The 115,004-nt window shown below is 45.8% G+C and carries 105 protein-coding genes and 3 pseudogenes; 76 read left to right on the top strand and 32 right to left on the bottom strand.

Annotation, left to right across the window (positions count from 1 at the left end):
* The first annotated feature begins 70 nt into the window (after positions 1–70).
* From ACQEXT_RS09725 to ACQEXT_RS09690, 8 genes and pseudogenes are all read left to right on the top strand, one after another.
* Positions 71–1,831 carry a PTS ascorbate-specific subunit IIBC gene (locus tag ACQEXT_RS09725; protein WP_426951815.1) on the top strand — a complete coding sequence of 587 codons (1,761 nt, stop codon included), beginning with the start codon at positions 71–73 and terminating at the stop codon, positions 1,829–1,831.
* A gap of 78 nt (positions 1,832–1,909) precedes the next feature.
* Entirely contained in the window at positions 1,910–2,386 is a 477-nt protein-coding gene (locus tag ACQEXT_RS09720; RefSeq protein ID WP_138971585.1) for a PTS sugar transporter subunit IIA, read from the top strand.
* 9 nt (positions 2,387–2,395) lie between these two features.
* On the top strand, positions 2,396–3,088 hold the full coding sequence (locus ACQEXT_RS09715) for an L-ribulose-5-phosphate 4-epimerase (RefSeq protein ID WP_138971584.1): 693 nt from the start codon (positions 2,396–2,398) through the stop codon (positions 3,086–3,088).
* A 24-nt stretch (positions 3,089–3,112) separates the two neighbouring features.
* On the top strand, positions 3,113–3,934 hold the full coding sequence (locus ACQEXT_RS09710; RefSeq protein ID WP_138971583.1) for a Cof-type HAD-IIB family hydrolase: 822 nt from the start codon (positions 3,113–3,115) through the stop codon (positions 3,932–3,934).
* Between the two features lie 4 nt (positions 3,935–3,938).
* The gene (locus ACQEXT_RS09705) at positions 3,939–4,586 is read left to right on the top strand and encodes a 3-keto-L-gulonate-6-phosphate decarboxylase UlaD (protein WP_138971582.1); all 648 of its coding nucleotides are present in this window, start codon (positions 3,939–3,941) and stop codon (positions 4,584–4,586) included.
* 9 nt (positions 4,587–4,595) lie between these two features.
* Positions 4,596–5,477 carry an L-ribulose-5-phosphate 3-epimerase gene (locus ACQEXT_RS09700; RefSeq protein ID WP_426951813.1) on the top strand — a complete coding sequence of 294 codons (882 nt, stop codon included), beginning with the start codon at positions 4,596–4,598 and terminating at the stop codon, positions 5,475–5,477.
* Positions 5,478–5,676: 199 nt separating this feature from the next.
* Positions 5,677–6,099, top strand: a complete 423-nt coding sequence (locus tag ACQEXT_RS09695) for a hypothetical protein (protein ID WP_138971580.1) — start codon at positions 5,677–5,679, stop codon at positions 6,097–6,099.
* Positions 6,100–6,183: 84 nt separating this feature from the next.
* Positions 6,184–6,273: pseudogene (locus ACQEXT_RS09690) on the top strand (sugar O-acetyltransferase); the annotation flags it as partial.
* Positions 6,274–6,331: 58 nt separating this feature from the next.
* Here the strand turns inward: ACQEXT_RS09690 and ACQEXT_RS09685 are convergent.
* Positions 6,332–7,231: a DMT family transporter gene (locus ACQEXT_RS09685; protein WP_426951812.1), complete on the bottom strand. Its 900-nt coding sequence runs from the start codon at positions 7,229–7,231 to the stop codon at positions 6,332–6,334.
* 119 nt (positions 7,232–7,350) lie between these two features.
* On the opposite strand from ACQEXT_RS09685, the gene ACQEXT_RS09680 reads away from it, so the two are divergent.
* Positions 7,351–7,833, top strand: a complete 483-nt coding sequence (locus tag ACQEXT_RS09680) for a MarR family winged helix-turn-helix transcriptional regulator (RefSeq protein WP_269375329.1) — start codon at positions 7,351–7,353, stop codon at positions 7,831–7,833.
* A 59-nt stretch (positions 7,834–7,892) separates the two neighbouring features.
* On the opposite strand, the gene ACQEXT_RS09675 is transcribed toward ACQEXT_RS09680, so the two are convergent.
* Entirely contained in the window at positions 7,893–8,330 is a 438-nt protein-coding gene (locus ACQEXT_RS09675; RefSeq protein ID WP_426951811.1) for a GlcG/HbpS family heme-binding protein, read from the bottom strand.
* 56 nt (positions 8,331–8,386) lie between these two features.
* Entirely contained in the window at positions 8,387–10,015 is a 1,629-nt protein-coding gene (gene aceB, locus ACQEXT_RS09670) for a malate synthase A (RefSeq protein WP_426951810.1), read from the bottom strand.
* Positions 10,016–10,327: 312 nt separating this feature from the next.
* Here aceB and gcl point away from each other — a divergent pair, with 312 nt between their 5' ends.
* The 8 genes from gcl (at position 10,328) to ACQEXT_RS09630 (ending at position 20,288) form a co-directional block, all read left to right on the top strand.
* Positions 10,328–12,103 (top strand): glyoxylate carboligase, encoded by a 1,776-nt coding sequence (gcl, locus tag ACQEXT_RS09665; RefSeq protein WP_426951808.1) that lies wholly within the window; start codon positions 10,328–10,330, stop codon positions 12,101–12,103.
* Between the two features lie 24 nt (positions 12,104–12,127).
* Complete coding sequence (gene hyi / locus ACQEXT_RS09660; RefSeq protein ID WP_269375332.1) at positions 12,128–12,904, top strand: hydroxypyruvate isomerase; 777 nt, start codon at positions 12,128–12,130, stop codon at positions 12,902–12,904.
* Positions 12,905–12,956: 52 nt separating this feature from the next.
* Positions 12,957–13,853 carry a 2-hydroxy-3-oxopropionate reductase gene (locus ACQEXT_RS09655; protein WP_426951807.1) on the top strand — a complete coding sequence of 299 codons (897 nt, stop codon included), beginning with the start codon at positions 12,957–12,959 and terminating at the stop codon, positions 13,851–13,853.
* Positions 13,854–14,150: 297 nt separating this feature from the next.
* Positions 14,151–15,293, top strand: coding sequence for a sugar diacid recognition domain-containing protein (locus ACQEXT_RS09650; RefSeq protein WP_426951806.1), 1,143 nt, complete (start codon positions 14,151–14,153; stop codon positions 15,291–15,293).
* A 181-nt stretch (positions 15,294–15,474) separates the two neighbouring features.
* Positions 15,475–16,827, top strand: a complete 1,353-nt coding sequence (locus tag ACQEXT_RS09645; protein WP_138971643.1) for a GntP family permease — start codon at positions 15,475–15,477, stop codon at positions 16,825–16,827.
* A gap of 22 nt (positions 16,828–16,849) precedes the next feature.
* Complete coding sequence (locus ACQEXT_RS09640) at positions 16,850–17,986, top strand: glycerate kinase (RefSeq protein ID WP_426951805.1); 1,137 nt, start codon at positions 16,850–16,852, stop codon at positions 17,984–17,986.
* 227 nt (positions 17,987–18,213) lie between these two features.
* The gene (locus ACQEXT_RS09635; protein ID WP_138971641.1) at positions 18,214–18,828 is read left to right on the top strand and encodes a TetR/AcrR family transcriptional regulator; all 615 of its coding nucleotides are present in this window, start codon (positions 18,214–18,216) and stop codon (positions 18,826–18,828) included.
* A 221-nt stretch (positions 18,829–19,049) separates the two neighbouring features.
* Positions 19,050–20,288: a DEAD/DEAH box helicase gene (locus ACQEXT_RS09630; RefSeq protein ID WP_426951804.1), complete on the top strand. Its 1,239-nt coding sequence runs from the start codon at positions 19,050–19,052 to the stop codon at positions 20,286–20,288.
* 185 nt (positions 20,289–20,473) lie between these two features.
* Here ACQEXT_RS09630 and ACQEXT_RS09625 read toward each other — a convergent pair whose 3' ends face one another.
* Positions 20,474–22,360, bottom strand: a complete 1,887-nt coding sequence (locus ACQEXT_RS09625; RefSeq protein WP_426951802.1) for a methyl-accepting chemotaxis protein — start codon at positions 22,358–22,360, stop codon at positions 20,474–20,476.
* Between the two features lie 307 nt (positions 22,361–22,667).
* Between ACQEXT_RS09625 and ACQEXT_RS09620 the strand changes: the two genes are divergently transcribed.
* A complete protein-coding gene (locus tag ACQEXT_RS09620) occupies positions 22,668–23,006 on the top strand; it encodes a cytosolic protein (protein ID WP_331418739.1) in 339 nt (112 codons plus the stop codon).
* A 52-nt stretch (positions 23,007–23,058) separates the two neighbouring features.
* Here the strand turns inward: ACQEXT_RS09620 and ACQEXT_RS09615 are convergent, their stop codons facing one another.
* The gene (locus ACQEXT_RS09615) at positions 23,059–23,541 is read right to left on the bottom strand and encodes an Lrp/AsnC family transcriptional regulator (protein WP_426951800.1); all 483 of its coding nucleotides are present in this window, start codon (positions 23,539–23,541) and stop codon (positions 23,059–23,061) included.
* 121 nt (positions 23,542–23,662) lie between these two features.
* Here ACQEXT_RS09615 and ACQEXT_RS09610 point away from each other — a divergent pair, with 121 nt between their 5' ends.
* Positions 23,663–24,265: a LysE family translocator gene (locus tag ACQEXT_RS09610; protein WP_426951799.1), complete on the top strand. Its 603-nt coding sequence runs from the start codon at positions 23,663–23,665 to the stop codon at positions 24,263–24,265.
* A gap of 85 nt (positions 24,266–24,350) precedes the next feature.
* Here ACQEXT_RS09610 and ACQEXT_RS09605 read toward each other — a convergent pair whose 3' ends face one another.
* Positions 24,351–25,253, bottom strand: coding sequence for an AraC family transcriptional regulator (locus ACQEXT_RS09605; RefSeq protein WP_006880239.1), 903 nt, complete (start codon positions 25,251–25,253; stop codon positions 24,351–24,353).
* A gap of 142 nt (positions 25,254–25,395) precedes the next feature.
* Here ACQEXT_RS09605 and ACQEXT_RS09600 point away from each other — a divergent pair, with 142 nt between their 5' ends.
* Both ACQEXT_RS09600 and ACQEXT_RS09595 read left to right on the top strand, forming a co-directional pair.
* A complete protein-coding gene (locus ACQEXT_RS09600) occupies positions 25,396–26,247 on the top strand; it encodes a helix-turn-helix domain-containing protein (protein WP_426951798.1) in 852 nt (283 codons plus the stop codon).
* Positions 26,248–26,330: 83 nt separating this feature from the next.
* Positions 26,331–26,918: a GNAT family N-acetyltransferase gene (locus ACQEXT_RS09595; protein ID WP_426951797.1), complete on the top strand. Its 588-nt coding sequence runs from the start codon at positions 26,331–26,333 to the stop codon at positions 26,916–26,918.
* Positions 26,919–26,977: 59 nt separating this feature from the next.
* On the opposite strand, the gene ACQEXT_RS09590 is transcribed toward ACQEXT_RS09595, so the two are convergent.
* Together ACQEXT_RS09590 and ACQEXT_RS09585 are read right to left on the bottom strand one after the other, a co-directional pair.
* A complete protein-coding gene (locus tag ACQEXT_RS09590; RefSeq protein WP_138971295.1) occupies positions 26,978–27,244 on the bottom strand; it encodes a DUF2999 family protein in 267 nt (88 codons plus the stop codon).
* Positions 27,245–27,415: 171 nt separating this feature from the next.
* Positions 27,416–27,661: a DUF3297 family protein gene (locus ACQEXT_RS09585; protein ID WP_006880246.1), complete on the bottom strand. Its 246-nt coding sequence runs from the start codon at positions 27,659–27,661 to the stop codon at positions 27,416–27,418.
* Positions 27,662–27,925: 264 nt separating this feature from the next.
* On the opposite strand from ACQEXT_RS09585, the gene agaR (ACQEXT_RS09580) reads away from it, so the two are divergent.
* From agaR (ACQEXT_RS09580) to ACQEXT_RS09535, 10 genes are all read left to right on the top strand, one after another.
* Positions 27,926–28,696 (top strand): transcriptional repressor AgaR, encoded by a 771-nt coding sequence (gene agaR / locus ACQEXT_RS09580; RefSeq protein WP_426951795.1) that lies wholly within the window; start codon positions 27,926–27,928, stop codon positions 28,694–28,696.
* A gap of 425 nt (positions 28,697–29,121) precedes the next feature.
* Complete coding sequence (gene agaR / locus ACQEXT_RS09575; protein ID WP_426951794.1) at positions 29,122–29,898, top strand: transcriptional repressor AgaR; 777 nt, start codon at positions 29,122–29,124, stop codon at positions 29,896–29,898.
* A gap of 8 nt (positions 29,899–29,906) precedes the next feature.
* Positions 29,907–31,217: a D-tagatose-bisphosphate aldolase, class II, non-catalytic subunit gene (locus tag ACQEXT_RS09570; RefSeq protein ID WP_426951792.1), complete on the top strand. Its 1,311-nt coding sequence runs from the start codon at positions 29,907–29,909 to the stop codon at positions 31,215–31,217.
* Complete coding sequence (locus ACQEXT_RS09565) at positions 31,214–32,371, top strand: SIS domain-containing protein (protein WP_426951790.1); 1,158 nt, start codon at positions 31,214–31,216, stop codon at positions 32,369–32,371. Before ACQEXT_RS09570 ends, ACQEXT_RS09565 begins: the two co-directional genes overlap by 4 nt.
* A gap of 24 nt (positions 32,372–32,395) precedes the next feature.
* Positions 32,396–32,869, top strand: coding sequence for a PTS N-acetylgalactosamine transporter subunit IIB (agaV, locus tag ACQEXT_RS09560; RefSeq protein WP_426951789.1), 474 nt, complete (start codon positions 32,396–32,398; stop codon positions 32,867–32,869).
* A gap of 17 nt (positions 32,870–32,886) precedes the next feature.
* Positions 32,887–33,663 (top strand): PTS N-acetylgalactosamine transporter subunit IIC, encoded by a 777-nt coding sequence (gene agaW, locus ACQEXT_RS09555; protein WP_426951787.1) that lies wholly within the window; start codon positions 32,887–32,889, stop codon positions 33,661–33,663.
* Positions 33,653–34,537, top strand: a complete 885-nt coding sequence (gene agaE, locus ACQEXT_RS09550; protein WP_269375351.1) for a PTS N-acetylgalactosamine transporter subunit IID — start codon at positions 33,653–33,655, stop codon at positions 34,535–34,537. The genes agaW and agaE overlap by 11 nt, the downstream gene beginning before the upstream one ends.
* Positions 34,538–34,597: 60 nt before the next feature.
* Positions 34,598–35,038, top strand: a complete 441-nt coding sequence (gene agaF / locus ACQEXT_RS09545; protein WP_426951786.1) for a PTS galactosamine/N-acetylgalactosamine transporter subunit IIA — start codon at positions 34,598–34,600, stop codon at positions 35,036–35,038.
* Positions 35,028–36,236, top strand: a complete 1,209-nt coding sequence (gene nagA / locus ACQEXT_RS09540; RefSeq protein ID WP_426951784.1) for an N-acetylglucosamine-6-phosphate deacetylase — start codon at positions 35,028–35,030, stop codon at positions 36,234–36,236. Before agaF ends, nagA begins: the two co-directional genes overlap by 11 nt.
* Positions 36,227–37,081 (top strand): tagatose bisphosphate family class II aldolase, encoded by an 855-nt coding sequence (locus ACQEXT_RS09535; RefSeq protein WP_426951782.1) that lies wholly within the window; start codon positions 36,227–36,229, stop codon positions 37,079–37,081. The genes nagA and ACQEXT_RS09535 overlap by 10 nt, the downstream gene beginning before the upstream one ends.
* 121 nt (positions 37,082–37,202) lie before the next feature.
* Here the strand turns inward: ACQEXT_RS09535 and ACQEXT_RS09530 are convergent, their stop codons facing one another.
* Positions 37,203–39,197: a U32 family peptidase gene (locus ACQEXT_RS09530; protein WP_426951780.1), complete on the bottom strand. Its 1,995-nt coding sequence runs from the start codon at positions 39,195–39,197 to the stop codon at positions 37,203–37,205.
* A 249-nt stretch (positions 39,198–39,446) separates the two neighbouring features.
* Between ACQEXT_RS09530 and ACQEXT_RS09525 the strand changes: the two genes are divergently transcribed.
* From ACQEXT_RS09525 to ACQEXT_RS09515, 3 genes are read left to right on the top strand one after another with little or no spacing between them, the layout of a single operon-like run.
* On the top strand, positions 39,447–39,818 hold the full coding sequence (locus ACQEXT_RS09525) for a GntR family transcriptional regulator (RefSeq protein ID WP_138971274.1): 372 nt from the start codon (positions 39,447–39,449) through the stop codon (positions 39,816–39,818).
* Positions 39,815–40,684 carry an ABC transporter ATP-binding protein gene (locus ACQEXT_RS09520; protein ID WP_426951778.1) on the top strand — a complete coding sequence of 290 codons (870 nt, stop codon included), beginning with the start codon at positions 39,815–39,817 and terminating at the stop codon, positions 40,682–40,684. Before ACQEXT_RS09525 ends, ACQEXT_RS09520 begins: the two co-directional genes overlap by 4 nt.
* Positions 40,684–41,514 carry a hypothetical protein gene (locus ACQEXT_RS09515; RefSeq protein WP_331428118.1) on the top strand — a complete coding sequence of 277 codons (831 nt, stop codon included), beginning with the start codon at positions 40,684–40,686 and terminating at the stop codon, positions 41,512–41,514. The genes ACQEXT_RS09520 and ACQEXT_RS09515 overlap by 1 nt, the downstream gene beginning before the upstream one ends.
* Positions 41,515–41,598: 84 nt before the next feature.
* On the opposite strand, the gene ACQEXT_RS09510 is transcribed toward ACQEXT_RS09515, so the two are convergent.
* Positions 41,599–43,191, bottom strand: a complete 1,593-nt coding sequence (locus tag ACQEXT_RS09510) for a bacteriohemerythrin (RefSeq protein ID WP_426951777.1) — start codon at positions 43,189–43,191, stop codon at positions 41,599–41,601.
* A gap of 389 nt (positions 43,192–43,580) precedes the next feature.
* Here ACQEXT_RS09510 and ACQEXT_RS09505 point away from each other — a divergent pair, with 389 nt between their 5' ends.
* From ACQEXT_RS09505 to phnE (ACQEXT_RS09475), 7 genes are all read left to right on the top strand, one after another.
* Entirely contained in the window at positions 43,581–45,527 is a 1,947-nt protein-coding gene (locus ACQEXT_RS09505; protein ID WP_426951820.1) for an ATP-binding protein, read from the top strand.
* A complete protein-coding gene (locus tag ACQEXT_RS09500; protein WP_138971269.1) occupies positions 45,524–46,876 on the top strand; it encodes a sigma-54-dependent transcriptional regulator in 1,353 nt (450 codons plus the stop codon). Before ACQEXT_RS09505 ends, ACQEXT_RS09500 begins: the two co-directional genes overlap by 4 nt.
* Positions 46,877–47,091: 215 nt before the next feature.
* Complete coding sequence (locus ACQEXT_RS09495) at positions 47,092–48,303, top strand: glycerophosphodiester phosphodiesterase family protein (protein ID WP_426951776.1); 1,212 nt, start codon at positions 47,092–47,094, stop codon at positions 48,301–48,303.
* 239 nt (positions 48,304–48,542) lie between these two features.
* A complete protein-coding gene (phnD, locus tag ACQEXT_RS09490) occupies positions 48,543–49,583 on the top strand; it encodes a phosphate/phosphite/phosphonate ABC transporter substrate-binding protein (RefSeq protein WP_269375362.1) in 1,041 nt (346 codons plus the stop codon).
* Positions 49,584–49,679: 96 nt separating this feature from the next.
* Positions 49,680–50,450 carry a phosphonate ABC transporter ATP-binding protein gene (gene phnC, locus ACQEXT_RS09485; RefSeq protein WP_138971266.1) on the top strand — a complete coding sequence of 257 codons (771 nt, stop codon included), beginning with the start codon at positions 49,680–49,682 and terminating at the stop codon, positions 50,448–50,450.
* The gene (phnE, locus tag ACQEXT_RS09480) at positions 50,438–51,244 is read left to right on the top strand and encodes a phosphonate ABC transporter, permease protein PhnE (RefSeq protein ID WP_426951775.1); all 807 of its coding nucleotides are present in this window, start codon (positions 50,438–50,440) and stop codon (positions 51,242–51,244) included. Before phnC ends, phnE (ACQEXT_RS09480) begins: the two co-directional genes overlap by 13 nt.
* Positions 51,244–52,047, top strand: a complete 804-nt coding sequence (phnE, locus tag ACQEXT_RS09475; protein WP_138971264.1) for a phosphonate ABC transporter, permease protein PhnE — start codon at positions 51,244–51,246, stop codon at positions 52,045–52,047. Before phnE (ACQEXT_RS09480) ends, phnE (ACQEXT_RS09475) begins: the two co-directional genes overlap by 1 nt.
* A 65-nt stretch (positions 52,048–52,112) precedes the next feature.
* On the opposite strand, the gene ACQEXT_RS09470 is transcribed toward phnE (ACQEXT_RS09475), so the two are convergent.
* On the bottom strand, positions 52,113–53,642 hold the full coding sequence (locus tag ACQEXT_RS09470) for a phospholipase D family protein (protein ID WP_426951774.1): 1,530 nt from the start codon (positions 53,640–53,642) through the stop codon (positions 52,113–52,115).
* A 132-nt stretch (positions 53,643–53,774) separates the two neighbouring features.
* Positions 53,775–53,948, bottom strand: a complete 174-nt coding sequence (locus ACQEXT_RS09465) for a hypothetical protein (RefSeq protein ID WP_171052174.1) — start codon at positions 53,946–53,948, stop codon at positions 53,775–53,777.
* A gap of 154 nt (positions 53,949–54,102) precedes the next feature.
* Here ACQEXT_RS09465 and ACQEXT_RS09460 point away from each other — a divergent pair, with 154 nt between their 5' ends.
* Complete coding sequence (locus ACQEXT_RS09460) at positions 54,103–54,297, top strand: hypothetical protein (RefSeq protein ID WP_426951773.1); 195 nt, start codon at positions 54,103–54,105, stop codon at positions 54,295–54,297.
* 22 nt (positions 54,298–54,319) lie between these two features.
* Here the strand turns inward: ACQEXT_RS09460 and ACQEXT_RS09455 are convergent, their stop codons facing one another.
* Together ACQEXT_RS09455 and ACQEXT_RS09450 are read right to left on the bottom strand one after the other, a co-directional pair.
* Positions 54,320–55,102 (bottom strand): HAD-IIB family hydrolase, encoded by a 783-nt coding sequence (locus ACQEXT_RS09455; RefSeq protein ID WP_426951772.1) that lies wholly within the window; start codon positions 55,100–55,102, stop codon positions 54,320–54,322.
* A gap of 134 nt (positions 55,103–55,236) precedes the next feature.
* Entirely contained in the window at positions 55,237–56,127 is an 891-nt protein-coding gene (locus tag ACQEXT_RS09450; RefSeq protein WP_426951770.1) for a LysR family transcriptional regulator, read from the bottom strand.
* Between the two features lie 207 nt (positions 56,128–56,334).
* On the opposite strand from ACQEXT_RS09450, the gene ACQEXT_RS09445 reads away from it, so the two are divergent.
* From ACQEXT_RS09445 to ACQEXT_RS09425, 5 genes are all read left to right on the top strand, one after another.
* Positions 56,335–56,844: a YgjV family protein gene (locus tag ACQEXT_RS09445; RefSeq protein ID WP_426951769.1), complete on the top strand. Its 510-nt coding sequence runs from the start codon at positions 56,335–56,337 to the stop codon at positions 56,842–56,844.
* Positions 56,845–56,935: 91 nt separating this feature from the next.
* Positions 56,936–57,985, top strand: a complete 1,050-nt coding sequence (dctP, locus tag ACQEXT_RS09440; RefSeq protein WP_426951767.1) for a TRAP transporter substrate-binding protein DctP — start codon at positions 56,936–56,938, stop codon at positions 57,983–57,985.
* A gap of 210 nt (positions 57,986–58,195) precedes the next feature.
* A complete protein-coding gene (locus tag ACQEXT_RS09435; protein WP_426951765.1) occupies positions 58,196–60,202 on the top strand; it encodes an alpha-glucosidase in 2,007 nt (668 codons plus the stop codon).
* Positions 60,203–60,305: 103 nt separating this feature from the next.
* Complete coding sequence (locus ACQEXT_RS09430; RefSeq protein ID WP_426951763.1) at positions 60,306–61,928, top strand: dihydroxyacetone kinase subunit DhaK; 1,623 nt, start codon at positions 60,306–60,308, stop codon at positions 61,926–61,928.
* A gap of 72 nt (positions 61,929–62,000) precedes the next feature.
* Positions 62,001–63,083, top strand: coding sequence for a glycerol dehydrogenase (locus tag ACQEXT_RS09425; protein WP_426951761.1), 1,083 nt, complete (start codon positions 62,001–62,003; stop codon positions 63,081–63,083).
* 456 nt (positions 63,084–63,539) lie between these two features.
* Here the strand turns inward: ACQEXT_RS09425 and ACQEXT_RS09420 are convergent, their stop codons facing one another.
* Complete coding sequence (locus tag ACQEXT_RS09420) at positions 63,540–64,280, bottom strand: sulfite exporter TauE/SafE family protein (RefSeq protein WP_006880279.1); 741 nt, start codon at positions 64,278–64,280, stop codon at positions 63,540–63,542.
* A gap of 255 nt (positions 64,281–64,535) precedes the next feature.
* On the opposite strand from ACQEXT_RS09420, the gene hpfG reads away from it, so the two are divergent.
* The 3 genes from hpfG (at position 64,536) to ACQEXT_RS09405 (ending at position 69,218) form a co-directional block, all read left to right on the top strand.
* Positions 64,536–67,067 carry a (2S)-3-sulfopropanediol dehydratase gene (gene hpfG, locus ACQEXT_RS09415; RefSeq protein ID WP_426951759.1) on the top strand — a complete coding sequence of 844 codons (2,532 nt, stop codon included), beginning with the start codon at positions 64,536–64,538 and terminating at the stop codon, positions 67,065–67,067.
* Between the two features lie 89 nt (positions 67,068–67,156).
* A complete protein-coding gene (gene hpfH / locus ACQEXT_RS09410) occupies positions 67,157–68,113 on the top strand; it encodes a (2S)-3-sulfopropanediol dehydratase activating enzyme (protein WP_426951757.1) in 957 nt (318 codons plus the stop codon).
* Positions 68,114–68,156: 43 nt separating this feature from the next.
* Entirely contained in the window at positions 68,157–69,218 is a 1,062-nt protein-coding gene (locus tag ACQEXT_RS09405; RefSeq protein WP_426951755.1) for an aldose epimerase family protein, read from the top strand.
* A 125-nt stretch (positions 69,219–69,343) separates the two neighbouring features.
* Here the strand turns inward: ACQEXT_RS09405 and ACQEXT_RS09400 are convergent, their stop codons facing one another.
* Together ACQEXT_RS09400 and ACQEXT_RS09395 are read right to left on the bottom strand one after the other, a co-directional pair.
* Complete coding sequence (locus tag ACQEXT_RS09400; RefSeq protein WP_426951754.1) at positions 69,344–70,102, bottom strand: DeoR/GlpR family DNA-binding transcription regulator; 759 nt, start codon at positions 70,100–70,102, stop codon at positions 69,344–69,346.
* Positions 70,103–70,120: 18 nt separating this feature from the next.
* Positions 70,121–71,008 (bottom strand): sugar kinase, encoded by an 888-nt coding sequence (locus ACQEXT_RS09395; protein WP_426951753.1) that lies wholly within the window; start codon positions 71,006–71,008, stop codon positions 70,121–70,123.
* A gap of 109 nt (positions 71,009–71,117) precedes the next feature.
* Between ACQEXT_RS09395 and yihU the strand changes: the two genes are divergently transcribed.
* The 10 genes from yihU (at position 71,118) to ACQEXT_RS09345 (ending at position 80,155) form a co-directional block, all read left to right on the top strand.
* Positions 71,118–72,110 (top strand): sulfolactaldehyde 3-reductase, encoded by a 993-nt coding sequence (yihU, locus tag ACQEXT_RS09390; RefSeq protein WP_426951752.1) that lies wholly within the window; start codon positions 71,118–71,120, stop codon positions 72,108–72,110.
* A 541-nt stretch (positions 72,111–72,651) separates the two neighbouring features.
* Positions 72,652–73,512, top strand: coding sequence for a class II fructose-bisphosphate aldolase (locus ACQEXT_RS09385; RefSeq protein WP_426951751.1), 861 nt, complete (start codon positions 72,652–72,654; stop codon positions 73,510–73,512).
* A gap of 78 nt (positions 73,513–73,590) precedes the next feature.
* Positions 73,591–74,211: a TRAP transporter small permease gene (locus ACQEXT_RS09380; RefSeq protein WP_426951750.1), complete on the top strand. Its 621-nt coding sequence runs from the start codon at positions 73,591–73,593 to the stop codon at positions 74,209–74,211.
* Between the two features lie 12 nt (positions 74,212–74,223).
* Positions 74,224–75,513, top strand: coding sequence for a TRAP transporter large permease (locus ACQEXT_RS09375; RefSeq protein WP_426951748.1), 1,290 nt, complete (start codon positions 74,224–74,226; stop codon positions 75,511–75,513).
* An 85-nt stretch (positions 75,514–75,598) separates the two neighbouring features.
* Positions 75,599–76,645, top strand: a complete 1,047-nt coding sequence (gene dctP / locus ACQEXT_RS09370; protein ID WP_006880289.1) for a TRAP transporter substrate-binding protein DctP — start codon at positions 75,599–75,601, stop codon at positions 76,643–76,645.
* 54 nt (positions 76,646–76,699) lie between these two features.
* Positions 76,700–76,966, top strand: coding sequence for a PTS transporter subunit EIIB (locus tag ACQEXT_RS09365; RefSeq protein WP_006880290.1), 267 nt, complete (start codon positions 76,700–76,702; stop codon positions 76,964–76,966).
* A 54-nt stretch (positions 76,967–77,020) separates the two neighbouring features.
* Positions 77,021–78,271 carry an AGE family epimerase/isomerase gene (locus ACQEXT_RS09360; protein ID WP_426951746.1) on the top strand — a complete coding sequence of 417 codons (1,251 nt, stop codon included), beginning with the start codon at positions 77,021–77,023 and terminating at the stop codon, positions 78,269–78,271.
* Positions 78,272–78,615: 344 nt separating this feature from the next.
* Positions 78,616–78,987: a RidA family protein gene (locus ACQEXT_RS09355; RefSeq protein ID WP_426951744.1), complete on the top strand. Its 372-nt coding sequence runs from the start codon at positions 78,616–78,618 to the stop codon at positions 78,985–78,987.
* 108 nt (positions 78,988–79,095) lie between these two features.
* Positions 79,096–79,560, top strand: a complete 465-nt coding sequence (locus tag ACQEXT_RS09350) for an ASCH domain-containing protein (RefSeq protein ID WP_426951742.1) — start codon at positions 79,096–79,098, stop codon at positions 79,558–79,560.
* 79 nt (positions 79,561–79,639) lie between these two features.
* Complete coding sequence (locus ACQEXT_RS09345) at positions 79,640–80,155, top strand: lipocalin family protein (RefSeq protein ID WP_426951741.1); 516 nt, start codon at positions 79,640–79,642, stop codon at positions 80,153–80,155.
* A gap of 67 nt (positions 80,156–80,222) precedes the next feature.
* Here ACQEXT_RS09345 and ACQEXT_RS09340 read toward each other — a convergent pair whose 3' ends face one another.
* The 3 genes from ACQEXT_RS09340 to ACQEXT_RS09330 form a co-directional block, all read right to left on the bottom strand.
* The gene (locus ACQEXT_RS09340) at positions 80,223–82,022 is read right to left on the bottom strand and encodes an amidohydrolase (RefSeq protein WP_426951740.1); all 1,800 of its coding nucleotides are present in this window, start codon (positions 82,020–82,022) and stop codon (positions 80,223–80,225) included.
* Positions 82,023–82,282: 260 nt separating this feature from the next.
* Positions 82,283–83,635 (bottom strand): molecular chaperone, encoded by a 1,353-nt coding sequence (gene yegD, locus ACQEXT_RS09335; RefSeq protein ID WP_426951739.1) that lies wholly within the window; start codon positions 83,633–83,635, stop codon positions 82,283–82,285.
* Positions 83,636–83,765: 130 nt separating this feature from the next.
* The gene (locus ACQEXT_RS09330; protein ID WP_426951738.1) at positions 83,766–84,683 is read right to left on the bottom strand and encodes a LysR family transcriptional regulator; all 918 of its coding nucleotides are present in this window, start codon (positions 84,681–84,683) and stop codon (positions 83,766–83,768) included.
* A gap of 121 nt (positions 84,684–84,804) precedes the next feature.
* Here ACQEXT_RS09330 and ACQEXT_RS09325 point away from each other — a divergent pair, with 121 nt between their 5' ends.
* Positions 84,805–85,245 carry a carboxymuconolactone decarboxylase family protein gene (locus ACQEXT_RS09325; RefSeq protein ID WP_426951737.1) on the top strand — a complete coding sequence of 147 codons (441 nt, stop codon included), beginning with the start codon at positions 84,805–84,807 and terminating at the stop codon, positions 85,243–85,245.
* Between the two features lie 80 nt (positions 85,246–85,325).
* Positions 85,326–86,060, top strand: coding sequence for an RNA methyltransferase (locus tag ACQEXT_RS09320; protein ID WP_426951736.1), 735 nt, complete (start codon positions 85,326–85,328; stop codon positions 86,058–86,060).
* A 44-nt stretch (positions 86,061–86,104) separates the two neighbouring features.
* Here the strand turns inward: ACQEXT_RS09320 and fdxA are convergent, their stop codons facing one another.
* The gene (fdxA, locus tag ACQEXT_RS09315; RefSeq protein ID WP_006880303.1) at positions 86,105–86,428 is read right to left on the bottom strand and encodes a ferredoxin FdxA; all 324 of its coding nucleotides are present in this window, start codon (positions 86,426–86,428) and stop codon (positions 86,105–86,107) included.
* 212 nt (positions 86,429–86,640) lie between these two features.
* On the opposite strand from fdxA, the gene ACQEXT_RS09310 reads away from it, so the two are divergent.
* Positions 86,641–88,257, top strand: coding sequence for an NAD(P)/FAD-dependent oxidoreductase (locus tag ACQEXT_RS09310; protein WP_331417915.1), 1,617 nt, complete (start codon positions 86,641–86,643; stop codon positions 88,255–88,257).
* Positions 88,258–88,579: 322 nt separating this feature from the next.
* Here ACQEXT_RS09310 and ACQEXT_RS09305 read toward each other — a convergent pair whose 3' ends face one another.
* Positions 88,580–89,542: a transposase gene (locus tag ACQEXT_RS09305; protein ID WP_426951735.1), complete on the bottom strand. Its 963-nt coding sequence runs from the start codon at positions 89,540–89,542 to the stop codon at positions 88,580–88,582.
* A 249-nt stretch (positions 89,543–89,791) separates the two neighbouring features.
* Positions 89,792–90,325, bottom strand: a complete 534-nt coding sequence (locus tag ACQEXT_RS09300) for a hypothetical protein (protein WP_426951733.1) — start codon at positions 90,323–90,325, stop codon at positions 89,792–89,794.
* Between the two features lie 403 nt (positions 90,326–90,728).
* On the opposite strand from ACQEXT_RS09300, the gene ACQEXT_RS09295 reads away from it, so the two are divergent.
* Positions 90,729–91,811 (top strand): AarF/UbiB family protein, encoded by a 1,083-nt coding sequence (locus tag ACQEXT_RS09295; protein WP_426951731.1) that lies wholly within the window; start codon positions 90,729–90,731, stop codon positions 91,809–91,811.
* Positions 91,812–91,831: 20 nt separating this feature from the next.
* Here the strand turns inward: ACQEXT_RS09295 and ACQEXT_RS09290 are convergent, their stop codons facing one another.
* The 4 genes from ACQEXT_RS09290 to uraH all read right to left on the bottom strand — a co-directional run bounded on the left by ACQEXT_RS09290 (position 91,832) and on the right by uraH (position 95,122).
* Entirely contained in the window at positions 91,832–92,176 is a 345-nt protein-coding gene (locus ACQEXT_RS09290; protein ID WP_426951730.1) for a rhodanese-like domain-containing protein, read from the bottom strand.
* 246 nt (positions 92,177–92,422) lie between these two features.
* Entirely contained in the window at positions 92,423–92,953 is a 531-nt protein-coding gene (locus ACQEXT_RS09285; protein WP_426951729.1) for a cytochrome b, read from the bottom strand.
* 330 nt (positions 92,954–93,283) lie between these two features.
* On the bottom strand, positions 93,284–94,627 hold the full coding sequence (locus ACQEXT_RS09280; RefSeq protein ID WP_426951727.1) for an NCS2 family permease: 1,344 nt from the start codon (positions 94,625–94,627) through the stop codon (positions 93,284–93,286).
* 141 nt (positions 94,628–94,768) lie between these two features.
* Positions 94,769–95,122, bottom strand: coding sequence for a hydroxyisourate hydrolase (gene uraH, locus ACQEXT_RS09275; RefSeq protein WP_269375400.1), 354 nt, complete (start codon positions 95,120–95,122; stop codon positions 94,769–94,771).
* 352 nt (positions 95,123–95,474) lie between these two features.
* Between uraH and puuE the strand changes: the two genes are divergently transcribed.
* The 11 genes and pseudogenes from puuE to ACQEXT_RS09220 all read left to right on the top strand — a co-directional run bounded on the left by puuE (position 95,475) and on the right by ACQEXT_RS09220 (position 106,737).
* Positions 95,475–96,398, top strand: coding sequence for an allantoinase PuuE (gene puuE, locus ACQEXT_RS09270; protein ID WP_426951725.1), 924 nt, complete (start codon positions 95,475–95,477; stop codon positions 96,396–96,398).
* Between the two features lie 3 nt (positions 96,399–96,401).
* Positions 96,402–96,917, top strand: a complete 516-nt coding sequence (gene uraD / locus ACQEXT_RS09265; RefSeq protein WP_269375402.1) for a 2-oxo-4-hydroxy-4-carboxy-5-ureidoimidazoline decarboxylase — start codon at positions 96,402–96,404, stop codon at positions 96,915–96,917.
* Between the two features lie 92 nt (positions 96,918–97,009).
* A complete protein-coding gene (alc, locus tag ACQEXT_RS09260; protein ID WP_426951724.1) occupies positions 97,010–97,996 on the top strand; it encodes an allantoicase in 987 nt (328 codons plus the stop codon).
* A gap of 14 nt (positions 97,997–98,010) precedes the next feature.
* A complete protein-coding gene (locus ACQEXT_RS09255; RefSeq protein WP_426951723.1) occupies positions 98,011–98,574 on the top strand; it encodes an ureidoglycolate lyase in 564 nt (187 codons plus the stop codon).
* Positions 98,575–98,585: 11 nt separating this feature from the next.
* Positions 98,586–99,534 (top strand): annotated as a pseudogene (locus ACQEXT_RS09250) (urate hydroxylase PuuD); the annotation flags it as partial.
* A 44-nt stretch (positions 99,535–99,578) separates the two neighbouring features.
* Positions 99,579–99,842, top strand: a pseudogene (locus tag ACQEXT_RS09245) (urate hydroxylase PuuD); the annotation flags it as partial.
* A gap of 311 nt (positions 99,843–100,153) precedes the next feature.
* The gene (locus ACQEXT_RS09240) at positions 100,154–100,669 is read left to right on the top strand and encodes a hypothetical protein (RefSeq protein ID WP_426951721.1); all 516 of its coding nucleotides are present in this window, start codon (positions 100,154–100,156) and stop codon (positions 100,667–100,669) included.
* Between the two features lie 4 nt (positions 100,670–100,673).
* Complete coding sequence (locus ACQEXT_RS09235; protein ID WP_426951720.1) at positions 100,674–102,794, top strand: ATP-binding protein; 2,121 nt, start codon at positions 100,674–100,676, stop codon at positions 102,792–102,794.
* Between the two features lie 401 nt (positions 102,795–103,195).
* Positions 103,196–104,182, top strand: a complete 987-nt coding sequence (locus ACQEXT_RS09230) for a cytochrome-c peroxidase (protein WP_426951718.1) — start codon at positions 103,196–103,198, stop codon at positions 104,180–104,182.
* Between the two features lie 268 nt (positions 104,183–104,450).
* Positions 104,451–105,986 carry a methyl-accepting chemotaxis protein gene (locus tag ACQEXT_RS09225; RefSeq protein WP_426951717.1) on the top strand — a complete coding sequence of 512 codons (1,536 nt, stop codon included), beginning with the start codon at positions 104,451–104,453 and terminating at the stop codon, positions 105,984–105,986.
* A 22-nt stretch (positions 105,987–106,008) separates the two neighbouring features.
* Positions 106,009–106,737 (top strand): transporter substrate-binding domain-containing protein, encoded by a 729-nt coding sequence (locus tag ACQEXT_RS09220; RefSeq protein ID WP_426951715.1) that lies wholly within the window; start codon positions 106,009–106,011, stop codon positions 106,735–106,737.
* Positions 106,738–106,848: 111 nt separating this feature from the next.
* Here ACQEXT_RS09220 and guaD read toward each other — a convergent pair whose 3' ends face one another.
* The 5 genes from guaD to ACQEXT_RS09195 all read right to left on the bottom strand — a co-directional run bounded on the left by guaD (position 106,849) and on the right by ACQEXT_RS09195 (position 114,040).
* The gene (guaD, locus tag ACQEXT_RS09215) at positions 106,849–108,186 is read right to left on the bottom strand and encodes a guanine deaminase (protein ID WP_426951713.1); all 1,338 of its coding nucleotides are present in this window, start codon (positions 108,184–108,186) and stop codon (positions 106,849–106,851) included.
* Between the two features lie 40 nt (positions 108,187–108,226).
* Positions 108,227–109,078 (bottom strand): xanthine dehydrogenase accessory protein XdhC, encoded by an 852-nt coding sequence (gene xdhC, locus ACQEXT_RS09210; protein ID WP_426951712.1) that lies wholly within the window; start codon positions 109,076–109,078, stop codon positions 108,227–108,229.
* An 86-nt stretch (positions 109,079–109,164) separates the two neighbouring features.
* Positions 109,165–111,555 carry a xanthine dehydrogenase molybdopterin binding subunit gene (gene xdhB / locus ACQEXT_RS09205; protein WP_426951710.1) on the bottom strand — a complete coding sequence of 797 codons (2,391 nt, stop codon included), beginning with the start codon at positions 111,553–111,555 and terminating at the stop codon, positions 109,165–109,167.
* On the bottom strand, positions 111,548–112,936 hold the full coding sequence (xdhA, locus tag ACQEXT_RS09200) for a xanthine dehydrogenase small subunit (RefSeq protein WP_426951819.1): 1,389 nt from the start codon (positions 112,934–112,936) through the stop codon (positions 111,548–111,550). Before xdhA ends, xdhB begins: the two co-directional genes overlap by 8 nt.
* Before the next feature lie 372 nt (positions 112,937–113,308).
* Entirely contained in the window at positions 113,309–114,040 is a 732-nt protein-coding gene (locus tag ACQEXT_RS09195; RefSeq protein ID WP_426951709.1) for a GntR family transcriptional regulator, read from the bottom strand.
* Positions 114,041–114,239: 199 nt separating this feature from the next.
* On the opposite strand from ACQEXT_RS09195, the gene ACQEXT_RS09190 reads away from it, so the two are divergent.
* A complete protein-coding gene (locus ACQEXT_RS09190; protein WP_426951708.1) occupies positions 114,240–114,767 on the top strand; it encodes an AAA family ATPase in 528 nt (175 codons plus the stop codon).
* Positions 114,768–115,004: the final 237 nt, after the last annotated feature.

Raw genomic sequence — 115,004 nt, 5'->3', positions numbered from 1 at the left:
ACTACCTACAAATGGAAGCGCCCTGTCCTACAAACCAAATAAAAATACAAAGACTATTAGGGGTAAAGATATGGAGTTCTTATACGACATCTTCTATATTTTTTACAGCCAAGTGATGACCAAGGCTCCGCTATTGCTGGGCTTAGTGACATTGATTGGCTATTGGCTGCTTAGACGTGATGCCACTACTATCATCAAAGGATCAATCAAAACCGTTGTCGGCTTTATGCTTGTTCAAGTCGGTGCGGGCACTCTGGTTGCTGGCTTTAAACCCGTGATTTCAAAACTATCTGAATATCATGGTTTAACTGGCTCGGTTATTGACCCATACACCTCAATGATGGCGACCATGGAAACCATGGGCGACAACTACTCTTGGGTGGGGTATGCGGTTATTCTTGCGCTGGGTATCAACATTCTTCTTGTCCTTCTCCGTCGCTATACGGGTATACGCACAATCATGCTGACTGGCCACATTATGTTTCAGCAAGCGGGTTTGATTGCCGTGTTCTACTTTATTCTTGGCGCGAGCATGTGGGAAACCATCATTTACTCAGCGGTATTGATGGCACTCTACTGGGCGATATCTTCCAACATCATGTTTAAACCGACAGAAGAAGTTACTGGTGGTGCGGGTTTCTCAATTGGTCACCAACAGCAGTTTGCTTCTTGGATTGCGACAAAAATTGCGCCAAAACTGGGCGACAAAAAAGACAGTGTTGACCATCTTGAGTTGCCTAAATGGCTCCACATTTTCCATGACAGTATTGCGGCAACGGCCATCGTCATGACGGTATTCTTTGGCATTATCTTACTTTCATTTGGTTTGGATAATCTTCAACAGATGGCGGGTTCAACCCACTGGTCTATTTATATTCTCGAAACTGGTCTTAAGTTTGCGGTCGCGATTCAAGTGATTGTTGCTGGTGTTCGTATGTTTGTTGCCGAACTTTCGGAGGCATTTAAAGGGATCTCTGAGCGCGTTATTCCTAATGCCGTATTAGCAATCGATTGTGCGGCGATTTACGCTTTTTCTCCTAACGCAATGGTATTTGGTTTTATGTGGGGGGCTTTAGGCCAATTTGCTGCAGTTCTGGCAATGTTGGCATTTGATGCACCCATTATGATCATTCCTGGATTTATTCCGATGTTTTTCTCTAATGCCACAATTGGTGTGTTTGCCAATCACTTTGGTGGCTGGCGAGCGGTGATGAAGATCTGTTTTGTGATGGGCATCATTGAGGTGTTAGGTAGTGCATGGGCTATTCACCTATTTAGCCAACAAGGTACTGAATTTAGTGGCTGGATGGGTATGGCTGACTGGGCTTTGGTATTCCCGCCAATTATGCAAGGCCTCTCAGCATCTGGAATGTTCTTCTTTGTTCTATTGGCTCTGTCTGGCGTGTACATGTTCTTTGCTGCTAAGCAATTGCGTGCGGAAGAAGATGCTCAAGGCGTGGTGACGGTATGTGAAGAGCCTGAAGTTATCGAAGCCGTCGAGCAAGCACTCAAAGTGAGTGATGGTGTGCGTCCGGTGAGCATTCTTGCGGTATGTGGAAATGGTCAGGGTTCGTCGATGATGATGAAAATGAAAATAGGCAAGTACTTGGAGAAAAAAGGTATCCCTCATGTGATGGACTCGTGTGCGGTATCTGACTACAAGTCAAAGTTGGCATCGACAGACATCATTGTTTCTTCAAAGCATCTATCGGCAGAAATGGAACCTGGAGAGGGCAAGTTTGTACTCGGAGTACAAAATATGCTCAATCCAAACTCTTTTGGTGACGAGCTACTCGACATCATCAATAAGAACTTTGTCCAAGCTAAGTAGCCTGTCAATCAATAGGCAAGTATCTAATAACAATAATTAAGTGCCAGTTATCGCTGGCACTCCATTGGAGATAGAACCATGGGTTTTAAGCAATCACTAATCGACAATAACTCAATCAAACTGCATGCCAGTGCAGCCAATTGGCGTGAGGCTATCGCTATCGGTACGGACATGTTGATTGCCTCAGGCGCAATTTTGCCAAGTTATCATCAAGCCATCATCGACAGTGTTGAGAAACTTGGTCCATACATTTGTATAGCGCCAAACTTAGCACTGCCTCATGCCCGCCCTGAAGACGGGGTGATTAGAACCGCATTTGCCCTCGTTACTCTTGAACAGCCAGTGTTGTTTGATGGTGAGGAAGAACCCGTTGATGTACTGATTACCTTAGCAGGTAGTTGTTCTAATCAGCATATGGAAGGGTTAATGGAAGTGACTAGTGTACTTGATGATGAAGAGTCCGAAACCGGGGTAGACCTAAACAAGTTACGTCGTTGCCGTACTAAGACCGATGTGTTTAACGTTATTGATCAAGCTCTTGCGGAATTGGTCTAAGGAGAAAGTATGTATAGCGCACTCAAGCAACGTGTTTTGCAAGCTAACCTTAAGCTGCCTAAATATGGTCTAGTCACTTTCACTTGGGGCAATGTATCTGAAATCGATCGCCAACTCGGCGTTATCGCTATCAAGCCCTCGGGGGTTGAATATGACGCAATGACAGCTGATGACATGGTTGTGGTTGATCTGCAAGGCAAGGTGGTCGAGGGAAGGTTAAAACCATCGAGTGATACCGCAACACATATCGAGATCTATAAAGCATTTCAAGAAGTTGGTGGCGTAGTACACACTCACTCACGTAGTGCGACTATCTGGGCGCAAGCAGGGATTGATATCCCCGCTTTAGGCACCACTCATGCGGATTACTTCTACGGTGATATCCCTTGCACTCGTAAGTTATCTCATGACGAAATTGCCGGAGCTTATGAGCAAAATACTGGGCTAGTTATCATCGAAGAGTTTGAAAAGCGCGGTATCAAACCTATGGCGGTTCCAAGCGTGATAGTGGCAGGACATGCACCATTTTCATGGGGTAAGAACTCGGATGATGCCGTGCACAATGCCGTTGTTCTGGAAGAAATTTCAGCGATGGCTTTGGCGACTCGCTCATTAAACAGCGGAATCAAGATACAGCCTGAGTTATCTGATAAGCATTACTTACGTAAACATGGCGATAACGCTTATTACGGCCAGCGTTAACCCTTTTTGTTGCGAGGAGACTCGATGTACAAAGTATTAGCATTAGATTTGGATGGCACAGTGTTGACTGATGAACACACTATCCATCCACAAGTAAGGCAAGCAATTCAAGAAGCTAAGCACAAGTGCAAAGTGGTGGTGGTCACTGGACGCCATCATACCGCAGCTAGACCCTATTATTACGAACTTGGACTAGACACACCGATCATCTGTTGTAATGGCACTTATGTCTACGACTATGCCAACGATCAGGTGCTAAAGCACAATGCGATAGCGAAAGATGATGCGCTGGTCTTTATCGAATTAGCACGAGAGTTTCAGGTCAAGATGGTGATGTATATCTCCGATGCGATGACTTACTCAAACTACAACCCGATTACTTATATGCAAGCCTTAGAAGGGTGGGCAAGTACGGTACCAAATTCCCTTAGACCGAAGATCTACCGAGTGGATTCATTCAGCGAAACGGCGAAACAGAGTCCGTACATTTGGAAATTTGTCGTCGAAGGGTGTCCGAGTTCTGTAGAGCGTTTACTAGAACATCCATGGGTCAAAAGACAGTTTAATGGGGAACGTTCTTGGTCAAATCGAATCGACTTTTCCGCCAAAGGTAACAGTAAGGGTCATCGCCTAGCTGAGTATGTTTCCGAGCTAGGCTATCACGCCAATCATGTGATTGCAGTGGGAGATAATCACAATGACATCTCAATGCTGCAATACGCCAATTTAGGGGTTGCCATGCTCAATGCTGACGACCAGGTTAAATCACACTCAAAGCTCGTGTGCTCTACAGATAATAACCATGATGGGCTAGCCCGTCTAATACGTGAAAAAATTAAGGGATAAAACAATGGCAAAACCAATGATTCAAATTGCTCTAGACCAAACTAACCTGCCCGCTGCGATTGAAGTGGCGAGCAATGTTGAAAGTTTTGTAGATGTCATCGAGATCGGTACCATTTTAGCGTTTGCCGAAGGGATGAATGCGGTTTCTACCTTACGCAAAAATCACCCTAAACATATTCTTGTATGTGACATGAAAACCACAGACGGTGGTGCCATTCTGTCTAAAATGGCTTTTGAAGCGGGTGCAGATTGGATCACGGTTTCGGCTGCCGCGCACATTGCCACGATTGCAGCATGCAAAAAAGTTGCGGATGAACATGGTGGTGAAATTCAGATTGAAATTTATGGCAACTGGACGATGACCGATGCGCAGGCTTGGGTCGATCTTGGTATCTCACAAGCCATTTATCACCGCTCACGAGATGCTGAATTGGCGGGGGTTGGCTGGAGTGAAGAGGATCTGGATAAGATGCGCGCGCTGTCTGAACTGGGGCTTCAATTGTCGATTACAGGCGGTATAGTGCCTGAAGATATTTACCTGTTTGAAGGTATTCAAGCGAAAACTTTTATCGCTGGCCGTGCCTTAGCGGGAGAAACGGGCAAGCAAACGGCGGAATCTCTACGCACTCAAATTGACCGTTTCTGGAATTAGGGGGAAGCTATGTTTCAAAACTTGCAACGTCATCGTGTTGGTTTGTATGAAAAGGCGCTGCCTAATCGATTTAGTTGGGAAGAGAAACTCAAAACCACCAAGCAACTTGGCTTTGATTTTCTTGAGATATCTGTTGATGAGTCTGATGAACGTCGTTGCCGTTTGGATTGGGATGACGAGACCATATATGCATTGCGTCACCAGTGTGAGCAGTACGCTATGCCCTTGCAGTCGATGTGTTTAAGTGCGCACCGCAAATTTCCTTTTGGTTCTGCCGATCCTGAAATTCGCAAACAAGCGTTACTGCATATGGAAAAAGCGATTGCATTGGCATACAAACTGGGGATTCGTACCATTCAACTTGCTGGGTACGATGTTTACTATGAGCCTTCAAATCATGTATCTCACCAACGATTTATCGAAGGGATGCAACAGTCTGCTAAGTTAGCCGAACGAGCGGGTGTGATGCTTGCGGTTGAGATAATGGATACCGACTATCTTAACTCCTTGAGTAAATTTGAGCTGCTACGTCGAGAAGTTGACTCTCCGTACTTCACCGCTTACCCCGATGTAGGTAACATCTCTGGGTGGAACTATGACGTCGTGACAGAGTTAAAGTTGAGCAAGCCACATATCACGCAGATTCATCTCAAAGATACCTACCGAGTGACGCCTGATTCTCAAGGTCAGTTTCGGGATCTTGTTATAGGGGAGGGTGAGGTCGATTTCAACGCCATCTTTACTACGCTTAAGCAGACGGATTGTGTTGTACCATTGGTCATTGAAATGTGGGCGCAAGATGATAATTGGAAACAGAACATAATGACTGCTCAACACAGATTAAATCAAGCTTGTGACCATGCCAATCTGCCGAAACTATTTGCGGCTTAGTTCTGCGTTAAATATTTTAGTTTCCTAGAGCCTCCTGCTCCGGAGCTTGTTTAAGCACCGTTGATCCCAACTGGGATAGTGCAGCATAAATCCCCCCGTATTATGCTGCACACTTTCAGTCGAACGTATAAGATTTGACTTACAGCTTAGCTTGACGCAAAGTTGCGCTGACTTTTCCACCGATAAGCTGCCTACGCACATGAAACTGCTTCACTTACAACTGTTCTGGTACGAAAAACATCACACGTTGTTGGAGATGGAAGATTTACCGACCTTGACTGCTAGCCAAGAGCAAGAGCTCATTGAGTGGGTGAAAAAACATCGTAAAATATTGAGCTACGAAGTCCATCAACAGACTTGGGTCAAAGTGAATATTGATGGTTTTGCGTCACAAATCCGCCTTAACCCTAATGGCACACTATTAGAAAAAGATCTCTTCAGCGATAAATCTCTTCAAGGGCTTTGGAAGGTGGTTGATGGATTTTTATTTATTAAGGTGATTAGTGGTGAATTTGTCGTAGAGTACCAAATCGTTGGTAGCAGCACTGATAACATCCATAGTGGTATCGAGTACATCAACGGTCAAGTGAGCACTTATAGCAAGTTTTTCGTCACCAAATGAGGCATTCTCAGGCGTAAAATTGTTGTTGATGCGCGATATTTCACGCAGACGCAGAGATGTCAGAATACGATAGCGGTGACAGTAATGAGAACTGAAAAAGAGAAAATGTTAGCGGGAGAGCCTTATCAGGCATGGGATGAGCAGCGTCGGGTACTTAAAACTATTGAGCAGTCATAGAGCCAATTGGATTGATGCTACGAGAGAACTCATGGCATCAATCCGGCTTTTTAGGCTATTGGGTTTGGCACTCAGCAGGGGCTGGGCGATTTTGCCGGATAGCAAGTATGGCTTGAGGCAGTAATGACATCACAATCATGCCAACCATTAAGCTGTACTGGAATGGTGTGAAAGACTCTCCAAGCAGTACTAGCCCTGACACAATACCTGCAATTGGGTTAGCAATTCCCCCAAACGTAAAATCGACGACAGACATGCGTTGCAACAACCAAACATACATGCCATAGCCAAGAGCGGTATTCAAACCAACCACCCAAAGTAGACCTGACAAGTTAGTCATTGAGAAATTGTGCGCCAGCGCCGCGTACTTAGTCGGCTCTATTACGGCCTGAACGCCTGCGGCAACCGATAAAATCACACCACCAAGAATCAGTTGCCATGTTAGCACTGTCCACCAGTGCATCCGGCTACCCAGTGATTTAGTTAGCGAACTACCAACAACAATACACATGATGGCTGCCAGCATAGCGCCTAGGCCAATAGGGTTAAGCGTGATTGAACTAGGATCAAACAACATCCACGCCAAAACGATTAAGGTCGCCCCACTTACCGCTTGAACGATACCAGGGCGACGTTTGTTGATCAGCCAGTTATAAACCATGGCAAACACTGGAACAGAAATCATCCCGACGCCGGAGATCGCCGATGGCAGAGTCAGAGCCATCACGAAGATCAAACCAAAGAAGGTCGCGATGTTGATTAATCCAAGACTAAATAGGATTTGCCAGTCGCCTTTTTTCGGCAGACTAGGTCTGAATGCCAACAACAGAAGTCCGGCTGGTAGTGCGCGAATCGCGCCCAGTAATAGGGGAGGCCAGTCCGCAAGTGTATATTGCGTGACCGCATAGGTGGTTCCCCAAAAGAATGCCGGAATCATGGCAAGTAGTATATTCATAATAACTATCTTTACGTTAAGATACTTTTGTGAGGAATGTACGCTTAAAATCGCTGTTTGTAAAGTATCTCTATGTTAAGATATTCGAAACAGCATTTTGTTACTGGAGACAAACATTCATGGACGCTATTGATAGAGTAGTAGAGCATTGGGCTAAGGAAAAGCCGGATCTAGAGACAGAGCCGATGGCCATAATGGGGCGATTGATGCGAATCGCCAAATATATGGAGACTGAAGTTGCTCAGCTACATAAGCGCTATGACCTAAAATTGGGAGAGTTTGATGTACTGGCGACACTGCGTCGCAGTGGGAAACCCTTTCGCCTTACTCCCTCAGAGCTGATTGATTCGATGATGTTAACGTCTGGAGCGATGACTAACCGCTTAGATAAACTGGAATCAAAAGGGCTGATTAGCCGAGAGCACAGCAAAGAAGATCGCCGCAGCGTCACTGTAGAACTGACCCAAGATGGTTTTGTTCTGATTGATAAAATCATCGAAGAGCATGCGGCAGTTCAGGCCAAGCTGGTTAAAGGTATGAATGCTAACCAGAAGAAGCAGCTCAATACGATTCTAAAGAGTTGGTTGACTCAGTATGAGTAACTGTTCAGATGAATAAATAACGCCCTTAGCTGAGGGCGTTTTTTATTATGGAGAGCGAGTTAAGAGATGGCTTCGTCACAGTAGAGTCGTGCGTGATCAATGCCTCCAAGTGCGCAAGACTCATCAATATCGGACAGATCACCACTGACACCGACTGCACCGAGAATGTTCTTTTCAGCATCGCGGATCAGCAACCCACCGGGCACTGGAACCATATTACCGTGAGCCAATACGTTAACGGCGGAGATAAATGCAGGACGGCTGTCGGCATCCTGAGCGAGTTTCCTCGACGAACAACCGAGCGCGAGTGCCCCCCAAGCTTTAGCGATGGCGATGTCTGGTCGCATCATACTAGAGCCATCTTGACGTTGCAGGGAAATCAGCTTACCCCCGCTGTCGAGAACAGCGACCGTAAGCGGTGCGCATTTGTTCTTTAAGCCTGCCTGAAAGGTGCCGTCTATGACGGACAGTGCTTGTTCTAGAGTTAAACTTCCCATGTTATCTCCTGTTAACGTTTACCAGCCTGACTTACACAGTGTAAGTCAGCGAGGTATTACTCAGCTCCTTGTAGAAGCTGATAGCTTGGTAAGGTCAGGAAGGTGGCGAACTCTTTTGCTGTCGACAGCTCGAAGAAAAGGTCAGCGGTTTGTTCAAAGCGGCCAGCAGCAAATCGAGTGTCGCCCACTTCCTGTTTAATGGTGTCGAGCTCTTGGTACAACCATTGGTGGAAGAGCTCTTTGGTAAATGTTTGTCCGTCGTCGAGTACGACGCCATGATGTATCCATTGCCAAATGTTGGCTCGTGAGATTTCCGCCGTTGCAGCATCTTCCATCAGGCCATAAATCGGCACACAACCCTGACCTTGGATCCATGCTTCGATGTAGTAGAGAGCAATGCGGATGTTTTTGCGCACGCCTGCTTCGTCTCGGCTACCTTCACAGGGTTTAAGCAGTAAATCTGCTCCTATTTCGTTGATTGGACTAACGAAATCAAGTTGGTTGGCTTTGCCATTAAGGTTCTTTTCGAATACCGACATTGCGAGGTCAACTAGCGCTGGGTGAGCCACCCAAGTACCATCGTGACCATTACGTGATTCACGCTCTTTATCTTCGATGACCTTGGCGGTCACCCGCTCCATCTCTGCGGGATCTTTCGCTGGAATAAAGGCCGACATTCCCCCCATCGCGAGTGCTCCTCGCTGGTGGCAAGTACGGACTAACAGCTGGCTATAGGCATTGAGGAACTCTTTGTCCATCCCGACCACATGACGGTCTGGAAGAATGCGATCAGCGTGATTTTTCAACGTTTTGATGTAGCTGAAAATATAGTCCCAGCGACCACAGTTCATTGCGACGATGTGGTCGCGCATGGCATACAGCATTTCATCCATCTGGAATACGGCTGGTAGGGTTTCGATGAGCACTGTGGCGCGAATGGTGCCGCGTTGCACGCCAAAGTAATCTTCGGTGAATGAGAAAACATCATCCCACCATTGGGATTCTTCCATGCTTTCCAGCTTAGGAATGTAGTAGTACACACCGAGTCCTTGCTCAGCACGTGCCAAATAGTTGTGATAGAAGTAAAGTGCAAAATCCATCAAACAACCTGGAATGGGTTTGTCTGCGTATTGAATTGATTGTTCCGGCAGGTGCAGGCCTCGCGGACGGGCAATCAGTAGTGCAGGGTCATCACTGAGCTGATAATGTTTGTTTTTTGCTTCGTCGTGATAACTAATAGTGCGAGCATTTGCATCGCGTAGGTTAATCTGACCTTGAACCATGTTCTCCCATGTTGGGGATGACGCATCTTCAAAGCAGCACATAAACACTTTAGCGCCAGAATTAAGTGCATTGATCACCATCTTACGATCTATTGGACCTGTAATTTCTACTCGTCGGTCAAGCAGTTCTGGGGGTGGTGTGGCGATCTTCCAGCTCTTGTCATTCCGAATTTGCTTAGTATCAGCGCGAAAGCCCGGCAATTCGCCAGCGTCATAACGCTTTTGTTGTTCTTCGCGAGCTTGCAATAGTGCATCTCTACGCGGTGCAAACTTCTCTACAAGTTTGGTTAGGAAAGAGAGAGCCTCTTTAGACAGTATGGCTTGGAATTCTGGGTTCTCTGTATTACCAACCACGCGTAGACAGGCAGTCTCTTCTCTTTCTGCTACATCGTTCATACTCATTGTTCGTCTCCTTTAAACAATATCGAATGATTTTGTGTACAAAATTGATTGTTCACGAATACTTATATTTCAATTTATGTAAACAATCAAAGGGTATTTAACAATTGTTTTTCATTTGAGCGTATGGGGAATTATTTTTATGTAAAGATATTTTATGTGAAGTAATGATTTCTAGGCTTTAAAGGGTTAGTGAACGCTTAAAGTAAATGCTCTATGTTGAAAAAATGTTGCATTTGGGGTTGCCAAATTCTAAATATGATTCATAGTACACAAAGTATCTTTGAATTGTATACAATCGAAATGGAGGTTCGCATGGCAAAGATGAAGGCTATTGAAGCAGCGGTAGAGGTGTTGAAGAAGGAAGGTGTAAACATTGCCTTTGGCGTTCCTGGTGCAGCCATCAACCCAATGTACGCAGCAATGAAAAAGCTTGGTGGAATCGATCATGTTTTAGCGCGTCACGTGGAAGGTGCGTCGCATATGGCTGAAGGTTACACCCGCACCAATCAAAACAATATTGGTGTGTGTATCGGTACATCAGGCCCAGCGGGTACGGATATGATTACTGGTCTTTACTCGGCATCGGCTGATTCAATTCCAATCTTGTGTATTACCGGACAGGCACCACGTGCGCGTTTGCACAAAGAAGATTTTCAGGCGGTTGATATTGAGTCGATTGCCAAACCTGTCACCAAGTGGGCGACGACAGTTCTAGAGCCCGCTCAGGTGCCACGAGCATTCCAGCATGCATTCCATCTGATGCGTTCTGGCCGCCCTGGTCCGGTTCTTATCGATCTTCCGATAGACGTACAGTTAACGGAAATTGAATTTGATATTGATACCTATGAGCCGTTGGAAGCTTACCAACCCAAAGCCACTCGAGCTCAGGTTGAGAAAGCGATGGCAATGCTATGCGAATCAGAAAATCCAGTGATTGTTTCTGGTGGGGGCGTGATTAATGCGGGCGCTGAACAATTGTTGCAGCAATTCGCCGAGATCACTGGCGTCCCCGTCATCCCTACTTTAATGGGCTGGGGTTCTATTGCCGATGACCATGAGCTCATGGCGGGTATGGTTGGCTTGCAGACCGCACATCGTTACGGTAACGCCACTCTACTTGAGTCTGATTTTGTCTTTGGTATCGGTAACCGTTGGGCGAACCGACATACCGGCTCACTGGATGTTTACACTAAAGGACGTAAGTTTGTTCACGTTGATATCGAACCGACGCAAATTGGTCGAGTGTTCTGTCCAGACTTAGGCATTGTCTCTGACGCTAAAGCGGCATTAGAACTCTTGGTTGAAGTGGCTCGTGAGTGGCGAGACGCTGGTAAATTGCCAAATCGTAGTGCTTGGGTGGGCCAATGTCAGCAGCGCAAAGCGACGATGCTACGTAAAACCCATTACACCGATGCGCCAATCAAACCAATGCGTGTTTATGAAGAGATGAATAAGGCGTTTGGTCGCGATACCTGTTACGTCAGCACCATTGGTCTGTCGCAAATCGCTGCTGCCCAGTTCTTACATGTATACAAACCGCGTCACTGGATTAACTGTGGTCAGGCGGGTCCGTTAGGTTGGACAACTCCAGCGGCACTAGGTGTTCGTGCAGCGGATCCAAATCGAGATATCGTCGCTATCTCTGGTGACTATGATTTCCAGTTTATGATCGAGGAATTAGCGGTTGGTGCTCAGTTTAATTTGCCTTACATCCATGTATTGGTGAACAACTCCTACCTAGGTTTGATTCGACAGGCTCAGCGTCAGTTCGACATTGATTACTGTGTTCAACTTGCGTTCGAGAACCAAAATGCCCCCGAACTTAATGGCTACGGTGTTGACCATGTGGCGGTCGTCGAAGGTCTAGGTTGTAAAGCGATTCGTGTTACTGACCCAGAGCAAATGCAGGTGGCATTCGCACAAGCGAAAGAGCTCATGAATAAGCACAAGGTTCCAGTGGTTGTTGAAGTTATTCTTGAACGTGTCACCAATATTGCCATGGGCGTTGAAATAGATGCGATCAATGAGTTTGAAGCGCTAGCAGAGAGTGTTGATGATGCGCCGACAGCACTGATTCACAACAGCTAATCAAGACAGAATAAGGAAATCAAAATGGCTAAGTTTGCAGCAAACCTTTCGATGTTGTTTACCGAACTGGACTTCGAAGATCGTTTTGAAGCCGCCGCTAAGGCCGGTTTCTCAGGCGTGGAATACCTTTTCCCTTACGCCTTAGAAGCGCAGCAAATTAAGGAGAAGCTTGATGAAAACCAACTTACCCAAGTGCTCTTCAACTTGCCGGCCGGTGATTGGGAAGCAGGCGATCGCGGTATCGCGGTGGACCCAAAGCGAATTGAGGAGTTTCAGGCAGGCGTCGCAACTGCGATCAAATACGCCAAAGTACTGGGTAATACCCAAATCAACTGTCTTGCGGGGATCGTTCCACAGGGCGTAAGCCAACACGATGCACACGCCGCATTTGTGATTAACCTTCGTTACGCCGCTCAAGCACTTAAAGAAGCGGGTATTCGTCTGGTTATTGAAGCGATTAACACGCGTGATATCCCGGGTTTCTTCCTTAATACCACAGAGCAAGCGAAAGCGATCATCAAGGAAGTCGGTAGTGACAACCTGTTTATTCAGTATGACATCTACCACATGCAGATCATGGAAGGTGATTTGGCACCAACCATGTCAGCGAACATCGAGCAAATCGCTCATGTGCAGTTGGCTGACAATCCAGGACGACATGAACCGGGGACGGGGGAAATCAACTACCCATTTATCCTCAAGCATTTGGATGATCTCGGCTATCAAGGTTGGGTTGGCTGTGAATACAAGCCGAAAACAACCACAGCAGAAGGCTTAGATTGGATCAACTTATACCGTTAATTACGGTATTGCCCACCTTATACAGGTAGGCACAAGTTACGGAGAACAGAATATGAAAATTGCATTTATCGGTACTGGAATCATGGGCAGACCAATGGCTGCCAACCTACAAAAAGCAGGCTATGACATTGTGGTTTCAGACCATTTCAACCCACCGCCAAAAGATCTTGTGCAAGCGGGAGCGATAGTTTGTCACTCACCAGAAGAGGCAACACGTTTAGCCGATGTGGTTATCCTCATGGTGCCAAACACACCTCAGGTTGAAGATGTGCTATTTGGTGAAAAAGGTGTTGAAGCTGGCCTGACAGCGACTAGCGCTGAGGGCAAATTGGTTATCGACATGAGTTCGATTTCACCAATGGCAACCAAGGCGATTGCGGCACGTATTAATGAAAGTGGTGCTCAGTATCTCGATGCGCCAGTGTCGGGTGGTGAAGTGGGTGCGGTTAACGCCACTTTAAGCATCATGGTGGGTGGTTCACAACAAGCGTTTGATAAAGCCCGTCCACTGTTCGAAGCTATGGGTAAAAATATCACTTTGGTGGGCGACAATGGTGCGGGTCAAACGTGTAAAGTAGCCAACCAAATTATCGTTGCTTTAAACATTGAAGCGGTTTCTGAAGCGTTAGTGTTTGCTTCAAAAGCCGGTGCGGATCCCGCACGAGTCCGTCAGGCTCTATTAGGTGGTTTTGCTAGCTCGAAGATTCTCGAAGTTCACGGTGAGCGCATGATTGAAGGTACCTTCGATCCGGGCTTTAGAATCTCTCTACACCAAAAAGACCTAGATCTTGCACTGACAGGCGCGAAAGAGCTGGGAGTTGCACTACCTAATACCGCCACAGCTCAAGAGCTGTTTGAAGATTGCGCGGCGTTAGGTGGCCAAAATTGGGATCATTCTGCTTTGATTAAAGCGATTGAGAAACGCTCTGATCATTCAATCAGAAAGTAATTCCATCCGGGGCGTAAAGGATTCCTCTCCCTTTATTGCTCCTTGGGTTTGGTATGAACCCTAAATTTATTGCTACTAAATCGCGTAGTTTTTTGTCTCCTTCTATACGCGTTCCCGTTGTAAGGCAAAAGGTAGGAGTGCTTATCGGGCTCCGTCTTAGCAGGCACCTGGCGTACTTACTTCGGGATTTTTTCTTCTCATTGTGAACTGCGCAATATAGTGAGTTCAGTTTATAGAGTGAGGCTTGTGATATGTTAATCGGGTATGCCGACAGGCTGATATCACAGGGCAAAAGAGATGCAGTTAAATACCCTAATCGCTCGTCAAATTGTTGAACGTGCGACGAAAATTATCCAGTTTCCCGTTAACGTGATGGACGAGAACGGACAGATTATCGGATCCAGTGATCCAACCCGTTTACATCGTACTCACGAGGGAGCCTTACTGGCGATTCATGATAACCGTACTATTGAAATTAATCAGACGGTTGCCAGTACACTGATTGGTGTAAAAGAGGGAATCAATCTCCCCATTCTTTATCAAGACAAAGTGATCGGAGTGGTAGGCATATCGGGCCAACCGGATGACGTCAGAAGTTATGGCGAATTGGTCAAGATGACGGCAGAACTGATCATTGAGCAAGAAGCCTTGATGGCACAGATTCAGTGGAACAAGCGTCATCGAGAAGAGTTGCTGATGCAACTAATACAAGGGTCGACCCTAAACGAGAACCAACTGCTATCGATCGCAGAGAGACTGGATCTGAATCTTGCGCAGCCAAGAGTTGCGGCCGTAGTAAAGGTTATACCGAAACAGGGACAGTCATTGACATTAGAGCATTTGCAGAAGCTGGTGCATCTCTTGGACTATCCTGAACGAGACAATATTGTTGGCATAGTCTCTGTGTCAATGAACGAAGTGGTGGTGCTAAAACCAGTGACTCTTGTGGAAGGGAACTGGAACCAGAATGAAGAGAGAGCGCGGGTTAAACGTCTGTTGAAACGCATCGCGCAGGAAGCGGACTTCTCAATTCAGATCGCACTAGGGCAATACTTTTCTGGGGTAGCGGGTTTAGCTCGCTCTTACGAAACCGCTAAAGCGACGCTTGCGAGTGCAGAGAAGAGCAAAGAAGCGATCTTGTTCTATCAAGATCATAAGTTGTCAGTATTGGTTGGCGGACTAAAACAAGACCAATGGAGGCGCTCTCAACTGACGGAACCGCTAGAAAAACTGGTGCGACACGATAGCAAAGGCGTACTTATTAAGACGCTCAGAGTGTTTTTTGATCAAGACTGCGATCTAGCTCAAGCTTGTGCAGCGCTACATATTCACCGTAATACTCTGCGATATAGGCTAGATAAGATAGAAGAAATTACTAACTTAAAAATCAATAAGTTAGATCATAAGGTGCAGTTATATTTAGCACTTGAATGTTTGTAATTTAATAGAGTAATTTGTGCAATGTGACATATTTAAGGCGTCTTGGTTGCTTAAAATTTGTCAGTTTGCATAAAGGAATGATGGTGGAATCACTGAATAATAACCCCGTCCCTACTGACACCCTCAATGTCGGAAATGAGTTCTGGCGTAGAGAACAAACATTACTATAAACGGAGTTATCATGAGTCTGATCCTAATCCTGCTGGGGGTGATAGCCTTTATCGTCCTCGCAACCACCAAGTTTAAGTTACACCCCTTTTTAGCACTCATCGTAGCAGCATTTTTAGCTGCATTTGCTTACGGCTTACCAGCTGACAGTATTGCTAAGACCATCGCTTCAGGTTTTGGCGGCATTCTTGGCTATATCGGCCTAGTGATTGTTCTCGGTACCATAATTGGTGTCATCCTAGAGAAAAGCGGCGCAGCGATTACGATGGCCGATACTGTGATTAAAGTACTGGGCGATCGTTTCCCGACTCTGACGATGAGCATTATTGGTTACATCGTGTCGGTGCCTGTTTTTTGTGATTCTGGTTTTGTCATCCTTAACTCGCTGAAAGAGTCATTGGCAAACCGTATGAAAACATCCAGTGTCGCAATGAGTGTGGCGCTAGCAACGGGTTTATACGCAACGCATACATTCGTGCCGCCAACTCCTGGTCCAATTGCTGCCGCAGGTAATCTAGGTCTTGAATCTAATCTAGGTCTGGTTATTGGTGTGGGTATCTTTGTTGCCGCAACCGCAGCGCTAGCGGGTATGTTGTGGGCTAATCGTTTTAAAGATGTTGAACCAGATGCGGCTGAACAGGCAGAAGAGATCAAGCAGGACTGGAAAGAACTTAAAGCCTCTTACGGCGAGCTGCCGACTGCGGGGCAGGCATTTGCACCAATCTTTGTGCCTATTTTATTGATCTGTTTTGGCTCAATTGCCAAGTTCCCAAGCCTACCTTTGGGTGAGGGTGCACTGTTTGATGTGTTGGTGTTCTTAGGTCAACCACTGACTGCACTGCTGATTGGTTTGTTCTTGTCAGTACGTTTGCTAAAGAGCGACAACAAGGTTGAAGAGTTTGGTCAGCGTATTAGTCAAGGCATTACCGCGGCGGCTCCAATTCTACTCATTACTGGTGCTGGTGGTGCATTTGGTGCGGTTCTAAAAGCAACACCACTGGGTGAATATTTAGGAACAACCTTGTCTGCTTTGGGCGTCGGTATCTTTATGCCATTCATCGTTGCGGCGGCTCTAAAGTCTGCGCAAGGTTCGTCAACGGTGGCTCTAGTGACTACGTCTGCGCTTGTTGCCCCGATGTTAGCTCAACTCGGACTAGACTCTGAAATGGGACGAGTACTTACAGTGATGGCGATTGGTGCTGGTGCTATGACGGTATCGCATGCGAACGACAGCTTCTTCTGGGTTGTTTCGCAGTTTAGCCGCATGTCGGTTGGACTCGCTTACCGCGCACAAACCATGGCAACTCTGGTTCAGGGCGTGACAGCAATGACACTGGTTTACATTCTAAGTCTTGTTCTTCTGTAACAAGCCAAAATAGGAAACATATATGAAAGTAGTGATCGCTCCAGACTCTTACAAAGAAAGTCTCACTGCTATGGAAGTGGCGACTGCGATTGAAAGTGGCTTCAAAGAAATCATGCCAGACGCAGAGTACATCAAACTGCCGATGGCGGATGGTGGGGAAGGCACAGTGCAATCCCTCGTTGATGCGACTGGAGGCGATATCGTAACGGTTGAAGTGACGGGGCCTCTGGGTCAGCCAGTCACAGGCTTTTACGGACTACTTGGTGATGGTTCGACTGCCGTTATTGAAATGGCGGCAGCATCAGGCCTTCATTTAGTTGAACCCGATGAGCGAAACCCATTATTGACTACCACATATGGCACCGGCGAACTGATTAAAGCGGCACTTGATAGAGGTGTTGACCATATTATTATCGGTATTGGTGGCAGTTCGACCAATGATGGCGGTGTGGGTATGGCACAGGCACTGGGTGCGAAACTGGTTGATGCAAAGGGCGTTGACTTACCTTTTGGTGGCGGCGCTCTGGCTGATTTGGTCAGTATTGACTTGTCGGGGCTGGACTCGCGTTTAGCGACCGTACAATTGGAAGTGGCCTGTGATGTTGATAACCCGTTGTGTGGTCCAAAAGGTGCTTCACATATCTTTGGTCCCCAAAAGGGAGCGACGCCAGAAATGGTGGTTCAGCTAGATGCAAACCTTGCTCACTACGCTAAGGTGATTCTTCAGACCAACGGTAAGGATGTGATTGATCAAGCCGGAGCGGGTGCTGCTGGAGGGCTAGGGGCTGCGTTACTTGGTTTGTTTAATGCGACGCTCCGTCCTGGGATCAACATTGTCATGGATGCCGTCAATCTTGCTGAAGTGATCAAAGATGCAGACTTAGTGATTACGGGTGAAGGGCGAATTGACAGCCAAACCATACATGGCAAAACACCGATTGGTGTTGCTCGTACCGCTAAGCTGTATAACTTGCCTGTGATTGGTATCGCAGGCAGTACCGCGCAGGACTGCCGTGTGGTTCACGATCATGGTCTAGATGCGGTGTACAGTGTCGTTTTAGGTGCGACGGACTTACCGACGGCGCTAAAAGAAGCAGCATTTAACGTCGAAATGACCTCACGTAATATTGCGGCTGCGCTAGCAATGAAGTTTGATTAAGTTACCTTATTCTCATGTTTCCAACGGCCACGATTTTAGTGGCCGTTTTTATTTAATGGAAACTTTGGAAGTTTGTTACGATATTATCATTCAAATCTATACTTGGTTTGTCTTATAAGGTACAGGGATTTGCTCAATGAAACGGGCTCTAACCTTTTTGGTAATGTCATTTACCATTGTTAGCAGTTTGTTTACTATGACTTAACAGATTGATATAGGAATACGTAATGACTCGCATTAGGCAGAAAAATCAGGACTTGATCATTGAAGTGGCGAGTGAGCAGTTTGCGACTCAAGGGTACGCCGCGACGAAAATGATCGATATTGCCAAGGCCGCTGATATCCCTAAAGCGAACGTGTTCTACTATTTCAGTTCCAAAGACAAGCTCTATTACGCAGTGCTGCAAACCGTGACTCAGCCATTGCTTGAAGCATCGCGTCCTATTGAAGAGTTGAGCGATCCGGTAGAGGCTTTGAGCCAATACATAGAAGCCAAACTACGTATTTCAAGAGATCACCCTCATGCGTCAAAAGTGTTTGCCAATGAAGTGATGTCGGGTGCGAAAGCACTGCCAAAAGATATTGGTGATGAGCTTTTTAAGCAGGCTCGAATGATGATGGATAAGTTCTCGACCTGGTCTCAGCTTGGATTTATGGATGATGTTCCCCCTCAACACCTCATGTTTACCATCTGGGCGGCTACTCAGACATACGCTGACTTTGGTTGGCAGATCTGTAATGTGATGCAGAAACCTCAGCTTGATAACGAAGACTATCGTCAGGCTGCTGAGTTTTTAACCCAATTAGTCATCAAAGGCTGCGGAGTTAAGAGCAACGGCTAGGTGATTGAGCTAATTCCTATTCACAGTGATGTCAGAAATAGAGCCATTGCCCGCTCTTTGTATCGTTAATCACGGCCATAATATTCTCCGCTTTACCTATTATTGAATCGCGCCGTGACGCGGGTTTTGATGATATACTCCCCTGCTGGCTGTTCCTGTGAGCTATCACACCATATGGACGCAATCACTGTTTCTTCGCTAGTTGCTAAGGTCGTTAATTCATGCCATTCAGTACTCTTTTACTTAGTCCTGAGCTCGTGAGCTCATTATCTGCTGATATCAGTAAACCTACCGATATCCAAACTCTGGTGATTCCTGAGATATTGGCTGGAAAGGATCTCATCGCATTAGCAAACACTGGGAGTGGTAAAACGTTAGCTTATGCCTTACCACTCGTAGAGAAGATTAAGGCCGACCCTAAACAGCGAGCGGTGGTACTCGTTCCAACACGCGAATTAGCAATACAGGTAACTCAGGTTTTTAACCAGACAGCGGCTGCGTTTAACTTATCGGCCATCTGTCTATGTGGTGGTGTGGATAAAGCTGAACAACAGCAAGCTCTTTTGCAGCAACCGGAGATCATTGTTGCGACAACGGGTCGCCTGCTTGACCTTATCAATGATGGACTGAATTTGAACAGCGTCTCTTATTTGGTTCTCGATGAAGCGGATCGTTTATTGGATATGGGCTTCTGGCCTGATGTACAAACCATTGCCAGTCGTACTAATCAACAACGTCAGACGGCGATGTTTTCGGCGACTTTTTCAGATCAGCTTAAAAAACAGGCAAGCACCTTGATGCGCAGTGCAATTGAACTTAGCGCTCATCAGCAAAATAGTACTAATAAAGATGTTTCTGAAAGTTTGTATCTGGTTAACAAGGGCAGCAAAACGAAGGCTTTGATCGAGTTGATTCAACAGAATAAGTGGTCACAGGTTTTGGTGTTTATTGGTGCCAAAGAGAACGCAGATGCGCTAAGTAAAAAACTGAATAAGGCGGGTATTTTCAGCCAAGCTCTACATGGAAACAAAGATCAGAATGAACGAGAGCAGATTCTTGCTCAGTTCAAGACAGGTCAGAGTCAGGTTTTGATTGCTACCGATCTGTTAGCTCGTGGCGTTCATATCGATCAACTGCCAGCCGTTGTTAACTTTGAACTGCCGATGCATGCTGAAACATACGTTCATCGTGTTGGCCGTACCGCTAGGGCAGGAGAGCAGGGGATGGCGCTTTCATTAGTCTGTCATGGTGAAATGGAGGTGCTGAATGCAATTCGAGCACTGACTCAGCGTGAACTGCCTTTGGCTGAATTGGAGGGCTTTCCGGTAACCGATAAGCCGTCAACTGGCGAAAGCAAACGCGCTCCTCGCGATAAAAAAGCTAACCGCCGCACCAACAGCAAGAAGAGCATTAAACAGTTTCAGGGTAAGGTTAAGCGCTCTGCGCCACGTGCAAAATAGTGTGGCAGTATATCTAGCGAGCGATCCAAAGCTTATAAGAGTCACTGTAGCCAGTGGGGTTGACCTGTACGCCCCGTACTTGCTGAGCAGAGATTTGAAGGACACACACCACAAGATTTGAAGGACACACACCACAAAAAACGGCGAGACTTAGAATCTCGCCGTTTGTCTAACACTAACTATTATTACGAAAGTTTAAACGTTGCCACTTTGTCAGTCAGTTCTTGGGCTTGCAGCTTCAGCTTGCCTGATTCTTGGGAGCTGTCCTGAGCATTGATAACAAGCTCATCAGCTACATCTTTAATAGAGGTGATGTTTTGCGTGATCTCACTTGTAACATGTGTCTGCTCTTCCGCAGCGGTGGCAATTTGTGTTGCCATATCGCTGATCAACGAAACCGCTTGATGAATTTCACTCAACGCATTGGTTGCTTGGTCAGCGTCGGATACTGAGGTACTCGCCAAGTTAGAGCTGCTATCCATTAAGCTTACCGCTCGTGTTGTGGTTTTTTGAAGTGTATCAATCGTGGCTTTGATCTCTTCGGTGGATGCATGAGTACGCTGCGACAGCACTCGAACTTCATCCGCTACTACGGCAAAACCGCGACCTTGCTCACCTGCGCGTGCCGCTTCGATAGCTGCGTTGAGAGCGAGTAGATTGGTTTGCTCCGCAATGCCTTGAATCGTCGAAAGGACCGTTGAAATCTCTTGCGCGTGACGATCTAATTCACTGATAACTGAGCTTGCCTCAGAAAGCTCTTCTGCAAGGCTGTTAATTGACCCTTTAGTGCGTAGAACTAAAGACTGGCCGTTATTGGTACTTGTCGTTGAACCATGGGCAGCTTCGGCTGTTTGCTCTGCATGAGAGGCGATTTCACGGGTAGCGCTTGCTAACTCTGTTACCGCGGTTGCGACCATAGTGATCTCTTGCTGCTGTTGATGGATCTCAGAAACGGCGCTATTCGAACGCTGCGTGTTGTTGTCTGACTGCCCATTGATGAGATGTGCTTGTTCACGAATATGGCCAATCAGTTTTTGCAGACTGCCGACAAAAGTATTGAAGTTGTTCGCCAGACGACCTACTTCATCGTCACTCTCGACTTCAATACGCTGAGTAAGGTCACCACTACCGTTGGCGATCTGCTCTAGCGCATGAGAAACGTTATTTAACGGTCTGAACAGGATGCTACACAGCAGGTTGAATAGCAGTGTACAAATCACAACTACGATGGCTGTTACTAACACTTGCCCCCAAACTGCATCAAATAAAGGTGCCACCAGAGAGCCGTAGTTGATCAGCGTGACAGTTGTTAGTGTTGTCCCATCTATTTTCTGAGCATACAGAACATACTCTTCACCAGCGATCGAAATGAACTCATCGTGACCACTGCGGGAAGCGTTTTCAATGGTATTGAAGTCTAACCCCAGTTGACTAACCGGTTGGTTGAGAAGCTTAGTATCTTTATGGGTAAAGATGTTGCCCTTCTCGTTGGCAATGAACATGTAGCCATCACCTGGCAGGATCACTTTATCCATGCTGTTAAGAATATCGGTGATTTCTACATCCGCACCCAGTACCACTTGCTGACCATGTAGATTGAGTGCCTTACCCAGTGAAACTACATTCGCGCCAGTCGCAGCCGCTACGGTTGGGTTATCCATAAAGACTTTACTAGGGTCTGCGACAGCATTGATGTACCAACCCCACTTGCGTGGGTCGTCATTCCCTGGCGGTAGTACCACCCCGTTGGCATTTTCCTGGCTACCATCTGGATAGGCGAGGAAAACGTTGTCGAACGCAGCCGAGTGACTCACCTGTTTGAGGTGGGTAACAATTGCGGCTTTATCTACTTCTTGAGACAGCGAAGTTAACGCACGCTCTTTAGATAGCAGCCAGTCAGTTACGTATTGATTGTAAGATGCCGTTGTACTCTCAAGGCGCTGTTCAACCTCTGTGTCCATACGGCTTAGCGAAGCATTGAAAGAAAGTGCTTCGACCAATAGTCCCCCGACTATGATGGCAGTACTCGCAGAAATCGCGAGTTTGTTTTTAAGTGACAGTTTCTTAAACATTGGAAACCTTATTTTAGTATTAAGTTCAGTAAGTAATGTAACAAGCGAAAGTGGCGCAAATATAATTTCTAAGCGTGAATTAAATAATGACCTAAGTCTAGTTTTTCAAAGTATAGAACTCAAATATTGATGGCGATGTTGCCAAAACGGAATCGGATTCAATATTAAAGCAATATTAGAGAACAATATTAGAGGGACACACACTAAATATTAAAGGGACACACACCATAATATAAAACCGGCAGCCCTTCCCCTTTGATGCTCTGAAGGTGATACAATCTGCGCATCAGAATTATCGAGAAACTCTATGTTTATCCATCATGTTAATGGTATCGACTGGCTGGTGATTACCGCTTTTGAAGAACTGAAAACCATGTTTATCGAAGACGCAGGAGCGATCCCTTCTTGCTTCTCTACCGCCAGCGAATTGAGCCTGATTGATCAAGCAAAACGCGCTTATGGCTACCTGCCAACATTGAGTGGAGTCATCACCGATACCGGCACTTTTCAAAGCCAGGATAACGAAGAAGATTTGAACCCACAGCTTGCCTGCCTAGTTGAGGGACGTGGTCGGGTGTTTATCTATCACGGTGGCTTTGTCGCTTTTGTCGATGATGAGCAAACCTTTATTACCCGAATGGACTGACAAGTTTTCGGTAAGTGGATATCGGTGAACTCAATGTAGCCGGGTTTTATCTTTAACTCAACGGCAACTGGAAAGTACTCTTAATCTCTTTAACCGATACATTGGACTGAATCGCGCTCACGCCTTTTACCCGTCTTATTGAGCTGATGCGATCAAAGTATTCATCTAAGTCTTTTGCGACTACCTGAACGATGTAATCTGCGCCGCCAGCTATACAGTGACACATGGTGATCCAGTTTGATTCCGCTACATAGTCCTCAAATGGGTCAGTATTTTCCACTTCATGACTGCCCAGAGTCACCAGAGTAAAGCCCGAGACCTGAAAGCCAAGCTTCTTGCGGTTCAGTCTTGCGGCATAACCTTCGATGTAGCCCTCTTGTTCCATTTTCTTCCAGCGTCGCCAGCATGGCGTTTCGCTCAGATTAACTTCTTCCGCTAGCTTGCTGTTGCTGATGCGGCCATCTTTCTGGATACGTTCAAGAATGGAAAAATCTGTACTGTCTAACTCAAAGTTGATGGATTCTTTCTTTTTCATAGCTCATATGGAAATAATTTGCTCAATTTAATGATTACCATAACCCAGATAGCAATTTTATTCCTGTAGAGATAGGTAGACTGGATCTCATATCGCAACAATGACTTTATGGGAGTGAGCAATGAGTGCTCAGTTAATGACAGCTTTTATGCTGTTCGCAATTTCAATTTCAATGACTCCAGGTGCGGGGAATATTGCTTTAATTGGCCTGTCTGGCCGTTATGGAGTTGGGGCGACATTACCTTTCATTATCGGTAATGCGGTTGGGGTGATCGTGATACTTGTCGGGGCTAGCGTCGGGGTTGCCGGACTATTGAATCTCTATCCGACGTTGTATCTGATTCTCAAATGGCTAGGTGCTGCGTATCTGTTGTACATGGCGTGGGGAATTGCCAATATGGAACTCGACAGTGACGCCAGTGTGAAAAAATCTGGCTTTTTCTCCGGTATATTGGTGCAGATCCTTAACCCGAAAAGTTGGGTCGCATCTATCACAGTATTTTCTCAATTCGTCTCACCAACCGGAAGCTATACGGCTCAAGTGATCTTTATCATTAGCGTCATGGTCGTGACCGGAGTGCTTGGTATGTTGGTCTGGGCTTACTTTGGCTCGATGCTGACCCGATTTATTGAATCACCTCGTAAGATGGTGGCAATCAATCGATGCTTTGGCGCTAGTTTGGCTGTTGTCGCGCTATCCGTGGTTAGCCAACCCGGCTTGTAGAGTTAACTAAGGTGTGATAGTGGGTTAGAACAGACCAAGCTTTCGCATATGAAGGCTTGGTCTGTCGTTCGCTCCACGGAGTGGATTACTGCTTAATTGCTGTACAGAAGCTGACATCTGAGTGTTGAGTCTCTGGGTCGTAGCTGTGGTAAAGCTCGAAACAAGGGCGATCATCGTTTTCCATTCCTGAGCCAACCACGTTATCCATTAAATCATCCCATGCTCTGGAGTACTGGCTATGTTCGGTAATTTTCTGACGCATCACTGCGTATTGTCCACCAGGAAAATCTTGCAGCTCGATATTGTTTGGTACTTCAGTATCTTCAGGCACCATTAAGCAGATATCGGTGCGGCACTTGTCATTTGGTGTGACTTCCGGGTTGTCGTGATAGATAAAAATACAGGTGTTGCCAGCTAAACCTTTCATTCCAGCCCACTGATAGAGACGTTGAGTTGCTTGTTCGTAACCTTCACCGTAAGGGCCTGTCACACGAACGTAAGCGAGTTTAGTAGCATCAAATTGTTGTAGTTCCATTGTCTTGCTCCATATTGTTGGTTCAGAGCCAGTATATGGATCGCTGTTTAGCTCTTCGTTTCCATTCTTGCGCAACGTGTGTCCAATCTTGCTGTTTCGTGCCAGCTCAGAAAACTCCTGATAGTTCTCACAATCTCTGAACGCAGTTGGCGTGACGCCATAGTGCTGTTTAAAGGCCTTTGCCAGACTTTGCGAAGAGGAAAAACCATACTCAAGGGCAATATTGAGTACAGGTTGCTTAGACTTAAACAGATCGTCAGCAGCAGCGGCCAGTCGTAAACGACGAATGTAATCAGCCAGAGTTTCACCCTGAACCGCTTTAAATGTGCGGTGAAAATGGTAAGGAGAGAGGTTCGCCAAGGCGGCGACCTCTGGCAGGTTCAGAGGCTGGTTAAAGTGTCTTTCCAGATAGCGAATTACTGGGATTAGCCGTTTTTTATAATCAACGCGCATTGGTTGGTACATCCTTGCTTTACTTGCTAAAAAGCCTACCCCACAGACAGCTTGTTTCAAAGCTATGATTGTATAAATGTATAGCGAGTCTCGACATTTTGCTTCAGACTTCAGCTTTATTTCGTCATTGATAAGGACAATTATGATCGCTTGGAAGCAGCAGTTAGCAGGGTATGAATGGCTGATTCACCAAATCTGGTACTTAGAGGTGGAACCAGGGGAAGTGATCGAGCCTAAACCGCACCTTATTCCCAATCCTCGCGCTCATCTACTGCTTACTCCACAGCAGCAACCTTACGTGTATGACAGTGGGGAAACTCTACTTTCAGGCAAAGGCAGTCATCTCCTAGCGGCTAGTGAACACTTACTCTTACTCGATGACAATCCACCGATCAAACGTATTGGTATCACCTTTCGTCCCGAGGGGCTGTTTATCCTTCAGCATGCGATTAACGTCGTCCAACCGGTGAGCGCAATCAATCAATGTCAGTGGTTTGACTGGCTGACTCCACTGTTTAACGCGGAATTTCAGCAAGGGCTTTGGCAACAGAATACCAGAGAATCACTGGTCGACTATCTGCAGAGCCATTTTGCGTCCCTGTCTCTATCCCTACCTCAAAGCAAGTCGTTTATCGCAGTGCAGAAAGCGGTTCAGGAGATGGATAAGCAAACTGTAATGACACCTGACGTGATGTTGGATGTTGAAGCGCTTGCCAGCCAATGTGCCTGCTCTAGGCGTACTCTTGAGCGCAGTTTTAAGCAGGTCGTGGGATTAAGCGTCAAGCAATACCAGAAAATGGCACGTTTAGAGCAGATGATTCTGGCGCTTTATCAGCAGCAAAGCGCGGTTGACTGGACCCACTTCTCCCAGAAGTTTGGTTTTAGCGACCAATCCCATCTGATAAGAACGCTTAAACAGCAGCTTAGAAAAACGCCGGGTAACTATATGAAAAGACGTGACTTGACCATAGATATCTACGGAGACTTTGAGTAATCGCACCAATCCAGATTGTCGCAAAAGTCCAATTATTCTCTCGACTGCTGCGCTACTATCTCTGGCAGATAACGAGGTAAAACATGTCATATCAAAAACTAAAACAAGGTCAAGCTATTGCGTTTAGCAAGTCACTGAATATTAAGCTGATTCAAGCATCTGATCTGCCCGATATTATCGAGATGCTTAACGATGATAAGGTCAATCCGTACCTGTTCTTTGCTCCAGCCGAAAACAGCCTGTACCAAGGTTTCTTTGGTCCTATCATCGACAACACAGCACAGGCGATTAAAGACGGACTCTGGCCCGATAATCCAACATTTGTTATTCGTGACCACCAGGATAACTACATGGGTATGACAGCGATAACGCAAGTGATGTTTTTAACCGGCAATTACGAAGTGGGTTACCAGCTGCCTGTTTGTGCCTGGGGGCTGGGCATTGCAACCCGAGCATGTCAGATGATGACTGAGCTAGGATTTACCGAACTGGACGCACATAAGGTAAGTGCAGATTGTTACGCGGAAAATGTCGGCTCTTACAAAACTCTTGAGAAGTGTGGCTTCGTTCAGGAAGGACGCCAGAAAGACTACTATAAGCTTGAGCACGGTTTTGATGACAAGCTCTATTACGGCATTACTGCCGAGCAGTTCAGTGCATTAAACCGCTGATAAAGCAAAAGGCCGTTAAATACCTTAGTCGGATTTAACGGCCTTTTTGTATCAAGTGCTTAGTTAGCCTGATTCTGGCTCTGAAGCTTCTCTTTCGCTTCTTCAACTTTTGAGAAGTCCAATCCCAATTCTTCAACCGCTTCTTTGATTAGCGCAGGGTTTTGCATTACCTGAGCCATCAGCATTTGAAGTTTGTCTTGTGGTAAGCCCAATTGACTGATAGTTGCCATTGCAGCAAAAGGGTTTTGTGTCAGAGTCTGAAAAATCTCGTTGATTTGTGCGTCGCTGATGTTGCTTTCTTTTAGCAGTGCAATAATCGGATTCATCATGTTTCCTTTTTAGTTGGTACTCATTTCGCCAGAGTTTAGCACTGGTTCGGGTACGATTGAACTCCCAGCCAGCAGGATTCCAATGCTACTTTGTCGGGCGATGTTAGTCGCAGATATAAAAAAGCTCGAGTGAAGACTCGAGCTTGAGAGTATTTGCGGTCGATACGCTTATACGTAGTACGCTTCTACTTCGCCTTTAAGTTGGATAAGCATAGGGTTACCGTAACGGTCCTTTGCTTTTGGCGAAGCGACTTTAATCCAACCTTCGCTAACGCAGTACTCTTCAACGTCAGTGCGCTCTTTACCTTTGAAACGAATACCGATTTGGTGATCGAAGCACTCTTTGACAAAGAAAGGGCTGCGTGGGTTACCTGATAGGCGATCTGGTAGAGCTGGTTTAGCTGTATCTGTCATGTTTGCGACCTTGAAGTCCGTAAAAAAAGTGCGTTATTGTAGTCAGTGCTTGATTTGGATTCAAGCCTGTCCTTTTTCTAGCGGGCATATAACGCCGGCTATGTTTTAGCGTATTGTTAGTTCGCCCGTTGCCCCTAGTTATTGCAACGTTCTGGCGAGATTTTCCATTGATGGTATGTGTAAAAGGTTGCATTATATCAATGGTCATCGGTTGTTAAATATCGTGGATAAGAACGCTACTTCTATTATGGGTTATCATATTATATGAAATTGAATGCGACCTTGAGACGCAAAGAAATTCTGAAGTTTATTCAGAATACTCAAAAAGGGGATGTCAATTATTTTGCGCAGCACTATGGGGTTTCTGAAGTAACGATTCGCAATGATCTCAATTATCTTGAGAAACAAGGCTGTGTAAAAAGATGTTATGGGGGCGCACTGCTTAATAACCAGTTTGCTTTTGAGCGTCCATTGAATGATAAGAAGCAGCTCAACAGTAGTATCAAAGCTAAGCTCGGTGAATACGCTGCATCTCTTATTGCGGATGGCGACAAGGTCATTCTTGACTCAGGTTCAACGACTGAGCAGATTGCTTACCATCTCGACTCTAAGCATGATCTTGTTGTCATGACCAACGGCATCAATATCGCTTACCACCTTGCCAACAAAACGAATGTTACTGTGATGGTGGCTGGTGGCACGATGCGTAAAAATTCCTACTCAGTTCATGGTGTCGGTGGAGAAGACTTAGTTACTGGCTATAGGTTTAATAAGTTGTTCTTGGGAGTTGATGGGTTTGATAAATCGGCTGGAATTACCACTCCACATCAAGGTGAGGCTGATATTAACCGGAAAATGTTAGAGGCTACTCAAACCGTTATTGCGGTAACGGATTCGTCGAAATTTGACCGTCAAAGCTTTTGCCTGATTGCTCGTCCAGAACAACTTAACATATTAATTACTGATAGCGGTATCCCTCAAAACTATGTGGACCACCTCACAGCATTAGGTGTAGATGTTCATATTGTTGCCTAATCTCGTTCCTTATTATTCCTTCATAAATCTATCTTAGTGCTTATAAAAGTGACTTTTTTAACCAGCCAAACACCGGCTGGTTTTATTTTTATAGCGCTATAAAAATTCATTGATGCTCCAGTTTGTGATCTAAGACAGATTGCATTTCGAAACCTAATGAATTGTACCCAATTAATTGTTTCTTTCAGTTATCAAATAGTGAAAACCAGCTTTCATGGTACTTACAAAGTGCAAATTTTGGTCAAGAGTGAAAGTCTAGTCTTTCACTCTCTCTGAAGTGAAACGTTTTTTGGGTTCAAATCGAAAGGAAACTGACTGTGATCTAGCTTTCACTTTTCCTTAGTCTGTCCTGCTTTAATACCAATCAAAAGGAAATCGAAACATTTCATGCACCAAGTGAAATGTAACGAAAGAGGATTTGGTAAATGACCAGTGCGGAACGAAGACAGCAAATTTTGGCATATATATGCAGCCATGGTTCTGGAAAAGTGGACGAGTTTGTCGAGCAGTACAATGTTTCTGCGGTCACTATTCGTCATGACCTGAATTTGCTCGAGAAAGAGGGCTGTGTATTCCGTTGTTATGGTGGAGCAACACTCAATCCAAACTTTGCATTTGATCAACCTCTTTATCGTAAAGATCAACTTAACCGAACTGCTAAGCAGTTGATCGCTCAAGTAGCTGCTGACCTTATCCATGATGGCGAAGCGGTTATCTTAGATTCAGGGACTACTATAGGCTTAATGCCACAGTACCTCGCAAACAAACAGCAATTGGTTGTTATGACCAATGCACTTAACACTGCTTATCAACTTAGCAAGCTTGAAAACGTCGATCTTCATGTTGTGGGTGGCAGTCTTCGTCGTGCGTCATGTTCATTAACGGGTAATCACGGGGAGCAGCAAATTCGCTCTTACCTATTTGACAAACTTTTTCTCGGTGTAGATGGATTCGATCTGCAAGCCGGTGTAACCACTCCAGACACTCAGGAAGCACAAGTCAATCGAGCTATGTGTGAAGTCGCCCGACAAGTCATCGCGGTGACTGACTCCAGTAAATTTGGCCGTAAAAGTTTTTGCATGATCCGTGCTGCTCACCAAATCGATGTGTTGGTCACTGACAGCAATATTCCCCATGCAACGCATCGCGCTCTTCTCGAAATGGGTGTTGACGTGATTATTGCCGACCAAACCGTTAACTAGGAATCAAAATGAAAGCGTTACTTTCTCTAATTGAACAGCATAAGCAAGGCCGAGCAACGGGTATTTACTCTGTTTGTTCCGCGCATCCGCTCGTTCTTGAAGCTGCGATTAAACAAGCGGCACAAGATCAGCAACTGGTGTTAATAGAAGCGACATCAAATCAGGTCAATCAGTTTGGTGGCTACACAGGGATGACACCACAAGACTTTTCCAGTCACGTGCTCTCTTTAGCAGAACGTCTCAATTTCCCTGCGGAAAAAGTGGTGTTGGGTGGCGATCACCTAGGCCCAAACTGCTGGCAAAACCTATCAGCATGTCAGGCGATGGAATATTCAGCGCAAATGATTCATGACTTCGTTTGTGCTGGCTTTAAGAAAATTCACCTCGATTGTTCAATGCCATGCGCGGATGACCAAACTCCGCTAAGTGAAGAGATCATGGCACAGCGGGCTGCACAGCTATGTGTGGTTGCGGAGCAGGCTTGGAGAAGTGTTGGTGGTGAAGCTCCCGTATATGTCATCGGTACAGAAGTACCGACTCCGGGTGGTGCTCTTGAATCGTTGCAGGATGAGTGTATTGAAGTAACTCAACCCGAGCAGGCGTTGGCAACATTGGATGCCCATCATCAGGCATTCAGCGATGCTGGACTGGGTTATGTTTGGCCACGAGTGATTGGTTTGGTTGTTCAGCCAGGTGTTGAGTTTGACCACCATATGGTGCACCACTATCAGAGTGACGAAGCGCAGTTGCTGAGTAAGATAATAGACAGTCAGCCCCACATCGTGTTTGAAGCTCACTCTACCGATTATCAAAACCCGCCGGCATACCATCAATTGGTGCGTGACCATTTTGCTATTTTGAAGGTCGGCCCTGCTTTGACCTTTGCCCTACGCGAGGCGCTCTATGGCCTTGAACGAGCAGAAAAAGAGTGGCTTGGAATCCATCACTCTTCGCACTTACGTGACACCATCGAACAGGTAATGCACGAACAACCAGATTACTGGCGTTCACATTATTCAAGTAGAGGGCACCAACAGTACCTTGATTGCAGTTATAGCTTGAGTGATCGCATTCGTTACTACTGGACTCATCCAGAGGTTCAAGCAGCGCAAAAGGCTTTGTTTGACAATCTGATGGACCGTCCGCTGCCAGTAACAATCCTTAGCCAATATCTGCCAAATCAGGCCAAGGCTATTTCTCAAAATCAAATTCAAAATCAGCCAGCAGAGATTGTTATGCACAAGATTATGGAAGTGACGCAAGTCTATTCCGAAGCCTGTTATGCAAACATCGTGGCTAGCAAGGAGACTATCAAATGAGTTCATTTCTAGGCTATGAAGTTCCGTGGTTAGAGCAGCACAATGGTGTTCATACAGCTCAGGAAATTAGCCATCAACCTCGTTTATGGCGTGCGCTGTCTGCGATATTAGACAAGCAGTATCAAGCAGTGAGTATATTTCTTAATCCCCTGCTGCAACGTTCGGATTTGCGCATCATTTTGACTGGAGCAGGAACTTCTGCCTTTGTTGGGGATGCCGCAGCACCATTTATTCAGCAAGGACTTGGCTTCCAAGTGGAATCGATTCCGACCACCGATTTGGTTTCAAATCCCCAGCAGTATCTTGATTCAACACGTCCGACTTTGCTGGTTTCTTATGCTCGCTCTGGCAATAGCCCTGAAAGTGTTGCTGCTGTGGCTCTGGTTGATCAGTTGGTTACTGACTGCCACCACCTATTTATAACGTGTAATGGTGAAGGTGAACTCTCTCGTTATGCCCAAACAGCTGACAATGCTTATTGCATGCTGATGCCTGAAGGATCAAACGATAAAAGCTTCGCCATGACTTCTAGTTTTACGTGCATGCTTATGGCTACGCTAACGCTACTAGGTGGTCAGTCTCCAAGTGAGTGGAATGAACAAATTGAAGCGGCAGCCACTTTGTGTGAGCACAAACTTCAACAGTGGCAACCAGCCATAAAAGCGCTTGCTGCTCTTCCTTATGATCGTTTGATTGTATTGGGCAGTGGTGGTTTTGCTGGATTGGCCCGAGAAGCGTCACTCAAATCTCTCGAGCTTAGTGCGGGTAAAGTGATGACGACATTCGATTCCTCGCTCGGTTTTCGCCATGGTCCTAAATTTACGATTAACGACAAAGCAATCGTTATCCAATTGCTTTCCAGTCAACCATATACACGTCAGTACGATATGGATCTGTTCAATGAGATCCGTCGCGATAAACAGGCGCTTGGTCACGTTGCAATCTCGGAAATTGCTCTTAACGAAGAAGATGTCTTTGAGCTTGGAAGACTAGGTTTGGGTGATCAGTGGCTTTGTTTCCCATTTATTCTCTTCTGCCAAATGTTGGCATGTGAAAAGTCACTCCAGCTTGGCTTAGGACCAGATAATCCTTGTCCAACTGGTGAAGTAAACCGTGTGGTGCAAGGCGTCACGATCTACCCATTTAATCAGTAAAGATTTCTATAAGGACATTAGACCATGCCAAATATCGTATTAAGTCGTATTGATGAGCGCCTTGTTCACGGCCAAGTCGGAGTGCAGTGGGTAGGCTTTGCTGATGCCAACATCATTGTTGTTGTGAATGATGAGGTTGCGCAAGACAGTATTCAACAAAACCTGATGGAAATGGTGCTGGCTGATGGGATTGCCATCCGCTTCTGGTCAGTACAAAAGGCCATCGACACCATCCATAAAGCAGCAGATCGTCAACGAATTCTACTGGTTTGTCGTACACCAAAAGACTTTCGTCAATTGGTCGAAGGCGGCGTACCAATCAGCAATATCAACGTAGGTAACATGCACTATGTTGATGGCAAAAAGCAAATTGCAAAAACGGTTTCAGTGGATTCTGAAGACGTTGCGGAATTTGAACAATTAAAAGCGTTGGGTGTGGTTTGTACCATTCAAGGTGTGCCCACTGAAAGCGCAACTGACCTCTTTACTCTTATCTAACAATAAGGACAACAACCATGGAAATAGGACTCTTACAGGCGTTGATGCTGGGCATCTTAGCCTTCTTTGCTGGCCTAGATTTATTTAACGGCCTCACTCACTTCCACCGTCCGGTAGTACTCGGTCCGCTTGTCGGCCTTATTTTGGGCGACTTGCAAACCGGTATTTTAGTCGGTGGTACGCTAGAACTGATCTGGATGGGGCTCGCTCCTCTGGCCGGTGCTCAGCCACCAAATGTGATTATCGGTACTATCGTTGGTACAGCTTTCGCTATCACCACTAAAGTTGAGCCTAATGTCGCGGTTGGTGTCGCAGTACCTTTTGCTGTTGCCGTACAGATGGGCATCACGCTACTTTTCTCTGCTATGTCAGCAGTCATGTCTAAGTGTGATGAGTACGCTCAGAATGCTGACACTAATGGTATTGAACGTATTAATTACATGGCACTGGCAGTTCTGGGTACCTTCTACTTCTTATGTGCTTTCTTACCCGTGTACCTTGGCGCTGAACACGCAGGAAAAATTGTCGAAGTCCTACCAAAAGATCTCATTGATGGTCTAGGCATCGCGGGGGGCATTATGCCAGCAATTGGCTTTGCAGTTCTGATGAAAATCATGATGAAAAATGCCTATATCCCTTATTTCATCCTAGGGTTTGTTGCCGCTGCGTGGATTGAACTCCCAATTCTCGCTATTGCTGCTGCGGCAACTGCAATGGCTATTATCGACTTTATGCGCAAAACCGAACCAACCCCCGCAACCGTACCAGCTGAGGACTTTGAAGATGGAATCTAATGTAAGTAACGAACTCGACTTCCGTGGTCAAAACGCTGAAGTGCAACCTGCACCAGGAGTGGCACAGGATGAGTATGAAAATAAAGAAATAGGTGCAGAGCTAACGAAGGCAGACATCAACCGTATGGCCTGGCGTTCACTACTGCTCCAAGCGTCCTTTAACTACGAACGTATGCAGGCATCTGGTTGGCTATATGGCCTTCTGCCAGCACTGAAGAAGATCCACACCAACAAAGCTGACCTTTCTAAAGCGATGCAAGGTCATATGGGTTTTTTCAATACTCACCCATTTTTGGTGACGTTTGTTATGGGGATCGTTCTGGCAATGGAACGCTCAAAACAAAACATCAACAGTATCCAAAGCACCAAGATTGCAGTTGGTGCGCCAATGGGAGGCATTGGTGATGCGATGTTCTGGCTAACTCTATTGCCAATTTGTGGCGGTATCGGTGCTGACCTTGCATTACAGGGCTCTATTATGGGCGCCGTGTTCTTTATTGTTCTGTTTAACGTGGTGCACTTTGGTCTTCGTTTTGGTCTAGCACATTATGCGTACCGAATGGGAGTTGCGGCCATCCCTGTCATTAAAGCAAATACCAAAAAGGTAGGGCATGCCGCATCAATGGTCGGGATGACAGTTATCGGTGCTTTAGTTGCTACTTATGTTCGTTTGTCTACAACCGCAGAAATCACAGCGGGTGATGCCGTGGTTAAGTTGCAGGGTGATGTCATCGACAAACTGATGCCTGCATTCTTACCTCTGGTTTACACCTTGACTATGTACGCATTGGTTAAACGCGGCTGGAGTCCACTGAAACTGATTGGCTTGACTGTGTTACTCGGAGTTGCAGGGCGCTTTATGGGCTTCTTGTAAGGCATTTCTAACACAAGATAAAACGGGGCTGAGTGTTCAGCCCCATTAAGGGACGTAAAAATGATTGCAGTAATTTTATCTGGTCACGGTGGTTTCGCTTCGGGGTTAGCAAAAGCGGTATTTCAAGTTATTGGAGATCAATCTCAGTTCAAGTTCATCGACTTCCCAGAAGAAGCTACTACACCACAACTTGAACAAGCAATGCGTGAGGCGATTGAAGAGATTGATTCTGGTGAAGGGATTGTTTTTCTGACGGATTTATTGGGAGGTACGCCATTTCGTACAGCATCACTTCTAAGTCAAGAGCGAGATGATATTGAAGTTGTCACCGGCACTAATATGCAGATGGCGGCGGAAATGCTGCTTGAACGTGATGAGCTAAGTCTGGTTGAGTTTCGCCAGCAAGCAGTTGAGTGTGGATATCGTGGAATAACTTCATTGGCGGCGGAAATGGAACTAAAAGCGTCAATAGCGGATACGGTAGAAGAAGATGGCATCTGAAAGAGACGCGAATATACCGAAGAGCTATCGTGTTCAACGCATATTACATGGTGACCGCTGGCTCAACGATGCCTTAATTACCGTTAATGTTGACGGAGTTATTGACGCTATCGAACCATTTGAACCTCAGCAGCATGTAGATCTTATAGATTTGGGGGAAGTGAGTTTACTCCCAGGCATGATTGATAGTCATGTTCACGGTGCACAGGGCTGCGACGTTATGGATGCTAGCCATGAAAGTCTCAATACTATGTCGCGTTACTTTGCAAGTCTTGGCGTGACAGCCTTCGTTGCAACGACCGTGACGGCGCCAGTGGCAAAAATTCGATGTGCGCTTAAACAAGTGGCTAAAAGTAAGCAGCAGGGCGTTGATGGTGCTGAAATCCTTGGGGCGTATTTAGAAGGTCCATACTTCACCGAGAAAAATCGTGGTGCACACCCTACAGCATGGTTTAGAGACTTATCAGTAGAAGAGCTTGATGACTGGATTTCTTACAGTGATAACCAGTTACTCAAGGTAGCGCTGGCTCCGGAAAAAAGCGGCGCTTTGAAGGCTATCCGTTATCTAAATGAACAAGGTGTACAAGTGATGCTTGGGCACACTGATGCCAGCTACGATCAAGTTCAGCAAGCTCTAGACGCTGGTGCAAGTGGCATCGTCCATTGCTATAACGGTATGCGCGGATTACATCACCGAGATCCTGGTGTTGTTGGCGCAGGTCTTCTTCACCCCAACAGCTACGTAGAGATGATAGCGGACGGACATCATGTTCACCCTGCGGCAATTGATATTGCTCACCACTGTTGTAGTAGTCGTATGATGCTGATTACCGATGCAATGAGTGCCACTGGTATGCCAAATGGTCGCTATACCTTGGGCGAGTATACCGTTGAGATGAACGATGGTGTGGTGACGGTTGATACAGGTAGTTTAGCCGGCAGTACGCTGACTCTTGTGCAAGCAGTAAAAAATATCCAGCAGTGGTTAAGTCTGCCATTAGAACAAGCGTGGCTGATGGCCTCGTTAACACCCGCTAAGTCGTTAGGCTTAGAGCATTTATTTGGCAGCTTAGAAGTGGGTAAACGCGCTTCTATGGTGGCAATTCAATCAGATTTCTCAATTATAAAAACTTGGGTTAACGGACGCATTGTATTCGAAACTGACTCCGTACCAAGTCAGGAGGCTTTATGTATCTAATCTCTTCTCGTGAAATGTTAAAACGTGCCCAACTCGGTGGCTATGCCGTTCCTGCATTCAATATTCATAACTTAGAAACGGTACAGGTCATCGTTGAGACTGCATCAGAGATGGGTTCTCCTGTGATTCTAGCCGGCACGCCTGGCACCTATGATTACGCGGGGACTGACTATTTAATTAGTATCTGCAAAGAAGCCGCACACAAGCACTCGATCCCACTCGTTCTACATCTCGATCACCATGAAGATCTACAGGATATCCGTACTAAGGTCGGCCATGGAATTCGTTCTGTGATGATTGATGGTTCTCATCATGCGTTTGACCAAAACATAGAAATCGTCCGTTCGGTTGTCGAATACTGCAATCGATTTGACGCTAGTGTTGAGGCTGAACTTGGCCGCTTGGGTGGTCAAGAAGATGACCTGATTGTCGATTGCGCTGATGCGCTAATGACCGATCCTGCATCAGCAGCAGAGTTTGTTCGTCGTACAGGAATTGATTCGTTAGCAGTGGCAATTGGGACCGCCCACGGCTTGTACAAAGCAGAACCAAAGCTTGATTTTGACCGTCTGGATAAGATCCGAACCGTGGTTGACATTCCGCTTGTTTTACACGGTGCTTCAGGTGTACCTGATGAGATGGTTCGTCGCTGTATTGATTTAGGTGTGTGCAAAGTCAACGTGGCGACTGAACTGAAAATCGCCTTCTCAAATGCCGTTAAGCAGCATTTTGCTGAACATCCGGATGCGAATGATCCGCGCAAATATATCACTCCAGGTAAAGCTGCGATGAAACAAGTGGTGATGGATAAGATTCATATGTGTGGTAGTGAAGGTAAGCTTTAGCTTTCATCTATTTTGGTAAACTCCCCCCTATAGTGTGTTTACCTGGGTGCTAGGCTTTCTAGCACCCTTTTATCATTTAGTCTTATTCGACACCTACCAATATAGAGAATCGTGCGATTTCCTATTGCATTCCTTTTAAATATTGAGCGTTCGAGGTTGGATGAATCGCTGCGGTCAGCGCAGAGATCTGTGGTTCGCTTATATCGTCTAATAGTTTGAGAAATTTTCCGACCAAATTGAGCTTACTTGTCGCCACCCTAGTTTCAGTCTCAATATCTCGAAGATCGATCAGTACATCTGTGAAAAGATGTGGTAAGTCTGTCAGCACCTGAAGATTGAGTACATTGTGCTCGCTGTAAATCGAATTGTGGCTACCTCTGTGCTTCTGTACCACATAAGGGTTGTCTTTGAGGTTGATGATGGATGTGCGTTTTTCACAGCGCTTGAGGCAACCTTTGTTGACCTTAATCTTGCGGCATCCTTCCGTTTGCTGGAACAGACATTGGCGGCTGGTCAGCAGAGTGTTTGGGTGGTAAATGCTGTAATAGCTGCGCATGTTGTGAGGTCGTTTGATATGACGCATCTGCTTCATATTCAGCTCGTTAGAGATAAAGGCTCCGCTAGCGGCAAACTCTTGCTGTAAACACTTGAAGGAGTAGGAGTTGACGGTGTTCATCTGTGGCCCTGCTACCCAAGGCAATTCTAGGGTTTTGGCAAGCATACCGACGCCGGAGTTATTGGTGATCAACAGTTGCGGCTTGATGGCTTGCAAAAATGCTCCTGCTGCCTGGTAATCATCACCAATTAAAATCGCTGGGAACCAAGGCTTAAGATTTGGATATGCCTGAAACAGCTCGATCATTGTATCGAGTTCTGCGGCTAGTCCCATCGGCATTTGGTAGTACACGTCAATATCTGGGTTGTCACACAGTGCGACTTCTTCGTTCGAAGAGATGAGAACAGATAGCCTTGGCGATGCTGCCAGTGCTTCAGCCTGAACCAAGGGTGGTAAGACGGGAACATCTACCGCTCCTTTTAGGCTACTGCCAGTATTGTCAGTTTGTTCGATGTTGAAGCTCTCAGTGGCGGCTGCGACTTTTTCTATGATGGCTGTTTTATCATCGTACAGTGTTTTTTTAACCTGCTGGACTTCTTCTACGGTCTTACATTGATAAATTTTAGAGAAATGTTTTACAGCGTGATCGCGTGGATTATCGATATACATCGATTTACCGAAATCTCCTTGCAAGAAAGCATTGGAAAAGTCTCGGTTGAACACGGTGTAAAGTTCTCTCGTGTCACTTGAAAGCTCCACACCATCACACAGGCGATCGATTTGCTGACGCCAGTTGTCGACGACCGTATAAACATAATGGGATTTTTTGATCCGTCCTTCGACTTTAAGCGAATACACACCGGCTGCTGCTAAGGCTTCAAGATCGCCAAAGGCCGAGTTGTCTTTCATGTTGAGCGGGTAGTGATGCCCTGTGTTAGTTGGCTGATATTGTTCTCGGCATGGTTGGCTACAGCGGCCACGGTTACCCGATGCTCCGTTACGTGCAGAACTGATGTAGCAAATACCAGAAAACCCGATGCAATAGGAACCGTGGACAAACACTTCCATCATCACATTATGCTGACGACCAAACTGAGCCAAATGACTGATCTCATTGATATTGAGTTCGCGTGAAAGATTGACGCGACTTGCCGTTAGTTGGTTGAGAAATAGGATCTGTCCTTCGTTATGGGTATTCAATTGGGTCGAGGCATGAACATCCAGATCAGGAAAATGATGTTTTAAGATGTAGCCAAGGCCAAGATCCTGAACAATGACGCCATCAATGCTGGTGGTGTTGAGTTGGCTGAGTAAGCGCACGATTGCTGGAATTTCGCTCTCAAGAATTAACACGTTGAGCGTCAGGAAGATTTTGCAGTTGTGCTGATGTGCGAGGCGAAGCACTCCGTTTAAGTTGGCCAATGTTAGATTGGTCGCTCGGTTGCGAGCGTTGAATCGATCAAGCCCACAGTATATCGCATCCGCTCCAGCGGCAATCGCAGCTTTAATAGAGTCAATATCTCCCCCTGGGGCCAACAACTCAAATTGATCGCGTATCACTACTCGCCTCTTAGATAAAATCGAAAATGAGCACGCATTCTACGGGTTTCAGACTCCTGCTGCGGTACTAGTTAACCTTTTATTAATCTGGGTCAAAAACAAATGGTGGCTTTCGCGAGTTTTGAGGATGAATGAATCTATAGAGACCGAGTTGCGTGAGTGAGACCTCTTTTCTGTTGCAATTTATTAGAATTGCTTTAGTGTTATACCTATGTATATCACTAAAGCGTAAATGATAAGGCAGAATTCATGACTGAGTGGAACGAAACACAGCCTATCTTTCGTCAGCTATCCGATCGAATTACCGAGCAGATTTTGCAGGGAGTTTGGTTGGAAGGGCAGGCTTTGCCATCAGTGCGGGCTGTGGCGAGTGATCTTAAGATCAACCACATAACCGTGATGAAAGGCTATCAATTACTCGTGGATGAAGGCCTAGTTGAGAAAAAGCGTGGTCAAGGGATGTTTGTTGCGGTGGGTGCAATAGCACGTCTAAAAGCAGTTCAGAAACATGATTTTATTGAACAACAAATTCCTTCAATCGCAGCAAAACTAACACAGCTAGATATTCCACTGAATGAATTTATTGAACGGTTAACGGTGCACGTTGAGGGTAAACAATGAGTGTATTAATTAGTGCTCGACAGGTAAGCAAAGAATACTCAGGTCGTGTGAAAGGACAAAACGAAGCCATAAAAAATATTAGCTTTGAGTTGAAACCTGGTCAGGTCTTAGGCCTGCTTGGTCATAATGGTGCCGGCAAGTCCACTTTGATCAAAAGTTTACTTGGTGCACATCAATATCGTGGTGATATCGAGGTTCTTGGATTTGAACCGGTGGCGCAGCGTGCCAATGTGATGCAGCATTTATCCTACATATCAGATGTTAATGTGTTGCCTGAGTGGATGACGGTGGAACAACTGCTTCGTTATACCGCCGGTGTTCATCCGAGTTTTGATTTAGCCAAAGCTCAGCAAGTGATCGCTAAGACGGATATTAGACCAAATAGCAAAATCAAAGCGTTGTCGAAAGGGATGAAAGTCCAGTTGCATCTGGCGATCGTCATTTCGACGGACACCAAAGTGTTGATTTTGGATGAACCAACTCTCGGTTTGGATCTTGTTTATCGCGATACTTTTTACCGCCACTTGCTAGAGTGGTTCCATGATGGCGAGCGCGCGCTGATTATTGCCAGTCATGAAGTGTCTGAAATTGAACACCTTCTTACAGATGTGTTGATTCTAAAGCGTGGTGAAGTGGTGTTGCAGGCGTCGATGGAAGAAGTTGCCCAAGGATTCGTAGTTGTTGAAACGAATCACGATCAGAATGAACAAATCGAGTCGTTGAATCCGCTTTCAAGCGAACGAGGTTTAGGCTCTACACGTTGGCTACTGCGTTCAGAACAAGCTGAGCGCTTGCAAGATGTTGACCGGATTTACAATGTAAAACTGGCCGATCTATTTTTAGCGTTGCAAAAGGAGGCGGTGTAATGAACGCGAATGTTTATATGCTAGAAAAAGAGTGGTTGGAGCATAAGGTCATTACCCGTATCCCTGTTGCTTTGCTGATCTGTGGCGTGGTGCTGTTGTTGAGTTTATTGATGAACTCGACTATCCAGAGCAATGTTACCTATGAATTGACCTATCAGAATGATGGTTTTGAGTCGGGTTTCGAACTTGGGAAACAGCTCAGTCACTTAGTTTTGGTTGTTAGTGGATTGCTCTCAATACTGCTTACCTGTCTCTATTTTCCTAAAACGTTGCGTAAGGAGCGTCAGGAGGGCAGTGTGATGTTCTGGCGCAGTATGCCGGTCACCGATTTAAACATGCACGCAGTGAAGTTGGCGTTCGGCCTGCTGGTGGTTCCTGTCATTTGCTCTATGTTGGTTATTGCAGCGGACTTTTTGATGTGGATTATCAACCTAGTGATGTCTGAGCAATTCCCTCTGTTCTTTACTGGTGAATCGTTGTTTTACGTTGGAAGTCATTGGCTAGAGTTTATTGGCCGTATGTGGCTGGTTGGCTTAGCGCTGTTGCCTTTTGCCACCATAGCGATGGCAATTTCGCAAAAGGTCAATTCACCGCTGTTGATTATGCTGATCGCTCTGTATGTGATTAAGCTGTTGGCGAGCAACTTGTTTGCCACGGATCTTGTCAGCCAATTTATTGATGCCATCACAAACTTGCCGCTAGATGTGTTGGTTGAATCTAACCCTATGATCGCATTTGCTAACGCTGGCACACTGAACTTAGCGGTATTCTTTAGCCTAGGCGTGTTAGGATTGCTGGCGAGTTTGAGGCTCAGTCGAACCATCGATTAATAGGGATTGAAAGTAAAAAGGTAGCTGAAAGGCTACCTTTTTATTTGTTGAAACAGGCTATTGCGCATATGAGCCGTGGGCGAGTCAGTTGAAATTGTTCTTTTTAAAGCTGTCCACGTAGGCTTTATCTTCACGCATAATGTGCTGGCTGAGCCAGTTCTTTAAGAAGCTCATCAGTTCATCACCAATGTCATCCCCACGTTCGACTCGCTTTTGGAAATCGAGCACTTGAGCAACCAGTTGGTTGTGCTTTTCGATGTGTTCTTTGGTTTGTGAGTAGTCGATTTGATCGAACAGTACCTCTTCGTATTTAAAATGATTGGCCGTGTAATCAATCAGACCTTGTACGACTCGTTTGATAGAACTTAACCCGTAGTTATGTTTTAGTAAGTGGTATAGCTCATTAATCAAATGCAGTAAGGCTTGATGCTGGCGGTTGATCTCTTCGAGACCAATGTCCAGCTGACTGCTCCATTCCATCAACTTATCTCGCTTAGCTTCCTCTGCGTCTATCTGTCGTTGGTCAGTTGCAAAACGGTGTAGCAGGGAGTCAATCTCACCAGATAGGTTTCTTACGGTAATGCTGGCGAGTAAGGTTTCCTGTGTCGCTCGGACATTGTTGTCTGACTCGTTGGCGATAAGTTGCAAGCACTGCTCAAGATCTTGAGTTTTTTTCGTCTGTTCATCGGAAGAGTGCGCGATATGTTGTCCATATTCACGTACATCATCGATTTGTAGGTTGAGTTCTTTAAACGTGTGTTCTGCCGCAGATGCGATAGCCAGTGAGCGTTCCATGCTGGATTTGTTTTCCTTCATGGTCTGCAAAACATCGTCAGTTTTGGCTTGCAAGTTGTTGATTTTTTGTCTTATTTCTTCGGTCGCTTGTTGGGTTCTCATTGCTAAAGAACGCACTTCATCGGCAACCACGGCAAAGCCACGGCCCTGTTCACCTGCACGGGCACTTTCTATTGCGGCATTTAAGGCGAGTAGATTCGTTTGTTCAGCGATGCTACTGATGGTTTCCATTACCTGACTGATTTGTGCCGTTTCGTGCATCAGGGACTGAAAGTGTTCGTTTGAGTTGTCTATGTGCTGGTTGGCGTTATCGAGAGCCGTCTCCAAGGCAATCATATCTTTGGTGCCTTGATCCGCTTTTGTTTTTGCTTCATTAGCGAGTGACGCTGTTGACTCGCAATAGCTTGATACATTGTGTGTGATTTCAGAGAGCTGTTCGATGATCTGTCGGGCGGTATCGACATCACTCTTTTGACCAACAGCCCCTGCTTTAGAGATCCCAGAGTCTTTTTGCACGGTATCCGCGACGCTGACCAAACGAGCGGTTGACTTACGCAATGCGTGAACGGTGCGAGAGATGTCTTCACCTATCCGGTTAAAGGTGCGTAGGAGTGGCGCGGTGAGATCATCATCGCTAGCAACTCTAACGGTAAGATCCCCTTCTGAAAGATGGCGTGCTGCCTGACTGATTTGCTGCAACATGCCACCCATTGAACGGATAATGTTTAAAACAATGACATGGTAAAGCACCACTAGCAGTAACCAACCCCACTGCTGGAGAAAGAACAGATATCCAGCCAGCGGAAGAATCAAAAGGGTCATTGTGATAGACCACTGTACTGGGGTTAATTGGCTCAATTTGGATGCTAGCGATTTAAACATACCTTCGCCTCTTATAGATTACCGTTGATCACTCCATTAAATTTAGGCGAAAGATTGGGATTCCCCATACTAAATATGCAAATTATTTTAGTGTCACTAAGCAAGCGTAGTTAGAAGGTAAAGGTGGCTTAAATCGAAAGAGTGACCGAGTGGTTATCGCTCTGGATTGCACCCCTGTAGAGGGGGGACTGTGTCGAAACGCGCAGAAAAAAGCGTTTTCCAATTAGGAAAAACCTGATTGATAGAATTTCTCACTGCCTATTCCACAAATCTGGTAATCATTACTTTATTAATAAAATGTAGTGATGTTTTATATGGATTGTTAATTTGAGCGGCGGGCTCTAACGCTGACTCTAAACTTATGAAGTGGGAATAGCTCAGTGAATCAGATGGTTGATCGAGATCTTGACGTCTCTGTTGTCGAATTGGACACACCGCGATCACGTCGTGGCAGTTTCAAGTGGCGCGGTATCGAAGTGCGGCTTGGCCTCGCGTTAGCCATGCTATCGATGACAACTCTATTGCTGGCGCTGTTCAGTTCGACCACCTATGACAGGCTTGAGTTAGCGTTGGTTGACCTAAAAGAGAAAGAGATACCAGCTTTGGAGCAAGCGGCTCGGTTGAATGATATGGTGAGACTTGTGATCACCGACTCTTCGCAACTGGTGGCCGCGGACTCAAATCTTGAACGACGCAAAGCGATGCAACGTGTCGAAGAGAGCATCAATGAAATGGGGCGGGTACTGGCACATTTTCCTGAGTACTACGCTTACTTTAAAGATCTCATCATGCAAGTGAGCAACAGCCTTAGCCTACTGTATCAAAGTGGTGAAGAGTCTCGTGAACTCAATAAAGAGTTACGCCATTTGCTCGAAGGTTTTTATCCCTTGCTTCAACAGGTGAGTGAAGAACTCGATAGCCTTCCTCAACAGCAAAAATCCCGTCTTCAATACAGTCAGCTGAAAGCATTGTTGTTTTATCAGTTGGGTTTGGTAGAAAAACTTTATAACGATGGCAGCTTTAATGAGTTGGATTACACCACTTATCGGCTCGAGCAGTTGGGTCAAGATTGGTTTAGTCTGTGGTTGGCAAGTGGCTTAGCGAGTTCTTTACCTGCGCTGGATGAAAAACTATCGGTTATCTATACTCTCGCGTCTCGTTCAAGTCGTCTGGTTCAGCTAAAGAATCAGGCGCTAGAACATCATTATCAGCAAGAATTTTTACTGGAAAACAGTCGTAAGTATCTTCATCAGCTATCGGTTCAGATAGAACGAAATACCGCGAATGTGAATTTAGAGATTGATTCCTCTATCGCTCATGTCCAACGCTCGCTGGCCTCTAACCGTACCTTTTCTCTGGCTTTGTCACTGTTTAGCCTAATCGCTGCTGCGGGTATTTCTTGGTTCTACGTTCGTAAGAATATTTTGGAACGTTTGCTCAATTTGCGTGATGACATGTTCGCTATTTCAACCGGCCATTTGGATACAAAAATTGAGCTAAAAGGTCATGATGAAATTACCCAAATGGCGAAGTCCCTTCAGGTGTTTCAGGCGACAGCTAAAGTAGTGAAGAAAACCAATCAAAAGCTCGAAGCAGAAGTGGAAGAGCGCCGCGTGGCGGAAGAGAAACTGCGAGTGACTCAAGATGAACTGATTCAGGCAGGAAAACTCGCCGCATTAGGCCAGTTAAGCGTGGGGATTACTCATGAGATCAATCAACCACTGACGGCCATAAGCAGCCATACTCGCAGCGCTCAGAAATGGTTAGAGCAGCAGAGAAGTGATAAAGCGACCCACAACCTGCAAAAAATCGAACAGCTCCTCGGTAAAGTGGCGGCGTTGACGCATCACCTCAAAGCTTTCTCTCGCAAAAGTGATGGAAAAATCTCATCGGTTGAAGTCATGCCGGTTGTCAATGATGCGATTGAACTGTTTACCAACCATCAGGTACCGATAGTGCTCGATTGTGACCTTGCTTCTGATGAGATCGTACGGGCGAATCCGATTCGCTTAGAGCAGGTGTTGGTCAACCTGATCAGTAACGCCATTGATGCGGTAGAAAACAAATCAGAGCCACTGATCTTAGTATCGGTGGCACGCGTTGATAATAACGTGACCATAGCGGTCAAAGACAATGGTAAAGGCATTATCGAAGACGATATTCCGCATATTTTTGACCCATTTTATACCCGTAAAGAGGTTGGCAAGGGCCTAGGTTTAGGTCTGTCTATCGCCTTTAATATCATCAAGGATTTTGGTGGTTCGATACGGGTGCACTCTCAGCCTGAGTTTGGCAGTGAGTTTGTAGTACATCTTAAACAAGGCGAAAAAGCATGACGATGGATAAGCGTATCACCCTGATTGATGACGAGCTGGATGTTGTAGAAGCCGTGGGCGAAATGCTCGAACTTGAAGGTTTCACCGTCACTGGATTTACCGACCCTAAAAGTGGTCTGAAATCACTCTCGCCTGATAGTCGACAGGTGGTTCTGTGCGATGTTCGAATGCCTCAGTTAGATGGATTATCGATGTTAGAAGCGATTCAGAGTCGCTCGCCACATTGCGAAGTCATCCTAATGAGTGGTCATGGGGATATTCCGATGGCCATCGAAGCGATCAAACTCGGCGCGTTCGATTTTATTGAAAAACCACTCCAAAGTGATGAACTGATTGAAAAGCTCAACCTTGCCGCCACACATATTCACAATGCTCCCATAGCTCAAAACACCACGGCGGAGCAACCGATTGAAAACGTGATTATTGGTGTTTCTAGCCAGATGGAGATGATTAGGACGCAAGTTCTCGCATTGGCGCGTACGGGTGTCGATACCATTATCAATGGTGAAACTGGCACGGGGAAAGAGGTTATTGCACGAGCGCTTCACCGCTATTCAGCACGACGAGAAAAGCCCTTTGTTGCAATTAACTGTGGCGGCATGACCGAAAGCATCATAGAGAGCGAACTATTTGGTCATGAGGCGGGCTCGTTTACTAGCGCCAACAAAAAGCGGATTGGTAAAATCGAGCAGGCGCATGGTGGCACACTGTTTTTAGATGAAATTGAAAGCATGCCAATCTCAGTGCAAATTAAGTTATTGCGTGTCATTCAGGAGCGGGTGATTGAGCGGGTTGGCGGCAATACATTGATTCCGGTCGATATCACGATTGTGGCGGCAAGCAAGGCGGATTTGGCGGAGCTGAGTCAGCGTGGTGAGTTTAGAGCGGATCTGTTTTATCGACTCAATATTGCCAGTCTGAATCTCCCACCTCTTCGTCAGCGTAAGGAAGATATTCAGTCCTTGTTTCGTCATTTTGTCGTTCAGGCCAGTCAAAAATATAAGACTCGCGCATCGACACTTTACGCCGAACAAATCCAACAACTGTGTCGACATGATTGGCCAGGCAATGTGCGAGAGTTAAGAAATGTGGCTGACCGTTTTGTGCTTGGGATCGTTGGCGAAGGTTTTGATCTTCAAGCGCCTTCAACCTTGAGTAGTGATGGCTTTGCGTTTGAGCAGCAGATGGAACAGTACGAGCGTAACGTTCTTACCGAAGCGTTGATTGAAATGGCGGGCAACATCAACGAGGTGTCATTGCGCTTAAATCTGCCAAGAAAAACCCTTTATCGTAAGATGAAAAAACACCAACTGGACAAAGAGAGTTTTAAAGCAAGTCGCCAGATTTAGGGACAAGACATAATTGACCCATCATAGAAGCTTAATAAAAACGTTATACTTATCTGATTGAATTGCAAGCGAAAAGTTTTTGGCACGCTGCGTGCAAAATGGATGGTCGTTCTGGTTAGAAGTCAGGGAGTTAGTCGTATGTTACGACGGAGACTTTTCCCAGTCCGGAACACCATAAATAACAAACAACTATTTGCTGCAAGGAGAATCAACAGATGAAGCAAATCTTAACCAGTAGTATCGCCCTATTGCTAGGTGTTAGCTCAATGGCGATGGCTGCAAACGAGCCAGCGCAGGTTGGGCCACGCCCGCTATACCTCGTCAGTGATATGGAAGAGGGACCTCTGAAAACTAAGTTGGAAAGCTGTCAGACCGGCCCATTTTATCGTAGCGACTTCTCTATCGGCCACCGTGGAGCAGCAATGCAGTTTCCAGAGCACACCAAAGAGTCTTACTTGGCTGCGATCGCAATGGGTGCTGGGGTGTTAGAGTGTGATGTGACCTTTACCAAAGATAAACAGTTGGTCTGTCGTCACTCGCAAAGTGATTTGCATACTACAACCGATGTACTTGCTCATCCTGAACTTGCTAAGAAGTGTACGGTACCATTTAAACCTGCTAATCCAGCCACAGGTGAAGATGCACAGGTAGAATGTCGTACGTCAGATTTCACGTTAGCGGAGTTTAAGACTCTTAAAGGCAAAATGGATGGGGCGAATCCAAAAGCGACAACGGTTGAAGAGTACATGAACGGGACTCCAGGCTGGCGTACAGACCTCTATTCGCAAACAGGGACTTTGATGACCCATGCCGAGAGTGCTGCACTGTTTAAAAAATATGGTGTTAAGGTGACTCCTGAATTGAAGTCAGCTGCCGTGAAGATGCCTTTCCAAGGCTTTAGTCAGGAAATGTATGCTCAGAAGTTGATCGATGAGCTTAAACAAGCGGGCTTCTCTCCTGACGAAGCTTATGTTCAGTCATTCAATCTTGATGATGTTAAATACTGGATCAAAAATGAGGCTAAGTTTGGTAAGCAAGCTGTCTACCTTGATGACCGTATGTACGAAAAAGAGGGTTTTGCTGCTTCGTTGGAAAACATGAAAGAGCTCTCTGATCAAGGTGTTCAAATTATTGCTCCGCCTTTGTATGCCTTGATTCAACTTGATGAGAATAACAATATTGTCCAGTCTGACTATGCCAAGCTAGCGAAGCAAGCGGATCTCGACATCATTGCTTGGACACTAGAGCGTTCAGGTCCGTTGGCGCAAGGCGGTGGCTGGTACTATCAATCCGTCACAGACCAGATCAAGCGTGATGGCGATATGATGAAAGTACTCGATGTCTTAGCGAAGGACGTCGGTGTGCTTGGTGTATTTAGTGACTGGCCATCGACGGTGACCTATTACGCGAACTGTATGGATATCTAAGTTTTCGTTGCTATCTACCGTTAAAAAAAAGGGTCAAATGACCCTTTTTTTTCGCTTCGATTTGGCTGGGACAGAAATGACCCAAACATCTTAAAATTAATTGGACACAAATGACCCAAACTAAAAATGGTTAAATTGGTGTCATGTTAAGTTATTGATATTTAAAATTAAAATAGTTGGCATAACCCCTGCTATAGGAGAGGTGAACATCAACAATAACGTGAATGTAAGGTTCTAATATGAAAAACAGTGTAAAAGGATTGTTAATCGCTGGTTCTTTGCTGCTGCCATCAATGGCGATGGCAAGTGAGTGTACTTATCGTGGGGTACTGGATGATAGATACTGTGATGAAAATAAAGACTTAGTGGCTGACGCGCCCAAAGATGCGAGTGAGTGGATTGATCCAAGTACACTCGTATTTACCTACACTCCCGTTGAGGACCCTGCTCTGTACAAGGATGCATTTGCAGATTTTCAGGCGCACCTAAGCAAAATTACCGGTAAAAAAGTCATCTATTACACCGTTCACTCTAACTCAGCTCAGGTTGAGGCGATGCGTTCAGGTCGTCTTCATGTTGCTGGTTTCTCAACGGGTCCAACGGGCTACGCTGTTAACCTTGCGGGTTACGTACCGATCGCTGTTAAAGGTGATGAGTCAGGTTTCCAAGGTTACAACCTAATTACCATCGTCCGTAAAGACAGTGGCATCAATGAAATGGCGGATCTGAAAGGTAAGAAAGTCGCGCATACGTCAGCGTCTTCCAACTCTGGTAACCTTGCTCCGCGCGCTCTATTCCCAGCTCAAGGCCTCGTACCGGATCAAGATTACAAAGTGCTTTACTCTGGTAAGCATGACCAATCTATCCTAGGTGTTTACAACGGTGACTACGATGCTGCCCCAGTTGCTTCAGATGTGTATGACCGTATGGTTGCAGCTGGCCGTGTTGATGCCTCTGAGCTAAAAATTATCTACCGTAGCCCACGTTTCCCAACTTCTGCATTTGGCTACGCATACAACCTGAAACCAGAGCTTGTAGAGAAGATCAACGAAGCCTTCTTCAGCTACCGCTTTACCAAAGAGATGAGCGATGCGTTTAAAGGCGCTGACCGTTTCTCACCAATTACTTACCAAGAAGATTGGTCAGTTATCCGTGATATTGCCCACGCGACAGGTACCGCTTACACCAAAGCCGGTCTGAAAAAACTGGCTGAAAAAGATGCAGCTAAGCGAGCTAAGAAGAAAGCGGAAGAGTTAGCAAAGCAAGCTAAGACGCAATAATCCTTTAACAAACCCATCATTCTAAATAAATGTACGGTGTCCTCGTGTGTAGGGCACAGGGCACCGTACACCCATAAGAAAACAAGGAATAGTAGTATGGCCGTAGCGAGCTATGACGGAATAAAGATCAATAACCTTTTTCATCAATACGTGGCAGGCAAGCCAATCCTTAAAGGTATCGACATCAATATCGACCAACCGGGTATCATTGCCATCATCGGCCCGTCAGGTACAGGTAAGAGTACCTTGCTTCGTTGTATTAACCGCCTTAACGATCCAACCAGTGGCGAGATTCTGTTTGAAGGCGAGGATCTGACAAAACTGAGTGGGCAGGCACTACGTAAGCAGCGTCGTCATATCGGTATGGTTTTTCAGGAGTACAACCTAGTTGAGCGTTTGACTGTGATTGAGAACGTCTTGTGTGGTCGTCTTGGTTACATGTCTTCTTGGAACGCATGGCGTCGTAACTACTCGAAAGAAGATCTCAAAAAAGCCTTCGAATTATTAGAGTTTGTTGGCTTGCAAGATTTCGCCAATCAGCGTGCAGATAGCTTGTCTGGTGGTCAGCGTCAGCGTGTTGGTATCGCCCGTGCCGTGATGCAAGACCCGTACATATTGCTGGCGGATGAGCCGACCTCCTCGCTTGACCCTAAAACCGCGGTAGAAATCATGGAACTAATGGAAACCTTCGCCCAGGAGAAGCAGATCCCTGTGTTGGTCAATATTCATGACGTTAACCTCGCTAAACGTTTTGCGAAACGTATTATCGGTATGTGCAATGGTAAAGTGCATTATGACGGCCGCCCTGAAGGCATCAGCGAAGATGACCTAAAAATTATCTATGGAGGTGAGTCATGGCTGGATTAAGCTCATCGACCAAAACAGCGGTAGAGGCGATTGAAAATCCGTTTAAGGCATCGTGGGCGAGCCGCTTGGGTGTCGTAGCTGTGATTGGCTATCTTTTTTATAGTATCTCGACGCTCAATTTAACCTGGGATCGATTTATGGTCGGCTTAGGGGAAAGTGAGCGTTTACTTAGTCGCATGTTTCCGCCTGATTTCTCACGCTCAAATCTGCTCTTGAGTGGTTTGGCTGAGAGTTTACAAATCGCGATTATTTCGAGCTTTTTCGGCATCGTTATCTCATTGTTTCTTGGTCTGCTTGCGGCGCGAAACATGATGCCAAATATTGTCTCAACACCAGTTCGTGGCTTTATTGCTCTGTGCCGCTCTTTCCACCCGGTCATCATCGCCATCTTGTTTGTTAAGGCCGTCGGTTTTGGTGCACTGGCGGGTATTTTAACTCTGGTTTTTGCTTCGATTGGTTTTATTGCCAAGCTGTTTGCTGAGGCGATTGAGGAGATCTCGTTTAAGCAAGTTGAAGCGATTCGAGCGACAGGCGCAAGTTTTATTAGTGTCATTCTGTTCGCGGTTATGCCACAGGTATTCACTCGCTTTATCGGTTTTGCCAGCTATCAGTTGGACTCAAACCTACGTAACTCGACCATGGTCGGTATTGTTGGCGCTGGTGGCTTAGGTGGCACGCTTTTCTCTGCATTCCAGCGTTTTGATTATGACTTTGTTGCTGCGATTCTTATCACTATTATCGCGCTAATCCTTGTTGGTGAGTTCTTATCTAATGTTGTAAGGAGAATCTTCTAATGACGACCGCTTCTATTGATAGAGAATGGCAACGTTTCACCTTTAGTGAGCGTATCGCAAGATTTGCTGCTTACCTCTGCTTTGTTTCTGCAATCGTATGGTCATGGCAGACGGTTGAAGTGATACCAGAATTCTTGTACGACGCGCCTGCTCAGTTTGCCGATATGTTTAGTCGTATGGTTCCGATGGACTACGGCTTCTATCCTGAAACGATTCATGATGCGATGGTTGAAACGCTGCATATCGCCACGTTAGGGACGCTATTTACGTTAGTTCTGGCGATTCCATTAGCCTTGCTTAATGCGCCAAATATCACCCCAAATAAGACGCTTAACTGGATTGCTCAGTTCTTCTTGGTTTCATCTCGCTCGGTGAACTCATTGGTTTGGGCATTGCTGTTTATTGCCCTGTTTGGTCCAGGTGTGCTGGCTGGAATCATGGCGATTGCGGTTCGTAGCGTAGGCTTTGTTGGTAAACTGTTGGCGGAAGCGATTGCAGAAGTCAACATGGGCACCATTGAAGCGCTGAAAGCAACCGGTGCGTCATGGGGAAGCATCTTGTTCAAAGGTTATTGGCCTCAGGTTATGCCAGCATTCTTCTCAATCGTACTGTTTCGTTGGGATATCAACGTCCGTGAATCGGCGGTTCTGGGATTGGTAGGTGCAGGTGGTATTGGCGTGGTGCTAAATGATGCGCAGAATCTGTTTGAATGGCAGAAAGTATCGATGATTCTGGTGAGCATTTTTGCGGTCGTTGTACTGGCTGAAGCGCTAGTTGTCCACGTACGTAAGAAACTGATTTAAACAACAACATCAAATGGCTAGGTGTTGTATTCAAAAGGCAGGGAATACCTGCCTTTTCTTTTAAGCTACAAATACTTCTCTATGGGCAGCAGTTGGAGAAAGTAAGACTCAAATCGCTGCCATCGCCCTGTCTCTGGCTCATGATCATAGATTTGAGAACCGGAAGACCACATCACGTCACCGTTTTGTAATTCTAATCTCCAGCTATTCTCCTGATCCATCGCCTGCAAAATGTTGTCAGCAAGGCGCTGTGCGACATCAAGGTCTTCTATCACCAGCAGTGACTCAGTATTTAGGTAAGTCGATCTAAGGTTAAAGTTAAACGAGCCAACCGTGGCAACACGATCGTCAAACACCGCAGATTTTGAGTGAAGGCCATAACCGATGGCAGGCGCACACTTGTTGGCATCTTTGGTTGAAATCTCACACACCTCGGCGTTGGGCTTCAATTCATACAGTTTAATGCCGTGTTCGAGCATATCTTCGCGTCGACCAGCGTAACCAGAATGGTTAGTGATCAGATCATTAGACGCCATAGAATTGGTTAAGGCTTTAATCTCGACACCACCACGAGTCAGTACTTGCATCGCTGCTAGCTGTTGGTCGTCAAAGATCAGGTATGCGGATTCGAGAACGATCTTCTGCTTAGATTGCTGGGCGAGTGCCGAGAGATATTGCGCCGTTGTTTTGGGTTGGTTAGTGTTACTGACGTCATCGGGAACTGGCTGATCAGCAATATAACTGGCTTCAACCCAATCCATACTGGCCATGATGTTGCCTAAGAAAGTGAGCGCGTTAGATTGCCCTTGTGGCAAAGCAGGGTAGTTTGTGTAGTGTGGTACGGCAATATCATCGATCAGACTAAGATCGGCGATTGCTTCATTATTGAGTAGATCCACTGGGTAAGACCAGCGACTGTTCCAATATTGATTGAAGCTGGTTTCAATGTCACCAACTACAGTACCCATTACCATCGCGTCACGATCACGGAAGTTGATATCGTTGGCAAGGTCGAAATATTCATCCCCAATGTTGCGACCACCAACAATAGATACAGCCCCATCGACGGTAAACGACTTGTTGTGCATGCGTCTATTCAAACGGGAAAAATCGCCCAGTACGTTGAGCCACTTTGTGACCCCTCGTCGCGTAGGGATGGGGTTAAAGACACGAATCTCGATATTGGGATGAGCGTTAAGCGCACTGAGAAGTGCTTCACGTTCGTTGAGGTTGATATCATCGAGCATCACCCTGACTCTAACACCACGGTTTGCTGCCGCGACAACTCGACTGGCGAGATACTTCCCAGAGCGATCCGAGTTCCAGATGTAGTATTGAATATCGATGCTGTGCTGTGCACTCTCGATAAGAGCAAGTCGTTGACTCAAGGCTTGCCAACCACTCTCTTGCAACGTCACTGCGCTGGTTTTCGTTGCTTGGTTAGTGGCATATGCTTCGCTTAACAGGGATAACTGACTGCTACTAGGTGTTGATGTCACTTGTGGTTGATGCTCTATCTGCTCTGGAAGAGTGCCACAACCGGCGAGCAACGTGGTGAGAACTAAGCTGGTGGTTATCCGCTTAAGGGGTAGCATTAATGATTCCTTGATAGGGTTGAGATATCTCTGATTATTAACGATAGTGTACTTGGCTGCTACTACAATACACGGTTAATGATGAGTTAAGCCCTAAGCCGTTGGAGCTTGTAGTGCCTAGACACCCAATCGCTACTTATTGGTGGTTGCATTAGAGATGAGTTCGCACTCAGCCTCACTCTGTTCTCTATTTTTTTCTACCGCTTCTCTCTCGTGCATCGCTTTGATGAGCTCTAAGTCAAGTTTAGCGAAGTAGATATCCTCTTCTGCTTTGCCTCGTAAGCGGAGTTTCTCTGTGAAGTCCATGGTGTGATACTCCTTGCTCTGATTTGATACTAAAAGTATAGCCAAGCACCAGCACCAGCATCAGCGACGTGAGTGGTTCACACTTTATTATTAACAAAGCAATCAATTAAGAGCTAATATTAATGAAGTGCTCGCGTGAGTAGTGGAGGTAAACATGAAGTTTCTTGTTCAATTCGATGAAGAAGGGATGTACCAGAACAACGCTTGGGATATTCCGGTACCGTATGTGAAAGGGGAAATTCGCGCGCTTAACCCGTTACTTGCTATGGTTCTTATCGAACGAAATCAGGCGCACCTGTATACCAATCTCAAAGACCAACGACTGACTATTTTGGACGAGAAACACTAACTAGATCTGGAGGCCAGCGGTGCTACCGTACTTTTAGTTCAAGCAACTGTTGAGCAAATTCGGCAAATCCAAAGCCACCAGGTTTCGTCATTACCCTTGAAGGTTTATGGCTTAGCTTATCCCAATAATGTTCTATATTCTTTACCCCGACCGTGAGTGGGAGCGTTTCAAACATCTGCTGATCGTTAAGTGAATCACCGACGTAGCAGCATGTACTTAAAATATCCAGTTCAGATAGCCCGTGTTTCTTTAAGAAGTGAAACGCAGTATTGCGCTTTGAATGCTCACCATACCAAGCGTTGATGTGGATTGAACTGGCTGTCGCGTGAGCGCCTAAACGATGAATTTTGGCGACGATCTCTTCTACAATCCGACTGTCTAGCGGTTGCCTATTCTGACCGATATCGATGGCCACTTCGCATAAACGGTAGGCTTGATCCAGCGTAAGGTTTACGTCGGGGTAGTCAACAAGGATCTGTTCCACCTGAGCTTTAAGTTCTGCTTGTCGTTGTCGCATGGTGCCAAGCGGTACTGAATTGGACAGAGAAACCCCTTTTCTGCCTTTTGCCAACGTAAATGCACCGTTTTCCCCCAAGACAGCATCGACAGGCCAAAGTTGTGCGATATGGTCACACCATCCAGCACAGGCGCCAGTCACTGCCACGACCTTGATTCCCTTTTGTTGAAGAGACTGGAGTGCAATGAGCGTTTCAGGTGGCAGTTTGCCTTGCCAGGTAAGCGTGTCGTCGACGTCTGTCAGTACCCATTCGACTGACTTCCATTCCGTTGAAAGAGCGTTATCCATTAAAGTTCTTATTTTAGTTGAGCAATCGCACCAGTGTATCGATTCTCAACCGCGAAATCAGTGAGGTAGACGGGGCTGACAAGAAAAAGTCGCTTAGGTTTTGATTAAGAGACTTTTTCAACTTGTTGGCGTACCTACTCGTTGGGCTGGTCGATGCTATCAGTACTTTGTTTTACTTTATTAACGAATGACTGTGTTGCCGGATCGCTAACTTCAGGATTCCATAGCAACCCAACTGACCATTCAGCATGTTCGCCAGAGAGCGGTATAAAGCGAATTTGCGGCTGGCTAATTCTGGCAACACTGGCTGGGATAATAGTGTAACCCAACCGAGCAGATACCAGAGCCAGTAAGGTGATGATATCGTCTGCTTCTTCAACTACTGCCGGTCTTTGCTGGGCTTCCCACAAGTAGGAGGTGATGTGTTTATTCATCGTTGGGTTTTTCCCTCGACTCAGCGCCAGATAGCTGTGATGGCTAAGAGAGGCCCATAAATTATCTTCGTCTATCAGCTCTTTCTCATGGATTGCAATCGCCAGCCGGTCAGAGAAGAGTGGGATTGCTGTTAACGGAGGCTCAACAGGAAGTCGGTCAAAACCTAGCTGCAAGTTCCCAAGCGTCATCTCTTCGACCAAAATGTGAGAAGGGTAGTCGTTTAGGCTGACATGCACATTAGGATGCACCTGCTTGAAGCGAGCGATGTAATTGGGGGCTTCGTGAAACGAGGAGATACCAAAGCCGATATTTAGATGCCCAGAAGTACCTTCTGCAACAAATGCCGATAATGTCTTAAACGACTCAAATCCTTTCAAAACCCGTTTTGCTTCGGGCAGCAAAATCTTACCCATCGGGCTTAATTCAGCCCCATGTCGACCGCGATCAAATAATACAACATTGAGCTGTTCTTCGAGACGCTTGACCTTCTTAGTCAGCGCAGACTGAGTGATATAAAGGTGTTCCGAGGCGACACGGAAATTCTTGTCCTCAGCGAGCTGGCAAAAAGTGCGAAGTAAATCTATATCCATTCCGATTTGGAATTAAAAGTTGAATTTCTTTCATTATAACTAATCGAATCGCTCTTTTATAGTCAATAGCGTGTAAGGGAACAAAGTTAGTCCGACATTTATAATTATCTGATTACTATCGAATTATAAAGGTGTGAACGACCAGAATAAGCGAGACAACTCAAATAATTGTCGGACTTCTTTTTTTAGCGACTAGGAATGACATTGATGAATGAAACTTTGATTCAATCGCTGGGATTTGTGGCATTAGGTTTCAACCTGATGGCGGCATCAACGGTTAATGATAATCATATGCGTGCGCTCATTTGTCTTTCATGTCTTACCTTCTCAGTACACTTCACCTTACTTGGCGCCGTTGTCGCAGGACTTAACCTGTTTGTGAATTCATTCCGCGCTCTCGTTTCTGTGAGATACAAGGGTATCAAAGTCTTTTTCGTGTTTCTGATTGCCCAGATTGCAATGAGTATCTACTTCTACTCTGAGCCGCGTGATTTGCTCCCGGCAGTTGCCTCGATGATCAGTTGTTACGCCCTATTCTGCGCGCAAGGTATGCGAATGCGAATTGCATTCCTTGTCTGCACCTTAATCTGGATGGTGAATGCGATTGTGGTTGGTTCATATGGTGGTCTCATCAATGACCTATTTAACTCCACCATGTTGTGCATCACGATATTCAGGTTAAACAAACAACAGAAATTAAGTATTCAAACCAATTAAATCCCTACTGGGGTCAATATTAAAACTAAGACTCTTATTACTAATAACACTAACTACAAGGGTCGCATCCATTAACGTGAAAGGAAACAATATGAACAAAACACTACTGGGCCTTGCCACTGCATCACTACTTGCTACCGGAGTTGCGAACGCGGCTGATTACAAGCTAACTGTACCTCACGTGACAACGACTGACGGATACAACCACCAATCTTTATTGGTATTCAAGAACTTCGTTGAGTCTCGTTCTAACGGTCAGATCCAAGTAGATATCTATCCATCGGGCCAGCTCTGTTCAAATGCTAAAGAGTGTATGGCTGGTGTACAGGCAGGCATGTTTGACTACTTCCAGACCACCATTCCTGAGCTAGGTAACTTCTGGCAACCAGTAGGCGCATTTGACCTGCCATACCTGCTACCAAACGACCGAGTCGCGGAATGTGTCTATGATAACGAGAAGTTTATCGGCGATGTTCGAGGTGAGCTGCTTAAAAAAGCGCCGAACGTTCGTTTGATGGCGGTTTCGAACTCAGGTGGTTGGCGTAACATTGCAACAACCAGCAAACAGGTTAAGAGCCCAGAAGACGTGAAAGGTCTTAAGTTGCGTACCGTTCCGGCAAAAGTTCAGCAAGAGCTTGTGAAAGAGCTTGGCGGCGCGCCAACACCGATCGCATGGCCTGAAGTATACACGGCGCTATCAACAGGTATGGTAGATGGTACTAAGAACGGTATCGTTGACATCGTGATGAATAAATTCCACGAGAGCTTACACTACATGATCTTGGATGGTCATGGCTATATGGGCGGAGCTTGGGTGTTCAACGACAATAAATTCAAGTCGTTCCCAGATGATCTGAAACAGGTAATTGTTGACGGTATTGCTGCTCAGAACCAGTACCTACGCTCTTACCCTAAACACAAAGAGTATTCAGCGTACGAAGAGTTTAAAAAAGCTGACGGTGTAGTCTACAACCCGACGGTTGCTGAGAAAGAGGCCTTTAAACTTGCGTCTGAACCAGTTAAGGCTTCATTCCTGGAGACAACCGGTGCTGATGGTAAGAAATGGCTAGAGCGTTTTGAAAGCGAAATTAAAACCTGTGAAGCACAAATTCAAGCTGAATACGATATCCAGTTTAACTAACCGAGATACATAAATAACAGGGCGCAGTCGCCTGATGTGCGCCCAAACCAATCGCCTTGGTGTTATGACTTAATGTTGAGTAACAAAAGCTCGTTAAACATCGCTTAGCAATACACTCCTCAACACAGTTAATCGTGATTTTACCAGTAATATGACTCACATCGCCGATGTGGTTGGTGTCCCTTTGTCTAAATTTTGGAAGCCGCATTAATGAAACTTGCCCAAACCTCTACCGGTTTTACTATTCGTCATAAAAACAGAACTGTATTTGAACACTCTGAAATGAGCCCGGCGCTATATCTGGGGATCGGTCAAGGTACCTTCGATATGTATCGTGGTAACTTTGATATCTCTGATTATGTCTCTGAGCGTTTAGCGCTTAAGAAGTTCTCGATTAAAGAAAAATCAGATCACATCGTGGTGACTTTTTTTGTCGATGGTGATGCGGCGTTAGAAGTGCGCCTGTTTGAAACAGAACAAACACGATTAAAAGCGGAATTTAACGCCCTTGAAGACAAATACAATCGCTTCTGGGTTCGGGTTGCTGCAACAGAGAATGAAGCCGTCTTTGGTTGTGGTGAGCAATTAAGCTACCTCAATCTGCGCGGAAAAAACTTCCCGCTATGGAGCTCAGAGCCAGGGGTAGGTCGAAACAAAAGTACTTACACTACCTGGCAAGCGGACGTGAAAGATAAGGCCGGTGGTGACTACTACACCACTAACTACCCGCAGCCAACTTTCGTCTCTGACAAGAAGTACTTCTGCCATCTACAAACAACGGCTTACGCTGATTTCGATTTCTCCCACGCTGAGTATCATGAACTTCAATGTTGGAATATCCCTGACTACCTACTGTTTGACGCCGAAGAGTCGTTCCCTGCACTAATGACCAACATCACTGATGTGTTTGGTCGTCAACCAGCTCTACCTGATTGGGTCTACAATGGTGTCATCCTTGGTATCCAGGGTGGGACAGACATTACGCTAGATAAGGTTGCAGCTGCCCGCGAAGCTGGGATTGAAGTGGCAGGTGCATGGTGCCAGGACTGGCAAGGCATCAAGATGACTTCATTTGGTAAACGTCTTCAGTGGGACTGGCAGTGGAATGCGGATCTTTACCCTGATCTGGATAGCAAGATCCACCAAATGAAGGAAGACGGTGTTCGCTTCTTGGGCTATATCAACCCATACGTTCTGGAAGACTTCCCACTGTATGAAGAAGCTGTCGAAAAGGGCTATTTGGCGACAAAAGAAGATGGTTCGAAGTACGTGGTCGATTTTGGTGAGTTCTATTGTGGTGTGGTCGACTTCACTAATCCTGAGGCGTGTGAATGGTACAAAGGTGTAATTCGAGCCAACATGATTGATTTCGGTCTTGATGGCTGGATGGGCGACTTTGGTGAGTACTTGCCAACAGACTGTTCACTTCACAACGGTGTTAGCGCGGAAATTGAACACAATAAATGGCCTTACCGCTGGGCCAAAGTGCAGCACGAAGCGATAGCAGAGGCAGGTAAGACTGACGATATTCTGTTCTTTATGCGTGCTGGCGCGACGGGTATGCAAGGCTACTGTCACGCACTTTGGGCTGGTGACCAGTCGGTAATTTGGGAAAAAGATGATGGTCTGGCGTCGGTGATCCCGGCAGCACTCTCTGCAGGCTTAATGGGTAACGGCATCAGTCATAGTGACATCGGTGGTTACACGACTCTGCACGGCAATAAACGTTCAAAAGAGTTGTTCCAGCGCTGGGCGGAAATGGCTGCATTTACGCCAATCATGCGTAGCCATGAAGGTAACCGTCCTGCCGATAACCATCAGTTTGATACCGATTCAGAGACAATGGCTCACCTTGCTCGTATGACTAAAATCTACAAGCACCTTAAGCCTTACATTAAAGCTGCGGTTGAAGAGAACGCTAATAAAGGTATGCCAGTTCAGCGTCCGCTGTTTATGCATTACGAGCAGGACTCACAAGCATACCAAATTCAATACCAGTACCTGTTTGGCCGTGACCTGATGGTAGCTCCGGTATACAACCAGGGTGAAACAGTGAAAGAACTTTATCTGCCTGAAGATGAGTGGGTACACGTATGGAGTGGTGAAACCTTTACTGGAGGCTGGATCAAGGTTAATGCACCAATCGGCCAACCTCCTGTGTTCTACCGCAAACAATCACAAGATGCATTGTTGTTAGCTGAAATTAAAAACATCTAGCTAAGTCGTTAGTACAACAAGAAGCCAATATTAAAACAGTAACTTAGTGCCTCCAGACATGGAGGTACTAGCCAAATTCGTTTGAACAAAATCTGGAACAATTATGTCTGATCTAATCCTAAATAATAAAGAGTCGTTTGTAATGGACTCTATTGAGGGAACACTCTACACCAGCACTCATGAAAACCTGACTTTCTTAGACTTCGACAACGACATCAAAGTGGTTGCCCGTAGTGACTGGAACAGAGATAAAGTTGCACTGATTTGTGGAGGGGGTTCAGGTCACGAGCCAGCTCACGCGGGGTTTGTTGGCAAAGGTATGCTTACAGCTGCGGTATGCGGTGACCTGTTTGCTGCACCAAGTGTTGATGCGGTGCTAAACGCCATTCTGCATGTAACAGGCGACAAAGGTTGTCTGGTGATCATCAAAAACTATACCGGTGACCGTCTGAACTTTGGTTTGGCTGTAGAAAAAGCCAAAGAGATGGGGCGCAAAGTCGATCTTATTGTGGTTGGTGATGATATCTCAATTCCGGGTAACCCACAGCCGCGCGGTATTGCTGGTACCTTGTTTGTACAGAAAGTGGCAGGCTATGTTGCACAGCAAGGTGCATCGTTAGAACAGGTTAAGCAAGCTGCGATTGATGCGCATGAAAAAACAGCTTCAATCGGTGTGGCGCTGACCAGTTGTTCATTGCCTGGAGAAAGCAATGATCGTATTGCTCAAGGCAAAGCAGAATTGGGTTTGGGTATTCACGGCGAAGCGGGCATTGAAACCATTGACCTTCCTAAAGCGAAACAGCTTGTTTCAACGATGGTTTCAAAGCTGGTATGTGCGAAACCTACGTCCGAGAACGCAATCTTGCTAAACAACTTAGGCGGACTTTCCCCAATTGAAATGAATATTGTGGCCAAAGAAGTGATGGAGTCTGAGCTTGGTCAGCAAGCCAAATATATTGTTAGTGGTGCTTTGATGACGGCCATTGATATGAAAGGCTTTTCGATTTCAACAATCCAGCTCAACGAAGAGATCAGCAAAGCGTTAACGGCTGAAGTGGAAACAGCCGCTTGGCCGGGGTGCGTGGCTCGCCGTGAAGTACCGGTCACGAAGTGCGAAAACCAAATTGCTAAGAATGATTTTATTCCATCTCATGACCAAGAGACTGCTCTGGTACTATCTAAGGTATGTCAGTCGATCATTAATATTGAAGCTGACCTCAATCACCTCGATTCGATTGTTGGTGATGGTGATACTGGCTCAACATTTGCTGCTGGTGCGCGTAAAGTACTGGCTCAGCTTGACGCTCAGCAGCTTCCTCTTCAAGACAAAGCAAAGCTTATGACGGCGATTGCGGACTGCCTGACGTCGGTGATGGGCGGCTCATCGGGTGTGCTGCTTTCAATCATGTTTACTGCAGCAGGTCGTGAATTTGAACTCAATGGTTCATTGCCGAAATCATTGCAAGCAGGTTTAGCCCAGATGATGGCTTACGGTGGCGCTAAACCAGGTGACCGCACAATGATTGATGCACTTCACCCTGCTTTAGAAGCATGGATTGAAGAAGGATTTGTTGCTGCCATTGCCGCAGCAAGGAAAGGTGCAGAGTCAACCGTAAGCATGACCAGTGCGAAAGCAGGTCGTTCTTCCTATCTCAACAGCTCAAGCTTATCAGGCACTAAAGACCCGGGTGCATTCGCAGTAGAAACCGTATTCAACCAGTTTTAACCCATTCAATGGATCGTTCATGTGGCGATCCAATTCAATAACGTGAAACAGAATTAGAATAAGGAATCCATTATGGACAATATCATTATCTCTCCAAGTAAATACGTTCAAGGTGAAGGCGCTCTAGACAACATTGGTAAATATGTCTCTGTGTTTGGCAAAAAGCCGCTAGCCATAGCCGATGATTTTGTGATGGGCTTGGTCCGAGATCGCGTGGAGACTAGTATTGTAGGTGAAGGTTTAGAAGCCAACTTCAATACCTTTGGCGGTGAGTGTTCTCGTGTGGAAATTGAGCGCTTGATCGAAGTGAGCGGTCAACAAGGTAATGACGTCATCATCGGTATCGGCGGTGGTAAAACACTCGATACAGCAAAAGCGGTCGCTTACTACACCAAAGTGCCAGTGGTTATCGTGCCTACAATTGCGTCGACAGACGCACCGACTTCAGCCCTGGCAGTCATTTACACCCCAGAAGGTGAGTTTAGTGAGTATCTACTATTTCCATCAAACCCGAATATGGTGATTATGGATACAGGTATCATCGCAGCTGCACCCGTACGTACGCTGGTGGCAGGTATGGGTGATGCACTATCGACTTACTTTGAAGCACGTGCGAATGGCTTATCAGGTAAAGCCACAATGGCGGGCGGAGCACCAACTCGTTCAGCTCAGGCACTGGCGAAACTCTGCTACGAAACACTAATTGAAGATGGCGTAAAAGCTAAAGCAGCAGTGGAAAACGGTGTATCGACTAAAGCGGTAGAAAACATCATTGAGGCGAACACTTATCTGTCTGGCATTGGCTTTGAAAGCTCTGGTCTGGCTGCGGCACACGCGATTCATAATGGTCTGACTAAACTCGAAGAGTGCCATCACTTACTGCATGGTGAAAAAGTGGCGTTTGGTACGCTGACTCAGCTTATTCTGGAGAACGCACCACATGCAGAAATTGAACAGGTGCTTACTTTCTGTCGCTCTGTTGGTTTGCCAACAAACCTGCATCAAATGGGTGTCAAAGAGCTCAATCATGAGAAACTGATGGAGGTTGCTCAAGCATCATGCGCAGAAGGAGAAACTATTCATAACATGCCTTTCCCTGTTAATGCACAGTCAGTGTACGCTGCGATTCTTACTGCACATAAGCTAGGGTTATAAGCGTAGAACATATCGATAGTAAAACGGCTCTCTAATGAGAGCCGTTTTTTTGTTTGAATATCTCTTTAATTGGTAGTTAAGCCGTTAGGTGGTGACCATCTCTGGTCAGTACACTTACTGGTCGAACCGTTCTGATGCTATGGCGTGCCAACCGGCTATCGCGACGTCTGTATTTCTCATTACAGCCATAAGACCCCCAAGTTCTTGCTCCGGACCAGCATAGTTGGTTTTCCTCTGGGGCAACACGCAGTATGAGTGGCACTCAAACTGCGTAAATAGTGGAGACAGCTTGGGTTTTGCAGCTAGGGTCTAGGGTAGCAGGGAGGAGTCTGTTGGAAAGCCATTTAACCTTAGTGATGAGAGAGTAAATCTGGCCGCCAGACAAAAAGGTGGGGCTGGAATAAAAAACGGTAGCTATTTGCTACCGCTTTAAAGTTAATGAGGTTAGTAAAATGTCTAAAAACTTACATTTTTAAATACTAGCATACAGCCAATAACTAGCAGGAAGCTATGTACGATTTTATGGTAGTCGATTTTGTATTTTTGTAAGTAGTGGTAGCCAATCATACCACCAGTTAAACCGACCGCGAAAGCAGGCAGTGCAGAAATGACATGAGAGACAACTTGCTCGGTAATTAGCCCTTCATTCCAGAAACTGATGTTGGCACCGATCATTTGCAGCATGAAAAAGAACGCTAACGTTGATTTGGTTTGATCGGCAGTCCAAGGCTGCATTGATGTGTAAGCAATCACCGGGGGACCAGACTCACCTACACTCGCACCAAGCACTCCTGACGTGAAACCCGCCCCGACCGTAATTGGAACAGAAGTCTTCTTAAACAATGGTTTAGTGGAGATCATCGAGTGTAGGCTCGACATGACCAGCACAATACCCATGGTTAAAAGGATGTACTGAGAGGGCATAGTTGCTAACAGTTTTGCTCCAACAAATGATGCTGGAATTGAGCCAGCAAATAAGATCAATCCTGTCTGACGTTGAATAGAGTGTCGCATTTTCCATACAACAGGTAGGGTAACTAACCAGCCAAAGATACCTGCAATAGGGACCGCTGTTTGAGCTCCTACAATAAGAGAAAGTAAGGGGACTGACACAAGCGCGGAACCAAATCCGGTCAGGCCTTGGGTGAATCCCGCTAAAGCGATGATCATCGAAATAAATATTATCGTGGTGTCCATATATCCTGTTTTTTGAGCTGAGTGAGAGTAAGGTCACTATAGAATTATTGAAATTAATTACCACTATTTGTGTCACATTTTGTTGTTTTGTGTCCATTTGGTTTCACTTTGTGACTGCCGTCTCAGATGCTTTTTACCCCTTTCGTATAATGATCTCTCTAATCATCGACCTTCTTTGTTGGTCAAAATGCCAATGCCTGGATCCCTTGAGCGAGCATTGGCATTTTGATTATTTCTTTTTTAATGAGGTTAGCTATGGAGAACTTCCAGGCAGAGAAACAGAGCTTGTTCGATTTAAGGGCGAGTCATCACACCGATGCGCAAGGTACCGAAGCATTCGATAAGGTTTATGGATTAGGCTATGAGGTGGGGCACGCCGATTGGTCTCCTTTTCCTCGCGTAAACAGATTGCGCCAAACCTTTCTGGACAGACCGTATGATATTGACGTTGAGCGCCTACGTTTAGTCACGGAGGCGTATCAAAACAATCAAGCGATGCCGCGGATATTGCAGTGCGCTTATGCGTTTGAAAATATCTTGCTTAACAGCACGCTCTATATCTATGACGAGGATTTAATCCTTGGGGAAATTGCTGCACCAGCGAAAGCGTCACCAATCTATCCAGAATTTTCTGTCGATTGGATTATCGACGAGATTCTGAACTCGCCTTTTGAAGAGCGCCCTAACGATCAGTTTTACATTCGCAACGAGCAAGACAGAGCTGAAATTCTGGAACTTTGTCAGTACTGGAAAGGAAAAACTGCCAACGAGTTTATTACTGCCCATCTTGATGATGACCAAAAGAAAGGGTCACACATGGGGGAAAAAGTGTTCCAGACCAACAATTACCATTTCGCGGGTATTGGTCATTTTTCTATGGACTTCAAAAAGCTGATGACACTTGGCTATAATGGAGTGTTGGAACAAGCTCGCAATGCGTTTTCTCAATTGTCTAAACAAGATCCTGACTTCAGTGAAAAACGGGATTACTACAAAGCGACCATCATTTCGCTGGAAGCGGCAGTCAAATATATCACCCGCTACGCCATACTCGCGGAAGATATGGCATTTAACGAATCAGATCAAAAGCGTAAGCAAGAGCTGCAAGCGATGTCTGTTAACTGTTTCCAGATTGCGGGTGGTGTGCCGCAAACATTCTGGCAGGCAGCTCAGCTGTTTAACTTTGCTGTCACTATGACTCAAATTGAAGGTAACGGTCATTCGATTTCCTATGGTCGTATGGACCAATGGTTGCTGCCGTTTTACACCAAGGATGTGACGGAAAACGCTGTGCCTAAAGAGTTCATTCTCGAAGTACTGGAAGTGCTGTACGTTAAAATGAACAACCCGACCAAACTCAAAGATAAAGGTACCGTAAAGGTACGCAATGGGCGTGGATTTGGTGGAGAAAGCCTGACGATTGGTGGTGTCGATCAACAAGGTAATGACGCGACTAATGACCTGACTATGCTGATGCTTGAAGCCTCGGCACACACTCGGATGATGAACCCTTGGGTATGTCTGCGAATGCATGAAAACACACCCTATGAACTGAAGATTAAAACCATCGAGTGTGTTCGTGCTGGCTATGGTCACCCGAAATTGTTCAACGATGGCCCGGCAATTAAAGCCATGCTAGGCAAAGGAATGACGCTGGAAGAAGCTCGTGATTATGCAGTGGTGGGCTGTGTAGAGCCTACTATTCCTGGCAAAGAGCATGGTTGGCTAGACGCTGGTTATGTGAATACCGCCAAGATGATGGAAATGGTAATTAATGGTGGTCGTATCCTTTCTGGGCCGAATGCTGGGATGCAGCTTGGTCCGGATACAGGCAGTCTCGAAACTTACCAGACCTTTGATGAAGTATTGGAAAGTGTCGATAAGCAGTTTGGCTATTGGTGTGATCAGCTGTGTAGCTGCCTCAATGTTACCGATAAAATGCACCGTCTTATTAAACCAACCCCCTATATTTCAGCTTTCTTTGAAGGATGTATTGAGTCAGGGAAAGACATGACCTTCGGTGGTGTCAAATACAATGGCACAGCTCCACAGGCAGCGGGCATCGCGACTTGTGCAGACTCGCTTGCAACGATTAAGAAGCTGGTATTCGACGATCAGAAGTATACGGGCAAACAGTTACTTGATGCCGTCAAAGATAACTGGGACGGACATGAGAAACTGTATGCCTTAGTTAACAGCGCTAAGATTCCCCATTACGGCAATGATATCGATGAAGCTGACGAGCTGTTTTCGTTCATGTTTGAGTGCTATTGCCGCCATATTAAAGGACGTCAAAATCCACGTGGGGGTAAGTTTAGCCCCGGTGTTTACACTGTTAATGCAAATGTAGGTATGGGCTTGTATACCAATGCATCTCTCGACGGACGAAAGAATGGAGAGCCAATTTCAGACAACATGGGACCTGTCCATACCGCGGGTGGTTCACATGACATCAATGGTCCAACAGCCGTCATCAACTCAGTCACAAAAGTCGATCATAGTCTGGCGACCAACGGTACTCTGCTCAACCTGCGTTTCCCTGAAGACGCAGTGTCAGGTGTAGAGGGTCGTGACATATTAGTCAGTTTTGTCGATGAATACATCAATAAGCAAGGTATGCACGTCCAGTTTAATATCATGAGCTCAGAGAAGATGCGTGCGGCGCAAAACAACCCTGAACTCTATAAAGATATGTTGGTTCGAGTAGCCGGCTATAGTGCTTACTTTGTTGAACTGGGTAAGCCATTGCAGGATGACTTGATTCAACGCACCGAACTAAGGTTCTAACTAAACCAAGATGATACCCAAGACTTCATCGCTGATCCTATCGCTTCGGAGCTTGGGTATTGGTCTTTCTAACAAGGGATGAGGTTTACGTGTCAGACCTAGCAACTGTTCTAAATGTGCAGCGATTCACTCTCCATGACGGACCGGGTATTCGTACGGAGATTTTTCTTAAAGGGTGTCCACTTCGCTGTGACTGGTGTGGTAATCCAGAGAGCTTTAAGCGCCGGGTAGAGGTCGGGGTGTACAACAACCAATGTATCTCTACTGATCATTGTGGCTCGTGCTCAGATGTGTGTCCCGATAATACTATGCTGCTCTATTCTGACGCAAAGTTGGCAGAGATTAATAGCCACCAGTGCACGGGCTGCCTCAACTGTGTGGAGGAGTGCCCATCGGAAGCGATCAAGCAGTGGGGGCAGTCGATGACAGTCGATGAATGTATGGAGCTAATCCTGAAGGATAAGGGCTTCTATCAACGTTCGGGAGGTGGGGTTACCGTTTCTGGCGGAGAGCCGCTGCTACAAAGTAGTTTTGTTCTTGAGCTGTTTAAAGCATGCAAAAAAGAAGGCATTCACACCTGTCTGGAATCGAGTTTTTATGCCAACTGGAATCGCATCGAAAAGTTGATGCCATATACGGATCTGTTCATTTCCGATATCAAACTGATGGACAGCAATGCGCACAAAACTTATACCGGTGTCGACAACCGCAAGATTCTACGTAACCTGACAGCGCTTGCGGAGGCTGGCCATGATCTAATCTTAAGAATCCCGGTTATTCCAACGGTTAACGATAGTGATGAGAACATCAAAGCCAGTGCTGACTTTATCGAATCGCAACTACAAGGGCGGATTAAAGTACTGCAACTATTGAGCTTTATGCGTTTAGGTGAAGAGAAGTACCAGTCTCTCGGGCTTGATTACAAAATGAACGATCTTAAGTTTGAGCGACACGCATTTCAGCAACGAGTCAGTCAAATCGCCGACTACTTTAATCAACGCGGAATATACTGCTGCGTAGGAACAAAACAACAACAAGCAGCTTAAAGTCGCGTCAGTAATTAAGAAGAAACATATAAGGGGCAACCAGGTGAAATTAAAGATAGAAGATTGGGGTGAGGTAGAAGGACAGGCGTTGCCTGTTAAGCTTTTCACGTTAGAAAACAGCCAAGGCATAACGCTACAAGTCACTAACTACGGGTGTATTGTTACCTCGTTAGAAATTCCTGATCGGAAAGGTGACTGCGCCGATGTGGTACTGGGTTATGAAAGCCTAGAAAGATACCTGGCAGGGCACCCATTTTTTGGTGCGGTAGCGGGTCGCTTTGCTAACCGAATTGGTGCTGGTCGGTATACATTAGACGGTAGTCAGTTTCAGCTAGAAACCAATGAGTTACCTACAGGGCAACACCTGCACGGCGGTAGTAAAGGGTTCGATAAATATGTCTGGAATTTTGCGATTGAAGAGCAGCAAGAATATATCTACCTGCACTTTAGCCGTGTATCGCCTGATGGCGAGTCTGGATATGGCGGTACGCTCAATGTTACCCATACCATAGGTCTGGACGAAAATGATCAGGTCCATTACAACTTTGAGGCCACGACAGACAAATCAACGGTCGTGAACTTATGTAATCATAGTTACTACAATCTAGCTGGTCATGATTCAGGTACTGTCGACGGTCATGACCTGAAGCTATTTGCTCAGTTCTACACCCCGGTAGATGAACACTCAATACCAACAGGCGAAATTCGCAGTGTTGCAGGGACAGGTCTCGACTTTACCCAAACGACCCGCATTGGCGACAACAAGCACATGATGCCGCAAGGTGGTTTCGACCACAACCTGGTACTTGATCGCTCAGAAACTGAAGGGGAATATCACTATGCAGCAGAGCTTTATGAGCAAAATAGTGGCCGTCTGATGACGGTGTTGACCACGCAGCCAGGTGTGCAGTTTTACAATGGATTCAAATTGTCGAATAAACACTGGCTTGGTAGACATGGTGAATGTTATGAATCATGTTACGGAATGTGTTTAGAGACGCAGCATTTTCCTGACAGTCCAAATAAAGCCCACTTTCCTTCAACGCGATTAAATCCGGGCGAAGTGTATCAAGAGAAAACGATCCACCGCTTTGCGATAAAGTAATCACTGGCGTGTCTCAAAGCTTTGCTGATCGAAAGAGAGCGGAGCTTATTTAGTTTGCTAAATAACTGCAGTAAAACTAAAACGGCTCCTTAAGGAGCCGTTTAAATAGATTATGCGGGTATTACTTACGAGCAAATCACCAATTCTGTTTCACCTTGCTTTGCTGCCGCTTCAATTGAAGGGCTCGGTTTAGTGTCGGTGAAAAAATAGGTCACATCTTTAATGTTCGCTAAGGTTATCGAGCCTTTGGGAATGAACTTGCTCGAGTCCATAGCGACTAAAACATGGCGCGCCGATTTCATTACCGTTTGAGTGATCATGGTTTCATTCAGATCATACTCAAGTAAGGTGCCATCAACATCCACGGATGCGGCACTGGTAACCAGATAATCAAAGCGGAAGTTAGAGATGAAATCCATCGCTTCTGTTCCAACAATACCGCCATTGAAGGCTTTCACCTTTCCACTAGGGATCAATACATCGATAGACTTATTGGTATGCAAAACGCTTGCTACACGAAGGCTATTAGTAATGACCTGTAAATTGTTTTTCTTGGCTAGATGACTCGCTATGACTTCTGCGGTTGTCCCGATAGTGATGAACACTGTCGAGTTATCAGGAATCAAATCGGCAATCGCTTTGCCTATCGCATGCTTTTGCTCTGTGTCTGAAACCTGACGCACTTCATAATCAAGGTTCGTTTTGGTTGCTGGTGAGCTTGCGCCACCATGGTGACGAATCACTAAACGATCATTGCTGAGCTTCTTTATATCGCGGCGAATCGTCTGTGTAGAAACGTCTAGCATTTCTGCCAGCTCCTCTACACTGTAATAACCTTTGTCATTAACTAGCTGAATTAACTTATCTTGTCTGGGATTAGTCACGTCAGTCCTTCGTTTTGTTTATTTTTGTAGTTTTTGATCCACTTCTATTCTAGTCGGGATTCCTTCTCGACCGCCTTTCTTGGTACATTTTAGCGCTGCAACTGTGTTAGAGAAAACAATCGACTCGCGACTTTGTTTCGATTCTGCGACCGCAACCGCTAAAGCACCATGGAAAACATCGCCAGCACCCGTTGTATCAACGACGTCTACCTTGATTACTGGCTCGTGACAGAGTTCATTACCTTCGAGCCAGTAACAACCTTTAGAGCCTACAGTAACATAAACTTTGCCATCTGTTTGTTTTTTAGCGATTTTCAACCCTTCTACAGGATCACTACAGCCAGTGAACTTCTCTAGTCCTGGCTCTGAAAACGCCACGTGATCAGCCAATTTTACCAGCTCATCAATTGGATCTGGTGCGATGTCTGCATCTAATACTGTCGGAATATGATGTAGTTTTGCCTGTTCTAAAGCGTACTTGGCACCTTCTGGCCAGCGAACGTCGGTAAGAACAGTTTCATACTGTGAAAAGTCGATACTCTCAAGTTGCTTAGGGTCACGACTTAATGACTTATCTTGGTAATTAATGATCATTCGCTCACCTTCGTCGTCAACTAACACTGCTGAAAAGGCTGAGGACGCTCCTTTGATATGTACCGCTTTGTCTACATTAACACCATAGCTTACGAGTTCAGTCAGCATGGTGTCAGCGACGCCATCTTGGCCAACGCGACCAATGAAGTCGACCCTGTGACCGAGTTGAGACACGGCGACAGCTGCCGTTGCCGCTGGGCCCCCGCCAACTTCATAGTAATCCTTAGCTACGTATTTACCACCTGTTGTTGGCAGATTCTCTACACGTTGGATTCGGTCTAAAACGGTAATTCCTACACATGCAATTGTCATAGTTGTTCTCTTTATCTCTACATTATTGGGCTGCTGAGTAGCGAGCTAATAGTGTCAGTATATCCAAATTTGTACATTTGGCTGGGACAATAATCACAAAACAACCCAAATGGACACAAAACAACAAAATGTGACATTTGTTACGGTCGGGATGGAAATTAATGTTTATATTGAATGCAACTTAACCACTAACGTGAAGGAAGAAAAAATGTCGACGATTGGTTTTATTGGTCTAGGTCAAATGGGTACACCAATGGCTCTGAACCTAATCAAAGGTGGTCACACATTAAAAGTATTTGATATCAACCAGACTGCTGTTGAACTGTTGGTAGAGCAGGGGGCAGCGGCAGCTGTGTCTCCGGCAGATGCCGCTTTAGATTCTGAGTTTGTAGTAACCATGTTGCCAAATGGTGCGCTAGTAAAAAATGTGATTTTCGGCGACGACGGTGTTATTTCTACCCTGGACAAAAACGCATTACTTATCGACATGTCGACGATTCACCCGCTTGAAACTGATGCTCTAATTAAGGAGATGACGAACAAAGGCTTCTCAATGATGGAAGCTCCTGTTGGCCGCACCTCAGAGCATGCGGTTAAAGGCGAACTACTGATCATGGCTGGCGGCACAAAAGAGCAAGTTGAACGTGCTCAGCCATTGTTTGACTGCATGGGCAATGAGACGGTTGACTGTGGCGGTGCGGGTAAAGGCATTCGGGTCAAAATCATCAATAACTACATGAGTATTGCACTGAACGCTTTGTCTGCAGAGGCAGCTACGCTATCTGAGGCTATTGGTCTTGAGTGGGAAACTGCTATGAAAGTAATGAGCGGAACGCCTGCAGGCAAAGGGCACTTCACTACCACATGGCCGGGCAAAGTATTGTCTGGTGACTTGTCTCCGGTATTCATGATTGATCTTGCTCACAAAGATCTAGGTATTGCACTAGATCTTGCAAACCAGGTTAATGTTCCTATGCCATGTGGCGCTGCATCGCGTGAACTATACAGTATCGCCCGTGCGGCAGGTCGTGGACGCCAGGACTGGACTGCCGTGCTGGAGCAGCTACGTGTAACGTCTGGCTTAGACCCAAAAGTCGGCTAACTTGAAAATACACACAAGGGCAGCAATTTATTGATGTAAATTCAACAATATTTGACATTTACATCATGAATTTTCGTTTTTTAACCCTTTTGGGGTGGCTGCTCTTCCATCTAAAACCCTATAGCCTTCTTTTGTTGTTGAATAAAAGAAGGCTTTTTATTCACTGTTCAATACCGTCAATAGCTGATGCTAAACAACTCGTCAGTTAGTTCATATTTATCTTAAATATTACAGATGCTTGTTGCGCTAAAGCGTTTTAGCTAAAGGATCTTGCTTTGATGGTAATTGATGAAAACCTGTTCTAGATCAACACAATTTTTGCTCATTGCGTATGATGTTTGTACCTAGGTATACGACATAATATCCAGTTATTATTTGTTATTGAGTGTTTTGTGATCGCGTGTACATTTGTGGTAATAAATGTCAATTAATGAACATGAAGTGTTATCTAGCTAACAGAAATTGACAAGTTCGATTGGTAACTTGTCTTTCAACGAAGCAAAAGTCATTAAGACAAAATTCATATAAAGGAACAAAGATAATGCCTTACGTATCTGGTAAAACAATGATTCAAGAAGCGTGGAAAAACGGTTACGCAATCGGCGCTTTTACAGCTCACAACCTTGAAACGATCAAAGCAGTATTACTCGCCGCAGAAGAAGAAAAGTCGCCAATCATGATCCAGATTGGCCAGAAAGCAATTAACGAAATGGGTATGAAGCCACTTCGTGACGCAGTCGATTCATTAATTCAGCATCATCAGATTACGGTCCCAATCTGTATTCACCTGGACCACAGCCGCAAGTTCGAACAATGTATGGAAGCTGCGACTAGAGACTTCCAATCGCTGATGTTTGATGGCTCTGCACTACCGTTTGAAGAAAACATCCGCATTACTAAAGCGGTGGTAGATGTAGCAAATGCACTTGGCTTAGGTGCCGAAGGTGAAATCGGTAAGATCGGTGGCACAGAAGACGATATCACTGTTGATGAAAAAGACGCGATGATCACCACTGTAGAAGAGGCTCTGGATTTCTCTGAACGCACAGGCGTGGATTACCTAGCGGTTTCTATTGGTACAGCACACGGTGTGTACAAAACTACACCTGAACTGAAGTTTGAGCGTCTATCTGAAATTAAAGAAGCAGTTAAAAAACCTATCGTACTGCACGGCGGCTCTGGTGTACCTGATGATCAGGTGGTCGAAGCGGTTAAACGCGGCGTAGCCAAGATAAATGTAGATACTGAACTACGTCAGGGCTTTATCCACGGTGTTCAGGCGCATTGGAAAGAGAATGAAACGGACTACATTCTTGCTGATGTGATGAATACAGGTATTGCTTCTATGAAAGAAGTCGTACAGCACAAAATTCGCCTGTTTGGCTCAAACGGCAAAGCATAATAAAAACAACAACTAAGTTAACTACAGGGTGCCAGGTACCTGGCCCCTTTGACTCTCTAATCCAATAATGGTGATTCTATGTTAAGAGCCATCGAAAATGCGATAAACACGGTAACAACCCCTGTATCTAAGGTGTTGCGTCACGTAGCTGGCATTCTACTTCTGATAATGACGATTATCGTTGTTGCTCAAGTTTTGTTCCGTTATGTCCTCAATATTCCATTGAGCTGGACCGATGAAATGTCGCGATTTCTAATGATTTACATGACGTACCTGTGTCTGCCGTTTGTCTACCTGACGGATAAAAACATTGCGATGACGTTTGTTACTGAAATCCTAGAAAAGAAAGCGCCACGACTTTTTTCGTTCTTAGCTTTACTGGCGCACATTTCGGCAATTTTAGTGTTTGCGGTATGGATTAAGTTTGGCTGGAACTTCTTCCAAACCGGTTCTGTAATGGCAGATAGCCTACCTATCCCAATGTTTTACGTTTACATCATTCCACCTGTAATGATGGGGGTGACCATCCTGTATGCACTACAAAAATGCGTAGCGTCTATTCGTGGCGTACTGGGTGATTTTGAAGATGTATCTCAAACAGCTAAGACAGCTGAATTGTTTGAAGCTCCTGCGGTTGAAGAAGTACCTGCAAAAGAGCCAAAGCAAACGCAGTCACTTGAACCAGAAGCTGCGGCTTAAGAGGGTGTTATAATGGTTTCTCCAATTTTCTTACTCTACTTTCTAATTCTATTAATCATCGGTGTTCCAGTACTGTTCACACTGGGCCTGTCACCTATGATTACTCTGTTCCAAAATGATCAGATGCTGTTCGCGAACATGCTGTACCAGCGTCTTTACTCGGGACTTGATAGCTTCCTGCTGTTAGCGCTACCTTTCTTTATGCTTGCGGGTGAATGCATGACTGCGGGTGGTATTACTCCTCGTATTATCGCTTTCGCTCAGACTATGGTGCAGCACTTGCGCGGCGGTCTTGGGCATGTAGTTATCCTAGCAGCAACTATTTTTGGCGCTCTGACAGGCTCTGCTGTTGCGGCAACATCAGCAATTGGCGGCATGCTGATCCCTGAAATGAAAAAATACAAATATGATACGGGTTACTCAGCAGCACTAACTGCAGCAGCTACGGTTCTTGGTAACATCATTCCTCCATCGGGCATCATGCTTATCTACGCTTTCGTAATGAACACGTCAGTAGCGGCAATGTTCTTGGCTGGTGTAACACCAGGTATCATCTTCTGTCTCGGTTTGATGATAATGAACCACTTCCAGATCCGTAAGTACCCAGATGTTCAGCCGATGGAACGTGCACCTGCAATGGAACGTAAGCAAGCATTTCGCTTAGCGATTCTTCCTTTGCTTACGCCAGTTATCATTCTAGGCGGTATCTACGGCGGTATCTTTACTCCGACTGAAGCAGCCGCTGTTGCAGTAGCCTATGCGATTGCCGTATCACTGTTCATCATCAAGGTGACCAATACTAAAGCAACTTACGCTCTGTTCGCGAAAGTAGCCGTCAACGCAGCGTCAATCCTGATCATTGTGGCGGCAGCAAGTGGGTTTGCGTCTCTGATCAGCCTGTCTGGTGTGTCGAACATGGTTGCTGAAATCATGAACGGTATTACGGACAACCCTTACTTACTGTTTGCAATCATCAACGTTCTGCTGTTCATCATTGGTATGTTCCTCGACGCAGGTCCTGCGATTCTTATCTTCGCTCCGATCTTCGCACCAATCATGATTAACGCTGGCATCGACCCTGTTCACTTCGGTGTGGTGATGTGTGCAAACCTTTCTATCGGTCTGGCGACTCCGCCGATGGGATTAGTTCTGTTCGTGGCATCGGGGGTATCTAAGGTCTCTGTATCTGAAATATCAAGAAAGATTGTTCCATTCCTAATCGTTGAGGCAGCACTGATTTTCGTAATCTCGTTCTTCCCTCAATTGGTTATCGGTCTGCCACAGATGTTCGGCATCATGTAACCAGCAATATAAGACAAATTACCAGCGGCATTTGGTTACCTCTCAGGTGCCGCTGTAGAAACTTCCCTACACAAGGTCAAAAATTATGAAGAAATCAATCCTTACTCTAGTAGCTTCTAGCGTATTACTAGCAACGGGTGCAGTATCTGCAGCAACAGAATTTAACGTCGTTCACTTAACGTCACCGGAAAGCTACAACCATCAGTCGTTGCTGGTATTTAAGAATCACTTAGAGACACGTTCAAATGGTGAAATTAAGGTAAATATTTACGGTTCTGGTCAGCTATGTGGCTCAGGAAAAGAATGTATCGCTGGGGTTCAGGCAGGTATGTTTGACTATTTCCCAACCACAGTGTCTGAAATCGCATACTACTGGAAGCCTGCAGAATCTTTTGACCTACCATACCTTCTGCCAAATGACCGCGTAGCGGAGTGTGTTTACGGTAACGACGAATTTATGTCAGATGTTCGCCAAAACGTTATCAAAAAAGCACCAAATGTGCGCTTGATGATGGTGGCAAACTCAGGTGGCTGGCGTAACTTCGCGACCACCAAGAAGGCCATCAAGACACCTGCAGACGTCGAAGGTATGAAGATCCGTACTGTTCCGGCAAAAGTACAACAAGATCTTGTTAAGCAGTTGGATGGTTCACCAACACCAATCGCTTGGCCAGAGGTATACACAGCGCTGTCAACTGGTGTTGTGGAAGGGACAAAAAATGGCATCGTCGATATCGTACAAAGCCGATTCCACGAGAGTCTGGATTATCTGACTCTGGATGGTCATGCCTACATGGGCGGCGCGTGGTTGATGTCTGACATGAAGTTCAACTCACTTTCACCAGAGCTAAAACGTGTAGTGCTTGATGCCATCGAAGCTCAGCAGCAGTACCTCAACTCGTATCCTAAGCACAATGAATACGCTTCGTACGAAGTATTCAAGCAATCAAACGGAACGATTTACAACCCAACAGTCGCTGAGAAAGAAGCCTTCAAAGCGGCCACTAAGCCAGTTATCGATAGCTGGGCTGCAGCAGCCAATGGAGAAGGTAAACAGTGGTTAGAACGTTTCCAAACGGAAATTAAAACGTGTGAAGCGCAAATCGAAGCGTCATACAACCTAACCATGTAATCAATACCCTGCGAAGGGTGTCAACTAGGCGCCCTTCCTAACAGGAGACAGTAAATGATTAATGATAAAGGCAATTTACAAGCTAAAGCACAGAAGATCCTTTGCGCTCTAGGCGGGATCAAAAATATTGAAGATGGCCAAATTGATAACTGTGCAACCCGCTTGCGCATTCAGGTGAAAGATATGGGCGCTGTAGACGAAAAACTGCTTCGTCGTCAGGGGGCTCTTGGTTTTATCCGCCTACCGGAAAATCAAATTCAGGTGGTGTTCTTTGATGTTCACAATCTGGCTGAAGAATTAAGAACGCAAGCGGTAGGTTAAGCCAATACCGCTCACTTATAGAATCAAAAATAAATTTATAAAGGTAACGTTGAAATGAAATGGATTAATACTCGCTCTCACAACTTTTGGTTAGAAACGGAAACTGACCGCATTTTCGAATTCGGGCGTAACTCAGTGGTACCGAACGGCTTCGGCTGGATTGGTAACAACGGCAAGGTCCGTGAAGAGATGGGTACTCGCCTTTGGATTACCGCGCGTATGCTTCACTGTTACGCTCTGGCGGCTCACATGGGGCGCCCGGGTGCATACGACTTGGTTGAACACGGTATTGCGGCACTTGAAGGTCCTCTGAAAGATAAAGAGCATGGCGGCTGGTTCGCGACTATCGACAACAAAGGCGAAGGCATCATGGATTCGTCTAAACAAGGCTACCAGCACGCATTTGTTCTGTTAGGTGCAGCAAGCGCGGTCACAACTGGCCACCCACGTGCCCAGGCGCTACTAGACGAAGCAATTAACGTTTATGAAAATCACTTTTGGGTTGAAGAGCGTCAAATGTGCTACGAGTCTTGGGATCAAGCCTGGACTGAAACCGAAGATTACCGTGGCGGCAACATGGCAATGCACTCGGTAGAAGCATTCCTGATTGTTTACGATGTAACAAAAGATAAGAAGTGGCTAGACCGTGCTCTGAACATCACTGAGTTTATGATCAACAAGACAGCCAAAGGTCTGAACTATCGTGTCAACGAACACTTTGACTCTGATTGGAAGCCTCTACCAGACTACAACAAAGAAACGCCAGCAAGTCACTTCCGCGCATACGGTGGTACACCTGGTCACTGGATTGAGTGGGGACGTCTGATTTGTCACCTACGTGCAACGCTACAAGAATTAGGTGCGCACTGCCCAGATTGGTTGCTAGAAGACGCAATTGGACTGTTCGACGCAACAGTAAGAGATGCATGGCACGTGGACGGTGCTCCGGGCTTTGTTTATTCAGTTGACTGGGAAGGCAAGCCTGTAGTTCGTGAACGTATCCGCTGGGCTCCGGTTGAGGCAATTGGTACTGCTTACGCACTGTACACAGTGACGGGCGACCAAAAGTACCAAGACTGGTACCGCACATGGTGGGACTACTGCCGTACTTACCTAATCGACTATGAAGGCTGCTCATGGTGGCAAGAGCTGGACGTAAACAACCAGGCAGGTACCAGCGTGGTTTGGGATGGCAAGCAAGACATCTACCATCTAATGCACTGTTTGGTGATTCCTCGACTACCCCTGACTCCAGGCCTTGCACCAGCGTTGGCTAACGGTTTACTAGACTCAACTTGTAAATAAGGCACTCGGTCTAGATTAGAGCACCTCTGGCATGTCGAAGTGCTCACTTTTTAATTGAGCGTAATGTAACTAAGCTTTTCGTTACATTACGCGATTTTCCTACATCCATTCCCCAAAGAACTTCTTTATAGGCTAGATATCAGCCGCAAACTCCCTTGAGTATCAACAATATGGCTATGCATCGAGTTCAGCATGCATTAGAGTTAAATACACTAGCATTATCACAAGCATTATCAGCATTATCAGGACACACACCAAGAATAATCAGGACACACACCAAGAATAGAGTTTAGAAATGAATTATTAAAGCGTGTGTCCCTCCAATTTCAAATAAGGAGAAGCAATTGGTAGAACGGATTAGTTACCCAAATTTACCTCAAATCGCAGGGCCTTATGTTCATGCAACAAAGCACAATGGCACCCTATATCTATCAGGGTTAACGGCTTATGGTACTGATGCTCAATCTCTGGATATGGCTGCTCAAGCTAAGGAGGTACTTAATCAGATCGCGCAGGTTGTTGAGCAGGAAAAACGCTCAAAAAGCGATCTGGTCAAACTGACGATTTTTGTGCGAGATATGTCGAAGCTAACCAGTATTCGAGAGCTGCTATTTGATTTCTACGATGGCTACTTACCAGCGTGCTCTCTTGTTGAGGTTTCGAAATTGATTCATCCTGATTTACTAATTGAGATAGAAGCGGTTGTCGCGCTATAAGAACAACGAATCGGTTTGAACTAGCTCTGATGTTTAAGGCACAATAGCCAGTGAAAGACGTCGTTTCTTTATATACAAGGTTTTGTTTTTATTGGAGTATCGAAAATCATGGATGAAAGAAGTCAGGCCTATCTGGATCAGTATTTAAACTCATTGCCTGCAGAGCTTGCTGCACAGCACACCTCATTTAGTTCAGATTACTATTGTAATGATGAGTATAACGCCAACCTATGCGCTGATCTGATCCTTCGCGGTGAGAAACGTGCGTCATGCAGCATGGAGTATTGGTATCGTCACCAAGGCGAGCCGATGCCTCAGGTCGGCCATCTTCAAGTTGTGACAGACTGGCATGGAAATCCAGTTTGCATCGTTGAAATCAGTTCAGTGAGTACCGCTAAGTATTGTGATGTCAGCGCTGAGTTTGCTGCAGAAGAGGGGGAAGGAGATAAGTCTCTTCAATGGTGGCGAGAAGCACACTGGGACTTTTTTAGTAAAGAGTGTGCAGAACTGGGCATTGAACCGACCCAAGAGATGATGTTGGTGTTAGAACGCTTCAAAGTTGTTTATAAATAATCATTGTCGCTGGCAAATGAGCTATTATGAAAAATCATCGTATCAACAGTCACTTATTGGTTTTTTAACGGAGTAAACCATGAAGCACTTATTGCTATGCATCGCTCTACTGTCACTCGCGGGCTGTTTGGGTATGCCTCAAAACGTTCAACCTGTTAGCGATTTTAAGCTCGATAGTTACCTAGGCAAATGGTACGAAGTGGCTCGTTTAGATCATTCGTTCGAGCGTGGTTTAAGCGATGTGACTGCCGAATATGTCATGCGCCCTGACGGTGGCGTATCGGTCATCAACCGTGGCTATTCTGCTGAGAACAAAGAGTGGAAGCAGGCTGAAGGAAAGGCCTACTTCGTCAACAGCGAGAATGAGGGCTATCTGAAAGTCTCGTTTTTTGGCCCTTTTTATGGCTCATACGTGGTGTTTGAATTAGAAAAACAGAATTACGACTACGCATTTGTATCAGGTCCAAATACCGAGTATCTGTGGTTATTGTCGCGCAAGCCAGACGTCAGCCCTGATGTCAAAGCAAAGTTTGAGCGATTGGCTCAGCAGAATGGGTTCAACGTGTCAGAGCTTATTTACGTCGAGCACAAGTAAAACTCACAGTGTTTAAAAGATAGGAAGCCCAAGTGGCTTCCTATCTGTCGGTGACAAAGCGAGCGCATCAATGCGAATGATGCAATAGCCCTGCTGAAATCATCGTAGCGGTGGCGATTTCCTGACATCGCTTGGTGTTTACACAGCTACCCGAAGCGACGTTTTGAGCACTTGAATATACCGTTTGACCTTCTTTTATCGTTTCCAACACTTTGATATCAGCCAGTGTTTCAGGTTTTGCTGTTAGTGGATTCTCAGACAAAATAACTAGGTCAGCGAGTTTACCTACTTCTAGTGATCCTTTATTTTTCTCTTCTTTGTATTGAATCGCTGCCCACAAGGTTTGCGATTTCAATCCGTCTAGTGCCGAGACACGTTGTTTTGGCCCCAACACATGACCAGTACGACTGACACGATTAACGGTTGCGGAATAGACTCGCATGGAATTAGGCAGAGCTACAGGCGAATCATGGTGCGAGGTATAGATCATTCCCAAGTCTCGCGCCCAACCTGTAGGGGAGATATTCTCTGCACGTCCTTTGCCCAAAACAGAGTTCATGTGCCAATCACCCCAATAGAAGGTATGCATTGGAAAAAACGAAGGAAATACGCCCAATTGTTTAAATCGCTCAACCTGATCTTTACGAGCAGTCTGAGCATGTATCGCGACAAAGCCTCGGTCTGCGATACCATGGATTTTTTCACTTGCTTCAATTCCGTTAAGTAACTGGTCAATCGCGGCATCACCGTTGACGTGGGTTAACAACTGCCATCCATTGCGTTGCGCCAACTCAATGAATTCGGCAGCTTTTTCATCACTCATGCTTGGATAACCTTTGTAGCCTTTCTCTTGACCAACTGGTGGAATGAGATAGGGTTTTGTTAGCCACGCGGTTTTGCCCTGAGGAGAACCATCGAGGTTTAGCTTAGCGCCTGCCACTCGGAATCCATTAGAATACTCGCTTGAGTAATACGGTGGAGCAATGGCTTCTTTAGCTACTTGAATATCAGGATACGCGGCCACATCGATCGGGAGTTTTCCTTGTTGAGCTAAGTCATACATGGTTTTCACGGCAGACGTCGAAGCACGCCCTTCTTGTGCGGTGGTGTAACCAAAACTCGCGTATAACTCCATACCCGCTTTAAAAATAACTTCATTTTCTTTTGCGTTGAGTTTGGCCATTAGCGGCAGTAAGGTGCCAAAGAAAGCGGTCTCCTCTAGTACCCCATTAGGTGTTTTTCCGTCGCTCTCTCTGCGAATTTTCCCCCCATCTGGGTCGGTACTTTCTGCTGTTAGGCCTGCGAGTTGCAATGCTTTGCTGTTCAAGGTTGCTAAGTGCCCGGACTGATGAATAATCAGTATCGGTAGCTCTTTAGACACCACATCCAACTCCTGACGAGTAGGATGCCTTTGTTCTTTTAGCTGTGAGTCATCATAGCCAAAGCCTAGAATGATTCCATGTTTGCTGTTTTCAGGCTTTGCAACCCAAGAGCTTAGTGCTTTTTGTAAGGATGAGATGTCACTTACGTTGCCGTCTGGAGCGGAAAGTAAGTTGGCAGACAACGCTTGAACCCCAGTGTTAAAAACATGTCCATGACCATCGATAAAGCCAGGTATCATGGCTTTTCCATCTAAATCAACAATATTGGTATGATCATCTCGCAACGCCATCAGTTCTGATTTTTTACCAACCGCTAAGATGCGACCATTTTTAATCGCGATAGCTTCAGTGGTTAGGTTGGAGTCGTTAACGGTAATGATATCGCCGCCAACATAAATAGTATCTGCGAATGGCTTTGTTGGACTAGACGCCACTGCCGTACCACTGACAGAGAGTAGTGCTAGCACTAAAGGTGAAATTCTCATGATGTTTTCCTCTAAGGAACTGCGATGTAAGAAATGATAATCGACAAAAAGTGTAGATTAATCAGATAGGTTTTTCGCATTTCAATTTGGAAAATTTCGTTCAAGTGCAAAAAGCGAGACAAAAATAATGAATTTTATGTAGGAATTTGAAACCTTTTGCTAAACAGAGGTGATGTTGTCCATTTACGAGTCAGCTCAAAGCGTTGAATAATTACGATTTACAATGTAAATCGCCTCAAGCTTTCGCTTGAGGCGATTTGTTATTTAAAGCAGACTTCTGCCCAGCGCGCGAGCCCAGCGGTCACCGAGCCAAAGTAGTTGCCACTGACAACCTGAATGTTAGGCAGGGTTTGTTGAACAGCGTTACGCAAAATAGGAGAGCGAGCGGAACCGCCAGTCATAAAGATAGCATCAGGCGTGACGCCACCTTGTTCAACGGCTTCTTTGACCAGTTCTGCCATCTTCTGTTTTGGTGACTCGATCGCATTGGTCATGTCCTCAAAACTGATATCCACTTCCAACTGTTCTGATAACAGCTGCATTGTTGCGCGATAGTGAGGATGATCAGAAAGCGCAATTTTGGCTTCCTCCGCCTGACGTACCAAATGATAACCTAGGGTTTCATTGAACACTTCGATCAGGCGTAATAGCTTTTCGGGTTCTTGAGCATCTTTATGCAGCTGTTTTAACGTCGCTAGGTTTGAACGGGAGTAGAAGTCCGCCTGTGCGTCTACGCTGTTGATTGCTATCGGGTTCCAGAACTGAATGGTCGGCATCACGATGTCAGAGGTCGTTTTACTGCCTAAACCAAAAGGAGTCATCAGCTGTTTAAACGCCAGTGCGATATCTAAGTCGTTTCCGCCTACACGTTGACCGCTATGCGCCAGCAGGCTTTGAGTACGGTCAGACTGTCCGCGCCAGTTTGGTCCCATCTCGATCAAGGAACAGTCGGTCGTACCACCACCAATATCAACCACTAATATGGTTTTGTTTTCAGTGAGTGAGGCTTCATATTCTAGGCCAGCGGCGACGGGTTCAAACTGAAATTCGATGTTCTTAAAACCTGCACGAGTCGCTGCTTTGCGTAGGATCTCTTCGGCCTGACGGTTAGCTGCTTCGCTATCACGACCGTGGAAGTTCACTGGGCGACCAATGACTGTGTCAGTAATGATTTGTCCGGCGTCTTGCTCTGCATTGCGTTTGATGTTGTCCATCATGGCGCACACCAGATCCTCGAAAAAACTGATTTGTACATCGCGCAGCCCCGATGTGCCAAGGAAAGATTTTGGTGATTTTACATAGTAGCTTTCGCTTGGGTCTTGTAGGTAGTGATCAAGTGCAGCCTGACCAAAGGCCACTTCTTCTGCGACAAACTCAACTCCGTCTTCGCGGTTTAAGTTAATTGCACGGCGAAGCACTTGTTCGCCAATAGCATCAAGTGGTTTGATATCGCGGAACTTAAACAGATATTCTGTAACTGCCTCACGAGTCGGTGCCGATAAGGTAGAAGGAATGTAAACGCTGTCCCCTTCCAGTTTGAGTAGCTTTGGTTCACCTTGCTCAATTTTCGCTACCGAGCAGTTTGCCGTTCCATAGTCAAAGCCAATAAACATTCGAACCTCCTACCATTGAAAAAAGGTCGGCAATGTTACCGCAATGGTGTAGTGAATGCTATTGGCGGTTTTGTTAAAACTCAGGTTAAGTCATCTTTGCTGAGTTGAACACTTAGCCACGAGAGTGCTGCTATGTCGATGCTTGCAGAGTATAAATCTGATCGAGGTTATTGAGGATAAAATCGATAAAGGCACGAATATGAGGTTTCGGGTACTGGGTTGTCTTATACAGAGCGTAGATCTCTCCACTTCGGTTCTCCCCATATGAAGCATGCCACTCTGGTAATAGGTGTACCAGTCTGCCTTGTTGCAGATAGGGTTTGACCATCCAGTCGGACAGCAGTAACACGCCAGTGCCTTGTAGTGCACCCCATAGTACAGGGGAGCCCCCTCTTGAACTTAGGTTGCCTGTGACCATCACCTGTTTGTTTACTTTACCATGCTGGAAGTGCCAGTGACTTCGTTGGCGTTTTTGGCTGATGAGTAAGCAATTGTGATCGGCCAGGTCTTCGGGGGCGGTGATCTCGGGATGGTTATTGAGGTAGTCAGGGGAAGCGACCAGCAGGGTTTGATTGGTCATCAGTTTGCGAGCTCGTAAACGGCTGTCTTTAGGTGAGCCGATGCGGATGGCTATATCGATATTTTCGCTGTTGAGATCGACGACCTTATTATCCAGCTCAAGCTCGACTTTGACTTTTGGGTATTGCTGCAAAAACTTAGGGATCAAAGGGGCTAGGAAGATATTGCCGAAACTCTCAAAGGCGGAGATGCGTAATAGCCCTTCCGGTTGACGATGGGTTTTCTTCATCTCTTCAACCAGAGTGTTAGCGTTGTCGAGCAGTGGCAGCGCCTGTTGGTGAAAGTACTGGCCTTCTTCGGTGAGCAGTAGTTGTCGCGTGCTGCGCCTGAACAGTGTGGTTTTGAGTTGGGCTTCGAGGTTGTCTATGTTTCTCGCCACCGATGAAGGTGCCATGTTCAACACGCTGCCAGCCTGAGAAAAACTGCCTGACTCGACCACTTGATTAAAGATTCGGATTAGGTCTAACACTGTCTTACCTCGCCTTTGCGTTTTGTGCAAAACTGAATCGATTAGGTTAGGTATTCTGCATAAATATAGATTGAATCACAATGGCGGTGAATTTTCGAACAATCACCTAAAGGAACAGACTATGACTACACGAATCAATATTGCTCAAGTGGAACCCAAAGCGTTAACGGCGATGTTAAGCGTAGAGGGTTATGTAGCTGAAGCCCGCTTGTCGGCGTCGCTTAAGAAGCTTATAAAGCTGCGTGCCTCGATGATTAACCAGTGCGCTTACTGTATTGAAATGCATGTGACCGAAGCGGAGAAGCTGGGTATTGATGCTAAAAAGCTGTTTGCTCTGTCGGCATGGAAGGAGTCGCCGCTGTTTGACGCTGAAGAGAGAGCGGTACTGGCACTGACTGATGAAATGACACTGATTGCGAAAGGTGGAGTGTCTGATGAGGTTTACCAAATCGCGCGTGAATATCTTGGTGAGGAGTTGTTGGCGCAGGCGATGATGCAAGTGATCATGATCAATGCCTGGAACCGTTTTGCGGTGGCAACAAAAATGACCCATGAGCAGTAAGCAGGTGGCAGGTTAAATCGCTTTCATCTATAATCCTTGCGCTTTTATCCGGGACACCCCTATTTCACTCTGGAAAGATTATGATTTCGAAAAACCAACTTAAATTACTTCGAGCTTTAGGCCAAAAGAAACAGCGCAAGGCGCATGGTCTGTTTTTGGTTCAGGGTGAAAAGAATGTCCTTGAGTTGGTCAACAGCACTCTGTCGGTGAAGTATGTGTTTGCTACCAGTGAATTTTTAGCGCAGCACAGCCAAGAGTTAAGTGGTTTCGAGTGTATAGAAGCTTCGCTCGATGACCTTACTAAAGCGAGTACGCTGGTGAGTAACAATGCGGCGATTGCTGTGGTTGAGATCCCAAGTGTAGAAGTGCCAAAGGCGCAAGGGTTGATGATTGCTTTGGATGGTGTTTCGGATCCGGGTAATCTGGGCACCATTATTCGCGTTGCTGACTGGTATGGCATTAAGCACATTATTGCCAGTACGGATTGTGCTGATCCTTATAATCCAAAAACGATCAGCGCGACCATGGGTAGCTTTGGTCGTGTGACAGTTAGCCAGTTAGACTTGCCTGAGTATCTGGAACAAGCGAAATTGCCTGTTTATGGTGCGTTTTTAGAGGGTGAGAGCGTGCATAAAACTGAGTTTGCTGCGCAAGGTATTTTATTGATGGGCAGTGAGTCTCACGGCATTCGCGAGCAAACGGCAAAATACGTCACTGATAAGATTACTATTCCCGCTTTCGGTGGTGCCGAATCATTGAATGTGGCAATGGCGACGGGAATTATTCTCGATAACCTGCGTCGTCAGCACAGCTAAGACGCAGCGTATCAAGTCGCGAGAGAGGAGTGAATCGCTCGCTTCTATTTTTCCAGCATGTCTAGTTTGTTAGGCACGCCATTCCATTTTTCTGCTTCGTCCATGGCTGGTTTGACTTCCGTTTGAACTGGCCACAATTCTGCCAATTCCGCATTTAACTGAATGTAGATGGTTTGATCATCTGGCACTTCGTCTTCTTGAAAGATCGCGTGTGCATCACATTCGTCAACACATAGACCACAATCGATACATTCAATCGGGTTGATCACCATAAAGTTTGGCCCTTCATGGAAGGCATCAGCAGGGCATACCGCAACACAGTCAGTATATTTACATTGGATACAGTTATCCGTTACCACAAACGCCATGACGATCCGCTCTTTAGTTAGTCAAAATTGAAGAATGGGGATAATACTCATCCCAAGGCAAAATTCAACATTCTATGCAGTGAATCTTCGTGTAAATGAGTTCACCAAACTGATTTTAGTATGACAGACAAATCAATTTCTCGTAAAATGCGCGCCATTGTGAGCTCGCCTTTTCGGCTTGGCTAAGACACCTATGATTACGAGACATCTACATGATACGTTTAAATGAACTCAAGCTTCCTCTTGATCACGAGGAAGGGGCGTTAATCGCTGCTATTACAAAGAAACTTGGTATTTCAGCTGACCAAGTTATCTCTTTCAATATCTTTAGACGTGGCTACGATGCTCGTAAGAAAGCGAACATCCTACTTATCTATACTCTGGACGTTGTGGTCGAGAACGAAGCAGCATTGCTTGAGCAGTTCGTTAGCGATCCGCACGTTAAACAGACGCCAGATATGGAATATAAGTTTGTCGCTCAGGCACCTAAGAACCTAACAGAGCGTCCAGTTGTGATCGGTTTTGGTCCTTGTGGTCTATTTGCCGGCCTTGTTCTCGCGCAGATGGGTTTCAACCCTATTATTGTCGAGCGTGGTAAAGAAGTACGTGAGCGTACTAAAGATACGTTTGGCTTTTGGCGCAAACGCACCCTAAATACAGAATCAAACGTACAGTTTGGTGAGGGTGGTGCAGGTACTTTTTCTGACGGTAAGCTATACAGCCAAGTGAAAGATCCAAACTTCTACGGTCGTAAAGTGATCACTGAGTTTGTTGAAGCTGGCGCACCAGAAGAGATTCTATACGTCAGTAAGCCACATATTGGTACCTTTAAACTGGTTACCATGATTGAGAAAATGCGTGCGAAAATCATCGAGCTAGGTGGTGAAATTCGTTTTAGTACTCGTGTCGATGACATCCACATGGATGGTGAACAGATTACTGGTCTTACATTGTCAAATGGTGAGCAAATTCATTCACGCTATGTTGTTCTTGCAGTTGGTCACAGTGCTCGTGACACGTTTGAGATGCTGCATGATCGCGGTGTTTACATGGAAGCGAAACCATTCTCTGTGGGATTCCGTGTCGAACATAAACAGTCGATGATTGATGAAGCTCGTTTTGGACCAAACGCAGGAAACCCAATTCTTGGCGCCGCGGATTACAAACTGGTTCACCATTGTAAGAATGGCCGTACTGTGTACAGCTTCTGTATGTGTCCGGGCGGAACGGTAGTGGCGGCGACTTCAGAAGAAGGTCGAGTTGTTACTAACGGTATGAGCCAATACTCACGTTCAGAGCGCAACGCAAACAGTGCTATCGTTGTTGGTATCGACCCTGAGCGCGATTACCCTGGAGACCCACTTGCAGGTATTCGTTTCCAGCGTGAACTGGAATCAGGAGCTTACGTGCTAGGCGGTGAAAACTATGACGCACCAGCTCAGAAGATCGGTGACTTCCTTAAAGGTCGCGATCCAAGCCAGATTGGTGATGTTGAACCTTCATTTACACCAGGTATCAAGCTGACTGACATCTCGAAAGCATTGCCAGATTTCGCAATTGAAGCAATCCGTGAAGCCATTCCAGCGTTTGATAAGAAGATCAAAGGGTTTGCCTCGGAAGATGGTCTACTAACCGGTGTAGAGACTCGTACGTCTTCACCAGTGTGTATCAAACGTGGTAAAGACTTCCAGAGCATAAACCTTAAAGGCTTCTACCCTGCTGGTGAGGGTGCTGGCTACGCGGGTGGTATCTTATCTGCTGGCATCGACGGTATTAAAGTCGCAGAAGCGCTAGCAAAAGCAATGGTAGCAGACGCAGAAAACGCTTAATTCCCCACCTTTAAGCCACAGACAACAGATATTAAGGCTCTTAAATTGCTAAGGGCCTTTTTTGTTACTGTTACAGGGACAGGCACCAGAAGAAGTTGTTGAAGAACCTTAAGGACTGAACATTAAGGACAGACACCATAACGAGTTCAGCTATGTTTGGTGAAAGTTGCTTTGCTAGTCGTGGGTTTTATCAACGCACTTTGAGATTCATTCCAATATTGCAGCGATTTTAGTGTTGGTTAGGTCTTATGGGGATTCTTGAGGTATTGAGAAGCGCTAAACCCGTCAGGTTTAGTTAGAAATCATAAGTTTAGCACTAAAACTAACTGTCCAATCGAAACAAATTAATTCGTTTTCTATTAAACACGTGCTTGGCCATTATTGCGCTCGTGATACAGCCTATACTGGTCGTCCGGCGACGTTCTAACTCTGTACAAGCATTAAGCCACTTTCGCTTGTAGATATTCAAACGCTCTAATATTGGTGGAATGCTTCTACTTAGCTGGGCTTTGCCCTCTCGGAATTGACGTGCAGTCCAGTCAACCAGTTCAATATACTCGATAAGTCGAAATGGAATACCATCGAGTTGAATGTCTGCCGAATTGCCTATAAATGGATGGAGGTAAGGCGCCGTTTCTTGCTGATTGTTTAGTGCCTCTATTCTCGCTTGAATCGATGTATAGTCTGAGGCCTCTGGCGTCTTCGCTATCCCTGCTCTTAATGGATTTAAATCAACGTAAGCCATGGTGGCAGCAAGTGCTTGTTCATCAAGCAAGGCCTGACTTTTAAAACGACTTTCCCAAAAATGGCCTTTACACTCGTCCTCTTTGTTCGCTTGGCAAGCAATGTCAAAGTTGAGCTCTTTCATAAACCAACTGAGGTTCCATAACCGTTCTCGCCACGACTCAATAATAGTCATACATGCTTCGACTTCAACATTATTGGTGAGTTGCCCATCTAACCACCTCGTTATTAAACTTGGCAACTTGTGGTCTTGCTTCCAACGCTCAACCACTTCTTGATGAGATAAGTTTAGGGCTTTTGAACAATTGATATGCACAACTAGATGATAGTGGTTGGCCATGATGGCGTAAGCGCAGATATCGATGCAATAGACTTGCGATAGCGCCAACATCTTTCTTTTAATCCAATCCCGTCGGTGTTCATAGCACTGCTGGGTAACGGGGTCTTTTCCACATAGAAAACTTCGTCTGACACAGCGAGAAACGCAATGATAGTAAGGTGTGGCATCGACACACAGTTGGTGTTTTCTGGCGATTGTCATCTTTTTTCCCAAGTAGTGTTTGATTCACTTAGGTTAAGAAAGTCGCCTACATGCGACAATCTGGAATAATCCAGCCTTCCACGGAGGTATCAACAACTCATACCATTTTCATCCTTTATGGTGTGTGTCCACTTAACCTCTACTTAACCCAGCACGTATGTCCTTTTAGTTGCTTTTAAGTTTAGGTGTGGTTTTAAGGCGTGTGTCCCAATAAGAAAAAAGCGAGTTTTTGGGCTTGCTTTGTGATGATTAACTTTCCATGACTAGATTGTTGTCGCCTGTTGTTTCTTCTACCTCGGGCTCTGCTGCTAACGCTTCTCTTAGGTTATTGAACAAAACGGGTAAATCGTTTCTATAAAACCCAGGGGTGAAACCATCGGTCCTCGGTGGTAATGAGTGGATGAAACGGCTCATTATGTCTTTTGTTGATTCGCTGATTTCTTCTTCGTTGATGAGTCTCGGGAAGACGTTTTCGTTGATGATACCAAGCAAATCGCCGATTAGCTCCGCGTAGCTTGTGACATTTTCACGGGTCATTGACTGATAAACGAAGTAGTAATTCGCCACTCGATAAAGTGCGTCTCCCTGCTTTTGAGAAATGCATGTTGAATCCACCATGATGCTGATGTCATCTTTTAATCTCAACTTGAGCTTATCGACTTGTACCGACAATGTCTTTTTGGTGATGAGTTGTTCTTTTTGACGCTGATTAACATGAAAGAAGTAAAAAGTGAGAAGCAAAAGTAACACGATAAGAAGTGCCACAATGATAAAAACAAGCATAGAGAACCGAGTAAAATGAGGCTTATGAGGGTGAAACATGGAACAAAGCTTATAGAATCGCGTTAGCGGAATCAAAAGATACGCTTTGAATTTAGACTAACTACTCATCTAAACCTGATGATTGGTCATTATATAGCCATAAAGTGGTGCTGACTTTCGCTGCTACGATTTATTCAAATGTCCAAGAAAAACCAGAACTGTAGCTCCCGTTGGGGCTCGGCTTGAAATAGGTTTGCACGTGCCCACCATTATTATGGTGTGTGTCCCCCTACAATGATGATGTGTGTCCTCCTACAATGATGATACGCCTTGCTACTCACCCTCAAGTTAATCCATTAGGGAGGATTTGCCTGTCCTGTCTGCTGATAAAATCACCACTTCACGGCGGAAAAAGGACTTAACAATGAATCAGCGTCAAAAGGAACAACAGCAATTTGAACTCAGTGGTGAAAACCTCGTTGTTGGCGAGATGGAAAAATGCCCAATCGATCTCGAGCAACTGGCCTCAACCACCAGTGATAGCCCTTATGTCGTTGAAACTTTTCAAAGCGGCCTTACCGCTGAAGTATTTCGACTTCGCTTCGCTGGCAAAGATTACACTCTGAAGAAAAAGCGTCCAGTTGCCAAGGTACAAAATCTGGATGGTCAATTTTCGTTTTTGAATGAAGTACAACGTCGTGCTGATTTACAGCGCCACAAAGATAATCCGGCAACGAGCGATGCGTTTGAATGCATAGTCCCGACCGTTTATGCCGACTATCGGCTTGGGATAATTTTGTCTGAGTGGATTGAAGCCGAGCCTATCAGCAAGATTACGCACTCACTGCTTGAGCAACTGTTTTCGACGTTAACTGCCTGTGAAAGGATTGGACTGTTTGAGTGGGATCTCTGTGCAGGAAATTTGCTGGTGGATGCGAATGGCAAACTATGGCTATTCGACTTTGGCTATATGTACCGTTTTGATCCTTTGAATGAGCTGAATAGTAATGGAATGAGCGACCCTCTGTTTGAACTTTGCGAACGTTTCGAGACGCGCTTTCTCTCCGGTTGGTTTTTGGAGCAGGGTTATTCCATTTCTCAGTCATTGTCAGTGTTTAGAAAAGTGAAGCGTCAGGCACTTAAAGCTCTGACCTTGCACTTTGAATGGTTGCAAAATCAAAACGCTAGCAAGCCGGTGTTGATGGCAAAGCGCCAGCAAATCACAGACTATCAAATCGCCTTGGCTAATGAGCGAAAGTTAAAGCAGTTGTTTGAGGTGGAAATGTTCCGCTCACATGTGCTGGATATCGAAGATGACTTGGCGGGGAGAAGCTGCACGCCTACTACCATTAAACGAGTTGAGGCTGTGTTGGCGATGATTAAAGACGCTTACCCGATGCTTAATGAGAAAGGGGCGTTGTTTTATCACAATCACGGTAAGAATCAGGCTGAGCTGATAGACTCCTACCAAACCGCTCTGAGTTTGGTTAAGCAGTATCAGATTTAGAGGATGATGCTCAGTAGAGGCTACTGAGCATTTTGCATCTCAACCAAACCGCCAGCATTGTGCAGATTAGTAAACCCTTGAGAAACTAAGTATTGATAGGCTTGACCTGAGCGGTTTCCGCTCCGGCAGTAGAGGACGATTTGTTTCTCTTTGTCGATGTTGGCAAAGTGCGTTGCCAGTTGAGATAGGGGGTAGTTGACAGCGTTGTCTAGGTGCCCAGCTTCGAACTCCTGCGGGGTTCGAACATCGACGATTAATGCACCCTGCTTGATCCACTGCCAGCCAATATCGGCACGTTCTGAAGCGATGGATGGAACACTAAAGACCGCCATGGCCACCAGCAACAGAATGATCAATTTTTTCATCTTGATTGAGTTCCTTAATTGTCGTTGCCTTAAGCATATCCAATTCTCCAAAATTAGCCGCGATGCAATTCACAGATGTTTGCTGATAATTTAAATAGTTTAAACGCTTGTCTATACTCCATTCTAGCTAGGCTACTACAGTGTACTGCTGTCCCTAATCCCCCCGTTATTTATAATCAGCAAACTAAGTGAGTGATGCGTGCCTCAGAGAGTCCGTTGGCACGCGAGTGGGTCGGGATAGTAGCGCTAGGTGCGACCTAACATCCTTAGCAGAATGCTATCTCTCTTCACGAAATGGTGAAGCAGGCTTGCCGAGACATGGAGTAGCAAGAGCACGGGTAGTAACGTTTCTCCAGCAAATTCATGAATCCCTTCTCCTAAATTCTCTAGCCACTCTATTTCGTTACCGGGGAGCATTAGCGGTAAACCAAATAGACTTAAACCGTCACCTTCTCCAAGGGTTAACGCAATGCCTGATAATGGCAGAAGGACGGTGAGTGTCAGCAAGGAATAGAGCACTATTTTAGCCGCTATATCTTCCAGTTTGCCTCGCGGCGCAACAGGTTGTGGCATACCAACCATGAGTCGTGCGATCAGTCTAGGGATACTCACTGCCAGCACCAGTATGCCGAATGATACGTGAGCGTTGAACAAGAGGTTGCTGGGGTCATCATCCATGATGAGTCCTGATACTAAGACCAAAATCATGCCAATTCCACTTAGCCAATGAAACCAGATCATTGGCGTTGATATTGCTCTGTTTGGATTGCTGTCCATGTTTTTTCTCCATGCTTAAAGTGTGGATATTTTGCATCGACAGAGATGAATTGCTGATGAATGCTTTATTCAGGAAACGAATGACCTAAGAAAAGGCGAGTGAATAGCGTGCCAACCTGGTTATTGTCAGATTGGCACTGAGTGAGTACGAATGTTCAGTTACTCACCGAGGGCTTTTTTAGCTAAACGGGAAGCCGCTCGTTTATGGCGTTCGATCAGTTGACGAATATCGACATGCGTAGGGTCACGAAATGTGTATGTTGACCACTAGCCTGAATCTTGTATCAGGCCAGTGGTGTGTTTGATTGAAATAATTGCGGCTAATCAGGCTTAGATGTAGATAAGCTTGGCAACAAAGACGACCGTCAGGAAGTACATTGAGATGGAAACATCTTTTGTCTTACCGGTTGCGACTTTGAGCACGGTATAGGTGATAAAACCAAGTGCGATACCGTTAGCAATTGAGAAGGTGAGAGGCATCATTAGCGCGGTGATGGCGGCTGGTGCTCCGTTGGTGAAATCCTTCCAATCGACGTGCTGCATACTGCTCATCATAACGAAAGCAACATAGATCAGAGCACCGGCGGTTGCGTACGCTGGGATCATGCCGGCGAGAGGCGAGAGGAAAATCGCCGCGAGGAAAAGAACCGCAACCACAATCGCAGACAAACCTGTACGAGCACCAGCGGCAACGCCCGCAGCACTTTCTACGTAACTGGTTACTGGCGGGCAACCCACGCATGCACCAGCAACACTTGAGATCGAATCTGCTTTTAACGCCTTGCTAAGCCCTTCAATTCGGCCTGTTTCTTTATTGACTAAATTGGCACGTTCAGCAACGCCCATTAGTGTGCCAGCCGTATCAAACATATTCACGAACAAGAATGCCAGAATAACGCTGACCATAGAGATGTTGAATGCACCAGCAATGTCCATTGCCATAAAGGTAGGAGCGATACTTGGTGGTGTGGCAAAGAAGCCATTGTAATGGACTAGCCCTAACATCATGCCGATAACGGTGACACTGAGAATACCGATCAATACGGCACCAAACACCTTGCGCTCACTCAGTACAGCGATGATTAGGAAAGCGATCGCAGCGAGCATAGCATCGGGTTTTGTAAAGTCTCCCAATGAAACCAAAGTAGCTGGGTTTTCGACAACGATACCTGCGGTTTTAAGACCAATCAGACCAAGAAATAGGCCAACGCCGGCAGTCATAGAGAAACGTAAACTCTCCGGAATACTTTCGATAATCCATTGTCGGATTTTGTAGAAACTCATACCGACGAATAGAATACCGGACAAAAATACCGCGCCGAGTGCAACTTCCCAGCTGTAACCCATTTCACTGACTACGGTGAACGAGAAGAAAGCATTGAGCCCCATGCCTGGTGCTAGACCAACTGGCCAGTTCGCAAAGAGCCCCATAAGTAGACAGCCGATCGCCGCACCGATACAAGTTGCGACGAATACCGCCCCAGAATCCATTCCTGACGCAGCCATAATTTGTGGGTTGACGAAAATGATGTACGCCATGGTCGCGAACGTGGTGATCCCCCCGATCATCTCGTTTTTCACGCTGGTTCCATGTTCTTTCAGTTTAAAAAAGCGCTCTAGTAAGCCACCGGCTTGGCTTTCGCTGTTAAGCACTTCTGCTTTGCTTTCATTCATGTCAGCAAGTCCTTTTGTTTTGGTTTTTCTGAAATTGAATACCGCACTCTGCATTAGGATGTTTTGTTACCGAAAGGTTTATCTGCAGACTCCAATTCTCCTGATGTATTAATGTATTTGACGTTGTTAGATTGCTGGGTATTAGCTGCCTCTATAGGTCGAGAAGCTATATGGTGAAACCAGCAGTGGTACATGGTAGTGAGCGCCTTCTTCACCAAGACCAAAACGAATCACCACGTCATCTAGGAAAGGAATATCCCCTAAATCGACATCTCGCTTGCGGTAGTAGTCTGCGACATGAAACACCAACTGATACTTTCCTGTTGTGAAAGTGTCACCTTCAAGAACGGGTTCATCGGTTCGCCCATCAAAATTTGTTGTGACTGTTTTAATCTTGGTGAGGGAATCTCCTTCCACACGAAACAGCTCAACTTGAATCTCGGCACCTGGAACACCGTGCATTGTATCCAATACGTGAGTGGTTAATTTGCCCATAATTGTTAATTGCGCCTAGCGCTCTCCTTAGTTTTGGTTAACGTCAAATTGTATACAAAGAGGTATTCAGTTCGACTTTTGATAACTATATATGTACACAAAATATTCGGTTAGTAAAGCATGTTGTTATAAATTTGTTACTAATGAAGGCGGGGTAAAATCAATTTTGTGAGATGAAATCGTTGTCTTATGGCTATGGTTATAATTGTAAGTTTATGAATAAATTGAATTTGTATCTTTAATTTAACTTTAACAACAAAATCTTTACATTGAGATAATTTATTGTATACAATGAATGTGTGAGATTGAGAAGGTGCCAATTGAGCGCATCTTGTATTTAAGGAGAGCCTGAATGGATAAGGAATATTCGCGAGACCTGATTGGCTATGGTGCGAATCCACCTGACCCTAAATGGCCAGGCGGCGCCCGTGTCGCTGTGTCATTTGTCTTGAATTATGAAGAAGGTGGTGAACGCTGTCTGCTCCACGGAGATGATGAATCCGAAGCATTTTTGTCTGAGATTCCCGCTGCTCAACCGATTAAAGGGGAACGTCATATCAGCATGGAATCTATCTATGAATACGGTAGTCGAGCTGGTGTTTGGCGTGTACTAAAGCTGTTCGATGAGTATGAGATTCCGTTAACAGTGTTTGCGGTTGCCATGGCTATTGAGCGACATCCTGATGTGGCTAAAGCTATGGTGCAAGCCGGGCACGAAATCTGTAGCCATGGCTATCGCTGGATTGACTATCAATATATGGATGAGTCTCAAGAGCGTGACCATATGATGAAGGCGATTGAGATCATCAAGCAGTTGACTGGAGAACGTCCACTTGGTTGGTATACCGGTCGAACAGGCCCGAATACGCGCCGCATTGTGGCCCAAGAAGGGGGCTTTCTCTATGACTCAGATGCTTATGATGATGACTTACCTTACTGGCATACAGAAACTGGAACCCCGCAACTGGTGATCCCTTACACACTCGATGTGAACGATATGCGATTTGCAACGGTGCAAGGTTTTAACTCTGGTGAGCAGTTTTACCAGTATCTGAAAGATACCTTTGACACATTGTACGCCGAGGGTGAGACCGCACCGAAGATGATGTCGGTAGGTTTACACTGTCGTTTGATTGGCCGTCCAGGGCGAATAGCTTCTCTGAAACGCTTTCTCGAATACGTAAAACAACATGACGATGTTTGGTTATGCCGCCGTGTTGATATTGCTCGCCATTGGCATGAGCACCACCCATACACACCACTAAAGGAGAAATAAAAAATGGCGGAATTTCGTTTTTGCAAACCATCGACAATGGAACGTACGGAATTTGTCACTCACTTTGGTGATGTGTATGAACACAGTCCATGGGTTGCGGAATCTGTGTACGATCAAGGCTTAAGTGACAAAGATGATCAGATCGCCAATCTACACCTAAGAATGGCGAATACCTTGCTCGAAGCGGATAAACAGCAGCAACTCGATCTTATTAATGCTCACCCAGATTTAGCTGGGCGAGCAGCAATCAACGGAGAACTCACTGCGGCGTCTACCGCAGAACAAGCGGGTGCGGGTATTGATCAGTGCTCAGCTGAAGAGTTTGAAAAATTCACCACGTACAACAACAGTTACAAAAGTCGCTTCAACTTTCCCTTCATCATGGCAGTGAAAGGGGCCAATCGTTACCAAATTCTTGAGTCGTTCGAGAAGCGATTAGGCAATGATAGTGAAACTGAGTTTGCTACTGCGATTCAGGAGATCAATAAGATTGCCCTGTTTCGTCTGCGAGATATGTAAGTCACAGAGCTGGCGACTATCACGCTTTACCGCTCTTTACCAAGAGCCCTACTCATTTAACCTATTTTTGAATAATTGGAAGGATAAAGGAAATGTCCTTAGATTTTGAACAATACATTAACCTCGCTGATGACAAACTTGGCGCACAAGCAATTTACGCCACTGACGATTTCTTTGCAGACAAGAGCCGACTGCTGCGCCGCGAAGCGCCGGAGTGGAAGGAAGGCGTTTATGATGATAACGGTAAGTGGATGGATGGTTGGGAAAGCCGCCGTAAACGCGGTGAAGGCTACGACTACTGTGTGATTCGCTTGGGTCTTGCGGGTACGATCGCAGGTGTTGATATCGACACTTCATTCTTTACTGGTAACTTCCCTCCCTCGGCGTCTATTGATGCTTGTTACTCACCAGACGGTGATCCGACAGACGCGACTGAGTGGCAGGAGATCCTGCCGTCAATGAGTTTGCAAGGCAACCATCATCACTTAGAAAAAATCGATAGCAACGAAGTGTTTACTCACTTACGTTTGAACATCTACCCAGATGGTGGTGTGGCTCGTTTGCGTGTTTACGGTCGTCCGAGTGTCGACTGGGATCGTATCGACCCGCAGCAGCAAGTTGACCTTGCCGCGGTAGAAAACGGTGGTCGTGCCTTGGCATGTAGTGATGAGCACTATGGCACCAAATCCAACATTCTTGGTCCTGGTCGTGGTGAGAATATGGGTGATGGCTGGGAAACCGCTCGTCGTCGTACACCGGGTAATGACTGGGTTATTGTTGCGTTAGGCCATGCAGGCAATATTGATCGCATCGTGGTCGATACGGCGCACTTCAAAGGTAACTTCCCTGATAGCTGTTCGATTCAGGCGGCATATGTGAAAGGTGGTACCGATGATCAAGTGGCGACTCAAAGTCTATTCTGGCGCGAACTGTTGCCAGCGCAAAAATTGAAAGCGCACGATATTCATGAGTTCGTATCGGAAGTGAATGATCTAGGTTCGGTCACGCATGTGCGTCTGAATATCTTCCCTGATGGTGGTATCAGCCGTTTACGTTTGTTTGGCACCAAAGCGAAATAAGCGAGGAAGTGACTATGAGCAATGGAACTCGCCGTTTAACCATCGAGCCTTTAACCAAACAAGCTTTTGCCCAGTTTGGTGATGTCATCGAAGTAGATAATCGTGATTACTTCATGATCAATAATGGTTCGACACGTCGTTACCACAAACTCGCAACGGCAGATGTGCAGCAACAAGGTGGTGAGGCGATCATCAGCATCTTCCAAGCAACACCGCTTAGCTACCCGTTAACGATACAAATGTTGGAGCGTCATCCTTTGGGATCTCAGGCTTTTGTTCCCTTGCTTGGTCAACCCTATCTCATTGTCGTCGCACCACAAGGTGATGACCCGAGCCTTCAAGAGTGTCGAGCATTCTTGAGTAATGGACGTCAAGGCGTCAATTACCATAAAGGCGTTTGGCATCACCCTGTGCTGGCACTAAGAGATCAGGATCAGTTTTTAATCGTTGATCGTGGTGGAGAAGGGCATAACTGTGATGAAGTTTTTTTTGAGACGGATTTAGTGTCACTTCATCTTGAAGATCTCCCAAGCATCAACAATAAGGAAATTACGCAACGCATGGAAAGCGCGTTGTAAAGGAGTTTATTATGGATCCACATATCACGGAGTGGTTGAATCTGGCGATTCGCTGGGTTCACATGATAGTTGGCATCGCATGGATTGGCGCTTCGTTTTACTTTGTTTGGTTAGAAAACAACTTAAATCGCGTTAACCCGAAAACAGGCCTATCAGGGGACTTGTGGGCTATTCATGGTGGTGGTATTTACCACTTGGAAAAATACAAATTAGCACCACCTGAAATGCCAGAGCATTTGCATTGGTTTAAATGGGAAGCTTATTTCACATGGATTACCGGTGTGCTGTTGTTGGGGGTGGTTTACTACCTTAACGCAGAAATCTACCTGATCGCACCTGGATCAGGTATGGCGCCAACGACTGCCATAGCGATAGGTGTAGGGGCATTGGTTGCTGGCTGGTTTGTCTATGATTTTCTCTGTGACTCTCCATTAGGTAAAACCCCAATGTTACTTGGAGCTGTGCTATTTATACTGCTGGTGGCTGCGGCCTACGGTTTGGCTCAGGTGTTCAGTGGTCGTGGCGCGTACATTCACGTCGGTGCGATTATTGGTACCATCATGGTCGGTAATGTGTTCCGCGTGATTATGCCTGCTCAGCGTAATTTGGTCAGTGCGATTGAAGAGAACCGCGAACCCGACCCAGCATTGCCCGCGAAAGGTTTGCTCCGCTCTCGTCACAACAACTATCTGACTCTACCAGTGCTGTTTATTATGATCAGTAATCACTTCCCGAGCACTTACGGTTCGGAGTATAACTGGGCAATTCTGGCGGGTCTGGCGATCTTTAGTATCTTAGTTCGTCATTACTTTAACACCCGTCATGGTAGTCAGAAGTTCGCGTGGACGGTACCAGTGGCAGCGTTGGGTATGATTACCCTAGCATTTGTCACATCGCCATACGCCAACAAGCCAGCCGCGCCAGTCGCTAAGGCTCCAGTTACCGTTGAATCCGTCACTCAGCAAGTGAGTGGAGAAACGGGAGAGACGTCATCACATGGCTTGGCAGTCAGCTTTGAAGCGATTAATCAAGTGATTCAGCAACGTTGCTCGGTTTGTCATTCTGCAACCCCAACACATGCTGCATTTGCTGCGGCTCCGGCGGGGGTGATCTTGGATACGCCTGAAGAGATCAAAGCAAATGTCCCCCGTATTGTTGCCCAATCTGTCGCCACAAAAGTGATGCCGCTTGGCAACCTAACACAAATGACCGACGACGAACGAACCTTGATCGGTACATGGGTAGAACAAGGTGCGATCATTAATTAATCGCACTCCCCATCCCGCTTACCGGACGGCTAATCCGGTAGGCGAGATTCATGCAAACGTGGTATTTCCCGCTCTTTATCTCACTTGAGATCCCCCGGCCCCTGTTCCGGGGTTTTTTATAGGTCGTTGGTAGAAGTCGCAGGCCGCAATGTCTGCACTCCTAACGATAAGTTATCGGTTTCATAACGTTATATATTGGCATCAACAATGTCGAAGTGAGTTTCATTAATGGCAGAAATCCTTGTCTATACTGAAATTAATTGAAGTTTTGCTCATGGCTATAAAAAGTTAGTTCTGGAGGAAATGAATTGATGTCAGCAGCACTTTTCCGTGGTGTCAGATACACCACTTTACTGAGTTTAGCTCTTAGCCTCATTAATCTCGCTTATGCGCTTCCTGCCCCTAAATCAGAGCCAGTTCTTTGGGTTTCGGGCAATATCACCCAATCTAACTCTAATCAGGGTGTCGTGTTTGATGAAGAAATGCTCCTCGCGCTAGAGCAAGGATCTATCATGACCAATAACCATGTTGTCGAACAAATCGTCGAGTATACCGGCCCTAAGCTTGTCTCCGTGCTTGATTATGTCGGTGCTGAGGGAGAAACGTTGAAGGTAGTTGCTTGGGACGATTACGTGGTGACGATTTCGATCGCCGATGCCGAAAAGTACGGATTGTTGCTTGCCACTCACGAAGCCGGAAAGAGGATGACAATCGACGACAAAGGCCCCTTCTTTATTGTGTATCCATTTTCAGAGAATCCTGAACTGAGAAACGACTACTACTATAGTTTGTCGGTTTGGCAGGTAAAGGAACTGGTCATTGAGTAAAGATATGGATAAACCACTCCTCACGCAGGGGCGCTTATTTGTCATTGTTACATCAGTGCTATGTGCGGTACTGATTGTAATGGTGGTTTACTTTTTTCATTCTATGAGCGAGTTTCAGCGAATTCCGCCGCAGCCGTACGTGACAATCGTGAACAATAACATCTCCGCTAAAGGTAAGTTATTGATGCTCAAGCTGGAAATTATTGAGTTTTCACGTGACCGCTCGGAACGGTCTTTGGCGACAATGAAGATGAAGGCGCGCGTCTATCGCTCCAGTATATTACAAGATTTGCATGCGGAGAGAACCGTTCAGATTCACCAACAGTTTGGTGACGTAAAGAAGTTAGCATCGATTCGTGCCAGATTAGATGCGCTAGGCAACAATCTAGATCAGATGACGTTGGATGAGAGTGAGCTGAAGATGAAAACCGTGTTGACTCAGTTAAATAGCCTCTACTCGCAACTCAATGTTTATATGTCATCGTTCGTCTCTGAAGTGCAAAAAAATCAGATGATGTTTGTACAACAGAAACAGCAGTTCTACAGCCAGCAATACACCTATCTCGCGGTCATTTCTGCTTGTTTGGCAATGATGGTTGGTGTGATTTCATGGATGTATCTCAATCAAATTAAACTGAGTCGAGACTTAAAAGAGCGCACAGATAAAATGGAAGAGGCTAAGAAGCTTGCCGAGCAAAGCGCGACGGCTAAAGCGCGATTTCTTGCCAATATGTCCCATGAGATGCGAACACCACTCAATGCGGTTATCGGCTTGAGCCACAAAGAATATTACCTCAACACAGACGAGCAGACGCGCAGTTTTGTGGCAATGATTAATGACTCTGGGAAACACCTACTAAAGCTCATCAATAGCGTGCTGGATTTGAGTAAGATCGAGCAGGGCAAGATGAAGCTTGACCGAGACGTTTTTTACTGTAGTGAACTCATCAAATTATCCAAGACCATTTTTGTTGATACCAACAAACCCGATGTTGAGATTATGTTTTGCTCACCGATGGAGAAGGACTACAAGATTGTTGGTGACAAAACGAAGTTACTGCAAATCATCAATAATCTTAGCTATAACGCCCTCAAGTTTACTGATAGCGGATATGTCGATGTATCGTTATCGGTTGAGACCCTAGACCAACAAAGCTATCTAAAGTTATCTGTGACTGATACTGGTATTGGAATGTCGCAACAACAACTTAATAAGGTGTTTGAGGAGTTTGTTCAGGCAGATGACTCAATCACGAGGAAGTACGGTGGTACGGGATTGGGGTTATCCATATGTCAGTCACTTATCAACATGATGAAGGGTACATTAGAGGTGCAAAGTGAGCTTGGGCAAGGAACACAGTTCAACGTATCCATCCCCGTTGTAGTAGAAGGAGAAAAGACGATTCTCTGTCCACAGATTCGCAATCAGCGCATACGAGTTGTCGCGCAAGATATCCGTGTACAAAGGTTAATTTCGTCAGAGCTGAACCAACTTGGATTGTTTGACGACAACGGAGAGCTGACCGTTCACTACCTCAGTGGCGCTCAGGGATTCAGTGACAACGATGAGATTGCGGAGGGGAAGCCGTGCATAGTGATTGGCGATCTTCATGCTGCTGTCCCTGATTCGGAGTGGGTGACAAAGCTGACCAAACCCTACGATATTTTTAGTTTAATTAACGCCGTTTGTAGCAGAAATACAGGGCAGGAAAAGAGCGCGAACATTGATGTTGCGCCGAATAGTACAGGGCTCTCTGCTCTGATTGTTGAGGACATGAGAGTCAATCAGATCGTTGCACAAAAGATGCTAAATACCCTACAGGTCGAGACGACTACCGCAGGCAATGGACAAGAGTGTTTAGATATTCTGAAGCAGCACCATTTTGATATTGTTTTTATGGACATCCAAATGCCGGTGATGGATGGCATAGAGGCTCTGAAAACCATCCGCAGGGAAAACTTAGCTCCAGGAACGGCGATCGTCGCCTTAACCGCCAACAACTCAGATAGAGATGCGTTGCACTACATTGAACAGGGTTTCAACGATGTTGTTCCTAAACCTGTGAGAATGGATTTAATGCAGCGAGTGCTAAATAAATATATCACAGCCAAACCCGCCCAATAAAACTCGAGTCATATCTCCAAAATGGTGAAATACAATTTGTAGTTGCACTACTATGCAGCGAGCATTGAAAATACGCGTTTAACCATAAGAGCTGTCGTAATGGCTAAGTCACTAAACAAGCGAGGTCTTCCACGGTTTCCCTGTTTGATTTGCATCAACAAAGGCGTCGATTACATTTTTTATAAAAATGTAAACAAATAGTAAATCGACGCGCGCGATGCAAGACTGCGCAAGATTTGTGCAGGTTGCGCGCTTTTAACATCGATTTTTGTCATAAAAACCATCGTTTTTTTGCGTTATCACCGCAAAATCGTTTGCTTTAAGTTACTTGCCAAAGCGCATCGGTCAAGAAATGCGCAACTCTAGTGAGATTGGAATAACTCTCAAGAAAGGAAGTAACGATGAAAAAAATCATTGCAGTGAGTCTTTTATCCGTCGTGTCATTTGTGACCTTGGCAGAACGACAGGCGCAAGAACCGATCAAAGTGATTGATCCGGTTGTAGGGTTGGATGCGAAGAAAGTTGAATTGGGAAAAACCTTATGGTTTGAGCCTCGACTATCAGCCTCTAACACGATTTCGTGTAACTCATGCCATAACGTGGCCAAGGGTGGGGTGGATAACCTACCAAGCTCCATTGGACATAAATGGGCGATTGGGCCGATCAATTCACCCACGGTATTTAACTCGGATCTCAATTTTGTGCAGTTCTGGAATGGTCGCGCCAAAGATCTTCAAGAGCAGGCAGCAGGGCCGATTGAGAATCCGCTAGAGATGGCATTTACCCATCAGTTGGCGATCGACACCTTGAAATCGATTCCTCAGTACCGCACTTGGTTCAAACAAGCGTATGGGGTGGAAGAGTTCAGCTTAGAGCAAGTTACGGACGCCATCGCGACCTTTGAGAAAACGCTTCGTACCCCCAATGCACCGTTTGACTTGTGGTTAAGAGGCGAAGACAGCGCGCTCACCACGGCCCAAGTGGAAGGTTACGAGCTGTTCAAAGCGAAGGGGTGTACGGCGTGTCATAGCGGCCCCTTAGCCGGAGGGCAGATGTACCAAAAAATGGGGTTAGTGAAGCGTTTTGAAACCGCCAACACAGATGTAGGACGCAAAGCAATTACTGGCAAAGAGTTCGATGAGTTTGTCTTTAAGGTGCCGACATTGCGTAATATTGAGCTTACCTATCCCTACTTCCACGACGGCTCAGTGTGGGATCTTCAAGAAGCGGTAGAAGTGATGGCAGACGTTCAGTTGGGGCAAAAGCTGACTAACGATGAGTCTGGCAAAATCACCGAGTTTCTTAAATCTTTGACGGGTGATCTGCCGCAAATCGTCTTGCCGCATTTACCACCGTCTACAATTGAAACGGCGCGGCCACAAATCTAACCGATCTTCAAAGCCTCTTTTAAAGATCACTCCGATCAGTTACAAACACGCCTAACATGACTAATTGTTAGGCGATCACCATCGTTTCGGGCATACCTAGTTCTGTGAGCTTGTTTAGCGCCTTTATCATGGCATAAGCGCCTCTGACTTTGAGTCGGGCCCGAACCTTATTTTATGAGATTTTAATCTCATTAATGACTTTGTTTGATTATTGATTAATCAATTACTACTTTTTAATTATCTGTCTCATTCATCCAAGGGATCAGTTTTGAAAAGATTAAAAGTCGTATTCCTAGTTCAGGTGATCATCGCTCTGACCCTTGTGTTGCTCGTGTCAGCATTTATCAAATATCAGAGTTTCAAAGTTAACTTGCATCAAGAACTGGCACATTCAGTGGAAAACACGACCCAACGAATGAAGATCAGTTTGCCCAAATCGGTATGGGACTTCGATCTGGAATCGGCCAAGGTATCCATATCCGCAGAGCTCAATTTGCCAGAGATAGCAGCGATTCAGTTAGTAGACAATGAAGGCAAGGATCTACTGTTCCTCACTCAGCAAGGGAATGGTGAACAGCGGCAAACCGTCGACGTAGTGAATAAAGCCCAATTTCTCGCTGAAAACAGCCTTAGAGCCAGTCTGATATTTGTCGAATATGGTGAGAAGCATTCAGTGGGTGAAGTGGTGGTCTACTTTGATACTGGCGCTTTGGATGCCAAGTTGGCTAGTTCGCTGAATACCAGCATTATTGAGCTTATCGTGCTCGATATCATCATCTCAATTGTTATTGTCTCTGTGTTGGCGATGACGGTAATCAGGCCTATCTCTCAGTTGACTGAGGTGATAAAAGACTTAGCGTCGGGTGATGGAGACCTGACTAACAAACTCGCGCCTGCTAAGTATCGTGAGTTTGCTGACATTACTGAAGGCATCAACAGTTTTACTGAGTCGCTGCGACAGATTGTGCAAGATGTGAATCGTTCATCGGAAGCGCTCGGTGAGAAAGCGCAGGCCAATGGTGCGACGGCGCATACCAATGCAGAAAAACTGGAAGCACAAAGGCACCAGTTGACGACCGTAGCCGCCGCTGCGACCGAGCTAAATCAATCGGTGTCAACGGTCGCCGATACCGCGTCTGAAACCGCAGAGCAGGCTCATACCGCAACCTCGTTAACGACTATTGTCAGCGATGCGATTGAAAACTCCGCAAGAGACATCATCAATATGCGTGAAGAGATGGACCATGTTAACGAGGAAATGCATGTCCTGATTGATGAGGGCCAAAAAATCACGACTTCATTGAAAGTTATCAATGATATTTCCGAGCAGACTAACCTGTTGGCACTCAATGCGGCGATTGAGGCTGCCAGAGCAGGGGAGCAGGGGCGAGGGTTTGCGGTGGTTGCGGATGAAGTCCGAAATCTAGCGGTAAAAACCAGCCAATCCACAGAGCAGATCCATAAAAACATTGTTGCGCTAGATGCGGCAACCAAATCAGTAGAGGACGAACTTACCCGAATTGCAACCTTGCTGGAAACGACCGCTTCAAGAGTCAGCGAGTCTCAAAGCTCGGTCAGTGAGGTGCAGATGCTTATTACTATTATTTCCGACCGAAGTGGCCAGATTTCACAGGCGACCGATGAACAAAGAATGGCGGTTGAGGAGATCAGCAGAGCGATTGTTGAAGCTTCTGAAGCGACTAACGAGGTGTCATCTGGTGCGACTAAGAATGCAAAACGAACGGAAGAAGTATTGAGTCTTAGCCAAAGTATTGCCAACCACATGGCTAAATTCCGTACTTAACCTACCAATCAGAGGGAATGTTATGAGGAATCTTCTATTACTAACAGTGGGTGCACTTTTGTCTGCGGCTGTGCAAGCGGCAACCATTACTGCCGCACAAGATCCATGGGCACCATTTGTTCAGACAGATAAGGCGAATCCGGGGGTATCGGTAGAGATTATTACCGAAGCCTTTAAAACGCAGGGACATATGGTGGACTTCAAAATCATGCCTTGGACTCGGGCATTGAACGAGGTCAAAGATGGAAAAGTGGATGTGCTGGTCGCGACTTGGTTCACGAGTGAACGAACCTCTTTCCTCAACTACAGCGACCCTTATCTCGAAAATTCACTCAAGTTCATCAAGCGTAAGGGCGATGGATTTGAATACAATGGCATGGACAGTTTGACGGGTAAAACAGTGGGGATTATCCGCAATTATGGCTATGGAGATGAGTTTTTGGGGGCGACGAACTTCAACAAACCAGAAGCGAATGATTTAGTGGCGAATGCTAAAAAGCTGATGGCTAAACGGATTGATTTGACACTAGAGGATGAGTTAGTTGCCAAGTCAACTCTATCGGGCGCAGGAATGAATGTGGCTGATTTTGAATTTACCGCGAATGCTTTGTCTGTCAATCCATTGCATGTTACCGCTGGATTGGCGAATCCAAATAATGGGCAATATATCGAGGCATTTAATAAGGGTTTAGCTGAGATAAAGGCCAACGGTACATTCGATAAAATACTCGCAAAATACGGTATCCAATAGCAGTGGAGAAAAGGGCCGAATGTCTGGTCAGTCGGCCCAGTGTGATAGCACTTCATTGCTCAATAGTGACTACCACAGGAAGGAACTTGTTTTGATTTGCAGGGCTAGCGGTTAGCTAGCTCTCTTCTTTACTTCAATTTGTCCTTTGGCATCGTAGGCTTTCTCACCATAGATGAAGGTTTCACAGACGGTGCGATCATCGCCGAGACTCATTAAGACGAACAGTTTTTCTTCAAGCGTAGTGGCTTGATTCATGCGAAAACGCATTAACTGAGTTGCGTGGAGATCCAGCACTACGAAATCCGCTTCTTTGCCGATTTCGAGGTTGCCTATCTTATCTTCAAGGTGAAGAGATCGCGCCCCACCTAGTGTGGCAAGGAATAACGATTTTAACGGGTGCAGCTTTTCTTGTTGCAGTTGCATGATTTTATAGGCTTCGCTCATCGTTTGAAGAATCGAGAAGCTGGTACCCGCACCGACATCTGTCCCCATCCCAACTCTAACGCCATGCTCTTCTAACTTAGGTAGTTTGAATAGACCTGAACCTAAGAACAAGTTAGAGGTAGGACAAAACGCAATCGCGGACTCGGTATCGGCCAGTCGCTGACATTCACAGTCTGATAGGTGGATACCGTGAGCGAACACTGAGCGCTTATGCAGTAATCCATAGTGGTCATACACATCGAGGTAAGAATCACGCTCAGGAAACAGTTCCATTACCCACTCAATCTCTTTCTTGTTCTCAGACAGATGAGTGTGCATATAAACGTCAGGATACTCTTCTAGCAGTTTACCTACGGTCGCCAATTGCTCAGGGGTACTGGTTGGTGCAAAGCGTGGTGTAACGGCATAGAGTAGTCGTCCACGGTTATGCCATTTCTCGATCAGTTCTTTGGATGCTTGGTAGCCAGATTGTGGAGTATCCGTCAGATAATCGGGCGCATTTCTGTCCATCAGTACCTTACCCGCAATCATGCGTAAGTTACGTCTTTCTGCTTCTTCGAAAAAGACATCGATAGACTCTTTGTGGACTGTTCCGAACACTAATGCAGTCGTGGTTCCGTTACTCGCCAGCTCATCGAAGAACAGTTTGGCCACTTTATGGGCGTAGACCGGGTTTTTAAATCGACGCTCTTCAGGAAAGGTGTAGTTTTCCAGCCAATCGAGTAGCTGTTCGCCGTAAGAGGCAATCATGCCAGTTTGTGGGTAGTGAATATGAGTATCGATAAAGCCTGAAGTGATGAGCTTATCTTCATACTCAGTTATGTTTATGTCGTTAGGTTGACGAATGAGAACGTCTTCGGTTGCACCGATATCTATGATGTGACCATTCTCGACCACGATCATACCGTCATCAAAGAATTGGTAAGAGTTATCCAGTCCGACATCTTTCGGATCAGCGATGCTGTGCAAAATAGCTGCACGATAGGCGTTGCGTTGCGTTGTCATTTTTACTTCCTTTTAAACCCGATTAGAACCTCAATCTGGGTTAGGCGATTTTCTCTTCCATTACAGAATCGCTCATTGGTATATCTTTAATGTGGCTGTTTGGGCGCTTTTGTTCAAGTGGAATCCCTTGATAGTGTGCAATTAGCTCACCAGCGACCGAGACGGCGATTTCTGCGGGGTGTTTCCCTGAAATCATGCTGACTCCGATAGGGCAAATCATGGTATTGATTTGCTTTTCACTGTATCCACGTTGGGCTAAACGCATATCAAACTTTTTACGTTTAGTCAGCGAACCAATCATGCCAAAGTAAAGGCTGTCATCACGATCGATAATGGCTCGTGCTAGATCGAAATCAAGCTGGTGGTTGTGAGTCATCACTAGGTAGTAGCTGTTCGGTGGCATATCCGCTACCTCAGCGACCGGATCGTCAGTGACTAACTTTGTGATGCCACGAGGCAATTCCTCTGGGAATACCTCTTCTCGTTCATCAATCCAAGTGACACGAAATGGAAGAGTTGAGACGATATGTAAAAGGGCTTTGGCAACATGACCTGCACCGAATACGACTAGATGTTTTTGCGTGGTGCCAATGGGTTCAAAGCTCAGAGTTGCCATTCCGCCACAACACTGACCTAAGCGAGCCCCAAGGTTAAAACGTTCAACTTTCAGTGCACCTTCTCCCGAGATAAGCATTTCACGCGCCATCTTGGTCGCGACATGCTCGAGATGACCACCACCAATGGTGGCGATCAATCTGTCTCTGGTGACCAGCATTTTGGTGCCTGCATCCCTTGGCACAGAGCCACGGTCTTCCAATACAGTCACCATTACGCAAGGTTCGCTGTTTTTCTCTAGTTGTGCCAGTTCATGAATCCAATTGTCCTTAAACATACGTCTCTCCTTGAACGGTTGAGCTGACGCTCAAATCTTTTCTTCACTCCCATACTGCTGGCTTGGGAGTGACCTGTTAGCGTGTGTTAAGCCTTCTCAGCAGTCTGCAATGCAGATTGTGCTTGGGGCTGGGTGACTTTCTGAATCGCCATTAACACTCGCTCAGGTGTTGCGGGTGTATCAAGTTTTGCAATAGCACCTTCCACGGCGACATAAGAAATGGCGTCTTTCAGGGCGCTCCAAACAGACATGCCAAGCATGAATGGGGGTTCACCGACGGCCTTAGAGTTAAACACGGTATCTTCTGGATTGGCTCGGTTTTCCAGAAGGTGGGTATGGAACTCTATCGGCATATCCGCAATCGCTGGGATTTTGTAGCTTGCAGGACCATTGGTCATCAGACGCCCTTGCTCATTCCACACTAACTCTTCGGTTGTTAACCACCCAACACCTTGCAGGAATCCACCTTCAACTTGGCCGATATCAATCGCTGGGTTTAGCGAAGCCCCTACATCGTGAAGAATGTCGGCGCGAAGGATTTTGTATTCTCCCGTTAAGGTATCAACAATCACTTCGGAGCATGATGCACCGTAGGCGTAGTAGTAGAACGGACGACCACGTGCTTTCTCATGATCGTAATAAATCTTAGGCGTGCGGTAGAAACCGGTACTTGAGAGTGACACCTGATTGAAGTAGGCCAACTGAACAAAGGATTCAAAGGTCATGATTTCATCACGAATCATGATCATGCCATTTTTGAAGATGACCTCTTCAGGTGAGACTTTAAAGTGACTTGACGCGAAGTCTATTAGTCGTTGTTTTATCGTCAGAGCGGCGTTCTGGGCTGCTTTACCGTTGAGATCGGTGCCCGATGAGGCTGCGGTCGGCGATGTGTTCGGTACTTTGTCGGTATTGGTAGCGGTGATTTGGATACGTTCAACATCAACTTGGAACTCCTGTGCAACAATTTGTGCCACTTTGATATTTAGACCCTGTCCCATTTCAGTACCGCCGTGGTTAAGATGAATACTGCCATCGGTGTAAATGTGAATGAGCGCACCAGCCTGATTTAGGAAAGTCGCAGTGAATGAAATACCAAATTTCACCGGAGTGATCGCAAGGCCTTTTTTTAAGATCGGGCTTTGCTTGTTAAACTCAGCAATGGCTTTACGACGCGCGTGATAGTCACTACTTTGTTCTAACTGTTCGGTGATCTCAGGCAAGAAGTTATCTTCAACCGTCTGGTAGTAGTGAGTGACATCACGTCCCTCGCCACCGTAGTAATTTGCTTTGCGGACTTCGAGCGGATCTTTGCCAAGGTAACGGGCAATTTCATCCATAATATGCTCGATGGTCATCATCCCTTGTGGGCCACCAAATCCTCGATAAGCTGTGTTTGAGGCGGTGTTGGTTTTACAACGGTGACCTGTCACTGTCGCATCACCCAGATAGTATGCGTTGTCTGAGTGGAACATGGCACGATCAACAATCGAACTCGATAGATCTGGCGAGTAGCCGCAGTTACCAGCCACGATGATCTCAGCGCCCTGAATGACGCCATTGTCATCAAAACCGATTTTGTATTGGTTGTAAAACGGATGACGTTTGCCCGTCATTGTCATATCTTCTGCGCGTGGTAAGCGCATTTTGGTTGGGCGTTTAGTCAGGTGTGCAATAACGGCAGCCATACATGCTGGCGCAGCGGCCTGAGTCTCTTTACCACCAAAACCACCTCCCATACGGCGCATATCAATCACCACCTTATGCATCGGGACGCCAAGCACTTCAGCAACCAGCTTTTGCACTTCGGTAGGGTTTTGAGTCGAGGTATAAACGATCATGCCGCCATCTTCGGTGGGCATGACGCTACTGACTTGAGTCTCAAGGTAGAAGTGTTCCTGACCACCGATTTCAAGATCGCCTTCGATGATGTGTTTTGCTTTCGCAAGCGCCGCCGCAGAGTCGCCGCGTTTTTGTTGATGGCTTTCGGTAACGAAGAGTTCTTTTTCCAACGCTTCTTTTACATCCAGAACCGGTGGTAGCGCTTCGTACTCGACAATCGCAGCCATTGCTGCTTTGCGAGCCGTCTCCAAATCATTGGCAGCCACAGCAAGTACAGGTTGACCGTAGTACTGAACGAGACCATCAGCCAGTAGCGGGTCACCAGGAAGAATTGCACCGATATCGAGTTGCCCAGGAACATCCTCATGGGTGATGGCAATCGCGACACCTTCAAACTCATAACAAGGTGAAACATCAATATGAGTGATCTTGGCGTGAGCTTGCGTACTGAGTCGAGCGTAGACGTGCAATTGATTTGGAAACTCAAGACGATCATCAATATAGATGGCTTCGCCTGTCACTTGTTTTGGGGCGCTATCATGCTTTACGCTTTTACCAACGCCAGTTTTGAGATCCTGCTTTACGATGGCGACCATCTCCTCATGAGTCATGGTCTGATGATGTGCGTTAGACATAAGACGTTACCCTTGTTTCAATCTGGTTGTTATGAAGGTTTTGCTCTATGAAGAATCGGCGCAGCATGTTCGCGGCGGTAAGAGAGCGGTACTCTTTGCTTGCTCGGAAATCTGACAGAGGCTCGAAATCGTTATGGATCTCGCTCATGGCTTCATCAATGTTGGCCTGATTCCACTCTTTGCCAAGCAAAGTATTTTCACAGCGAGTCGCGCGTTTAGGTGTTGCGGCCATGCCACCAAAGGCAATTCGAGCACCAATGACCTTGTTATCTTCGATCTGGATATTGAACGCACCACAAACCGCAGAAATGTCATCGTCTAAACGTTTCGAAAGCTTGTAAGCTCTGAATGTCTCATTCGCTTTTGGCTTTGGAATAATAATTTGCTCAATGAATTCACTCTCTTGCTGAGCGGTTACCTTGTAGCTGATGAAGTACTCTTCAATCGGCATGATACGGCTCTGTTTACCACGACGTAGCTTGATTTGAGCGTTGAGCGCAATCAGTAGGGGAGGAGCGTCACCGATCGGTGAGGCGTTGCCAATGTTGCCGCCTAGCGTACCTTGGTTACGAACTTGAAGCGAAGCGAAACGGTGCAGCAGTTCACCAAAATCTGCGTAATGCGTGGTCAGCAGTTGGTATGCGTCGCTAATGGCAACATTGGCACCGATATGCAGCGCATCGTCGCTCTCTTCACATACCTTCATATCTTCCACTAGATTGAGGTTGATAAGTGTCTCAATCTCACGGTGGAACTGCGTCACTTCTAGGGCTAAGTCTGTGCCACCGGCAACCAGTTTGGCTTTCGGGTTGGCGCTATAGATATCTGCGAGTTCGTTGATGCTTCGAGGCAGATAGGCAGTGAGGTGGCCATGACTTAGGCTAGCAGGTTGTTCCGCAAGAGTTTGTAACCTAGCCACGGTGGTTTTTTCCAACTCAACAAATTGATCCATCAAAGGTTCGTTGGAAACTAAAGAAAGTGCCGCATCAACAATTGGGCGATAGCCAGTGCAGCGACATAGGTTTCCGGCAAGAGACTCCATAACGTCTTCTTTGTTCGCGGCTGGTTTGTTTTTGCTCAAAGCGAACATCGACATAATGAAACCAGGGGTACAGTAACCACATTGTGAACCGTGGAAATCGACCATCGCTTGCTGTGTTGGATGAAGCTTGTCTTTATTTTTTAGATCTTCAACAGTAATCAGTTGTTTACCGTGAAGGCTAGAGACGAACGTCAAACAAGAGTTAACAGAGCGGTATTGAAGCTTTCCTTCAACAACTTCACCAAGTACCACGGTGCAGGCGCCACAGTCTCCTGAACCACATCCTTCTTTTGTCCCTGTTTTTTGTACTTGTGTTCTCAGGTATTGGAGAACCGTCATATTGGGTGACAGTTCACTTTCTTGTCTGAGTTCTTGATTGAGTAGGAAAGTAATCAAGAGACCTCCTTGTGCATTGACACTAATGTTCCGATGTTTTTTCTGACCTTTGGGTCAATAATTGGTTAATTTGACTCCTAGGTCAACTTTAATTTTACAAAAGCGCAACAATAAGTGGCTTGTAATTTTACATGTCAGAGGGTGGTGTTGATCTTAAGTGATTGATAAATAATGGGTTGATAGTTATGTTTGTGTAAAAATTCTTAGCGTAAAGATTTTTAATATTGTATTTTTATTTGTATACAATCTTAAGGGGAGAGATAAAAAACCCAGCTTGATGCTAGGTTTGAGTCTTGGTTGGGGGAGTGTCAGAGACTATTTACGGTTCAATATATCCGAGAAGACAACATGCAGATCATTAGAGGCAGTGCTACTGTCAAGATTGAGCCGAGACCGAATGTGGTTGATATGCTCCTGCATCAGAGACAAAGCCTGTGCGGCATCGCCCGCTTCTATAGCGTCAAGTAGGTTGGAATGTTCATCGAGCGAACAGTTGGCGTGATTACCAGTTTCGTACTGAGCAATGAGTAGAGAGGTCTGAGAAACTAAGCTCCTTTGGAATGCCAGCAAAGGCGTATTGTGGGCCATTTCAGCGAGTTTGATATGGAATTCTCCCGACAAACGCAACCCTTTACCGTAGTCACCGTTGGCAAATGCGTCGTTCTCTTTCTCTACTAAGCGGCGACACTCTTCAATTTTGGCTGGTGTGGCATGTTCAACCGCCAATTCGGTAATCGCCAGTTCCATCACCTCACGCGCTTTGATGATCTGTTTCGCCTCATCTTTTGTTGGTGCAGATACCATCGCACCTCGGTTAGGACGAATACTCACAACTTGTTCCATCGATAGACGCAGCAACGCTCGACGTATGATGGTGCGGCTGACACTAAAGATTTCAGCGAGTGCTTCTTCATTCAGCTTTGTTGCTGGAGGTAGACGCTGCTCTAGAATTGCATCAAAGATATGACAATAAACCACGTCATCCTGGGTTTGGCCGGCGACTTTTGTCTTGACGTTTTTCGCCACAGAATTTTTTAGATTTGCCATAAGCGGCGTTCACTCTCAAACCATTTATTTCGCTAATAAAACAATCATACTTCACTTTGTATACATGTGGCTAGCTACCCTTAGAAGGCTTTGTGAAGCGAGACGACTGAAATGTTAACAAATATTGGTTAGATGTTTGAAAATGCACATTTAACATGTTTTACTGCGCGCATATTCAACAAGTTGGGCAAGTAATGGCATGAAAAAGATCAATGTAGTCGGAACCAGTGGTAGCGGAAAATCAACATTTTCAGCCCAACTAGCTCGTCACCTTGAGTGCCCCCATATCGAAATGGATCGACTTTTTTGGAAACCGAACTGGCAGGAGTCCAGTGACGAGGAGTTTTTCTCTCGCCTAGAAGATGAGCTGAAAGCGCCGAGCTGGGTACTGGACGGTAATTACAATCGAACTCGTGTCATTAAATGGCATAACGTTGATACTGTGGTATGGGTTGACTACTCATTGTCGAGAACCCTCTTTCATGCAGTGAGACGAGCTTTAAGCCGCTCAATTTCAGGCAAAGAGTTGTGGCCCAACACGGGCAATAGAGAAACGCTGAGAAAATCATTTTTCAGTAGAGATTCAATTTTATTGTGGACGATCAAAACCTATCATTCGAATCGTGCAAGGTACTTAGCAGATATGGACAATCCTCAATATCAACATATTCACTTTGTTAGATTGACAAGTCCTGCGGAGGCGAGACGATTTCTATGCGATTTATAGGGACGTGTTATAAGGACAAAGCGCTACTGACAGTGTAGAAAATACTTTTCTCTCCGGGCAACTTTTTGCTCGATTCAAGCAAAAAGTTGCTCAGCTTGTATATTCATAAATTCTTAACTTATTGAAATATATACATTTTAATTTTGGCGCGTTTTTTGATTAAGAGTGAGTGTTATTACACACAACCTCTAAGGATTTTACTATGCCAACTCCATGTTATATTTCTATCGACGGTGA

It is taken from the genome of Vibrio sp. TRT 29B02 (assembly GCF_050113655.1).
Taxonomy (GTDB): Bacteria; Pseudomonadota; Gammaproteobacteria; order Enterobacterales; family Vibrionaceae; genus Vibrio.
The sequence above is the reverse complement of the archived record's forward strand: the minus strand, read 5'-3'. Positions and strand labels throughout refer to the sequence as shown.

What these genes read in the sequence shown, in the direction of transcription:
- ACQEXT_RS09725 (WP_426951815.1), top strand. Translation starts at nt 71, where the DNA reads ATGGAGTTCTTATACGACATCTTCTATATTTTTTACAGCCAAGTGATG.
- ACQEXT_RS09720 (WP_138971585.1), top strand. Translation starts at nt 1,910, where the DNA reads ATGGGTTTTAAGCAATCACTAATCGACAATAACTCAATCAAACTGCAT.
- ACQEXT_RS09715 (WP_138971584.1), top strand. Translation starts at nt 2,396, where the DNA reads ATGTATAGCGCACTCAAGCAACGTGTTTTGCAAGCTAACCTTAAGCTG.
- ACQEXT_RS09710 (WP_138971583.1), top strand. Translation starts at nt 3,113, where the DNA reads ATGTACAAAGTATTAGCATTAGATTTGGATGGCACAGTGTTGACTGAT.
- ACQEXT_RS09705 (WP_138971582.1), top strand. Translation starts at nt 3,939, where the DNA reads ATGGCAAAACCAATGATTCAAATTGCTCTAGACCAAACTAACCTGCCC.
- ACQEXT_RS09700 (WP_426951813.1), top strand. Translation starts at nt 4,596, where the DNA reads ATGTTTCAAAACTTGCAACGTCATCGTGTTGGTTTGTATGAAAAGGCG.
- ACQEXT_RS09695 (WP_138971580.1), top strand. Translation starts at nt 5,677, where the DNA reads ATGAAACTGCTTCACTTACAACTGTTCTGGTACGAAAAACATCACACG.
- ACQEXT_RS09685 (WP_426951812.1), bottom strand. Translation starts at nt 7,231, where the DNA reads ATGAATATACTACTTGCCATGATTCCGGCATTCTTTTGGGGAACCACC.
- ACQEXT_RS09680 (WP_269375329.1), top strand. Translation starts at nt 7,351, where the DNA reads ATGGACGCTATTGATAGAGTAGTAGAGCATTGGGCTAAGGAAAAGCCG.
- ACQEXT_RS09675 (WP_426951811.1), bottom strand. Translation starts at nt 8,330, where the DNA reads ATGGGAAGTTTAACTCTAGAACAAGCACTGTCCGTCATAGACGGCACC.
- aceB (WP_426951810.1), bottom strand. Translation starts at nt 10,015, where the DNA reads ATGAGTATGAACGATGTAGCAGAAAGAGAAGAGACTGCCTGTCTACGC.
- gcl (WP_426951808.1), top strand. Translation starts at nt 10,328, where the DNA reads ATGGCAAAGATGAAGGCTATTGAAGCAGCGGTAGAGGTGTTGAAGAAG.
- hyi (WP_269375332.1), top strand. Translation starts at nt 12,128, where the DNA reads ATGGCTAAGTTTGCAGCAAACCTTTCGATGTTGTTTACCGAACTGGAC.
- ACQEXT_RS09655 (WP_426951807.1), top strand. Translation starts at nt 12,957, where the DNA reads ATGAAAATTGCATTTATCGGTACTGGAATCATGGGCAGACCAATGGCT.
- ACQEXT_RS09650 (WP_426951806.1), top strand. Translation starts at nt 14,151, where the DNA reads ATGCAGTTAAATACCCTAATCGCTCGTCAAATTGTTGAACGTGCGACG.
- ACQEXT_RS09645 (WP_138971643.1), top strand. Translation starts at nt 15,475, where the DNA reads ATGAGTCTGATCCTAATCCTGCTGGGGGTGATAGCCTTTATCGTCCTC.
- ACQEXT_RS09640 (WP_426951805.1), top strand. Translation starts at nt 16,850, where the DNA reads ATGAAAGTAGTGATCGCTCCAGACTCTTACAAAGAAAGTCTCACTGCT.
- ACQEXT_RS09635 (WP_138971641.1), top strand. Translation starts at nt 18,214, where the DNA reads ATGACTCGCATTAGGCAGAAAAATCAGGACTTGATCATTGAAGTGGCG.
- ACQEXT_RS09630 (WP_426951804.1), top strand. Translation starts at nt 19,050, where the DNA reads ATGCCATTCAGTACTCTTTTACTTAGTCCTGAGCTCGTGAGCTCATTA.
- ACQEXT_RS09625 (WP_426951802.1), bottom strand. Translation starts at nt 22,360, where the DNA reads ATGTTTAAGAAACTGTCACTTAAAAACAAACTCGCGATTTCTGCGAGT.
- ACQEXT_RS09620 (WP_331418739.1), top strand. Translation starts at nt 22,668, where the DNA reads ATGTTTATCCATCATGTTAATGGTATCGACTGGCTGGTGATTACCGCT.
- ACQEXT_RS09615 (WP_426951800.1), bottom strand. Translation starts at nt 23,541, where the DNA reads ATGAAAAAGAAAGAATCCATCAACTTTGAGTTAGACAGTACAGATTTT.
- ACQEXT_RS09610 (WP_426951799.1), top strand. Translation starts at nt 23,663, where the DNA reads ATGAGTGCTCAGTTAATGACAGCTTTTATGCTGTTCGCAATTTCAATT.
- ACQEXT_RS09605 (WP_006880239.1), bottom strand. Translation starts at nt 25,253, where the DNA reads ATGCGCGTTGATTATAAAAAACGGCTAATCCCAGTAATTCGCTATCTG.
- ACQEXT_RS09600 (WP_426951798.1), top strand. Translation starts at nt 25,396, where the DNA reads ATGATCGCTTGGAAGCAGCAGTTAGCAGGGTATGAATGGCTGATTCAC.
- ACQEXT_RS09595 (WP_426951797.1), top strand. Translation starts at nt 26,331, where the DNA reads ATGTCATATCAAAAACTAAAACAAGGTCAAGCTATTGCGTTTAGCAAG.
- ACQEXT_RS09590 (WP_138971295.1), bottom strand. Translation starts at nt 27,244, where the DNA reads ATGAATCCGATTATTGCACTGCTAAAAGAAAGCAACATCAGCGACGCA.
- ACQEXT_RS09585 (WP_006880246.1), bottom strand. Translation starts at nt 27,661, where the DNA reads ATGACAGATACAGCTAAACCAGCTCTACCAGATCGCCTATCAGGTAAC.
- agaR (WP_426951795.1), top strand. Translation starts at nt 27,926, where the DNA reads ATGAAATTGAATGCGACCTTGAGACGCAAAGAAATTCTGAAGTTTATT.
- agaR (WP_426951794.1), top strand. Translation starts at nt 29,122, where the DNA reads ATGACCAGTGCGGAACGAAGACAGCAAATTTTGGCATATATATGCAGC.
- ACQEXT_RS09570 (WP_426951792.1), top strand. Translation starts at nt 29,907, where the DNA reads ATGAAAGCGTTACTTTCTCTAATTGAACAGCATAAGCAAGGCCGAGCA.
- ACQEXT_RS09565 (WP_426951790.1), top strand. Translation starts at nt 31,214, where the DNA reads ATGAGTTCATTTCTAGGCTATGAAGTTCCGTGGTTAGAGCAGCACAAT.
- agaV (WP_426951789.1), top strand. Translation starts at nt 32,396, where the DNA reads ATGCCAAATATCGTATTAAGTCGTATTGATGAGCGCCTTGTTCACGGC.
- agaW (WP_426951787.1), top strand. Translation starts at nt 32,887, where the DNA reads ATGGAAATAGGACTCTTACAGGCGTTGATGCTGGGCATCTTAGCCTTC.
- agaE (WP_269375351.1), top strand. Translation starts at nt 33,653, where the DNA reads ATGGAATCTAATGTAAGTAACGAACTCGACTTCCGTGGTCAAAACGCT.
- agaF (WP_426951786.1), top strand. Translation starts at nt 34,598, where the DNA reads ATGATTGCAGTAATTTTATCTGGTCACGGTGGTTTCGCTTCGGGGTTA.
- nagA (WP_426951784.1), top strand. Translation starts at nt 35,028, where the DNA reads ATGGCATCTGAAAGAGACGCGAATATACCGAAGAGCTATCGTGTTCAA.
- ACQEXT_RS09535 (WP_426951782.1), top strand. Translation starts at nt 36,227, where the DNA reads ATGTATCTAATCTCTTCTCGTGAAATGTTAAAACGTGCCCAACTCGGT.
- ACQEXT_RS09525 (WP_138971274.1), top strand. Translation starts at nt 39,447, where the DNA reads ATGACTGAGTGGAACGAAACACAGCCTATCTTTCGTCAGCTATCCGAT.
- ACQEXT_RS09520 (WP_426951778.1), top strand. Translation starts at nt 39,815, where the DNA reads ATGAGTGTATTAATTAGTGCTCGACAGGTAAGCAAAGAATACTCAGGT.
- ACQEXT_RS09515 (WP_331428118.1), top strand. Translation starts at nt 40,684, where the DNA reads ATGAACGCGAATGTTTATATGCTAGAAAAAGAGTGGTTGGAGCATAAG.
- ACQEXT_RS09510 (WP_426951777.1), bottom strand. Translation starts at nt 43,191, where the DNA reads ATGTTTAAATCGCTAGCATCCAAATTGAGCCAATTAACCCCAGTACAG.
- ACQEXT_RS09505 (WP_426951820.1), top strand. Translation starts at nt 43,581, where the DNA reads ATGGTTGATCGAGATCTTGACGTCTCTGTTGTCGAATTGGACACACCG.
- ACQEXT_RS09500 (WP_138971269.1), top strand. Translation starts at nt 45,524, where the DNA reads ATGACGATGGATAAGCGTATCACCCTGATTGATGACGAGCTGGATGTT.
- ACQEXT_RS09495 (WP_426951776.1), top strand. Translation starts at nt 47,092, where the DNA reads ATGAAGCAAATCTTAACCAGTAGTATCGCCCTATTGCTAGGTGTTAGC.
- phnD (WP_269375362.1), top strand. Translation starts at nt 48,543, where the DNA reads ATGAAAAACAGTGTAAAAGGATTGTTAATCGCTGGTTCTTTGCTGCTG.
- phnC (WP_138971266.1), top strand. Translation starts at nt 49,680, where the DNA reads ATGGCCGTAGCGAGCTATGACGGAATAAAGATCAATAACCTTTTTCAT.
- phnE (WP_426951775.1), top strand. Translation starts at nt 50,438, where the DNA reads ATGGCTGGATTAAGCTCATCGACCAAAACAGCGGTAGAGGCGATTGAA.
- phnE (WP_138971264.1), top strand. Translation starts at nt 51,244, where the DNA reads ATGACGACCGCTTCTATTGATAGAGAATGGCAACGTTTCACCTTTAGT.
- ACQEXT_RS09470 (WP_426951774.1), bottom strand. Translation starts at nt 53,642, where the DNA reads ATGCTACCCCTTAAGCGGATAACCACCAGCTTAGTTCTCACCACGTTG.
- ACQEXT_RS09465 (WP_171052174.1), bottom strand. Translation starts at nt 53,948, where the DNA reads ATGGACTTCACAGAGAAACTCCGCTTACGAGGCAAAGCAGAAGAGGAT.
- ACQEXT_RS09460 (WP_426951773.1), top strand. Translation starts at nt 54,103, where the DNA reads ATGAAGTTTCTTGTTCAATTCGATGAAGAAGGGATGTACCAGAACAAC.
- ACQEXT_RS09455 (WP_426951772.1), bottom strand. Translation starts at nt 55,102, where the DNA reads ATGGATAACGCTCTTTCAACGGAATGGAAGTCAGTCGAATGGGTACTG.
- ACQEXT_RS09450 (WP_426951770.1), bottom strand. Translation starts at nt 56,127, where the DNA reads ATGGATATAGATTTACTTCGCACTTTTTGCCAGCTCGCTGAGGACAAG.
- ACQEXT_RS09445 (WP_426951769.1), top strand. Translation starts at nt 56,335, where the DNA reads ATGAATGAAACTTTGATTCAATCGCTGGGATTTGTGGCATTAGGTTTC.
- dctP (WP_426951767.1), top strand. Translation starts at nt 56,936, where the DNA reads ATGAACAAAACACTACTGGGCCTTGCCACTGCATCACTACTTGCTACC.
- ACQEXT_RS09435 (WP_426951765.1), top strand. Translation starts at nt 58,196, where the DNA reads ATGAAACTTGCCCAAACCTCTACCGGTTTTACTATTCGTCATAAAAAC.
- ACQEXT_RS09430 (WP_426951763.1), top strand. Translation starts at nt 60,306, where the DNA reads ATGTCTGATCTAATCCTAAATAATAAAGAGTCGTTTGTAATGGACTCT.
- ACQEXT_RS09425 (WP_426951761.1), top strand. Translation starts at nt 62,001, where the DNA reads ATGGACAATATCATTATCTCTCCAAGTAAATACGTTCAAGGTGAAGGC.
- ACQEXT_RS09420 (WP_006880279.1), bottom strand. Translation starts at nt 64,280, where the DNA reads ATGGACACCACGATAATATTTATTTCGATGATCATCGCTTTAGCGGGA.
- hpfG (WP_426951759.1), top strand. Translation starts at nt 64,536, where the DNA reads ATGGAGAACTTCCAGGCAGAGAAACAGAGCTTGTTCGATTTAAGGGCG.
- ACQEXT_RS09395 (WP_426951753.1), bottom strand. Translation starts at nt 71,008, where the DNA reads ATGACAATTGCATGTGTAGGAATTACCGTTTTAGACCGAATCCAACGT.
- yihU (WP_426951752.1), top strand. Translation starts at nt 71,118, where the DNA reads ATGGACACAAAACAACAAAATGTGACATTTGTTACGGTCGGGATGGAA.
- ACQEXT_RS09385 (WP_426951751.1), top strand. Translation starts at nt 72,652, where the DNA reads ATGCCTTACGTATCTGGTAAAACAATGATTCAAGAAGCGTGGAAAAAC.
- ACQEXT_RS09380 (WP_426951750.1), top strand. Translation starts at nt 73,591, where the DNA reads ATGTTAAGAGCCATCGAAAATGCGATAAACACGGTAACAACCCCTGTA.
- ACQEXT_RS09375 (WP_426951748.1), top strand. Translation starts at nt 74,224, where the DNA reads ATGGTTTCTCCAATTTTCTTACTCTACTTTCTAATTCTATTAATCATC.
- dctP (WP_006880289.1), top strand. Translation starts at nt 75,599, where the DNA reads ATGAAGAAATCAATCCTTACTCTAGTAGCTTCTAGCGTATTACTAGCA.
- ACQEXT_RS09365 (WP_006880290.1), top strand. Translation starts at nt 76,700, where the DNA reads ATGATTAATGATAAAGGCAATTTACAAGCTAAAGCACAGAAGATCCTT.
- ACQEXT_RS09360 (WP_426951746.1), top strand. Translation starts at nt 77,021, where the DNA reads ATGAAATGGATTAATACTCGCTCTCACAACTTTTGGTTAGAAACGGAA.
- ACQEXT_RS09350 (WP_426951742.1), top strand. Translation starts at nt 79,096, where the DNA reads ATGGATGAAAGAAGTCAGGCCTATCTGGATCAGTATTTAAACTCATTG.
- ACQEXT_RS09345 (WP_426951741.1), top strand. Translation starts at nt 79,640, where the DNA reads ATGAAGCACTTATTGCTATGCATCGCTCTACTGTCACTCGCGGGCTGT.
- ACQEXT_RS09340 (WP_426951740.1), bottom strand. Translation starts at nt 82,022, where the DNA reads ATGAGAATTTCACCTTTAGTGCTAGCACTACTCTCTGTCAGTGGTACG.
- yegD (WP_426951739.1), bottom strand. Translation starts at nt 83,635, where the DNA reads ATGTTTATTGGCTTTGACTATGGAACGGCAAACTGCTCGGTAGCGAAA.
- ACQEXT_RS09325 (WP_426951737.1), top strand. Translation starts at nt 84,805, where the DNA reads ATGACTACACGAATCAATATTGCTCAAGTGGAACCCAAAGCGTTAACG.
- ACQEXT_RS09320 (WP_426951736.1), top strand. Translation starts at nt 85,326, where the DNA reads ATGATTTCGAAAAACCAACTTAAATTACTTCGAGCTTTAGGCCAAAAG.
- fdxA (WP_006880303.1), bottom strand. Translation starts at nt 86,428, where the DNA reads ATGGCGTTTGTGGTAACGGATAACTGTATCCAATGTAAATATACTGAC.
- ACQEXT_RS09310 (WP_331417915.1), top strand. Translation starts at nt 86,641, where the DNA reads ATGATACGTTTAAATGAACTCAAGCTTCCTCTTGATCACGAGGAAGGG.
- ACQEXT_RS09305 (WP_426951735.1), bottom strand. Translation starts at nt 89,542, where the DNA reads ATGACAATCGCCAGAAAACACCAACTGTGTGTCGATGCCACACCTTAC.
- ACQEXT_RS09300 (WP_426951733.1), bottom strand. Translation starts at nt 90,325, where the DNA reads ATGCTTGTTTTTATCATTGTGGCACTTCTTATCGTGTTACTTTTGCTT.
- ACQEXT_RS09295 (WP_426951731.1), top strand. Translation starts at nt 90,729, where the DNA reads ATGAATCAGCGTCAAAAGGAACAACAGCAATTTGAACTCAGTGGTGAA.
- ACQEXT_RS09290 (WP_426951730.1), bottom strand. Translation starts at nt 92,176, where the DNA reads ATGAAAAAATTGATCATTCTGTTGCTGGTGGCCATGGCGGTCTTTAGT.
- ACQEXT_RS09285 (WP_426951729.1), bottom strand. Translation starts at nt 92,953, where the DNA reads ATGGACAGCAATCCAAACAGAGCAATATCAACGCCAATGATCTGGTTT.
- ACQEXT_RS09280 (WP_426951727.1), bottom strand. Translation starts at nt 94,627, where the DNA reads ATGAATGAAAGCAAAGCAGAAGTGCTTAACAGCGAAAGCCAAGCCGGT.
- uraH (WP_269375400.1), bottom strand. Translation starts at nt 95,122, where the DNA reads ATGGGCAAATTAACCACTCACGTATTGGATACAATGCACGGTGTTCCA.
- puuE (WP_426951725.1), top strand. Translation starts at nt 95,475, where the DNA reads ATGGATAAGGAATATTCGCGAGACCTGATTGGCTATGGTGCGAATCCA.
- uraD (WP_269375402.1), top strand. Translation starts at nt 96,402, where the DNA reads ATGGCGGAATTTCGTTTTTGCAAACCATCGACAATGGAACGTACGGAA.
- alc (WP_426951724.1), top strand. Translation starts at nt 97,010, where the DNA reads ATGTCCTTAGATTTTGAACAATACATTAACCTCGCTGATGACAAACTT.
- ACQEXT_RS09255 (WP_426951723.1), top strand. Translation starts at nt 98,011, where the DNA reads ATGAGCAATGGAACTCGCCGTTTAACCATCGAGCCTTTAACCAAACAA.
- ACQEXT_RS09240 (WP_426951721.1), top strand. Translation starts at nt 100,154, where the DNA reads ATGTCAGCAGCACTTTTCCGTGGTGTCAGATACACCACTTTACTGAGT.
- ACQEXT_RS09235 (WP_426951720.1), top strand. Translation starts at nt 100,674, where the DNA reads ATGGATAAACCACTCCTCACGCAGGGGCGCTTATTTGTCATTGTTACA.
- ACQEXT_RS09230 (WP_426951718.1), top strand. Translation starts at nt 103,196, where the DNA reads ATGAAAAAAATCATTGCAGTGAGTCTTTTATCCGTCGTGTCATTTGTG.
- ACQEXT_RS09220 (WP_426951715.1), top strand. Translation starts at nt 106,009, where the DNA reads ATGAGGAATCTTCTATTACTAACAGTGGGTGCACTTTTGTCTGCGGCT.
- guaD (WP_426951713.1), bottom strand. Translation starts at nt 108,186, where the DNA reads ATGACAACGCAACGCAACGCCTATCGTGCAGCTATTTTGCACAGCATC.
- xdhC (WP_426951712.1), bottom strand. Translation starts at nt 109,078, where the DNA reads ATGTTTAAGGACAATTGGATTCATGAACTGGCACAACTAGAGAAAAAC.
- xdhB (WP_426951710.1), bottom strand. Translation starts at nt 111,555, where the DNA reads ATGTCTAACGCACATCATCAGACCATGACTCATGAGGAGATGGTCGCC.
- xdhA (WP_426951819.1), bottom strand. Translation starts at nt 112,936, where the DNA reads ATGACGGTTCTCCAATACCTGAGAACACAAGTACAAAAAACAGGGACA.
- ACQEXT_RS09195 (WP_426951709.1), bottom strand. Translation starts at nt 114,040, where the DNA reads ATGGCAAATCTAAAAAATTCTGTGGCGAAAAACGTCAAGACAAAAGTC.
- ACQEXT_RS09190 (WP_426951708.1), top strand. Translation starts at nt 114,240, where the DNA reads ATGAAAAAGATCAATGTAGTCGGAACCAGTGGTAGCGGAAAATCAACA.